Raw genomic sequence first — 109,220 nt, 5'->3', positions numbered from 1 at the left:
CAGGCAGCGGGCCTCGGCCCGCTGCCTGTTCAAGCTTCAAACTGGGGAAAATTCAACCGGCCAATACGGGGAGTATTCATCCGGCGGTGACACCATCTGCCGCATGCCGAGCATGAAATCGTCGACGGCGCGCACGGCCTCGTCGATGCCGCGGATGAGGGTGTCGTGCTGGCGCGTGGGCGCGCTGCGCAGGGCCTGCGCGTACAGGCTCACGCTTTGCAGCGGTTGCATGAGGTCGTGCTGCGCGGTCGCATAGAACAGGCTGCGGTCTTGCGCGCGCTGCATGCTGGCCTGCAGCAGATTGCGCTTGCGGATGATCTGCGCGCTGACGGCGCTCCCCAGCAGCGCGGCCACCAGCGAGCCTTGCACGAAGTTGGAGATGAGTGTGACGTGGATGGGCAGCTGGATGAGCCTGTAGAGCACGTACAGCAGGCCGGAGAAGGCGTAGACGCCCCACACGCCGAGAAACAGCAGGCGGTGCGGCTCGGCGCGCTTGCGGTGGTGCCTCCACGCGAGGTACAGCATGGCAAAGGCGTGCAGGCTGCCGCCCATCACCAGCATGAGGCGCGAGGTTTCGGGCCAGATGAGGGCGATGCCGGGCACCAGTGCGAGCCAGACCCAGGCACTGGCCAGCAGCAGGCGGTGGGCCACGGGCGCGTCTTCATGCGTGCCGAGGAACACGCGCGCATGCAGCGCGCTGAGGCCGAGCAGGCCGACATAACCGGCCCAGCCTAGCCAGCCGGTGTGCCAGCGGCTGAACCAGGGCAGCAGTTGGTGCAGGGCCCCGCTCACCCACATCGAGCCCAGCATTTCGCAGGCGGCCATGGCGAGGAAGAGCGGCAGCGAGCGGTCTGCGGCCACGGGGATCAGCGTGATCACATAGAGCACCACCACGAGGGGCACAGCGAGCACGACACCGATCCAGAGGTGCAGGTTGCCCTGCGTCAGCACGAAGCGGTCGTCGCGCACGGCATAGAGCGGAAAGCGCATGAGGTTGTAGCCGTCGATGCGCAGCATGAAGCGGACTTCCTGCCGGGCTTGCAGCTTGAGCCGCCAGGTGGGGTAGAGCAGCCCGGAGAAGATGGCGAGGGGGCGCTGCTGTTCGAGTTGCAGGTGCTCCACCCAGTCGCCCTGCCCGTTCTGCACCCACAGGCGCACCTCGTCCTGGGTGGGCAGCTCATAGGTGAGCAGCCAGGACTGCGACTCGGCATCGGGGTTGCCCAGGCTGAACTGCGCCCAGTAGGGATAGGGCAGCCAGTGGCCGAAGGCGTGGTCGGGGTGGCGCAGGCTTTGTCCGTGGCCGGCTGCGGCGAGGGCCGAGGCTTGCGCAGGGGTGAGCACGCCTTGCGGGTCGGCCACGGCTTGCAAGGCGGTCCACAGCGGCACGCGCTGGGCGGCGGGGTCGAGCACCATGGCGCCGGCATTCGCGACCGACGCCAGCCACAAGCCCAGCAGGACCAGCCGCTTACACCACCACGTCATGTGCCTTGGCCCAGGCCATGTACTGCATCGAGGCCTGGGTGCGGTTCTGCACGCCCAGGCGCTGGTAGATGACGGAAAGATGGGTGCGCACGGTCTGCTCGCCGATCTTCATGCGCAGGGCGATCTCGCGGTCGCGGTGGCCGGCGGCCGCCTCTGCCAGCACGGTGCGCTGGCGCTCCGTGAGCTGTTCGATGGGATGCGGCGCGTGGCAGGCGCCCGCCGATGCCGCAGGGGCTGTGGCGGGCATGTGGTTCATGAGGAACGGCCGGATCTTCTGCAGGAACCTCTGAGGCAGCGCGGACTTGGAGACAAAGGCGCCGGCCCCGAGTTCAAGGGCCGCCCTCTCGGTAGTTCTTTCGTCTGCGGCGCTGAACACGATGACGGGAACACCGGGTGCGAGCGCGCGCAGCGTGCGCAAGGTGTCCAGCCCGCGGGAGTCGGGCAGGTTGAGGTCCGTGATGATGAGGGCGGGTGGGTCGCGCCGCAGAAAGCGCTTTCGGGCCTGCGCGAGCGTGCACACGGTCATGACGCCGGCGTTCGCATGGACGTCCGGGCGCAGCGCCTGCACGCTGGCATGGATCGAATGGATCATCATCGGGTGGTCTTCGATGACGAGGATTTCAAATGGCGCGGACGCCGCAGCCGCCGAGGCCGGCACGGGTGTGTTCATCGCTCTTCCCTCCCCTGGAACGGCGCAATCTAGTGCGAGGCAGGCGGCGGGAAACAAACGACGCACGAAGCGGCGTCGTGCGTCATTGAGATCAATGATCGGGGGAACGAGTCGGCCTCGGCCGACCCGTGAAAGGCTCAGGGAGCCGGCCGCGCCTCGAGCAAGGCCACTTGCGTGCCCAGGCGGTCGAGCAGGCGCAGGCGCGTGCCTTCCATGGCCCATTGCTCGGTGGTGGCCAACGCGAACATGAAGGCGCGTTCGCGTTCCATGTCGTTGGCGCAGACCTGCAGCTCGCGGCGCGGCCCGCGCAACATCTGCAGGGCCTGGCCGTTCAGGGCGTAGGTGCCGATGAGCTCGTTGCACCCCCCGGAGCCGGTCACGCGGTGGCCGTCCGGGTTGAGCACGAAGTACGGGGTCTTCGCGGGTTCCTGCGGCGGCAGGGGCTGGCCATCGAGCGCCACCAGCGACCAGCGCAGGTTTTCGATCACAGGGGCCGGCGGCTGGGCGCGCGTGTCCACCGGACGCAGCAGCACGTCGGCGTGGGTCTTGCCGGAATGGCCAAGCACCAGGTAGGCGCTGTCGGTCACGTAGAGGGTCTTGCCGTCCACCACGATCTCGGCGCGCACCGAATAGCTGCCCCGCTCCTCGACGAGCCGCTTTTCCACCGGCAGGCTGAAGCGCAGGGGCTGGGCGCCGCTGGCAGGGCCGGCGAACTGTGCGAGCGTCACGGCGCGGGCGTCGGCGCGCGACACGTCGGCCACGGACACGTCGAGCACGGCGTTGGGCGGCAAAGCCACCTGCCCGTCAAAGCGGGCCGTGCCGGTGACGATGTGGGACGGTGGCATCGGCGGCTGCGTGGCACAGGCGGCGAGCAACAGGCCAGCGGCCAGGGCGCCAAGCACCGGGCGGCGCGTGAGCGAATGCGGGGTGTTCGAAATGTTCATCGGGGCTCCTGGAATGGAATGGCGTGCGGGACAGCCACCCCATTGTGCGCAGAAGCGGCCAACATGCTTGTGAAAGCATGCAACAGCGGGCGAAGCGCGATCCGCAACGAAAGAAGCAACCTTAGACAGAGGCATCAAGGGTCCGGCTCCGCCGGCCCGAGATGCCGTCCCCCCTCGAAGCGCCGAAGGCGCGCCACAGAGGGGGAAGCCGCAAAGCGGCGCAGGGGGGTGTCTACTTCAGCCGGAACACCGCCACCGCCCTGACGAGATCCTCGGCCTGCTGGCGCAGGCTGGTCGCGGAAGCCGACATCTGTTCCACCAGTGCGGCGTTCTGCTGCGTGGTCTGGTCCATCTGGAGCACGGCCTCGCCGACCTGGGACACGCCTGCGCTCTGCTCGGCACTGGCGCTGCTGATCTCGCCCACCAGGTCGGAGACACGGCGGATGCTGCTCACCACTTCCTGCATGGTGCTGCCGGCCCTGTCGGCCAGCGCCACGCCGCGCGAGACACGGTCCACGCTGTCGCCGATGAGGTCCTTGATTTCCTTGGCGGCCTGCGCGGAACGCTGGGCCAGACTGCGCACCTCGCCGGCCACCACCGCGAAGCCGCGGCCCTGTTCGCCCGCGCGCGCGGCCTCGACGGCGGCATTGAGCGCCAGGATGTTGGTCTGGAAGGCGATGCCGTCGATGACCGAGATGATGTCGGCGATCTTGTGCGAGCTGTTCTCGATGCCTTTCATGGTCTCCACCACCTGGTTCACCACTTCGCCGCCCTGCTCCGCCACGGTGGAGGCGCCCTGCGCGAGCTGGTTGGCGGTGCGCGCGTTCTCGGCGTTCAGGCTCACCGTGCTGCCCAGCTGTTCCATCGACGCCGAGGTTTCCTCCAGCGCGCTGGCCTGGCTTTCAGTGCGGCGCGACAGATCGCTGTTGCCCGATGCGATCTCGGTGCTGCCGTTCGACACCGACTCCGCGCTTTGCCGCACGGCCTGCACGGAAACTGTGAGCCGTTCGGTCATGGTGCGCAGCGCGGCCAGCGCGCTGTTCGAATCGTTGCTGCGCACGCGCATGGACACGCCGAGGTCGCCAGCCGCCACCGCATCGGCCACGCGCTTGAGTTCCTCAGGGTCGGCCCCGAGGGCGTTCACCACGCGGCGCAGGTACACAGCAAGGCCCACGAGACCCAGGGCGACCAGCATCACCGCGACGACGACGATATTGCGGTCCAGCTGCGAGAGCGACTGGATCTCGCCGATGCGGAACGCCAGGCGATCGCCCTGGCGCTTCTTCTCGGCGGCCAGCGGCGTCAGCAGGGCGTTGCGCGCAGGAATGGTGTTGTCCACCAGGTAGGCGAAGGCATCGTCCTTGCGGCCCTCCTGGATCAGCTTCACGTTGGCCTCGCCCCGGCGCCAGAACTCATCCATGAGCGCGGGCAGGGGCGCGTACGCCTGCCGTCCCGCGTCGTCGATCATGCCGTCGCCAAACTCCTTCAGGCGCTCATACAGCAGGCGCTTCTTGTTGCCAATGTCGGCGAGCGTGGCGTTGAGTTCGGCGGGATTGCGCGAGAGGATGGCGTGCCGCACCTGCAGCGAGGTGCGCGTGACGTTGAGCTCCAGCTCCGCGATGTGCTGGAGCTGTGGCACGTTGGTGTGGTTGATGCGCTCGGCCGCGAGCACGACCTTGTCCATCATGAACCAGACCGCACCAGCAACGGTCAACAACAACAACACCAATACCGTGTTGATGAGCAGCAGCCGCTGCCCGAGATTGAGACGCTGTGACATGACTTCCCCTGATCCGCCCGAGCTCCTCCGCAGCCACTGTCAGACAAAAAGAACACGCCGCAGGTCCGGGCATGCTCAGGTTATCGGTCGGCCACCCGGTGCATTTAGGCGAAAAGCGGGGGAAAAACGGCCCGTTAAGCCTGGCTTCACGCGCCAGAGCCGCGCAGCCGCTCGATGATCCCGTTCAGGGCTTCGAGCGAGCCGAACTGGATCGCCACCTCGCCCATGTCCTCGAAGCGGCCCTGGCGCTTCACACGCTTCTTCACCCGCACCTCGACCTCCGCCGTCAGCAGGTCGGCCAGTTCTTCCTCCACCCGGCGGATGTCGCGCGACTTCTCCTTCTTGGCCTTCTGCGGCGCCAAAGCGAATTCCGCGCCGAGCTTCTTGACCAGGCTTTCGGCTTCGCGCACCGACATCTTCTTCGCCGCGATCTGGTTGCCCGCGGTGATCTGGCTCGCCCGGTCCAGGGCGAGCAGCGCGCGGGCGTGGCCCATGTCCAGGTCGCCCGCCATCAGCATGGTCTGCACCGGCTCGGCCAGCTGCAGCAGCCGCAACAGGTTGCTCGCGGCACTGCGCGACCGGCCCACGGCCTGCGCGGCCTGTTCGTGAGTGAGTCCAAACTCTTTTACGAGACGTTGAAGGCCGTGGGCCTCTTCCAACGGGTTCAGGTCTTCGCGCTGGATGTTCTCGATCAGCGCCATGGCGGCGGCGGCCTCGTTGGGCACATCACGCACCAGCACTGGCACGCTGTCCAGCCCCGCGAGCTTCGAGGCCCGGAAGCGGCGCTCGCCGGCGATGATTTCATAGCGGCCGGCGTCGGGCCCATCGGTCAGCCGGCGCACGAGGATGGGCTGCATCACACCCTGGGCCTTGATGGATTCGGCCAGTTCGTACAAGGCACCTTCGTCCATGCGGGTGCGCGGCTGGTACATGCCGGCGACCAGCTCGGTCACCGGCAGGGTGTGGGGCGTGCCTTCGCTGGCCGCGGCGGGGGCGGCAGCGCCCTCTTCCACCTTGGGGCCCAGCAGGGCTTCGAGTCCGCGGCCGAGGCCCTTGGGTTTCTTGGTGACCATGGGTCTTCTTTCGAAAGTCAGAGGTTCATGAGTTCGGTCAGCACGGCATGGCCTGTCGGCCAATCGCCCAGGCCGGACTCGGCATTGATGTGGCCCGCGTGTCCGAGATCGACGAAGCGCGAGCCCCAGGCCATCGCAAACGCCTGGGCGCGCTCGAAGCTGCAATAGGGATCGTTGTGGCTGCCCACCAGCACACTCGGGAAGGGCAGGCGCTGCATCGCGACGGGTGCCCAGGTCGGCAACAAGGGCCGCAGGTCTTCGCGCTCTGCGTCGCCCGGCGCCACCAGCAGCGCGGCCTTCACCCTCGCGGTGTTCTTCGAGTGGGACGCCCAGGCCGCCGTGTGCAGACACCCCAGGCTGTGCGCCACCAGCACCGCCGGCTCGTCGCATCCGAGCAGCACCTCTTCCAGGCGGGCGATCCAGTCGCCGCGCTTCGGGCGCATCCAGTCGTGCTGATCCACCCGGCGGTAGCCATACAGCGTCTCCCACCGGCTCTGCCAGTGCTCCGGGCCACTGTTCTGCCAGCCCGGGAGGATGAGAATGTTCTCGGGTTTCACGTGAAACATCCCGCCGTCACATCGTGCCGATGCGCGCGACCATCTCCTGCGCGAAGTTCACGAAGGCCTGGCTGCCACGCGCCGCCGGGTCGAAGACGACGCCGGGCAGACCGTAGCTGGGCGCTTCGGCCAGACGCACGTTGCGCGGGATCACGGTGTCGAACACCTTGTCGCCGAAATGGGCCTTGAGCTGGTCACTCACCTGCTGCTGCAGGGTGATGCGGGGATCGAACATCACGCGCAACAGGCCGATGATGGCCAGGTCCTTGTTCAGGTTGGCGTGCACCTGCTTGATGGTGTTGACCAGATCCGTCAGGCCTTCCAGCGCGAAGTACTCGCACTGCATCGGCACGATCACCCCGTGCGCCGCGCACAGGCCATTGAGCGTGAGCATGGACAGGCTGGGCGGGCAGTCGATCAGCACGAAGTCGTAGGCGGCGTCGACCTCGGCCAGCGCCGTCTTCAGGCGCTTTTCGCGCCGTTCCACCTCCACCAGCTCGACTTCGGCACCCGCCAGCTCGCGGTTGGCGCCCAGCACGTGGTAGCCGCACTTGTCCGAATACACCGCCGCCTCGGCCACCGAGGCCGACTCCAGCAGCACGTCGTACACCGACAGCGCCATCTGCCGCTTGTCCACGCCCGAACCCATGGTGGCGTTGCCCTGCGGGTCCAGATCAATCATCAGGACGCGCTGCCCCACCTTGGCCAGGCCGGCCGCGAGATTCACCGTGGTGGTCGTCTTGCCGACCCCGCCCTTCTGGTTGGCGATGCAGAAAATCTTGGCCATGGCGTTACCTGGAGATGGCCAGCTTGATGCCGAAGCCAATCAGGAACAGGCCCGCGAGTTTCTCCAGGGTCCGGCTGATCACCGGATTGGCGCGCATGCGCTCAGCCAGGAAGTGGGTGAGCAGCACGGCTGTCAGCCCATACAAAAACGTCAGCGCGGCCACCGTGGCGGCCATGGAACCGAAAGTGACCAGTCCCTGATGGCGAGCCGGGTCCACAAACAGGGGGAAGAACGCCATATAGAACACGATGGCCTTGGGGTTGAGCAGCGTGATGATGAACGCCTGCTGAAAATACTGGCGCGGGCGGATGTTGAGCACGGGCGCATCGCCTGGCTTGGCACTCAGCATCTTCCAGCCCAGCCAGGCCAAATAGGCGGCGCCCAGCCATTGCACCGCGCTGAACGCCGCAGGGTACGCCGCCAACAGCGCAGCCACGCCGGCCACCGCCAGCCACATCAGAACCTGGTCTCCCACGATCAGACCGAAGGTGGCCGCCAGCCCACCCGACACGCCTCCCTTGCCGGTCGACGTGATCAACGCCAGATTCCCGGGCCCCGGAATGAGCAAAAAGAGGACGATGGCGGCCACAAAGGCGCCGTAATCAGCGATGCCGAACATGGAAGAACCCCAGAAAGTGGAGGGTCGAGTTTACGTGAAGGGTCTCCGCATGCGCCCGTCGATCACGCCTTGCGACGTGGTTGTGATACTCAGGCAACAGGCGCAGGCGCCGGGCGCATCCAGACGATGCAGCGCTCGGCATCCAGACCGGGGACGCTCAGCTGTTCCACGTGAAACACATCCACGGTTGGCACGCCGGCCCGCAGGGCCTGCAGCTCATCGGCGGGATGCTTGCCCTTCATTGCCATCCATTCACCGCCCGGGTTCAGCGCGCTGCGCGACCAGTTCACGAAATCCACCAGCGAGGCGAACGCGCGCGAGCAGACCAGGTCGTAACCCGGCCCCGACAGCGCGTTGAGCGTTTCCACCCGCGCATGCAGGCCACGCAGGTTGGGCAGCTTCAGGGTGGCCGCTGCCTGCTGGATGAAGGCGGCCTTCTTGGCCACCGTGTCCACGCAGGTCACCTCGATCTGCGGGCAGGCCACGGCGATCACCACACCCGGAAGCCCACCACCCGACCCCACATCCAGCAACTTCAACACCCTGCCCTCCGTGTGGCGCAGGAGCGGGCCGACCGCGGCGAGACTGTCGAGCAGGTGATGGGTCATCATCTCGGCCGGGTCTCGCACGGCCGTGAGGTTGTAGACCTTGTTCCATTTCTGCAGCAGGTCCAGGTATTCCAGCAGCAGGTCGGTCTGTCGGGCATCGAGCGGGAGCTGGAGCGCCCGCAGACCGGCTTCCAGCGTGGCGCGCAGGTCCATCATGCCGCCGCGTCCGCGGATGCGGGCTGGGCGGGCAACGTGGCGAAACCCTTGAAGCCACCCTTCTTCAGGTGGATCAGCAACAACGAGATGCTGGCCGGCGTGATGCCGGAAATGCGGGACGCCTGGCCCAGGGTGTCGGGCCGGTGCTTGGCGAGCTTCTGCCGCGCCTCGAAAGACAGCGCCGTCACCTGCATGTAGTCCAGGTCCAGCGGCAGCTTCAAGCCTTCGTAGTGGGCAGCACGCTCGACCTCGTTCTTCTGGCGATCGATGTAGCCCGAGTATTTGGCGGCGATCTCGAGCTGCTCCACGACCGGCTCCAGCAGATCGGCCAGTGTTTCACGTGAAACCGCTGGGCTGATGAACTTGCCGCCGTCCATACCGACGAGGTCGGCGTACGCGACACCGGGTCGGCGCAGCAGGTCGAACAGGTTGTGCTCGTGCTCGATGGCCTTGCCCAGCACCCGCTCGCTCTCCTCCGCCGGCAGGCTGCGGGGGTTCACCCAGGTGGCCTTCAGACGCTCTGTTTCACGTGAAACCGCGTCGCGCTTGCGGCAGAAGGCATCCCACTGGGCGTCGCCCACCAAGCCCAGGCGCCGGCCGGCTTCGGTCAGGCGCATGTCGGCGTTGTCTTCCCGCAGCTGCAGCCGGAATTCGGCACGGCTGGTGAACATGCGGTAGGGTTCGGTCACGCCCTGGGTCACCAGGTCGTCCACCAGCACGCCCAGGTAGGCCTCATCGCGGCGCGGCAGCCAGGCGTCCTCGCCCCGGCACTGCAGCGCGGCGTTGATGCCCGCAAACAGGCCCTGCGCCGCTGCCTCCTCATACCCGGTGGTGCCATTGATCTGGCCTGCAAAGAACAGGCCCTGGATCTGTTTTGTTTCGAAGCTGCTCTTGAGCGAGCGCGGATCGAAGTAGTCGTACTCGATCGCATAGCCGGGCCGCAGGATATGGGCATTCTCCAGACCCGGCATGCTGCGCACCAGCGCGTACTGGATGTCGAACGGCAGGCTCGTGGAGATCCCGTTGGGATACACCTCGTGCGTGGTCAGGCCTTCGGGTTCCAGAAAGATCTGGTGGCTGTCCTTGTCGGCGAAGCGGTTGATCTTGTCTTCCACGCTCGGGCAATAGCGCGGGCCCACGCCCTCGATCTTGCCGGTGAACATGGGGCTGCGGTCGAAGCCCGAGCGGATGATGTCGTGCGTGCGCTCGTTGGTGTGCGTGATCCAGCACGGCACCTGGCGCGGGTGCATCGCGGTGCTGCCCATGAAGCTGAACACCGGCACCGGCTGGTCCGCGTTCATGCCGCCCGGCACGCCGTCACCCGGCTGCTCGGTGCATTTCGAATAGTCGATGCTGCGGCCGTCCAGGCGCGGGGGCGTGCCGGTTTTCAGCCGGCCTTGCGGCAACTGCAGTTCCTTCAGCCGCGCGGAAAGCGACACCGCTGGCGGATCACCGGCACGGCCAGCCGCGTAGTTGTTCAGACCGACATGGATCTTTCCATCCAGGAAAGTGCCAGCCGTCAGCACCACGGTTCTGGCACGGAAGCGTATGCCCACTTGCGTCACGGCACCCGTGACACGGTCGCCCTCCACCATCAGATCATCCACAGCCTGCTGAAAAAGCCACAGATTGGGCTGGTTCTCCAGCGCGCGGCGGATGGCGGCCTTGTAGAGCACACGATCGGCCTGGGCCCGGGTGGCCCGCACGGCCGGGCCTTTGGAGCTGTTGAGAATGCGGAACTGGATGCCGCCTTCGTCGGTGGCCAATGCCATGGCACCGCCCAGCGCGTCCACCTCTTTCACCAGATGGCCCTTGCCGATGCCGCCGATGCTGGGGTTGCAGCTCATCTGGCCCAGGGTCTCGATGTTGTGCGTGAGCAGCAGCGTGGCACAGCCCATGCGCGCAGCGGCCAGCGCGGCCTCGGTGCCGGCGTGCCCGCCGCCGACGACGATGACATCGAATTCCTGTGGGTACAACATGGTGTGCTTCTTCCGGGAAGGTGCAGGCCCGGCGCGCCGGGCAACCCGCGATTGTCCCACCGTTGGGCATTTTCTGCCCCACCCGGCTGGCGCCACGGCGCCCGAGACGCAGGAATGCTGCACGCCACCGGTGCCAGAATCCAGGCATGAGCAACGCCATTCCCCTCCTCGTCTTTGCCGGCAGCACCCGCGCCCAGTCCCACAACCGCCGCCTGGCCCAGGTTGCCGCCGACATCGCGCGCGCCGCCGGCGCGGCGGTCACGCACATCGAACTGGCGGACTTCGACCTGCCGCTGTACAACGCCGACCTCGAAGCGCGCGGCACGCCCGCCGCGGCGATCCGCCTGAAGGAGATCTTCCACGCCCACCCCGCCTGGGTGATCTGCTCGCCCGAATACAACGGCAGCTACACCGGCCTGCTCAAGAACACCATCGACTGGGTCTCCAGCCCCGTCAAGGGCGACCCTGAATGGGGCGACGGCCTCAAGCCCTTCGCGGGCAAGGTCGTGGGTTTGCTGAGCGCCTCGCCGGGCGGGTTGGGTGGTCTGAGGAGCTTGTCACACCTGTCTCCACTGCTATTGAATTTGCAGTGCTGGTTGACGCCACGCCAGTTTGCGCTGGCGCGCGCGGGCGACGCCTTCGACGCAGAGGGCCGACTGGCCGAGCCTGCGCGCGCAGGCGTGCAAGGCGTGGTCGATCAGGCCCTCTGGGCAGCGCGGCGCTTTGCCGGCTGAGCCACGCCCTCAGCGTGTTCGCTGCAGGATCTCGTCGGCCAGCTTCTGGTAATTGCCATTGAAGTGGTGGTCGCCCGGCAGCGGCACCCCCGTCACCTGCCCGGCGGGCACGCGTGGGCAAATGGTGTCGCGGTCGCCCGTGCCGTAGACGCACAGCGTGTTCGCCGCCGTGAGCTTCTGCAGTTCGGGCTTGAGCGGCAGGCCACCGCTGTCGCGCTTGACCCAGTTGCTCAGGCGGAACTCGAACGACGCCTTTTCGCCCGGACCGATCAGCACCGTGTGCGCCACCAGCCCGCGCGAGGTCGCGGGCAGACGCGGAACCGCGAACGGCAACACGTCCGCGCCCTGCGAATAGCCGATCAGCAGCGCACGGCTTTTCTTCCATTGCACTGCGAAGCTGCGCAGAACCCGGTCCAGGTCGTTCGCAAGCCCCTCCGGCGTGCGCGCCGACCAGAAGTAACGCAGCGAATCCAGGCCCACCACGGACATGCCCGCGGCCGCCAGCCTGGCGGCCAGCTCCTTGTCGATGCCGGCCCAGCCGCCGTCGCCCGACAGCAGCACGGCGAACGTGTCCGACGTGCCCGATGACGGCACCGGCACCAGCGGCAGATCGGCCACACCCGTGTCCGGGGCAAGCGCGGCAGCGGCGGGCGCCCGGCCCAGCTTGAGCTGCGCATCCAGCAAGGCGGACGTGGTGTCCACACCCGCCACATGGACCAGCTCGGCCCCCCGAACCTGTGCCACGAAGTCCTGCACCACCGCGGCCGCGCAGGCGTTGTGGGCCGTGCCCTGCAACACCGTCCAGGGCCCGTGCAGGCTGGGCGACGGCAGCAGCGTCAGCCCGGCCCGGTCCGGGCGGCGCGTGAAGTGCACGTCCTCGCCCTTGCACAGCGGGCGCCTCACAGCCAGCGCGGGACAGAACCCCATCGAGACCGCGCCACCGAAGGTCTGCGCCGGCGCCTGCGCGAGCATGGCGTAGGCCAGCACACCACCCTGCCCCTCCCCCACCAGCAGCGGCGGGAAGTACGCCGGCAGCCGCGCATAGCCCTGCAGGAAATGTGAGAGGTTCTCCAGGTCGCCATCGGGCAGCAGGCAGTCGCCGCCGTCCTTGGTGAGCGCGGCCAACAGGCGCGGCGTGTGGATGCCAGCCACCAGCGCCCCGCGCGCGGCCAGGGCCTGCGCCTGGGCGGCGAGCGCAGGCGTCCAGCCATCCTCGCCGGAGAGAAAGAGCACGAACGCATTGGCCACGCCAGGCGGCCGGACCAGCGCCACGTCCTTGAAGTTGCCGTGGGAAATCGTTTCGGCCGAAGCCGCCGCCGGTGCGGCAACCCTCGGGGCGGGCCCCTGGGCGCCCACGCCCATGGGGAGCGACAGGGCCGTCAACAGGCTGGCAACGATGAGTGCTCTTTTCATTTGGTGATCACCTTGCGAAGACCGCCCGCGATCAGCGCGGCCACGTCGGCGAGGATGAAGAACGGCGCGAAGCCCCCGGGCGATGCCAGGTAGCGCGGCTCCCACACCGGATCGAACTTTTCCTTGAAGGCGCGCAAGCCCTGGAAGTTGTAGAAGTTCTCGCCATGGTTGAACAGCAGGCGGCCCAGGCGGTGCCAGTTGGGCGCGAGCGGATGCTGCGCCATGCCCGACAGCGGCACCATGCCGAGGTTGAAGCGCTGGTAGCCCTCGGCCTGGAAATGCAGGATCACCTGCGCGAACAGGAAGTCCATGGCACTGCGCGGTGCATCGGGCAATTGCCGCATCAGGTCCACGCTGGCCTCGAGTTTCTGGTCGGTGCGCAGCAGCGTGGCGAAGGCCACGATGCGCTCGCCGTGCCGCACCACCGCCACCGGCTGGCGCAGCACATAGTCGCGGTGGAACGCCCCGAGCGAGAAAGCCTTCTCCGCCGTGTTGTGGTCGCTCAGCCAGGCCTCCGAAATGGCCTGCAGCTCGGTGAACACCGTCACCACCTGCTCGGGCACGAGCACCTCGAACGTCAGGCCATCCCGCTGTGCGCGAGAAACACCGTGCCGCAGGTTCGCGCGCTGCTTGCCCTGCAGGCTGAAGGTGGGAAGGTCGACCAGTGCGCACTCGCCCAGCTTGTGCACACGCAGGCCGGCGTCCAGGTACACCGGCAGGCCATCGGGCCGCACCTGGTAGAACGCCGCACGCCCACCGGATTCACGCGCCTGCTCGACGAAACGCCACACCAGTTCGTTCCATTCGCTCACCGGGCCCACCGGGTCGTACAGCGCCACCCAGGAGCGGCCGCGCCGCCCAAACATGATGAACGCTCGCTGCGAGTCCGACACCATCAGGCTCTTGTCGCCCATCATCACCAGGCCGGCACCGGCCGAGGGCTGCGCGCGCACGATGCGCGCCGCCTGCTCCAGCGCCCCGCGGTCCGGCTTCACCAGCACCGCCTGCGGGCGGCGAAACAGCTGGCTCAATGCCACCATCAACGTGATCAGGCACACCGCCACCAGGGCACGCAGCGAGCGCGGGGCATAGCCATCGAACTCGAACTGCCACCACACCTGGTTCACGTAGTCCACGTCGCGGTACACGAAAAACAGCAGCGCGGTGATGGCCGCGATCACCGCCGCCACCGCCGCCAGCCACCCCCAGGTGAAGGCCTGCGAGAACAGCGCCGCGCGCCGGTTGAACTGCTTGCGGGACAGCGCCAGCGCGCCGGCCAGCACCAGCAGCAGCACGGCTTCGGACACGGCAATGCCCTTGGGCAGGCACAGCACCAGACTCACCAGCGCCAGCGCGAGACCCGCCCACCACGAGGCGTCGAGCCGCAGGAACATGCCACGCGCCACAAACAGCAGCGCCAGCCCCGTGATGCTGCCCAGGAAGTGCGCCGCCTCCACCACCGGCAGCGGCATGTAGCGCGACAGCAGCTCGGTGGCGTCGTCCGTGGCAGGCGTGACGCCCGAGACCAGCAGCACCACACCCACCACCCAGGTGAACGCCGACAGCAGCAGGGGCGAGAGGCTGGCCGCCGCGCGCACCACCGGCGTGGCCGCGCCGCGCCGGCCCTCGGCGAAAGCCAGCATGGCCACCGCCAGGGCGAGCGGCAACAGGTAGTAGACGACGCGGAACATCACCAGCGCTGCGGCCAATTGCTCGGCGGGCACATGGTGGCCCAGCGCGAGCAACATCACCGCTTCGAACACGCCCAGGCCACCCGGCACGTGGCTGACCACACCGAGCGCGATCGCCAGCGCGAAGAAGCCCACGAACGCCGGGAAGGCAATCGCACCTTCAGGCAGCAGGAACCACAGCGCCGCGGCAGCGGCCACCACGTCCAGCGCCGAAATCAGCAGCTGCTGCAAGGCCAGCGAGGCACTGGGCAGGCGCAGCGTGACACCACGCAGCGTCGTTTCACCACCGCGCCGGCAGTAGCCGATGAAGGCCCCCGCCGCCAGCAGCACCACCACCGCCAGGCCGCGCAGCAGGCCCGGCGGCGTGCCAAACACCTCCTGCACCGTGCCCGCGCCCCACACCAGCGCGATCGCGCCCACCACCACGATGCCGATGCCGAAACCGAACGCGTTGAAGACGATGGCGCGCGAGACCAGCCCGGCCTCCAGCCCCGCTGCGCCGTACAGCCGCATGCGCACGGCACCGCCCGTGAGCACGCCCAGACCGATGGTGTTGGACAGCGCGTAGGCGATGAACGCCGTCTTCGAGACCACGCGTTGCGGCAACCGGGCACCCGCATACGTCAGCGCCGTGCGGTCGTAGAACGTGAGCGCGTAATAGCTCGCGGCCGTGGCCAACACCGACAGCAGCAGGGCCATCGGCGGCGTGTCGCGCAGCGCGGACACGATCTCGCCGTAGCTCAGCTCGGTCATGAGCTTGTGCCCGGCCTGCACCAGCAGCGCGCCCAGCAGCACGGCCAGCGCCGCATACACCCACAGGCGCCACTGGCTCAATCGGGACACCAGCGTCTCGGGGTTGGTCGCGGTCAAAGACATGGGTTCGTCGGGCGTGGCGTTCCGTTTCCGGGATGGCGCCGCGGCGCGGCACCAGCGAAAGGCCAGTGTAAGGGCATGTCCCCAGACGACAATCGCTGGACATGCACCCACCTGTTTCCGCCATGGCCTGCCGACCCGGCTGCGCTGCCTGCTGCACCGCGCCGTCCATCAGCAGCCCGATGCCCGGCCTGCCACAAGGCAAGCCGGCAGGGGTGCCCTGCCCCCATCTGGACGGGTCGCTGCGCTGCCGCCTGTTCGGTCAGCCGGAACGCCCCGCCGTGTGCGGCTCGCTCGCACCCGGCCCGGAAATGTGCGGCCCCGACCGCCACCATGCCATGACCTGGCTCACGCGCCTGGAGCAGGCCACCCAGCCAGGGTGACCAGGCGGCGCGCTGTCCTCGCAGCGACAACACAGCCCGCCCTCTTGCGCCTACAGTGGGACCCGGCCGCCCATCACGAGCGGCACCGCAGGAGACAACACCATGCACATCCCCTCCCTCAAGGAAGTCGTCAGCGCCGAGGAGTGGGCCCTGCGCTGCGACCTCGCCGCCTGCTACCGCCTCGTCGCCGCGTACGGATGGAGCGATCTCGTCTTCACCCACATCAGCGCCAAGCTGCCCGACAGCATCACCGGCGGCGAGCACCAGTTCCTCATCAACCCCTACGGTCTGATGTTCGACGAAATCACGGCCAGCAGCCTGGTGAAGGTCGACATGGCCTGCAACAAGCTGCACGAGTCGCCCTTTCCGGTGAACCCGGCCGGTTTCGTCATCCACAGCGCGGTGCACGAAGCCCGGCGCGAAGTCGGCTGCGTGCTGCACACCCACACCCGCGCGGGCGTGGCGGTGAGCGCGCAGAAGGCCGGCATCCTGCCCATCAGCCAGCAGAGCACCTTCGTGCTGGCCTCCCTGGCGTACCACGACTACGAGGGCGTGGCCTTCCGGCCCGAGGAAAAGCCGCGCCTGCAGGCCGACCTCGGCACGGCCAACTACCTCGTGCTGCGCAACCACGGCCTGCTCACCGTGGGGCGCGGCATCGCCGAGGCGTTCCTCGCCATGTACACCTTCGAGAACACCTGCCGCATCCAGATCGACGCGCTCGCCGGCGGCGGTGAACTCACCCAGGTGGACCCGCGCATCCTTGCGGGCATGGCCGATGTGATGCGCATCGCCACCGCCGGCCAGGGCGCTCAGCTGGCCTGGCCGGCCTTGCTGCGCAAGGTGGAGAAACTGGACCCGGGCTACCGGACCTGAGGCGCCGGCGGCGCGGCCGCGAACGCGGCCATGCCCTCCAGCACGGTGCGCAGGCGCATCAGCTCACGCGACGTGTCCAGCCGCTTCGACCATGCCGCGATGCGCGAGACGCGCTGCAGGCGCGGCAGCAGGCGGGCGATGAAGGCGCGCAGGGCCGGGCCGCCCGAGCCCGCGTTTTCGTAGGCCTGCAGCACGGCCAGCACCGCACCCGGGCCCAGGGGCTGGAGATAGCGCGCCAGCGACAGCAGCATCTGCAGCACGTCGTACACCTGCACCGTCTCCAGCGCCATGCCGGGGCGCAGGCGCTCCTCGAAATCGAGCCGTGCGAAGTGCGCACCATCCCATGTGGTGTTGCGCAGCTGGGCACCGCCGTGCCACTGCCCGCGCGCGTGGAAGGCCGCGAGGTCGGCGCTGGCGGCGCACATCAGCGGCAGGCGCTCGCCTTCGGCCATGCGGTGCAGCTGGTAGTCCACCGTCTCGCCAATGTCTCCCGTGGTGAGCGAGAAGCCGTCGAAGGCGTGCACCTTGGGCACATGCTCGCCGGCGGCGGCCAGCGCCACCAGCCGTTCGTGCTCATAGGCAAGAAGGGCCCGGGCGTCGGTCTGGCGCACGGCGCGCCAGGGCACCGGCACCCCCACGAAATGCGCGAACACCCAGATGCCCAGCGACTTGGACAGGCTGCGCAGCGGCCGGTCGGCGGTCTTGGTCCAGGTCCTGGTTGGCGAATGGAGGGGCGGAACGGGCGGGCTCACAAGGCCGCGATTATCCGGAAACCGGACCCGGTTCAGGGCGCGTCGGCGTAGCGCTGCATTTCCCAGTCGCTCACGTGGCGGCTCCAGGCGGCCCATTCGTCGTGCTTGAGCGCGAGAAACTGCGCGCAGAACGCCGTGCCGACGGCTTCGCGCAAGGCCTCATCGGCCGCCAGGGCGTCCAGGGCCGACAGCAGGTCGCGCGGCAGGCGCGCTGGCAGGGCGTCGCCCACGGCGTGGCGCTCGTACAGGTCGTCCTCGCAGGGGGACACGGCGGGCAGCGCCTGGTCGATGCCCGAGAGGCCGGCGGCCAGCGTGGCGGCCAGGGCCACATAGACGTTGCACGAGGGGTCGGGCAGGCGCCATTCGATGCGCCCGGCCACACCGCGCACGAGGCAGGTGCGGTTGTTGTCGCCGATGGCCTTCCACACCGGCGACCAGGTGGTGCCCGAGGCGCTGCGGCTCGCGGCCAGCCGCCGGTAGCTGTTGACGGTGGGCGCGCACAGCGCGGAGAGTGCGTCGGCGTGGTGCAGCAGGCCGGCCGCGAAGCGGTGACCGGTTTCACTCAGGCCCAGCACACCCGCCGGATCGGCCATCACCGGCCGGCCCTGCGCATCGGTGAGGCTGAGGTGGAAATGCAGGCCGCTGCCGGGCGCGTGCGCCAAGGGCTTGGGCATGGTGGAGAACACCAGGCCGTGCTGCCGCGCCACCGCCTGCGCGGTGAGCTTGAAGAGCTGGTAGCGGTCGGCCGCGGCCAGGGCATCGTCGTGCCGGTAGTTGATCTCGTATTGCCCGCTCGCGTCCTCATGGTCCATCTGCTGGAGCTCGAAACCCAGCGTGGTCAGTGCCTGTCGCATGCCGTCGAGAAAGCCGAAGTTGCGGCCGATGGCCTGCAGGTCGTAGGAAGGTTTGTCGAGCCGGTCCTCGCCGTCGGCCACGCGCCAACCGCCCTGGGCATCGCGCTGAAGCAGGAAGAACTCGGGCTCGATGCCGACCCACAACGTCCAGCCCCGCTCGGCCTTGAGCCGCTCCACCTGGCGTCGCAGCACCTGGCGCGGACAGGTGTCCAGCGGTTCGCCGCCCGCGAAACCGTCGCACACCGCGTGCGCCACACCGGGCATGAAGGGCAGCAGGCGCAGGCTCTCGGGCCGCACGCGGCCCATGTACTCGCTGCGTGCGCCCATGCGCGGCAGGCCGGTCCCGGCAATGCTGGGGCCGGAGAAGCCGGCACCGGTGGCCACCGCCGCCTCCAGTCCCTCGAGCGGCACGAGCTTGCCCTTGGGCGCGCCGAGCAGGTCGGTGAACGTGGCCAGCACCGAGTGGATGCCCTGCGCGCGCAGGACCGCGATCCGCTCGTCCAGCGTGGCCACCAGGCTCAAGCGAGCACCTCGGCCAGCGCGGCATCGAATGCGGCCAGGCCTTCGGCGAACACCGCGTCCTCGATGGTGAGCGGGAACAGGAAGCGGATGACGTTGCCGTACACGCCGCAGGTGAGCAGCAGCAGGCCACGCTTCAGGGCGGCCATCTGCACATGCTTCGTGATGTCGGCGTCGGGCGCGCCAGTGGCGGGGTCGATGAACTCGCAGGCCACCATGGCGCCCAGGCCGCGCACATCGCCGATGCGCTGGTAAGTGCCGCGCAGGTTCTTCAGATGCGCCACGAGCTGGCCGCCCAGCTTCTGCGCGCGCTCGGGCAGGCGCTCCTCGGCCATCACGTCCAGCACCGCAAGCGAGGCGGCGATGGCCAGCGGGTTGCCCGCGTAGGTGCCGCCCAGGCCGCCCGGGGCCGGCCCGTCCATGATGGCGGCCTTGCCGCTCACGGCCGACAGCGTGGTACCGCCGGCCATGCTCTTGGCCATGGTCATGAGGTCGGGGCTCACACCGAAGTGCTCCATCGCGAACATCTTGCCCGTGCGGGCGAAGCCGGTCTGCACCTCGTCTGCCACCAGCAGAATGCCATGCTGGTCGCACAGCGCGCGCAGCCACCGCACGGCCTCCTTCTGGATCACGTTGAAACCGCCCTCGCCCTGCACCGGCTCGAACACGATGGCCGCCACGCGCGAAGGCTCGATGTCGCACTTGAACAGCTGCTCCATCGCGTGCTTCGTCTCGTCCAGCGAAGCGCCTTCGGCCGGGAACGGCACGTGGTAGATCTCGGGCGGGAACGGGCCGAAGCCGGCCTTGTAAGGCTGCACCTTGCCGGTGAGCGCCACCGAGAACATGCTGCGGCCGTGGAACGCGCCACCGAAGGCGATGACGCCGCTGCGCCCGGTGGCCGAGCGCGCGATCTTCATCGCGTTCTCGATCGCCTCCGCACCGGTGGAGAAGAACGCGGTCTTCACCGGGCCGTCGATCGGCACCAGCGCGTTGATGCGTTCGGCCAGCGCCACGTATTCGGTGTAAGGCACCACCTGGTAGCAGCTGTGCGTGAAGCGCTCCAGCTGCGCGGCGATCGCCGCCTGCACCTTCGGGTGCACGTGGCCGGTGTTGAGCACCGCGATGCCGCCCGCGAAGTCGATGAAGCGCCGGCCCTCGATGTCCCAGAACTCGGCGTTCTTTGCCTTCTGGATGAAGAAGTCCCCGAACACCCCCACGCCGCGCGGCGTGGCCGCCTGCCGGCGCGCGTGCCACGCGGCGTTGGTGTGCGGTGCGTTCAGGTTCTCGGCCTTCTGCGGTGCGTTCATCGAAAGGTCTCCTTCAAAAAGCGCACCACGAGGTGCGAAGTGTCTTGTTCAAGGGCACCGCGGGACTGGCTTTGCCAGACCGCCAGTGCCGCCCCCCTGGGGGGTGACGCGAAGCGGCGCGGGGGGTTGTCGTTACACGGGACTGTCAATCCTTATCCAGGTCGTCTTCGTCTCGGTGTACTTGTCGAACGCGTGCAGCGACTTGTCGCGCCCCACGCCGCTCTGCTTGAAGCCGCCGAACGGCACGGTGATGTCGTCCTCGTCGTAGGAGTTGACGTGCACCGTGCCCGCGCGCAACGCACGCGCCACGCCATGGGCCTTGTTGATGTCGCGCGTCCACACCGCCGCCTGCAGGCCGTAGATGTTGCTGTTGGCCTGCCGCACCACGTCCGCCGCGTCGGTGAAGGACAGCACCGACAACACCGGGCCGAAGATCTCCTCGCGGGCGATGGTCATGGTGTTCGTCACGCCGTCGAAGATGGTCGGCTGCACGTACAGTCCACCCTTGACCGGCTCGACCGCCTCGCCACCCGCCAGCAGCTTCGCCCCTTCCTGCTTGCCGCTGTCGATGTAGCGCAGCACGGTGTCGAGCTGCGTGCGATCGACAATCGCGCCCATCACGGTGCCCTTGTCCAGCGGGTTGCCCGGCTGGTACTGTGGCACCAGCTTCAGCGCTTTCTCCAGGAAGGCGTCCTTGATCGAGGCCTCGACGAACAGGCGCGAGGGCGCGTTGCAGCTCTCGCCCTGGTTGAAGAAGATGCTGCCGACCGCCGCCTCCACCGCCTTGTCCAGGTCGGGGCAATCGGCGAACACGATGTTGGGCGACTTGCCGCCCAGCTCCGTCCAGGCGCGCTTGAGGTTGCTCTGCCCGGCCATCACGTGGATCTGCTTGCCCACGCGCGTGCTGCCGGTGAAGGCGATGCAGTCCACGTCCATGTGCAGCGCCAGCGGGCTTCCGGTCTCGGGGCCGTAGCCGGGCACCACATTGAACACACCGGGCGGGATGCCGGCGGCCAGCGCCAGCTCGGCCAGGCGCAGCGCGGTCAGCGGGCTCTTCTCGCTGGGCTTGAGCACCACCGAATTGCCGGCCGCCAGCGCGGGCGCGATCTTCCAGGCCGCCATGATCATGGGGTAGTTCCAGGGCACGATCACGCCCACCACACCGACCGGCTCGCGCGTGATCAGCGCCAGCGCGGTGCTGGGCGTGGGCGCGATCTCGTCGTACACCTTGTCCACCGCCTCGCCATACCAGCGGATGCAGTTGGCGGCACTGTTCACGTCCACGCTGCGCGCGTACTTCACGGGTTTGCCCATGTCCAGCGTCTCGGTCAGCGCGAGCTCGTCGGCGTGGGCGGTGAGCTGCTCGGCGAACTTGATCATCACGCGCTTGCGCTGCGCGGGCGCCATGCCGCTCCAGCGGCGGTCTTCGAAGGCGGCACGGGCGGCCACCACCGCGGCGTCGATGTCGGCCTCGCCGCAGCGCGCCACGGCGGTGAGCAGCCGGCCGTCCACGGGTGAGATGCAATCAAAGGTCTGGCCGTCGCGCGCGGCGACGCGTTCGCCGTTGATGAATGCGCGGCCGTCGAAGGTCGGTTCGGTCATGGGATCGGATTCCAGAGGTTGGGCGGTACCAAAAGTGGCCTCATGCTACGCCCGAAATGCGAAGAACCGCGTATCCACTTTGCCGGGGCGCCAGCGATCCAGTACGCCTCAACGAAAAAGCCACCCGAAGGTGGCCAGGAGAAACCCGTCGATCAATCAGAAACGAAAGCCGTAGGCGACATTGATCCCGTCGATCTTGAAGCCATCTTTCTTGTAGTAATTCATCCAGCTGGCCTGGATATAGGAGGTCTTGGAGATATTGAAGTTGGCTCCCAGACCATATGAAGCGCCGTTGTCGCTGTCGGTGATGGATGCCCCAGGAACGGACATTTCCAGTTCGGTATGAACCCATCCAATGCGGGCAAACAGGTCGATGCTGTCGGACACGGCGATGCTGGGCTTGAAGTACACGCCCACCGCCTTGGTCACCTGGCCCTTCACGCCAACCTTGACACCGTTGAGCTTGATCTTGCCCTCGCCCGCACCCAATCCGAACAGCCCTTCCACGGCAATATTGGGAGTGAACTGGTAGCCAATGGTGCCAGTGACCGCAGCTGGTGAAAATTTGAGGGTGTAGCCGGAATCGGACTCCTTGGCGTTGTACTGGGTGTACCCGAATTCTGCATACATGTTGGGGTTGACGGCCTGCGCCTGGGCGGGCGCCAGGGCAAAACAAGCCGCAAGAACGGCGAGTGCGGAGAGCGTGGTCTTGTTCATGATTTCCTCATTTAGAACTATTGATCTACCCGACGGACTTCGGGCGCGGCGATCTTAGTTCCTTGGAAATCACAATACCGGCGGGCGTATGCGCACCCGCCGGCCCTCACACCGCAGCAGGTCAGCTTCTCAGCGCCGCCGCAATCTCACGTTCGCGCCGCCGGGTGGCTCGGGCCACCCACACCGCGTAGCTCACGATCACGATGGTCACCGTCACGATCAGCAGCGTGGCTGCTGCGTAGATGGTCGGGTTGATGCCGCGCCGCGCGTAACCGAAGATCACCTGCGGCAGCGTGCTCACGCCGGGACCGGAGAGGAATTCGGAAATCACCACGTCGTCGAAAGACAGCGTGAACGCCAGCAGGAACGCCGCGAGCAACGCCTGGAAGATGTTCGGCAGCGTGATCAGGAAGAACACCTGATGCGGTTTGGCGCCCAGGTCCATGGCGGCGTCCTCGATCGACCGGTCCATCTCCGACAGGCGCGACTGCACCACCACCACGCCATAGGCCATGCCCAGCAGGGTGTGGCCCAGGATGATGGTGAGCATGCCGCGCTGCGGCCAGCCAAAAAGGTTCTGCGCACCCACCGCCAGCAGCAGCAGCGACAGGCCGATGATCACCTCGGGCATCACCAGTGGCGCGTTCACCATGCCGCTGAAGATGGTGCGGCCGAGGAAGCGGCGGTAGCGCACCAGCACGAAGGCCGCGAAGGTGGCCAGGATCGCCGACAGCAGGCCCGTGATCGCCGCCACCTTGAGCGAGAGCCAGAAGCCTTCGACGATCTTGGTATCGCGCGTGAGCGCCTCGTACCAGCGCAGCGAGAAGCCGGTGAAGCGGGCGTCCTGGCGTGTGCTGTTGAACGAGAACACGATCATGAACACCAGCGGCAGGTACAGAAAGGCATAGACCAGCACGAGCCAGGCCTTGCCGAAGTGCTTTTCAAGTACTTGTTTCATGACCATTCTTCCTTCAACAGAAATACGCGCACGCAAGGGTCGTCCGTCCAGGGATGCGGTGGAACCGGCTCTGCCGGGCCACTCGCTTCGTCCCCCTTCCAGGGGGAAGCCGCGAAGCGGCGCAGGGGGTCATCTCTTCTCGTTCGGGTCGGAACTGTAGTGGTAGTACAGCGCCAGCGGAATCACGATCAGCGCGATCATCACCACCGCCAGCGCGGTGGCGCGCGGCCAGTCGTTGGCGGTGAACATCTCGTCCCACACCACGCGCCCGATCATCAGATTCTCCGGTCCGCCGAGCAGCGAGGGGATCACGAATTCGCCCACGCAGGGAATGAACACCAGCATGAAGCCCGCGATGATCCCGGACTTGGACAGCGGCACCGTCACCAGCCAGAACGCCTTGAACGGCGAAGTGCCGAGGTCGTAGGCGGCTTCCAGCAGACGGAAGTCCATCTTCACCAGGTTGGCGTACAGCGGCAGGATCATGAACGGCAGGTACACGTAGGTCATGCCGATCAGCATCGACACGTTGGTGTACAGCATCGGTATCGGCTCGCTCGTGATGCCCAGCGTCATCAGGAAGCGGTTGAGCACACCCTGGTCGGCCAGGATGCCTTTCCATGCGTAGACGCGCAGCAGGAACGAGGTCCAGAACGGCAACATCACCATCAGCAGCAGCGCCGGGCGGATGCTGGCGGGCGAACGCGCGATGAAGTAGGCGAACGGATAACCGATCACCAGGCACAGCACGGCAGTGCACAGCGCATACCAGATCGAGCGCAGGTAGGCGTCGATGTATAGCGTGCGGAACAGCGGCGCGCCCTCGGCGGTGCGGAAGATCGCCAGGTAGTTTTCGTACTTCAGGCTCAGGATGCCCGTGACCGGATCCCAGATCGGCTTGAACGGGCTGATGTCGCCACCCATGTCGACGAAGCTGATGTACAGCAGGATCAGGAACGGCAGGAAGAAGAACAGCAGCAGCCACACATAGGGCACGCCGATGACGAAGCGCTTGCCGGGAATGGGAATGTTCATGGCCATGGTCAGTCCCTCAGCACGATGCCGGCGCTGTCGCTCCACCAGAAGTACACGTTGTCCTCCCAGGTGATGTCGGACAGGTCGTGCCGGGAGGTGTTGGCCTCGGTGATCTTCACCTTGGTGCCGTCGGAGGCGATCACGATGTAGGTGTTGTAGGAGCCGAAGTACGCGATCTCCTTGACCTTGCCGGTGAACACATTGGGACCGGCGTCGGCGCCGGGGCGCTGCTTGCTGATCTCCAGCTTCTCGGGCCGCACGGCGATGGCCACCGGCATGTTGAGCGTTCCGCTCACGCCATGCCCCACGTGGATCTCGCCGATGCCCGTGGTGGCCGCGCAGCGGTCCGCCTCGTCCACACTGAGCTTGCCCTCGAAGAGGTTCACGTTGCCGATGAAGTCCGCCACGAAGCGGTTCGTCGGGTGTTCGTAGATCTCTTCCGGCGTGCCCACCTGCAGCACGCGGCCCTTGCTCATGATGGCGATGCGGCTGGCCATCGTCATGGCCTCTTCCTGGTCGTGCGTGACCATCACCACCGTCACACCCACCTTCTCGATGATGTTGACCAGCTCGAACTGGGTCTGTTCGCGCAGCTTCTTGTCCAGCGCGCCCAGCGGTTCGTCCAGCAACAGCAGCTTGGGCCGCTTGGCCAGGCTGCGCGCCAGCGCCACCCGCTGCTGCTGGCCACCCGAGAGCTGGTGCGGCTTGCGCTTGGCGTACGGCGTGAGTTGCACCAGCCCCAGCATCTCGTCGGTGCGCTGCTGGATCTCGGCCTTGGGCAGACCCTCGCGCTTGAGGCCGAAGGCGACGTTCTCCCAGATGTTCAGGTGCGGAAACAGCGCGTAGGACTGGAACATCATGTTGACCGGCCGGTCGTAGGGCGGCATCGCGGCCACGTCCTGTCCGCCGAGCAGGATGCGTCCGGAGGTCGGTGTCTCGAAGCCGGCCAGCATGCGCAGCAGGGTCGACTTGCCGCAGCCCGAACTGCCGAGCAGCGCGAAGATCTCGCCCTTGCCGATGGACAACGACACCTCATCGACGGCCACCGCCTCGTCAAAGCGCTTGACCAGTTTCTCGGTCACCAGAAAACCCGTTGTGTCAGCCATCATGAAGTCCGTTTCTTCCTGGGATGAATCAAATGAAAAGGGCTGTCCAACCGCACAGGATGAACAGCCCTTGGCTCTGGGAGGCCTGGTTTACTTGCCGCGTTTGAAGGCGTTGTAGGTTTCGTTCACGACGCTGGACACGTCGTTGGAGAAGCCGCCGGTGGCAATCAGGCGCGCGGTGTCTTCCGGACCGAGGAAGATCGTCTTGTTGCCCTTGACCTCGTCCTTGATGTCAGCCAGCGCGGCCTTGTTGCCGGTGGGGTAGTTCAGCTCGTTGGCCATGGCGGCGGCGTTGGCGGCGCGCAGGTAGAAGTCCATGAAGACGTGCGCGTTGTTCACGTGCTTGGCGTCCTTCGGGATGGCCATGGTGTCGATGAACACCAGGCCACCGCCGGTGGGCAGCAGGGGCACGATCTCGTCCTTGCCACCGGTTTCCTTCACGCGGTCGGCGGCGATGTTGATGTCGCCCGACCAGCCGATGAAGGCGCAGGCCTTGCCACCGGCGATGTCGTCGATCATGGTGCTGGAGAACAGGCGCACATCCTTGCGCACCTTCTTGAGCATCTCGAGCGCAGCCTTGAAGTCTTCCGGGTTCTCGCTGTAAGCGGGCTTGCCGACGTAGTGCAGCGCCACGGGCAGGATTTCGCTGGGCGAATCCAGGTAGGCGATGCCGCAAGAACGCAGCTTGCTGGAGTACTCGGGCTTGAAGACCAGGTCCCAGGCGTTCTCAGGCATGGGCATGCCACCCAGTGCCTTCTCGACCTTCTGCTTGTTGATGCCCACGGTGGTGAAGCCCCAGGCCCACGGCACCAGGTGCTTGTTCTCCGGGTCCACGCCGGCGATCTTCGCCATGAAGTCCGGGTCCAGGTTGCCGTAGTTGGTCAGCTTGCTCTTGTCGATCGGCTGATACAGGCCGCCATCGATCTGCTTCTTGGCGAAGCCGGCCGTGGGGATCACGATGTCGTAGCCCGAATTGCCGGCCACCAGCTTGGCGTGCAACGCTTCGTTGTTCTCGAAGGTGTCGTAGTTCACCTTGATGCCGTACTCCTTCTCGAAGTCGGCGATCAGGGTTTCGGTGATGTAGTCAGGCCAGTTGTAGACATTGAGGACTTTCTCGTCGTCCAGCACCGGGCCGGCGGGTGCCGCAGGCGCGGCCGGCGCGGTGGCAGCAGGCGCTGCAGGAGCGGCCACCGGCTCCTCTTTCTTGCCACAGGCCGCCAGCAGGATCGCCGACATCGCCAGAACCAGGACTTGCTTTTTCATGGTGTTGCTCACTCCAGGAAGTTGTTGACCAAAAGAACCCGACCGGGACGGGCTGGACACGCCTCTGCTTGCAAGCAATATCCAGACCCGATACAGCCGACGTCACCAGAAAAGGTCTGGCGGCTTGTGCGGAAAACATTCTAGTCAAGCCAGCAGGCCCTCGGCACGCAACTCTTCCAGGGTCGCGTCCAGGCAGCGCTGGATCAGGTCCATCATTTCGTCGATCTGCTCGCGCGTCATCACCAGCGGCGGCGCGATGATCATGCGGTCGCCCACGGCGCGCATGATCAGGCCGTTCCTGAAGCAGTGCGCCCGGCAGCGCATGCCCACGGCCAACGATTCGTCGAACACCTGCCGCTTGGCCTTGTTCTTCACCAGCACCAGCCCGGCCACGAAACCGCAGGTCTCGGCCGCACCCACCAGCGGGTGGCCGCGCAATTCTTCGAAGCGCTCGGCCAGGTAGGGTCCGGTGTCGTCACGCACGCGTTCGACCAGCTTCTCGCGCTCCATGAGCTCCAGGTTGGCCAGCGCCACCGCGCAGGCCACCGGGTGTCCGCTGTAGGTGTAGCCGTGGTTGAACTCGCCGCCCTTCTCGATCAGCACCTTGGCCACACGGTCGCCCACCATCACGCCGCCCAGCGGGATGTAGCCGCTGGTCACGCCCTTGGCGAAAGTCACCAGGTCGGGCCGGATGCCGAACTTCTCGTAGGCGAACCAGTGGCCCAGGCGGCCGAAGGCGCAGATCACCTCGTCGGAGATCAGCAGGATGCCGTGCTTGTCGACGATGCGCTGGATCTCGGGCCAGTAGGTGGCGGGCGGAATGATCACCCCGCCCGCGCCCTGTACCGGTTCGGCGATGAAGGCCGCCACCTTGTCGGCGCCGATGGACAGGATCTTCTCCTCCAGCCAGCGCGCCGCGCGCAGGCCGAAATCGGCCTGGCTCTCACCGGGCTGCGCGTTCTCGAAGAAGTGGGGCTGGCCGATGTGCACGATGTCGGGGATCGGCAGGTCGCCCTGCGCGTGCATGCCGCTCATGCCGCCGAGCGAGGCGCCGGCCATGGTGCTGCCGTGGTAGGCGTTCTGGCGGCTGATGATCACCTTGCGTTGCGGCTGGCCCAGCAGATCCCAGTAGCGGCGCACCATGCGCACATTCGTGTCGTTGCTTTCGCTGCCGCTGGAACTGAAGAACACGTGTTCGAACTTGCGGCCTCGCACTTCAGGCGCCAGCTGGGCCAACTTGGTCGCCAGCTGCACCGCCGGCACGTTGGTGGTCTGGAAGAAGCTGTTGTAGAACGGCAGCGTCATCGTCTGCTGGTAGCCGGCGTCGGCCAGCTCCTTGCGCCCATAGCCGGCGTTCACGCACCACAGCCCGCTCATCGCGTCGAGGATCTTCGCGCCCTCGGAGTCCCAGATGTAGATGTTGTCGGCACGCGTGATCACGCGCGCGCCGCGCGTGGCCAGGTCACCGTGGTCGGTGAACGGGTGCAGGTAGTGCGCACTGTCGAGCGCCTGGATGGCTTTCGTGTCCTGCTGCTCGGCGCGGCGGACCAGGGCGGGCGGCGCGATGAGGGTGGAGGTGTTCATGCTGGCGTCCCTTTCAAACGTGCAGGAGAAGATGTTCGCGTTCCCAGGGCGAGATCACCTTCATGAACTCGTCGAACTCCAGCTCCTTGATCTCGGTGTAGATGGTGATGAATTCCTTGCCCAGCACGTCGTGCAGGTCGGTCTCGCGGCGCAGCCAGTCCAGCGCCTCGCCCAGGCTGCGCGGCAGCGAGTAGGGCGAGAGGTAGGCATCGCCGCGCATCTCGGGTTTGGGCTTGATCTTGTTCTTCAGGCCCAGATAGCCGCAGGCCAGCGTCATGGCCATGGCCACGTAGGGGTTGGCGTCGGCGCCGATCACGCGGTTTTCCACGCGGCGCGCCTCGGGCGAGGAAATGGGCGAACGGATGCCCACCGTGCGGTTGTCGTGGCCCCATTCGATGTTGATCGGCGCGGCGGTGTGGCGCGAGAGCCGGCGGTAGCTGTTCACATACGGCGCCACCAGCACCATGGCCGCGGGAATGTAGCGCTGCAGGCCGCCGATGTAGTGGTAGAAGGCTTCCGAGGGCGAGCCGTCCGGGTTGCTGAAGATGTTCTTGCCCGTGGCCTTGTTCAGGATGCTCTGGTGCACGTGCATGGCCGAGCCAGGTTCGCCCGCGATCGGCTTGGCCATGAAGGTGGCGTACATGTCGTGGCGCAGCGCGGCCTCGCGCACCGTGCGCTTGAAGAAGAACACCTCGTCGGCCAGCCCCAGCGGGTGGGCATGGAAGAAGTTGATCTCCATCTGGCCCGCGCCCACCTCGTGAATCAGCGTGTCCACGTTGAGCTGCATCTTGTCGCAGTAGTCGTAGATCTCCTCGAACAGCGGGTCGAACTCGTTCACCGCGTCGATGGAATACGCCTGGCGTGAGGTCTCGGCGCGGCCGCTGCGGCCGATCGGCGCCTTCAGCAGCGTGTTCGGGTCGGTGTTGCGCGCGGTCAGATAAAACTCCAGCTCGGGCGCCACCACCGGGTCCAGTCCCTCGGCGTCGAACAGCTCGCACACGTGGCGCAGCACGCTGCGCGGCGCAAACGGCACCAGCTTGCCGCTGTGGTCGAAGCAGTCGTGGATCACCTGCGCGGTGGGGTCGGTGGCCCAGGGCACGATGCGCACCGTGGTCGGGTCCGGGCGCAACTGCATGTCACGGTCGGTGGGTTCGATCACGTCGTAGTACGGACCGCTGGCCGGGAACTCGCCCGTCACCCCCATCGCCACAATGCCCTGCGGCAGGCGCATGCCCCGGTCCTCGGTGAACTTCTCACGCGGCAGGATCTTGCCGCGCGCCACACCGGTCAGGTCGGGCACCAGGCATTCCACCTCGGTCACGCGGTTCTGGTTGAGCCAGTTTTCCAGATCGTTGAAGCTCATCTTGGTTGGGGGGGCTGTCATGTGCCATCTCCTAGGGTGTTGTCGGGCGAAATTCCAGAGGCATCCAGGGTCCGGCTCCGCCGGCCCGAGATGCCGTCCCCCCTCGAAGCGCCGAGGGCGCGCCACAGAGGGAGGAAGCCGCGCAGCGGCGCAGGGGGGTTTTCATGCTCGGGCCAGGTCGGCATGCTGCAGGCGCAGGTTCATGCGCTGGCGGCAGGCACGGCCAAAGGCCTCGAAGATCGCCGCGTAGAAAGGGGTCTCCCAGCAGCGCCACTCGGGGTGGAACTGCACGGCGTAGGCGAAGGTACGTGCGCCACGCACGCCGAAGGCCTCCACCAGGCCATCGGGCGCGTGCGCCAGGGCATCGAGCCCGGCGGCCAGGCGGTTGATGCCCTGGCCGTGCAGCGAATTCACCTGGGTCTCGGGGCCACCGGCCCACTGCTCGAACACGCTGCCGGGCGCAAAGCGAATGGCATGGCGCGGCGCGTACTGCTCATCGGGTGGCGCGGTCTTGGGTTCGCGGTGGTCCATCATGCCCGGCACTTCGTGCACACGCTGGTGCAGCGTGCCACCCAGTGCCACGTTGATCTCCTGGAAACCGCGGCAGATGCCGAGCAGCGGCACACCTTCGTGCACACAGGCCTTCACCAGCGCCAGCGTGAGCAGGTCGCGGTCGGCGTCCAGCGGCAGGCTCGGGTCGGCCACATCCTCCGCGAAGTGGGACGGGTGCACGTTGGAGGGGGAGCCGGTCAGCATCACGCCGTCCACCAGGGACAGCAGCTCGCTGATCTGGTCGGTGTCGGCCAGCGGAAACATCACCGGCTGGGCGCCTGCCCCGACCTTGACGGCGCGGGCATATTTGTCTCCCAGCAGGAGGAAGGGCATCTGATGGCCGTGATCGCCCATCAGGCGGTGGTCGGCGGGCAGCCAGACCATGCAAGGCGGCTTGTTCATGAGGACTCCAGACAATGGCATTCATTGTGGGGGGCCAATTGGATCAGAATAAGGGCCAGTTTTCCGTGGCACGCAGTGCCACTTGGCCCCCCCCTGCGCCGCTGACGCGGCTTCCCCCCGGTGGGGGGACCGCACCTGGGACCGGCGAAGCCGGATTCTCGTCGCGTCTGGATAAGGCATCTCACTCCGGATAAGGCCCTGCATGCTGTCTGAATTTCTTCTCTCTGAAATGAGCCGCCTGGGATCGCAGGATGCCCTGCCCCTGCACCGGCAGCTGTACGAGGCGCTGCGCCGCGCCATGCTGGACGGCAAGCTCGGCGCGGGCGAGCGCCTGCCTTCAAGCCGCGATCTTGCGCAGGACCTGCGCCTCTCCCGCAACACGGTGGTGGCCGCCATCAACCAGCTCAGCGTCGAAGGTTACCTGGGCAGCCGCGTGGGCAGCGGCACCTATGTGAACGACAGCGTGCCGCGCACCACGCCAGGGCGCGCGGCGCGCGGCGGCGGCCACCCATCGGCCACACCGCAGGCCGGGCGCCTGTCCACGCGGGGCAAGGCGCTGGCCAGCACCTTCTGCGCCACCGAGCTGGAGGTGCAGCCCTTCACGCCGGGCATCGCCGACTTCAGCGCCTTCCCGCTCACGCTCTGGCAGCGCCTGCAGAACAAGCACTGGCGCATGACCTACCCGGACATGCTGGACTACAACGACTCCGGCGGCTACGCCCCGCTGCGCCGCGCCGTGGCCGACTACCTGCGCGTGTTCCGCAGCGTGCACCTGGAGGCCGACCAGGTCGTCATCACCAGCGGCACGCAACAGTCCATCGAACTCTGTGCCCGCCTGCTGGCCGACCACGGCGACACCGTGTGGGTGGAAGACCCGGCGTACTGGGGCGCCGTCAAGGCCTTCATGGCCACCGGCCTCTCGCTGCACCCGGTGGCGGTGGACGAGCAGGGCATCAACCCGAGCACGGCCGACAACGCGAAACCGCCACGGCTGATCTACGTCACACCCTCGCACCAGTACCCGACCGGCGCGGTGATGTCGCTGCCGCGCCGCCACCAGCTGCTGGCCACCGCCCGCGCGCACGACGCCTGGGTGCTGGAAGACGACTACGACAGCGAGTACCGCTTCAGCGGCCCCCCGATCTCCAGCCTTGAAGGCCTGGACACCGACGGCCGTGTGTTCTACATGGGTACGTTCTCCAAGGTGCTCTACCCGGGCCTGAAGATCGGCTACCTCGTCGTGCCCAAACCGCTGGTGGCCGCCTTCAAGCAGGCGCACTACGACCTCAACCGCCCGGGCCAGATGCCGGTGCAGGCCGCGCTGGCCGAGTTCATCGAGATGGGCCATTTCGCCAGCGCGCTGCGGCGCGCGCGACAGAACTACGGCGAGCGGCGCCAGTGCCTGCTCGAGGCGCTCAAGCCGGTGCTGCGCGACGACACGCCCGAAGGCCCCAGCATCAGCGGCGCCGAACAGGGCCTGCACCTGTGCCTGCGCCTGCCCCAGGACGTCGATGACCGCGCGCTCGCCCAGCGCATCGCGCAGCACGGCCTCACGGTGCGGCCGCTCTCGGCTTACTGCCTGCAGCGCACCGACCTGCGGGGCCTGGTGATCGGCTACGGCTACGCACCGCTGGCGGACATCGGACGCTGCGGACCGGTGCTGGCAGGGACTGTCAGCCAGGCCCTCTCGGGCTGATCAGATCACGTCGCGCAACCGGTGCCACAGCATGCCCAGCGCGAGGCTGGGTGTGCGCAGCAGCGGGCCGCCTGGAAAACTGCGGTGCTTCAGGCGCGCGTACACGTCGAAGCGACCTGCCTGCCCGGCCACCGCTTCGGCCACCAGCTGGCCCGCCAGACCGGTGAGCGCCACGCCGTGGCCGCTGAAGCCCTGCAGGTAATACAGGTTGTCGCCCAGGCGGCCGAAGTCGGGCGCGCGGTTCATGCTGATGTCGACGAAACCGCCCCACACGAACTCGACCGGCGTGTTTTGAAGCGCGGGAAACACCTCGCCCATGCGCTGGCGCATCACCGCCTCCAGGTTGGACGGCGTGCGCGTGGTGTAGCTCACACGCCCGCCGAACAGCATGCGGTGGTCGGCGCTGAAGCGGAAGTAGTCGAGCACGAAGTTGTTGTCGCACACGGCCGCGTTGCGCGGGATCAGGCGCGCGCAGAGATCGGGGTCGAGCGGCGCGGTGCCCACGATGTAGGTGCCCACGGGCATGATGCGCGGCGTCACCTCGGGCGCCACGCGTGGGCCGTACTCGGGCAGCATGCAGTTGCCCGCCAGCACGCCGAAGCGCGCCTTCACCTGTCCCCGTGCCGTGCTGGCCACCAGCGTGGCACCGCGCTGCAGGCCGGTCACCGGCGAGTGTTCGAAGATGCGCACACCGGCGGCCTGCGCCGCACGCGCCAGGCCCAGCGCGTACTTCAGCGGATGCAGGTGACCCGAGCGCTGCTCGCGCGCAGCGGCCACGTAGCGCGGGCTGTTGATCAGGCGTGGCAGGTCGGCGCCTTCGGCCCAGTCCACCGCGATGCCGCGGTGCTTCAGGCCCTCCATCTCCTCGTGCAGGTCCATCGCCTTGCGCGCCGAGTCGGCCACGTACACGTAGCCGTTGACGCGGTCGCACTCGATGCCGTGCATGGCAATGCGCGCATCGATCAGGTCGATGGCTTCGAGCGACATGTCCCAGGCACGCTGGGCGTCGGCCGCGCCGAGTTGCTTCTCGAACGGGCCCTGCCCGCTCGCGTAGCCCACGATGGCCTGCCCGCCGTTGCGGCCGCTCGCGCCGCTGCCGATGCGGTCGGCCTCCAGCAGCACCACCGACAGCCCGCGCTGCGCGAGTTCCAGCGAGGCGCTCAGGCCCGAGAAGCCCGCGCCGACGACCACCGCGTCGGCCTCGATGGACGCCTCCAGCGGCGGCAGCGCATCGGGCCGCTGCACGCTGGCCTCGTAGTAGCTCTTCTGGTTGAGCTGGGTGTCCGAACCAATCAGTGCCATGCTCCCCCCTGCCGCGCTGCGCGCGTTCCCCCCTGAGGGGGGACGGCACCTGAGGCCCGGCAAAGCCGGTTCCCTGGTGCCCCGTGATCAGGACACTTCACGCCAACAGCGCGGTGAAAAAGGTTCATAGCTTTGCGACCTGCCCACAGAGATACGTCCACACGAAGGTGGCGGCGGCGTTGGTGGTGAGTTCGGCGTGGTCGTAGGCGGGGGCCACCTCCACGCAGTCCATGCCGATCCAGTTCAGGTCGGCCAGTTCTTCCAGGAAGGTGAGCACCTGCGAGCTCGTCATGCCACCGGGCTCGGGCGTGCCGGTGCCGGGCGCAAAGGCCGGGTCGAGGCAGTCGATGTCCAGCGTGAGGTAGCACGGCCGCTGGCCGATGCGTTCTCGAATCGCGTCGATGGCGGGCCGGAGCCCCGCGCCGTCCAGCCCGCGCAACGCGCGCGCCGTGAAGATCTGGCCGCCCTGGTCGGCCACGTACTCGCGCGCCGTCCGCTCGCCGCTGGAGCGGATGCCGATCTGCACCGTGTGCGCCGGGCTCGCCAGCCCTTCCTGCAGCGCCTCGAAGGTCCAGGTGCCGTGGCCGGACGGCTCGCCGAAGTGGTCGCTCCAGGTGTCGCAGTGGGCGTCGAAATGCACCAGCGCCAGCGGCTCGCCACCGTGGCGGGCCTTCGCGGCGCGCAGCAGCGAGAGCGTGACGGAGTGGTCCCCGCCCAGGAACACGCAGTGGTGCTTTGCCATCAGCGCGGCGGCCTGTGCCTCGATGTGCCGGCGCACCTCGGGCAGCGGCGAGGCGTTGGGCAGGCGCATGTCCAGCGCGTCGCCCAGCAGGCCCAGGGGCGAGACATCGAACACCGGGTGCGTGCCGTCGCACAGCATCAGGCTGGCGGCGCGGATCGCCTGCGGGCCGAAGCGCGCGCCCGGCCGGTTGGTCACCACGCCGTCGTACGGCACACCGGCGATGGCGAACGGCTGATCCGCCAGCGGGTCGCAGGCCAGGAAGCGGTTGGCGTTGTTGGCAAAGGCGAACTGACCCAGGGCCATGAAAACGTCCTTGGTGGGGTGGATGCGACAGGGTGCCAGAAGATACCGCCGGGCGGTGCGCCCCATGAGTCCAATTGACCGGTGGTGACCCCGTCCACCCCGTGCCGCGGACCCGGGGTGACTTTCGTCACTTCACGGTCAGCGGGCCAACCCCTAACATGGCTGCACCATGCACGCCCTGGTCGCCCCGCCCGCCCACACCGAACCCCGTGAAACCACCGGCCTGCTGGTGGTGGACGACCACGACCTGCTGCGGCTGGGGCTGCTCACCCTGGTGCAGGCCCACGCGAGCGAGAGCGGCCGCAAGATCCGGGTGCTGGAATCGCGCACGCTGCAGGAAGCGCTGGAGCTCTACGCCCGCCACCGGCATCGCATCGGCCTGGTGCTGCTGGACCTGCACCTGCCCGACGCCCACGGTCTCTCCGGCCTCTCGGCCTTCGTGAAAGACTTTCCGGATGCGCCGGTCGTGGTGCTGTCGGGCGTGAGCGACCCCGGCCTCATGCGGCACGCGCTGTCGCGCGGCGCGCGCGCCTACCTCACCAAGTCGGGCGACCTCAACGAAGTGATCGGCTACATCCGCTCGCTGGGCCTCTTCGGTGCCGGGTCCCCGGGCGATGCGCCCCCTGCGCCCGAGCCGGTGATGCGCACCGCGCGCAGCGCCAACGGTCAGCCGCTGCAACTCACCGAACGCCAGGCGCAGGTGCTCGACTGGATCCTGGCGGGCCAGTCCAACCGCGACATCGCCGAGCGCGCCCATCTGAGCGAAGGGACGGTCAAGAACCACGTGTCGGCCTTGCTGCTGCTGTTCGGCGTGAGGTCCCGGGCCCAGCTCATCAGTCTGTTGCGGTGAGCGAACCCGACGCGGGCGACCTCACCCGGCAGCGCGTCCTGCGCGAGCAGGTGGCCGCGCTCTACGCCACCGCGCTGAGCTCCACCGTGGCCGATGCGGTGCTGGCCTGGTGTGTGTGCGCCCTGTTCTACTGGCAGCTGCGCGACCCCATGGTGTTCGTCTGGCTGGCGCTGCACACCATCCAGGTGCTGCGCTACCCGCTCATCCACGCCTACTCGAGGGACCCGCAGGCCGCCTCGCGCAGTGCGTTCTGGGCCCGGCGGCAGTGGCGCGAGCTGCTGTACTACAGCGCCACCTGGGGCCTGGCGCCGTGGCTGTTCATGCCGGCCGACGACGTGCCCATGACCACGCTGCTCATGCTCATCATGCTCGGCCTGATCAGCGGCGGCGTGTCTTCGGTGGCACCGCGCTGGGCGTCCGTGCTGGCCTTCGTGCTGCCCATGATGACCGGCCTGATATCGGCGCTGCTCTGGCAGGGCGACACCACCCACCTGTTCCTCGCGGCCTGCGCGGGCATCTACCTGGCGGCCACGCTGCATTTCGCACGCCGCCAACACACGTTGCTGGCCGCCTCGCTGCGGATGCGGTTCGAAAAGGAAGCCCTGGCCGAGCAACTGGAACAGCAGATGGCCGCCACCCAGCGCGCCAGCGAGGAAAAGACGCGCTTCTTTGCCGCCGCCAGCCACGACCTGCGCCAGCCGCTGCATGCCATCGCGCTGTTCGGGGCTGTCATCGAGCGCGAGCTGCACGGGCGCGCGGCGCTGGTGCATGCGCAGCGCCTCATGGGCGCGGTGCGCTCGCTGGGCACCTCGCTCGACACCATGCTCGACGTCTCGCGGCTGGACGCCGGCGTGATCGAAGCCGATGTGCAGGACGTGCCGCTCAACACCGTGCTGCAACCCCTGCATCCCTCGTTCGCCTCGCGCGCCGAAGACCGCGAACTGCAGTTGCGCATCCGTGCCACCCCGGCCTGGGTGCGCACCGACCCGCACCTGCTGCAGCGCCTGCTGGGCAACCTGATCGAGAACGCCATCAAGTACACACCGCGCGGCGGCGTGCTGGTGGTGGCGCGGCCACGCGGCAAGCGCGTGTGGATCGACGTGGTCGACACCGGCATCGGCATCTCGCCCGAACACACCGACCGCGTGTTCGATGAGTTCTACCAGGTCGACAACCCCGGGCGCGACCGCACGCGTGGCCTGGGCATCGGCCTGTCCATCGTGCGCAGGCTCTCGCAGCTGCTGAACCACCCGGTGCAGCTGCGTTCCCGGCTCGGGCAAGGCACGCGCTTTCGTGTCGTCGTGCCCCGGGTCCGGCCGATGCCCGAACCCACCCTTTACAGCCGCCCGGTCGCGCTGGCCGCCAGCCACGCATTGCCGCGCCGCGTGCTGCTGGTCGACGACGAGGCGGACATCACCGACGCGCTCTCCGCCTTCCTGCAGGCCTGGGGCGTGGCATCGGAAACCGCGCGCGACGAAGACGGTGCGGCACGTGCCCTGCAGGGCGCCGCCGAACGGCAGCAGCCCTTTGACGCCCTGCTGTGCGACTACCGCCTGGCCGAGGGCACCGATGGCCTGGCCGCCACGCAACGGCTGCGCGCGCGTTTCAACCCCGCGCTGCCGGTGTTGCTCATCACCGGCGAGACCGCGCCCGAGCGGCTGCAGCGCGTGCGCGACTCGGGCGTTCCGGTGCTGTTCAAGCCGGTCGACCCCGACCGCCTGCTGCAGGCCCTGGCCCGGCTCGCGCCACCGTCCGCCCCCTGACGCACCCCGCCCGTGCACGTCATGACTTTCGGCACTGTTGTGTGCGAAGTCCTTTTCCTATGGTGAGCCCGGTCCGGCTTCCTGCCCCTGGAGATCACCCATGTTCGCTGTCACACCACAACGCCCGCCCACGCCTCTTTCGGGACCGGTGCACCGACGCCCCTTTCTTTCCGTGCGCCTGTGGCGCCTGGCCGGTTGCCTGCTGCCCGTGCTGCTCGTGGCCTGCGGCGGCAGCAGCCACAACGGCGAGCCCCCGGTCGAGCGCACGACGGCGGTGATCGGCCCGGCCGGCGGCACCCTGACCGGGCCCGATGGCGTGCAGGTGGTCATTCCCGCCGGTGCGCTGCGCGCCAACACCACCATCGGCATCGCGCGCACCGCCGAAGGCGCGCCTGCCGCCGACCCGATGCTCGCCACGCCCGGCACGCGCTACGAGTTCACACCGCACGGCATCAGCTTCGAGGTGCCGGTCGCCATCCGCCTGCCCGTGGCCGCGGGCGTCACAGCCCCCGAGGTGTGGTTCGCCGGCACCGACACCGCCTGGATCCCGGCCGAGGCCGTGGTGGCCGGCGGCTTCGCGACCGTGGAACGCAACACCTTCTCGTGGAGCTACGTGGCACAGGCCTGCAGCATCCCCGCCAACGCCCCGCCCAACCCCGACCGCTGCTTCGGCCCGCGCGGCGGCACCCTCATGACGGCCAGCCCGTCCAACGCCCTGGTGCGCACCAGTGACTCCAACGCCTACGTCAACCCGGTCGGCACCTTCCGGCTGGACGCTGCCGCCACGCTGAACTTCAGCGCCAGCTACAGCATGTGGCCGAGCTGCACCGCCGCCCGCGTCACTTTTTACCGCCGCCAGCTCGACCGGAGCCCCGACGTGCTGGAGACGCTGTACGACCAGACGCTGCCGCTGAACGTCGGCTACCACGGCGACCGTGGCGCCGGCGGTGCCGCCCAGTTCCCGCCCGTGGCGCTGAGCCACCTGGACAGAGGTCGCCACGTGTACGCCACGTATGTCGCCTGCCAGCGCGGCGACGGCTTCCAGGCGCGCTACCAGGACGCGATCGTGATCAACGTCGACGTGCCGGTGCCCGCCACCACGCAGACCATCGGCGGCACCGTCAGCGGCCTCGCCGGCACGGTGGTGTTGCGCAACAACGGCGCGGACGACCTCACCGTGACCGCCAGCGGCGCGTTCACCTTCGCCACGCCGGTGGCCACCGGCGTGCCCTACAACGTCACCGTCAGTACACAACCGGCCGGCCAGACCTGCACGGTGCAGAACGGCAGCGGCACGGCGAGCGCGAACATCACCAACGTGGCCGTGACCTGCGGCGCGGGCGGTGGACAGGCCTGGCAGGTGGCGGCGCGCATCGAAGCCAGCCTGGGCATCGCGCAGAACCCGGTGGTCGCGGTGGACAGCACTGGCAACGCCATGGCCGTCTGGCAGCAACACGACGGCACGCGCAACAACATCTGGGCCAACCGCTACACCGCGGGCGGCAGCTGGGGCACGCCGCAGAACATCGAGACAGGAAGCGGCAACGCGGTGTCGCCCGCCGTGGCGGTGGACAGCGCGGGCAATGTCACGGCGATCTGGTCACAGCACGATGGCACCACCATGAGCATCCGCTCGGCCACCTGGTCCGGCGGCAGCTGGGGCACCGACGTGCCGGTGGAGAGCGACAACGGAGCGGCCACCACGCCCCACCTGGGCGTGGACGCCGGCGGCAACGTGCTGGCCGTGTGGGCATGGAACGACGGCGGACAGCACCGCATCCGCGCCAACCGCCGTGTCTCCGGCACCTGGCAGACGGAAACCAGCATCGACGGCGCGGTGGGCCCTGCCATCGCACCGCAGGTGGCGGTGATGCCCGGCGGCTTCGCGCTCGCGGTGTGGCTGCAGGCCGACGGCGGTCAGCAGCACCTGTTCCACAACGCCTTCAACGGCACCGGCTGGTCCAGCGCGCAGCAGCTGGTCACCAACACCACCTCGTCCATCGGTGAACCGCGCATCGCCCGCAACGACAGCGGCGGCGCCATCGTGGTCTGGGCGCAGGGCACGGGCGCCGGCAGCAGCAGCTCGGATGTGCTGGCCGCGCGCTACTCGGGTGGCATGTGGAACAACCCGGTGACGCTGTCGAACGTGAACGCGCAAGGCAGCTTCGACCCGCGCATCGCCATGGCACCCACGGGCGAGGCGGTGGTGCTCTGGCGCGAATCGCACAACGATGCGCGCCAGACCTGGGGCCAGCCCTACAGCCCCGACGGCGGCTGGGCCGTGGCGGCCACGCGGCTGGACGCCACGCTGGACGGTGGCAGCGGCAGCTCCGGCGGCGGGCCGCTCGACGTGGGCATCGATGCCCATGGCAACGCCATCGCCGTGTGGAGCCACGCCCTGTCTGGCGCGATGTACAACGACCTGTATGCCACCCGCTACGACGCCACGTCCATGGCCTGGGGCTCGAGCCAGCTGATCGAGAACACCGCCGGCGGCATCGACAGCTGCGCGGTGGCGGTCGACACCGACGGCAACGCCATCGCCGTGTGGGCGCAGGACGACGGCAGCCCGCCACACGGCGACATCTGGTCCAACGTGTTCCGCTGACCTGCTACTTCCGGATCAGGTCCTTCAGGCCCTCGCCGATGCGGCCACCGAGGCTGGCCCCCGCGCCGGTGCCCACGCCGGGCGCGATCACCGTGCCAATGGCCGCACCCAGCAAGGCGGCACGGGTGAGGGTGACGCTGGGTTCGTCCAGCGTGCCGCCCACGGCCAGCGGCACGCTCACCAGACCACCACTGGCGCCCCGCGTCACGTCGACCTGAAGGCGCCCGGACAGCGTGCGCGACGGCGCCACCGCCACCTCGCCGGTGGCCGAGAGCACGCCGGAGTTCGCCACGAGTTCGCTGAGTGTGATCGTCTGGCCCCGCGTGTTCACGCGCCCCGACAAGGTGTCGAGGTGGGTGAGGCCACCGCGCGAGAGTCCCACCGTGGCCACCGCTTCCAGCAGATTCAGCCCCTGCAGCACCGCACCGTCCACCTTGAAGCGGGTCTGCGTGCGCAACGCCTCGCGCAATGCACTGGTGCTGGCGCGAGGGTCGATGCGCGCGGACAGCGTGGTGTCGGCCTCCAGCCGGCCTGTCAGCGGGCGGCTGGGTGCGGTCAATGCCGACACCTCCACGCCACGCGTGTGCAGCGTGCCTTCGAACATCAGTTCACGCGACTTCGGGTTGTTCGGCGCGGGCGGTGTGATCTTCAACGGCCCCTGCACCGTGCCCCCGCCCACGGCCGCGTCCAGCGTCCAGGCCGTCTGGCCGCCGGTCTCGCGCCGCAGGCTCGCCTTTGTGCCCCTCAGGCCACCCCCGGTCACCGTCACATCGGCCTCAGCGGGCCAGCCGTCTTCGTCCAGCCGGGCGATGGCCTGCACCGTGGTTTCATGGCCGCGCTCGTCGACCCAGGTGACGCCATCGAGCACCACGCTGCGTGGCAGCCAGCCCAGGTCCGGCGCCGGTTCGTCACCTTGGGGCTCGCCTGCCCGTGCGGCAGCGGGCTGACGCGCCGGATCCTGCAGGCGTGCGCCCAGCAGCACCAGCGTGGACTGGGGCAGCACGGCCTGGCGCACCGTGAGCGTGGACACCTGCAAACGCCCCGCCACCAGCGCCGACCACACCGGCCGCGCTTCCACGCGGTGCAAGGTGATCGGTGGCGTCGCCTGGATGTTCAGGCCCTCCAGCGAGACCGCCGGCAGTGGCCAGACACGCACCGACACGCTCGACAGCGCCACCGGCACACCCAGCGCCGCGCTGGCCTGACGCTCCACGCGCTGGCGGAAGCTATCGGAGCCGGTCCACACATGCAGCGCCAGCACGACGGCACCGGCCAGCAGAAGAGCCATGCCGGCCAGCCATGCCAGGAGACGGAGAACGCGACGCATCCGCGCATTGTCGTCACCCCTATCCGGCATGTCCCGCGCCAGCAGAAAAGCCCCGCCGCCGGTAGCATCGCTCCCGTGCCCCAACCGGCGGCACCCTTTTCGAGGACGACAACACCATGAAGCTCTACTACTCCCCGGGCGCCTGCTCGCTCTCCCCCCACATCGCATTGCACGAGGCCGGCCTGTCCTTCGAAGCCGTGCCCGCACCCACCAAGACCCACCGGCTGCCCGACGGCACCGACTACTACACCATCAACCCGCTGGGCTACGTGCCCCTGCTGGAACTCGACACCGGTGAACGCCTGCGCGAAGGCCCGGCGATCGTCCAGTACATCGCCGACCAGGCGCCGCAGAAGAACCTCGCGCCGGCTAACGGCACCCTGGCGCGCTACCAGCTGCAGTCCTGGCTGAACTTCATCGGTACCGAGGTGCACAAGGGATTCAGCCCGCTGTTCAACCCCGCCACGCCCGACGACGTGAAGACGGCCACCAAAGACCGGCTCGGCCAGCGCCTCAAGTGGATCGACGGCGAACTCGCCGGCAAGCAATACCTCATGGGTGATCCGTTCACCGTCGCCGACGGCTACCTCTTCACCGTCACCAACTGGGCGCCGCGTGTGGGTGTGGACATCAGCGCACTGGCGAACCTGACTGCCTACCGCGCCCGCGTGGCGGCTCGCCCGGCCGTGCAGGCGGCGATGAAGGCCGAAGGCCTGATCTGAACCAGGAAGCGCTCAGCCTGCGCATAGCGCCAGCCGCACGCAGGGTGTGATGGCTGTGAGTGCTCATGCACCGGTGCCAATTCGGTGCACCGTGGCGCGTCCATTGCGCGCAGCACGGCATGCGTGGCGGCATCGCGCTTAAGCTGAGGCCATGCCGTCCACCACCTTCCTTTCTTCGGCGCGCATCGCTGCGCTGCAACAGGCCGAGCGTGAGCGCTTCGTGGTCAGCCACCCGCAATCCCTGGCCCTGGCCCGGGCCACGCAGGCGCACTACCTGTTCGGTGTGCCCCTGCACTGGATGCGCGACTGGCCCAGCCCGGCCACCCTGTTCGTGCGCGAAGCACAGGACGTCACCCTGCAATGCGCCGATGGCTTGCAATACGCCGATTTCTGCCTGGGCGACACCGGCGCCATGTTCGGCCACAGCCCGCCGCCATTGGCCGACGCCATCGCCCGGCAGGCCTCACGCGGCCTGACCTGCATGCTGCCGGCCACCAACGCGGTGGCGGTGGGTGAGGGCCTGCAGCGCGTGTTCGGCCTGCCGTTCTGGCAGATGGCGCTGACGGCAAGCGACGCCAACCGCTTCGTGCTGCGCTGGGCGCGCGCGATCACGCGACGGCCCCAGCTCCTGGTGTTCGACGGCTGTTACCACGGTGCGGTCGACGACACCCTGGTGGACCTCGAGCCCACCACGGGTCGCACGTTGCCGCGCCCCTCGGTGCTGGGCCAGGTGCACAACCACGCCGCCTTCACCCGCGTCGTGCCATTCAACGACCTTGACGCACTGGAAGCCGCGCTGGCGCCCGGTGACGTGGCCTGCCTGCTGGCCGAGCCCGCCCTCACCAACTTCGGGCTGGTGCCGCCCGAGCCCGGATTCTGGGAAGCGGCCCGCGCGCTCTGCCGGCAACATGGTGCGCTGTTCGTCTGCGACGAGACCCACACCATTTCCACCGCGCTCGGCGGCTATGCGCGCGCGCACTCGCTCGAACCCGACTTCCTGGTCGTTGGCAAGGCCGTGGCCGGTGGCCTGCCCAGCGCGGTCTATGGTTTCACCACCGACATGGCCGAGCGCATGGCCGCCGCCAAGGAAGCCGCACCGGAAGGCCACAGCGGCATCGGCACCACACTGTCGGGCAACGCGCTCACGCTGGCGGCACTGGAAGCCGCGCTCGGCCACCTGCACACCGAGGCCAGCTACACCCACATGCTGGCACTGGCCAGGCAGCTCGAACAAGGGTTGCGCGAACGCATCGCACGGGCAGGCATGCCCTGGACCGTGACCCGGCTGGGTGCGCGCATGGAGCTGCAATTCATGCCCGGCACCCCCCGCAACGCTCAGGACGTGCGTGAACATGCACAGGCGGAACTCGAAGCGTTCACACACCTGTTCATGCTCAACCGGAGCGTGCTGCTCACCCCCTTCCACAGCATGATGCTGATCTCGCCCGCGACCCGCACCGGTGATGTCGATCGCCTGCTGCAGGTGTTCGACGAGCTGCTCGTCGTGCTCGCGGTGGATTGAGCCTCAGGCCTCGCCCAGGCCGATCGGGGCGGGCACCCGCATCACGATGCGGGTGAAAAGACGGTCAAACTGCGGGTCGCGCGGCAGGTGCGGGTTCAACGGATCGGCATGGCTGGTGAACGCCTCGTCGAGCACCACCCAGTCTTCGTCCGCCAGCTCGGCTTCGGCCACGGGAAGCAATGCCGTTTCCTCCAACCGCATGTGGTCGAGGTAGAACTTCACATAGCGTGTCGCCTCCGCCTCGAACGCAGCGCGGTACAGCTCCCCCATGTATTCCCAGGCCATGAGCAGGTGCATCAGTTCGCGCACCCGCATTTCACCGCTCATATGGTCGCGCTCCAGCTGCTCGATGACCGGCAACAAACGGGGCGCTGCGCGCGCCAGGCGGGGAAACAGGAGATTGGATTCTTTCGGGTGGTGGTTCTTCTCGGGAAAAGCGTCGATGTAGAACAGCATCGCCCGCAACACATCGAAATAACGCTCGGGACTGCCCATGCCGGGCGCATCGGGACCCATGCGCACCATCTGTGCGAGCGACTGCAGCATCGCGCTCAGTCCGGCGTGTTCATCGCGAATCACGCGCACGGCGTCGTGTGTCATGGGAGGTCTCCTCGGGAAGACCCAAGCATCGCGCAACATCACCGGTCGCGCATTGATGTGTGTCAATCCGCAGGCACACGGACCTTGCGCCGGGGCGGCCGCCAGCGCCGCAACAACAGCGCATTGCTCACCACACTGACCGAACTCAGTGCCATCGCGGCACCTGCTACCACCGGGCTCAGGAAACCGAGCGCGGCCAGCGGAATGCCCGCCACGTTGTAGGCAAACGCCCAGAACAGGTTCTGGCGGATCTTGCGCACCGTGCGGCGCGAGATATCGAGCGCGGCCGACACCAGCATCGGGTCACCGCGCATGAGGGTGATACCCGCTGCATGCATGGCCACGTCGGCGCTTGCGCCCTGGCTGTGGCTCATGGCCATGCCCACGTCGGCAGCGGCCAACGCTGGCGCGTCGTTTACGCCATCGCCCACCATCGCCACCACGTGCAGGCGATCACCCACCACCGCTGCACGCAGCCGGCGAACCATCGACGCCTTGTCGCCGGGCAGCACATCGGCAATCACCTCGTCGTGATCGGCCCGCAGGCCCAGCCTCGCACCCATGGCCAGGGCCGCCCCCCGGTTGTCACCCGACACCATGAACAGACGCATGCCCTGCGCCCTCAAGTCCGCGATGACCTCGGCCGCACCGGCCTTGGGTTCATCCCCGAAGGCCAGCAAAGCCAATGGTGCCCAGGTGGCCGCCGCGGCCGCGTCACCGGGCGTCTGGCTGGCCAGCACCGACACCGTGGCGCCTTCGGCTTGCAGGGCACGGGCCCGCGACTCCAGCGGGCCCAGGGAAGCCCCCAGCTCCATCATCCAGCGCAGGCTGCCCAGGGCCAGCAATGCGCCTTTCACCCGGCCCTGGCTGCCCCGACCGGACACAGCCTGTACCTCCAGCGCGGCATCGGATGGCACGTCGATCGACCGCGACGCGGCCGCTTCCAGCACCGCACGTGCCAGCGGATGCGCGCTCTGGGCCTGCAACGCAGCAGCAGCCTGCAACACCGCAATTTCATCCACACCGGGTGCGGCTTCGATTTCCAGCAGGCGTGGATGCCCCTCGGTCAGCGTGCCCGTCTTGTCGAAGGCCACCGTGTCGACCTTGTGTGCGATCTCCAGTGCTTGTGCATCCTTGATCAGGATGCCATGTTGTGCCGCCACCCCCGTGCCAGCCATGATCGCCGCCGGCGTGGCCAGACCCAGGGCGCAGGGGCAGGCGATGACCAACACCGCCACCGCGTGCAGCAAAGCCTCTTCCAGCGGCGCACCCGTCCACAACCAGCCCAACAATGTCGCCAGTGCGATGACCAGCACCACGGGCACGAACACCGCCGCGACCTGGTCCACCATGCGCTGCACCGGTGCCTTGGCTGCCTGGGCGTCCTGCACCAGGCCGATGATGTGCGCGAGCACGCTCTGCGCGCCGATCGCACGCACCCGCACATCCACAGCACCCTCGCCATTGAGCGAACCGCCGGTCACCGCATCGCCCTCTTCCTTGGGCACCGGCATGGCTTCACCGGTCAGCATGGACTCGTCGGCCTGCGTATGACCTTGCACCACCGTACCGTCGGCCGCGAAACGCTCGCCTGGCAGCACACGGATCACATCACCCGGCAGCAGTTCGTCCACCGCCACATCGGTGGCCTCGGTGCGGCGCACGCCGTCCGGCAGCAGGTGGGCCCGATCGGGTCGCAATGCATGCAGTGCGCGAATGGCCGTGGTGGTCTGGCGCTTGGCACGCGCCTCCAGCCACTTGCCCAGCAGCACCAGCGTGATCACCACCGCCGACGCTTCGTAGTACAGGTGCGGCATATCGCCTGGTGCGGCACGCCACCACAACCAGGTGGACAACGCCCATCCGGCTGTCGTACCGATCGCCACCAGCAACTCCATGTTGCCGGTCAGTGCCTTGAGCGCATGCCAGCCGGCACGGTAGAAGCGGGCACCCAGAACAAACTGCACCGGCGTGGCGAGCAGGAATTGCGCCCAGGCCGGCAACATCCAGTGCCGCCCGAACAGATCACCCACCATGGGCAACACCAGAGGCGCCGACAGCACCGCCCCCACCAGCACCGGCAGCAGATCGCGCGGCACACCCATCACGCGGCCGTCGTCCTCTTCGTCCATGGCCTCGATCGTGCGAGGCTCGTAGCCGGCATCCCGCACCGCACGTTTGATGCGCGCCAGCGATTCGGTTGCGTCCACGCCAGACAAGGTCACACGTGCCGATTCCGTGGCCAGGTTCACTGTCGCGTCACTCACACCGGGCTGCTTCATGAGTGCCTTCTCGACCCGCGTCACGCAGGAAGCACACGTCATGCCGCCAATGCCCAGGTCGATCCGGGTTGGTGGATAGGTGGAAAAGACCGCACTGCCGTCGGGTGGTGGGACCGTGATCGTGTTCATGGAAGCCAGCATAAGCTTTGCCATCGTGGGAAGGTCAAGCGCTTGTAGCGAACTGTGACGACGCGACCAGACGCTTGACCTTGACACCATGTCAAGGTCCAGAATGAACGCATCCCCAACCCATCCTGAAAGGAAGACACCATGAAACAGATCCTTGACGTCCAGGGCATGACCTGCGGCCACTGCGAGAAGGCCGTGACCACGGCCATCAGGCTCCTGGATCCCCGGGCTGAAATCACCATCGATCGCAGGCAGAATCGCGTGGAGGTGGACACCGATCAGCCGCGCGAAGCCCTGGCTGAAGCGATCCGGGAAGAAGGCTACACCGTGGCAGGCTGATGGCCATGCCCACCGATCGCCTTCTGACCCAGCTCGCCCAGGCGGGCGGACAGCACCTCGACGATGAACGGGTACCGTGGCCAGTGAACATCGGCAAAGCCGCGCAGCTCAGCGGCATTTCACCCAAGATGCTGCGCCACTACGAAACCCTGGGCCTGCTCGCGGCGGTACCGCGCACCGACAGCAACTACCGTCAGTACAGCCAGGCCGATGTGCACACACTGCGTTTCATCCGCCGGGCGCGCGACATGGGTTTCAGCCTGGAAGCCATCACCGAGCTCGTGAGCCTCTGGCACAACCGCCGACGCAGCAGCGAAAGCGTCAAGCGCATCACACAGAAGCACATGGACGAACTCGCCCAGCGCATCGAGGCCCTGCAGTCCATGCAGCGCACCCTGGGACACCTGCTGCGCCTGTGCCCGGGCGACGAGCGCCCCGACTGCCCGATCCTTGACGACCTCGAACAACCGGCTTGCACATTTGATGCAAAAAGTGGCACAAAACTTTACAAAGCCGCCACTTCAGCGGCACGGGGTGGAAACACGCGCGCCAGACACTGAAACCACTCCGCAGCCCGACACCGTGGTCCTGTGGAGGTCCTTCTTCAACCACCACCAGGAGTCCTCCATGAAATCGCTTCCGAAACGCGCCCTGATCGCCACCACACTGGCCACTGCGCTGGTCGGCACCTTCGCCAGCGCACTGGTACAGGCCTCGGCCCTGCAACCGACCGCCCGTTCGACCGGCACCACCGACAACATCACCGTCGTCGCCCAGGCCACCCCATCCGACAAATCCGTGACGAAACCCGTGGGTCCCACCGCCGAACAGCGCGAGCAGAAACGGGCCGAGCGCCACGCTCAGATGCAGAAGAGGGTTGCCGAGCGTCAAGCGGCCTTGAAGGCCGAACTCAAACTCACACCTGAACAGGAACCGGCCTGGAATGCCTTCATTGCGCGCACCCAGCCTCAGGCTGCGCCAGAACGTCCAGGTACCCGCGAAGACTGGTCCAAGCTGACCACGCCCCAGCGCCTCGACCGGATGCAGGCTCTCAAGGCCGAGCGCGATGCCGTCATGGCCAGGCGCGTGGACGCCATCAAGAGCTTCTATGCCACCCTGAATGGGGAACAGCAGAAGGTGTTCGACGCCCAGCACATGGGTGGTTTTCAGCGCACGGGCATGGATCGTGGCCCTGGCAAGCACCGCCACCATCCCCACCACGCCCAGCCAGCGGTGAAACAACCCACCTGACCGGGCCCGAAGGGCCGGGCGTTGTTTCCCCTGTCTTCTTTCTAAAGTACTTAAATTAAATAGCAGTAGTAGTAGAGGGCGCTGTCCGGTGTGGACAAGCGCCCTTTTTCTTGGCAGATCAATGACTTGGAACTCGAAAAAGGCTGTGTGAAGGGGGCAGGCGCTGCTTTTGCACAATGGGGACAAAGTGGCCGCAGAAGCTTTGCTTGTGGATAACACCTGCCTTGTTCAAAAGTTACACACAGGGTTGTGCTGCAAGCGTATGGTGGGCTGCATGAAACATGCCCTGACACCTGCGCATGGCGACTTGCCGGCACCGGCCGACCCGGCTGGTAAGATGCGCCGCTTCAGCCAGACTGCCGATCCGGTGTTCCTGCGGCTGGCCCGTTATTGGATCTGTTTCGCCCATGTCTGTCGCTCTCGTAGGAAACGCGCCCGCCACCTTCGAAATCAAGAGCGCCCACCTGCCACTGGTGGCCCTGATGCTCAAGTCGTCCGATCTCGGACGACTTGCCGAGGAGTTCGCGCAGCGCTTCGGTGATATGCCCGATTTCTTTGACCACGATCCGCTGGTCATCGATCTGCATCCCCTCAATGTGGCGGAAGCCCATGCCTTGCCCGATTTCGCGGCACTGCAGACCCTGTTGCGCCAATACCGCCTCACACCCATCGCCGTGCGTGGTGGCACCATCGAGCAGACCGCACTGGCAGCCGCCGCCGGTCTGCTGTCGGCGCCGGATGCCACCGTGCAACGCACACCACCGTCGGTGGCACCCACCGCAACTGCGAACCCCGAGCCTGTGGCACCCGCATCTCCTCCACCCATGCCTGGCGCGCTGGTGATCGACAAACCCCTGCGCTCGGGCCAGCAGGTGTACGCGCGCGGCCGCGACCTGGTCGTGATGGCCATGGTCAACCCAGGTGCCGAAGTCATTGCCGATGGCCACATTCACGTCTACGCCCCCCTGCGTGGCAAAGCCATTGCTGGCGCGCGTGGCAACGCCGATGCCCGCATCTTCGCGCTGTCCATGGCACCCGAACTCATCTCGATTGCCGGCATCTACCGCACCAGCGAGGTGGCCTTGCCCGACTCGGTCCAGGGCAAGACCGCCCAGGTCCGGCTGGTGCCCGGGCCCGATGGCGACAAGCTGGTCATCGATGCCCTTGGCACCTGAACACTCTCCCATCTCCGAACCGAAGGACCCTTCACCATGACCAAGATTGTTGTCGTCACTTCTGGCAAGGGCGGCGTGGGCAAGACCACCACCAGCGCCAGCTTCGCATCGGGCCTGGCCTTGCGCGGCCACAAGACCGCCGTCATCGACTTCGACGTCGGCCTGCGCAATCTGGATCTCATCATGGGTTGCGAACGCCGTGTGGTGTACGACCTCATCAACGTGATCCAGGGTGAAGCCAATCTGAACCAGGCACTCATCAAGGACAAGCAGTGCGACAACCTTTTCGTGCTCGCTGCCAGCCAGACGCGCGACAAGGACGCACTGAACCAGGAAGGCGTGCACAAGGTGCTGACCGACCTGACGGAAATGGGCTTCGAGTACATCGTCTGCGATTCGCCTGCCGGCATCGAGACCGGTGCGCTCATGGCCATGCACTACGCCGATGAGGCCCTCATCGTCACCAACCCCGAAGTCTCCAGCGTGCGCGACTCCGACCGCATTCTGGGCATGCTCGGTAGCAAGACACAGCGCGCCATGGATGGCAAGGAACCGATCAAGGAGCACCTGCTGATCACGCGCTACAACCCGGGACGCGTGGCCGATGGGCAGATGCTCTCGCTGGAAGACATCCAGGACATCCTGCGCATCAAGCTCATCGGCGTGATCCCCGAGAGTGAAAGCGTGCTGACCGCGTCCAACCAGGGCACGCCCGCCATCCACCTGAAGGGCACCGATGTGGCCGAGGCCTACAGCGACGTGATCGACCGTTTCCTCGGGGCCGAGAAGCCCCTGCGTTTCATCGAAGCCGAGAAAGTGGGTTTCTTCAAGCGCTTGTTTGGAGGGAGGTAAGGCATGTCGATCCTTTCCTTCCTGCTGGGCGAGAAGAAGAAGACCGCAAGCGTTGCCAAGGAGCGGCTGCAGATCATCCTGGCGCACGAGCGCAGCGGGAGGAGTGCGTCCGAACCCGACTACCTGCCGGCTCTGCAGAGGGAGTTGGTGGCTGTGATCGGCAAATACATCAAGATCAACCCGGACGACATCAAGGTTCAACTCGACCGCCAGGACAACCTGGACGTGCTCGAGGTCAAGATCGAACTGCCTGATCGCAAGTAGGACAGAGAACCGCGGTGCGGTCATTGCGGTTCTCCGGGCATCCGCGAACGAGGTTTTCATTGTCCGCAATGCATTGGTGACATTCCACCAATGTCTTGTTGCGCACGACAGCCAGGCGACGCAACTGCCTGACCGGTAGCCAGGAGTGAAGGCCCGTACGCCGCCGGGCTTGCTGCAGGTGTCTTGGCCCTCATGCCAAATAAGTTGTGTCTCGTGACCAATATTTGCTGTTTCGTTCCGCGTGAACCGACGTGCAAACAAAACGTGAAGAATTCGCCTGCTGAAAAAGGCAGGCGCGCACCCATCAGGTGTCGGCGCTCATTGAGCAACTCCTTGCTGACGAGCCATGTACTCCATGAGCCACTGGAATCAGAACGCCACACCGACCGCAAGTTCGGTTCCTTTGTCGGCCTTCCGTGTGCAGGCACCTGGCCTCGTGGGCGAGCCGCTCAGCGTCAGCGTTGCCCTTGATGCGGCCTTGTTTCTGGCGCGACGCAACGGTGAATCGCCTTGTCCTGGTGCCACAGCGTTGCGGGCAATGCTTTCGAGGAACTCCCGCTGGTTCAGAAGCCACAGGAGCTCAGAGGAAGGCGTCCCCACTTGCTGTAAGTGGTAGGCAACGACGTTCAGGGATCGCTTGAATGCAGGATCCTGGCCATCGAGATACCAGTCAAACAGGCCGTCGTCATCGCGCATCCAGAGCATGGGCGTGCCGGCTTCCATCGCGCGGTGGGCAATGTCTCTTCGAGTGCAGAAGATGAGGTCACTACCCCAGACCAGCTCATCCATCTGACTCCATCCGGGCATTCGCAGGTTCTGGCAGGACAGGTTCTCTCCAGCGCACGAAACCGCCTGCACCTGTGAGGTGCTGGTGTCGACAGTGATGAGAAGCACGGGCTTCTCGCAGGAGCGCTCCACGACCCGGCAGAACTGCACGGGAGCTGGAATGCGGATGCCCCAGCACAGCAGCATCAGCGATCGTGAAGGAGCGTGACGATGGACGGATCACATGTCAGATATTCATGCAGATCTTCTGCATGACGGGCATCACGTTGGGAACAGGTGACTTCAACCGCTTCTATCCGGCGGTCATCGCTTCGCTGGCTTTCCTGTTTCTGGGTTACACCGTGGCCACCTTTCGGGCGCAAGAGCATTTCTACATCCGACGGGTGCAACGGGAGCGGCAGGAGGAAAAGGGCTATCTCATGCAGCAGGTGGCCCATCTGCAGGAAGCGCACGCGGCCAAGGCACGCCTGCTGGCGATGGTGAGCCACGACTTGCGGCAGCCTGTGCATGCGCTCGGTCTCATGCTGGGGCGGTTGAGGCGCGAAGCCTCCCTGTCGTCCCTGCGGGTCGAGGTCGAGGCGGTCAACGAAGTGGTCAACTCCCTGTCGAAGTCGCTGACCATGCTGATGGCTGTAACCCGTCTCGATTCTGGCCAGGTCACGACCATGGACGAGACGATTTCGCTGGAGCGGATGTTTGGTTCCCTGGCCAACGAGTTCCATGAGACGGCCGCGGTGAGTGGGTTGGCGATCCGGTTCGAAGCCAACGAACTGAACGTGTTGACGGACCCCAACCACCTGCGGACGATTCTCACGAACCTGTTGTCCAACGCCATCAAGTATTCCTCGCGGGGGACGGTGCGCATGCGCGCGATCTCGCCCATTCCGCAGACCGTGGTGATCAGCGTGGAAGACGACGGCATCGGCATTCCGCCCGATGAGCTGACGCGGATCTTCGATCCGTTCGTCCGCCTTCCCCGCCGGAAAGGCATGGTGGATGGCATCGGCCTCGGCCTGGCGATCGTCAAGCAGACGGCAGACCTCATCAAGGCGCCTATTGAAGTGGAGTCCGAGTTGGGCAGGGGAACGAGCTTTTTCATCACCCTCACGCGCAGCGACGACCCCGAGGTGGTGGGCCTGCAATCCAGGGAGAGCGATCTCCGTGGTCTTCGCATCGTCGTGGTCGACAACGACGAGATCGTGCTGGAAAGCATGGCCCGCACGCTGGAGGAATGGGGTTGTCGGGTGATCGCCGCGAGCGACTGGCCAGGGCTGGAGGCCAAGCTCGAGATGACAGTGAGCCCGATCGATCTGATCCTGACGGACTTCCACCTCGATGCCGGACTGTCGGGGTATGAGTTGATCAAGCGCGTTCGCAAACGCCAGGAGCGGCAGATTCCGTCGATCCTTCTGACGGGCGATGTGGAGATCCGCCATGGCCCCGAAAGCACGGCCGCCGCCGTGATCATCGCGTACAAACCCCTGCCTTACGAGAAACTTGCCGCGCTGATCCAGGAAACCCACGCCTCCTTCAGCAATACCCGGCCCGCGACCGACCATTGACGTCCCGGTCCGTGAGGCCCGGTCGCGCGTGCGTGAGGGGCGTCGTCGTGTTACAATACGGAATCGCCTTGAGCGACCAGCCGATCCAGGCGCAATAGCGCTGCATGGATCGTCCGCCCCCCGGCAGAAGGGGCCGCTGGTCCAGCCCCTTCAAGGTTTCGTGCCACACCGCTTTCTCACGGCATGGTGGCCCTCTTCCTCCCCGCTGTTGTCGATGCCTCTGCCGTGGCTCGTGCACTGGTGCTGGTCCGGCGCGTGTCGCGCTGGATCGATCAGGTGAACCGGCGGGGCACCCCGGCATGGGGCTGCCACCTGTTTTGTTTCGGGCCCTATCGACGCCACGGCATCGCCCGCGCGTCGGGCCCACTGATGCTTTTGATGATTCATACGAACGACCTTGCAACCCGGGCGACGAAACCGTCTCCCCTCATCCTGGGCAAGTACCGCATCGCGGCCCTGCCCCGCGCCCTGCCCGGCGGACTGTTCGCCGCACAGGTGTCCATCGCCAGCGGACACGGCAGCGCGTCCACGGACCGGGTGATCCGGTTCGACAGTGCTTTTCTCACACAAGCCGCCGCAGCCGACTACGCACTGGCGCAGGGCATTGACTGGGTGCACGACCGCGATTCGGCGTGCTCGAGCGCCTTTCCAAACTGACCGATACACTTCATACCCAAAGGAAATACCATGGCCAAAGAAGAACTGATCGACATGATGGGCATCGTCAACGAAGTGCTGCCCGATACGCGCTTCCGCGTCACGCTGGACAACGGCCATCAGCTGATTGCCTACTCCGCTGGCAAGATGAAGAAGAACCACATCCGCATCCTGGCGGGTGACAGGGTCTCGCTGGAACTCTCGCCCTATGACCTGACCAAGGGCCGCATCAACTTCCGTCACATCGAAGGCCGCGGCCCGATGACCCCGCGCAAGCCGCGCTGATTTTTCTTCCTCAGTAGAAAAGGGCCTGCAGGTCGGCGCTGCTGCGCCGACCGACGTCGCTGTGGTGGCCCGACAGCCATGTGCTGCCATGTGCTCGGCCGAGTGCAAACAGCATCTCGAAAAAGCGCATGCTCGCCGCGACCTTGCTCTCGGTGCTCAGTTCGCGCATCACTTCGCCGGCCTCGATGACGTGAAAATGCGTTCCCGCCAGGCGGCGGTCGAGCTCGCCCCGGCGCCACCATGAACTGCGCGCCGCGCGTTCGCGAAGGTGGGCGAACATGCGCATCTCGCGCAGGAACGTTGCGTTGAAAGCCAGCTCCATCATCCGGCTCTTGATGTCCGCCGCCGACTGGGGCGTGGCGCTGTGCTTCAGCGGCGCCAGCATCACCAGCACGATGTCGCGCGCACGGCATTCGTGAAACAGTGGAAACACCGCCGGGTTCGCCGCGTAACCCCCATCCCAGTATGGCTCGCCGTCGATCACCACGCTGCGGTGCATGGTGGGCAGGCAAGCCGATGCCAGCACCGCGTCGGGCGTGAGCTCGGGCGCGCGGAACAGCCGCAGCTTGCCGGTGTTGACGTTGGTCGCCGCCACGAACAGCTTCACCGGGCTGTGCACGCGCAGGCGATCGAAGTCGACCTGCGCCGACAGGATCCTGCGCAGTGGGTTGAGGTCGAAAGGGTTGAGCTGCTCGGGCGAAAAGTAGTGTGTCCATTGCAGCATCAGCTGCATGGCGGGTGCTAGCCGCATGTCCTTCCCGTCGGCCGTGGGCATGGCCACCTCGAACGGCATGCTGTCGGCCACGGCGGTCCAGAAGCGGCGCAGGGCGCTGCGTGCACCGTCGGGCCCGCCGGCCATCAGGCCTTGTGCCAGCAGCACCGCGTTCATGGCACCCGCGCTGGTGCCACTCACGCCATCGAACATCAGGCGGCCATCTTCCAGCAGTGCGTCAAGCACACCCCAGGTGAAGGCGCCGTGCGCACCACCGCCCTGCAGGGCGAGGTTGACGGTCGGGGTGTTGCGCCAGTGCAGGGCCATGCGGATCAGCGGTGGGCGCGTCGCGAGCGCACGGCCGCGGCCAGGCCGTGCAGGACCGGCACGGTCTGTTCAAAGGAGATGCAGGCGTCGGTCACGCTCACACCGGCCCGCAGTGGCTGGCCCGGCACGATGTCCTGGCGTCCTTCCTGCAGATGGCTCTCGATCATCACGCCGACGATGCGCCGGTCGCCCGCGCCCACCTGCGAGGCGACGTCGGCAGCGACATCGATCTGGCGCTGGTGCTGCTTGCTGCTGTTGGCATGCGACACATCGACCATGACCTGTTCGCGCAGTCCGGCCTTGTTCAGCAGCTTGCAGGCGGCGTCGACGTCGGTCGCGGCGTAGTTGGGCTGCGCGCCGCCGCGCAGGATGACGTGGCAGTCGTCGTTGCCGCGCGTCTCGAAGATGGCAGCTTGACCCATCTTCGTCATGCCCATGAACGCGTGGGTGGCGCGCGCGGCCTGGATCGCGTCGGACGCCACTTTCACGCCGCCGTCGGTGCCATTCTTGAACCCGACCGGGCAACTCAGGCCGCTGGCCAGCTGGCGATGGCTCTGGCTCTCCGTGGTGCGCGCCCCGATGGCGCCCCAGCTGACGAGGTCGCTGATGAACTGTGGGCTGAGCAGGTCGAGGAACTCGGTCCCGACCGGTAGACCGAGCGCCAGCACTTCCAGCAACAGTGCGCGCGCCATCTCCAGGCCTTCGTTGATCGCGAAGCTGCCGTCCAGGTGCGGGTCGTTGATGTAACCCTTCCATCCCACCGTGGTGCGCGGTTTCTCGAAATACACGCGCATCACCACCAGCAGATCTTCCTGCAGCGCGTCGGCCTGTGCCTTGAGCCGCTGCGCGTACTCGACGGCCTGCGCGTGGTCGTGGATGGAACAGGGCCCGACCACCACCACCAGGCGATCGTCCTGCCCGTGCAGCACCCGCGAGATGGCAGTGCGGCTCGACGCCACCAGGGCCTGCGCTGCCTCGGGTGCCGGAAGCCACTCCTGCAGCAGCGCCGGCGTGATCAGCGGACGCACGGCGCCTATCCGCAAATCGTCGATGCGGGTGGTGTCGTGGGTGGAAAGGATGGTGTGGGGGGTGTGGGTTTTCATGATTTGGGGAAATGTCGGGCTGATGACAGGCGTCGGAACGGGAGCGCCTTGAGCGCCGAAAAAGTCACGCAATCCCGGATTCTGGCTCACGGCCTGGCTCAGGCGGTGGGCGGACGGGTCGAAACAGGATGTGACAGATCTGTTGCACGGATCGCTTGAACCAGGGATGAATGATGAAGACTTTGTACCTCGCATGTGTGGCACTGCTGGGGGTGCTGAACCCGCCGGCTTTCGCGAGCGCCTCGCCCGCCACGCCGCCCGTCATGCAGCTCGACGCGCCGCGCAGCGAAGTCTGGATCAATGTGGGTGGTTTCTCGCGTCACTTCTCGCGCAGCAATGGCTACAACGAGAACAACCTCGGACTCGGTGCCGAGTACCGCACCAGTCCCGAAGTCTCCTACATGGCGGGCGCGTACTACAACAGCGTGCGCAAGACGACCTCGTATGCCGCGGTGAACTGGCAACCCTGGGCTGTCGGACCGATCCGCATCGGTGGCACGCTCGGTGTGATGAACGGCTACCCGTCGCTGGCCAGGGGTGGCACCTTCTTCGCGGCCGTGCCCATGGCCACCTGGGAAGGCAAACGCTACGGCGTCAACGTCGGCATCATCCCGTCGATCGGCAAGGTCGACGGCGCGGTGATCGTGCAGTTCAAGCTGCGCGTGTACTGACGCCCGCCCCGCCCTGGCGCTCCGTGTGCGCCTGCAGGAAGCGGGGCAAGCTGGCGCGCGCGCAGCGCTGCAGAGCCATCAGAAAACCGTGGTCGGGTGCGTCCACCCCGTGCAGCACGCGCAGATCGTGCTGGATGCGCGCGAGCAGCTCGGCCGCCATTTCCGCATCGGCCAGCGCGCGGTGCGCGCGGCCCGTGCGCGGCAGCTGGAAAAAATCCACCAGCGAGCCCAGTTTGTGGCTCGGCGCCTCGGGATAGAGGCGGCGCGAAAGCAGCACGGTGCATGCGAACGCCTGTGTGGCTTCTGCGCCGGCCCGGGTCAGTTCGGCCATCCAGAAACGGCTGTCGAAGGCCGCGTTGTGCGCCACCATGGGCACGCCGTCGGCAAATCGCGCGGCCTCGCGCATCACCACGTCAGCCGGTGGCGCGGCTTCCACCATCGCGTTGGTGATGCCGGTGAGTTGCGTGATGAAGGACGGGATCCGCACACCCGCGTTCATCAGACTCTGGTAGCGGTCCACCACGCGGCCGCCCTCGGTGATCACGATCGCCACCTCCGTGGCGCGGTCGCCCTGGGTCGGCGAAATGCCGGTGGTTTCGAAGTCGATGACGGCGATGCGGGACATGGGGTCGAACTGTAGCGTGGCGCGAGCGCTACCCAAGTCAGCCCTCATCCGCCGGAGTGCGACCCGCCCCAAATGAAATAACCAGAGGCATCCAGGGTCCGGCTGCGCCGGCCCGAGATGCCGTCCCCCTCCCAGCGCCGAAGGCGCGCCAGAGAGGGGGGAAGCCGCACAGCGGCGCAAGGGGGTGTTCACTGCTTCCTGTACAGCACCATCTGCGTGCAGCGGAACAGCGCGATCGTCTTGCCGGTGTCGCGGTGCGTGACGACCGCGTCCCACACCTGCGTGGTGCGGCCGATGTGGGCGGGCTTCGCCACGCAGTCGATGGTCCCTTCCAGCGCGGTGCCCAGGTGGTTGCTCTTGAGCTCGATGGTGGTGAAACCCGTGGCGTCCTTCGGCAGGTTGGCCACGCAGCCGTAACCGCAGGCTGTGTCCGCCAGCGTGACCACGCTGCCGGCGTGAAGGAACCCGTTGGGCGCCATGGTGTGGGGCAGCACGGCCAGCTCGCCGCGCACCTCCAGTGCGCTCACTTCCGTGAACACCAGGCCGAGATGGCCCGGCAGCTTGCCGACGCCGCGTTCGTTGAACTGTGGGGTGAGGTCGTTCATTCGGGTCTCCTCTTGGTGTATGGATGATGCCGGTGTTCAGCGCGTCCAGCTGCCCATGCGGATCGCGATCGCCAGGGTGGAACCATAGACGATCAGGCTGAGCGCGACGAGCGCGAAGAGCGCGCCGGCCGGTGCCTGGAACACGTGCACGCAGAGCCAGCCTCCCAGCACCAGGATCAGCAGGCGGCCCATGCTGCCCACCAGCGGCCAGAACATCCGGCCCGCGCCTTGCGACGCGAAGAACAGCGCCAGGCCCAGACCGAAGAAGCCATAGGCGCCGCCCACGATGTTCAGGTACGAGCCACCCACGGCGAGCACCGCCAGATCCTGGGTGAAGAGGTTCATCCACAACCCGGGCGCGATGGCGGTGGCCACGCCGATGGCACCGGTGATCAGCGCCACCACCGCACCGCCCGTCCAGGCCACACGCACCGCGCGCGTCGCCTGGCCGGCGCCCATGTTGGTCGCGACCATGGCCGTGAGCGCTGTGCCGAAGCCGAAGGCGATCGGCACCAGGATGTATTCCAGCCGCGCCGCCACGCCATAGCCCGCCAGCGCCGCAGTGCCGTAGTGGCCCACGAAGCCCGTGGCCACGGCGATGGACGCGTTGCTGATCACCGGGCTCAGCGATGCCGGCAGCCCCACGCGCAGGATCTCGCGCCACAGCGGCCAACGGGGCCGCCAGGGTGTGCGCCGCAGATGCACCGCGCCATCACGGCGCAGCAGCCAGGCCACCATCACCAGCGCCGACAGCGCGTTGACCGTGAGCGTGCTCACTGCCGCACCCGCCACACCGATGCCCTTCACCGGCCCCCAGCCGAACACCAGCAGCGGGCTCAGGCCCAGGTGCAGCAGCGCCGTGGCCAGCAGCAGCACCGAGGGCAGCAGCATGTTGCCCGCGCCACGTACCACGGCGGCCAGCACGTTGGTGAACCAGATCACCGCCGCGCCCGCGAACAGCGCATTTGAATACGCGAGCGCGGCGTCCAGCGCCGCGCCATGGCCGCCCATCGCGGCAAAGATGGCGTGCCCGCCGCCGAGCATCATGGCCATGAACAACAGGGCCAGCAGGGCCGCAATCAGCAAGGCCTGCTGGGCCAGACGGCTGGCGTCGTCGCTGCGCCCCGCCCCCAGAGCGCGTGCCACGGCGGCCGTCGTCGCACCGCCGATGCCGCCGGCCGACATCTGCAGCATCAGCATCGACAGCGGAAACACCAGCGCAATGCCCGCCAGCGCGTCGGCCCCCACGCGCCCGAGGATGTAGCCGTCGTAGCCAATCACGATCGTCATCGCGAACAGCCCCATCACGTTGGGTGTGGCCAGGCGGAACAGCGTGGGCAGCAGGGGCGCGTGCAGCATCTCCTGCACGCGGGCCTGTGCGGGGTGGGTGTGCGGGGTGCGGGGTGCGCACAGGCAGAACGGCGCTCATGAACCGGCCCGCTCAGGCGCGCGGATCGCGCAGGTACACGCCAGGGTCTGCCGAGAGGCCGCGCTTGACCTGCTGCGTGAGTTCATCGCCCAGCACTTCTTCAGCACCCGCCTCCAGCGCGTCGAACGCACGTCGCACGATCGCTTCGGGTGTCGACTTCGGCATTTCGATGCCGTGCGTGAGGCCCGTGTCCACAAAACCCATGTGCAGCGCCATCACCTGCGTCCCCTGCGCGCGAAGCTCATGGCGCAAGCCGTTCGTGAGCGCCCACGCGGCCGACTTGCTTGCGCCGTACACCGCCAGCAGGGGCGAGTTGATCCAGCTGGCGACCGACAGCACATTGACCAGCGCGCCACCGCCATGGGACGCGAGCACGGGCGCGAAAGCCTGGCTCACGCGCAGCGGACCGAAGAAGTTCGTCTCCAGCTGCGTGCGCGCCGATTCGATGCTGCCCTCGGCCAGAAAGCCGCCGAACGACGCGATGCCGGCGTTGTTGATCACCAGCGTGACGTCATCTGCCCTTTGGGCGGCTGCCGCCACCTGCGCGGGGTCGTTCACGTCCAGCGCGATCGCTTCCACGCCAGGCAGACTCACGCTGGCCGGGTTGCGTGCACCGGCGTACACCTTGCGCGCGCCGCGCGCCAGCGCCTCGCGGGCAAAGGCCAGGCCGATGCCGCGGTTGGCGCCGGTGATGAGAACGGTGGCATCCTGAAGTTTCATGGTTCGCGGTTCCTGTGATGGGGCTGGGGGAGCTGCATATGACGATCGTCATATGCAGGGGTGAAAAAAAAGAAGACGGCCTGGCATGGTGTTCAGGCCCGAGGAGAAACGTCGTATTGCGCCAGCAAGGCCGCACGGTTGTCGGCCAGCAGCGATTTGCCATCGGCGTTGTCGCCGAGCGCCCGCGCCAACTGCAGCGCGCCCACGAGCTGGCTCGCGATGGCGCTGGCGGTGCCTGGCGCCGCACCCTCGGGCAAGGCGCGCTCCACTGTGGCGATCAGGTTGCGCACGCGCTGCGTGGCGGCGGTCCGCACATCGGCGGACTGGCGTGGCATCTCCGACACCAGTGCCGCCACAGCGCAGCCGTTCTCGGTGCCGCTCAGATGCCGTTCGGACAGATACACCTCCACCAGGGCACGCAGGGGGCTCGCGCCCCTCGCCTCGCGGGCGGCGTTGCCCTTGGCGATGCGCTCGGCGCTTTGCTGTCCGGCATGGGCCAGCGCCTCGGCTAGCAACGCGTCGCGGGAGGCAAAGTGCGCATAAAAGCCGCCGTGGGTCAGTCCCGCCTCTTTCATGATGTCGGCCACACCGACGCCCTGGAAACCCGCGCGGCGGATCGCGCGGGCCGCGGTGTCGAGGATGCGCTCGTGCGTCAGCGCCTTGCGGTTGGGGGTGGCTTCCATGGTGGCGCGATTGTACGCTTGAATATGATGGCCATCATATTGCTGGGGGTTTCAAATCCCCGCGGCGCGTGTTGTCGCTGGCTTCAGGCGGTGGCGAGCTTGCGTCGCACCGGCTTCGCGCGCGGTGCCGCGGTGGGCGCATCGATCAACTGCAGCAGCACCTGGCGGACGCTGGCCTGCATGGCCGCGATGGCCTTCTTGTCGCCCGAGAGGTGCTTGAGCAGGCACTGCTGGAACAAGCCGTCCAGCATGGCGTAGGCCGCCTCGCTCGAGGCCTTCACGGGTGAGCCCGCGAGTTCGGAGAGGCGCTGCATCACGCGCCAGATCATCTTCTCCAGGCTCTTGTCGATCGCCTCCACGTCGTCGCGCAGGGCTTCCTCGAACAGCGCCTGCGAGCGCAGGTCGTACCAGAGGCGGTGCATGGTGGTCTCGTTGCGCAGCGTGTCGCCCAGCGCTTCCGTGAAGCCATCGAGCAGCTGCTCGAAGCGGGTGGACGTGGTGGTGACCTCGTCGTAACGCGTGACGCAGCGCGCCTTGTACTGGCGCACGCTGCACAGGATCAGGTCGAGCTTGTCGGTGAAGTAGTAGTGCAGCACCCCGTGCGAGAACGCCGAGTTCTGCGCGATCTCGCGCAGGCTCGTGCGCGCGTAGCCCAGGTCGGCCAGCGTCTGCAGCGCGGCCTCGCCCAGCTCGGCGCGGCGCTCGTTGAACTTGTCGTTGCGGGGGGGCGCTTTGGTCATCGGGCCATTGTACGAAGGGTCCGGGCCTGGCGCCATCCGGTTTGGACAGTCGTCAAGAAAAATCTTGACACTTGTCAAGAAAGCTCCGTAGCATGGCCCCGTTCCTCGATGAACACGGCTCAACAAACCTGGAGACAAACATGGCGAAGTTCGATCTGACCGGCCGCAAGGCCCTGGTCACCGGAGGCGCGCGCGGCCTCGGTGAAGGCATGGCGCAAGCGCTCGCAGCGGCGGGTGCCTCGGTGATGATTGGCGACGTGCTCACGTCGCTCGGCAAGGAAACGGCGGGCAAGCTGCCCGTCACCGGCGGCGCGAAGGCCGGCTTCGTGAAACTGGACGTGACGCAGGAAGCCGACTGGCAGGCGGCGGTGAAGGCCACCGTGGACACGCTCGGCGGCTTCGACATCCTCATCAACAACGCCGGCATCGAAGTCACCGCGCTGGTGACGGAGATCGAACCCGAGTCGCTGCGCAAGATGCTGGACGTGAACATCGTCGGCACCGCGCTCGGCCTCAAGCACGCGTTCCGCGCCATGCGCCCGGACGGTGCGGCCGGCAAGGGCGGCGCGGTGGTTAACATCGCCTCGGTCGCCGCCACCATTGCGTTCCCCGCGATTGCCGGCTACTCGGCCACCAAGTCGGCGGTGGACCGCCTCACCCGCGTCGCCGCCATGGAAGCCGGCAAGCTGGGCTACGGCGTGCGCGTGAACTGCATCTACCCCGGCCTGGTGCCCACCGAGATGGGCATGAAGCTCGCGGGCGACGTGGTGGCCGCCGGCCTGTTCCCCTCGCCCGAAGCCGCCGTGGGCGCCATCGTCGAGCAGACGCCATCGGGCCGTCTCGGCGAGGTGGGCGACATGGCCGACGCGGTGGTGTTCCTCTGCTCGGACGCCGCGCGCTTCATCAACGGCGCGGGCCTGCCGGTCGACGGCGGCATGGGCATGTGAGGGAGACAACACCATGAGCAAGAACACCAGGAAACCCGTCATCGTCTACGGCGCCTCCGGCTACACCGGCCGCCTCGTCTGCGAGTACCTGCGCGAGTACAACATCCCCTTCATCGCCGCCGGCCGCAGTGCCGACAAGCTCAACGCCGCCATGCAATCGAACGTGGCCGGCATCGAGACCGCGAGCTACGAGGTGGTGGAGGTCGAGCACAGCGTGAAGGCGCTGACCGAGCTGTTCAAGGGCGCGTCCGTCGTGCTCAACACCGTCGGCCCGTTCGCGAAATTCGGCCCCGAGGTGGTGCAGGCCTGCCTGGCCGCGAAGTGCCACTACACCGACACCACCGGCGAGCAGGACTGGCTCATCACGCTCGACGAGCAGTACGGTGAGAAGTTCGCCAGCGCCGGCCTGCTGCTGTCGCCCGGTCTGGCCCACATGTACACCACCGGCGAGATCGCCGCGCAGATCTGCCTGGAGACGCCGGGGCTGGACACGCTGGACATCGCGGTGTTCTGGGGCGGCAGCCCCACCATCGCGTCCACGCAGACCATCCTCGTCAACGCCGCCATGGCCAAGGCCTACCACCTGCAGCAGAACCAGTACGTGGAATGGCAGCCCGACGCCGGTCTGTACCAGCTTGCCATTCCCGGCCAGCACGAGCTGGCGCTCGCCCTGCCCTGGGGCGGCACCTCGCACCCGGTGTGGTTCAAGCGCGACCCGCGCGTGGCCAACGTGAAGGTGCTTGGCGGCGTGTTCAACAAACCACTGATGCTGGGTGTGCCGCAGATCGTGGCCGCCGCGCTCGAGGCCACCAAGGACATGAACCCCGAGGACCGCTACGTCGCGCTCGCGCAGACGGCGGCCGGCGTGATGAACACCATGCCGCCGCGCGAGAACCCGCGCATCAACAAGTCGGTGGACTCGGTGCACGCCTCCGGCCCCCTCGGGCGCGCGCACTGTGTCATCTTCGGCAACTGCAACTACAAGCAGACCGGGCTGCTGCAGGCCTTCGCCGCCCACTGGCTGTTGCAGCAGGCGCCGAAGCGTGTGGGTTTCGCCTCGGGCTGCCAGGCCTTCGGCCACCACGAACTGCTGGGCGCGCTGCGCGGTTTTGGCCTGGTGCAGGCCCCCGTGCTGACCGTGCAAGTGTGACGCGCAGGAGCCGCGCATGCGCCTGATCGACTACCTGGACAAGGGCGCCATGCTCGGCCCCGACGCGCCCTGCCTCTCCATGGGCGGCATGGACCTGAGCTACGGCGACGTGCAGCGCATCAGCCACCGCGTGGCGCGTGCGCTGGCGCGCACCGGCATCGAGCCCGGCGACAAGGTGGCGGTGCTCTCCAGCAACGACGCGCTGGCCTTCGCCTGCGTGTTCGGCATCTCGCGCGCGGGGGCCGTGTGGTGCCCGGTCAACCCGCGCAATGAAGCCTCGGAAAACCGCCACGTGCTCGACGCCTTCGACTGCAGCTGCCTGATCTTCCACAGCGCCTACGCGCCCATGGTGGAACAGATGCGCGCGCAGCTGCCGAAGGTGCGCGTGTACGTGTGCCTCGACGCCGTGCAGCCCTTCGCGCCCTCCTGGGCGCAGTGGGCCGATGGCACCAGCGACGAGCCGGTGGAGGTGCTCCCGGTGGACGACCTGGCCATGATCGCCGGCACCGGTGGCACCACCGGCCAGCCCAAGGGCGTGATGCTCTCGGGCCGCAACCTGGAGACCATGAGCGCGCTCACGCTCATGGGCTACCCCTTCGAAGGCCGGCCCACGTACCTCGCGCTCGCGCCGCTCACGCACGCCGCCGGCGTGCTGTGCCTGCCGGTGATGGCGCTCGGTGGCCGCGTGGTGATCATGCCGAAGCCCGACCTGGGCGAGTTCCTCGCGCTCATCGAGCGCCACCGCGTCACCCATACCTTCCTGCCGCCCACGCTGATCTACATGCTGCTGCAGCACGAGCGGCTGGCCATGACGAAGCTCGATTCGCTGCAGTGCTTCTGGTACGGCGCCGCGCCCATCTCCGCCGCGCGGCTGGAAGAGGCGCTGACGAAGATCGGCCCGGTGATGGCGCAGCTCTTCGGCCAGACCGAGGCGCCGATGATGATCTCCATGATGTCGCCGCGCGAGCACTTCGATGCGAATGGCGCGGTGGCGCGCCAGCGCCTGTCTTCCGCCGGGCGCCCTGGACCGCTGGTGCAGGTGGCCACCATGAGCCAGGATGGCCGCCTGCTGCCCATCGGCGAGACCGGCGAGATCGTGGTGCGCGGCTCGCTGGTGATGATGGGTTACTACAAGGACGCGAAGGCCACGGAAGAGGCGGGCCGCTTCGGCTGGCACCACACCGGCGACATCGGCCGGCTCGACGCCGACGGCTTTCTCTACATCGTCGACCGCGCGAAGGACATGATCATCACCGGCGGCTTCAACGTGTACTCGGTCGAGGTCGAACAGGCGCTGATGCAGCACCCCGACGTGCAGGACAGCGCCGTGATCGGCCTGCCCGACGACAAGTGGGGCGAGGCCGTGGTGGCCGTGCTGCAGCCCCATGCCGGCCGCAGCCTCCAGCCGGACGAGGTGATCGCCTTCGTGAAGGCGCGCATCGGCAGCGTGAAAGCGCCCAAGCGCATCGAGATCTGGCCCGACCTGCCGCGCTCCAAGGTCGGCAAGGTGATGAAGAAAGACATCCGCGCCACGCTGCTCGCGAAGATGTCATCCGCCGATTGACCCCGCCTCTGGTCGGTGGTTTCAGCGCGCCAGCGCCGCCGTGCGCCCGGCCACGAAATCGCGCAGGCTGCGCAGCAGTGGCGTGAGCTGGCGCCGGCCCGGCATCACCAGGTACAGTGGCGTGGCCTCGGTGGTCCAGTCGGTGCACAGCGGCTGCAGCCGCCCTTGCGCCAGGTCGGCGGCCACGTCGAAGAAGGCCTTGTAGGCAATGCCCCGTCCCATTAGCGCCCAGCGCCGCACGGCATCGCCGTCGTTCGACACGTTCACGCCCTTCACCTGCACGGTGAGGGGCGGCCCCTCTCCATGCCAGAAGCGCCAGCGGTCGTGCACCTCGTCGTTCAGCATGAAGCACAGGCAGGCGTGCCCGGCCAGCTCGTGCGGTGACGCGGGCGCGCCGTGCGCCTGCAGGTACGCCGGTGCCGCGCACAGCACGCGCCGGTGCTCCGCCGCCAGCGGCAGCGCGACCAGGCCCGAATCCGGCGGTTCCCCGTAGCGGAAGGCCGCGTCCACCGGCTGGCTGTAGACGTTGGCGATGCTGTCGGAGAGCTGCAGCCGGATGTCCACGCGCGGGTGCAGCTGTTGAAACTCGTCCAGCCACGGCAGCAGCACGTTGCGCCCCAGGTCGGACGGTGCGGACAGGCGCAGCACACCCTGCAGCGTGTCGCCGCCTTCGCCCAGTTCGTGGCTCGCCTGCTGCAGCGCTTCCAGCGCGGGGCGGCACTGCGTCAGGAAGCGCTCGCCCTGCTGCGTGAGGCGCAGGCTGCGCGTGGAGCGCACGAACAGCGGCACGCCCAGCTCGGCCTCCAGCCGCTTGAGCGCGGCGCTCGCCGCGGCGGGGGTCAGGTCCAGCGCGCGAGCGGTGGCCGAGAGGCTGCCGCTGTCCACGGTGCGCACGAAGATGTCCAGGTCCTGCAGGGCTTTCATGGCGGCTTTCAAAAATTGATTGAAACTGTATTCAAGACAAGCCTGTTTTTCAATCGATGTTTTCAAGTGACCATACGACCCTCCTCCTCTTTCTTCCAGAAGGTTTGACATGAAAGCCGTCGGTTACCAGAAGCCCCAGCTCATCGACCAGCCCGAGGCGCTGCTCGACATCACCCTGCCCGAACCCGTGGCCACCGGCCGCGACCTGCTGGTCGAGGTCAAGGCCGTGTCCGTGAACCCGGTGGACACCAAGGTGCGCAGGAGCGCCCTGCCCGCCGACGGCCAGACGCACAAGGTGCTGGGCTGGGACGCCAGCGGCATCGTGAAGGCCGTCGGCCCGGACGTGACCCTGTTCCAGCCCGGCGACCGCGTCTGGTATGCCGGCTCCATCGCCCGCGCCGGCACCAACAGCGAGCGGCACCTCGTGGACGAGCGCATCGTCGGCCACATGCCGCGGTCGCTCGACTTCGCCCAGGCCGCCGCGCTGCCGCTCACCGCCATCACCGCGTGGGAAATGCTGTTCGACCGCCTCGGCATCGCGCCCGGCAAGCGGCCCACGCAACAGACGCTGCTCATCATCGGCGCCTCCGGCGGCGTGGGCTCCATCCTCACGCAGCTGGCCACGCGGCTGACCGGCCTCACCGTCATCGGCACCGCCTCTCGGCCCGAAACCCAGGCCTGGGTGAAGGAACTGGGCGCGCACCACGTGATCGACCACAGCCGCCCGCTCACCGAAGAACTGCAGCGCATTGGCCACCCGCAGGTGGACCTGATCGTGAGCCTCACGCAGACCGACACGCACGTCGACCAGATCGTCGAGGCCATCGCCCCGCAGGGCAAGTTCGGCCTGATCGACGACCCCACCTCGCTCGACGTGACGAAGTTCAAGCGCAAGTCCGTCTCGGTCCATTGGGAGCTGATGTTCACCCGCGCGCTGTTCGGAACCGACGACATGGTCGGCCAGCACCGCCTGCTCAACGAAGTGGCCGCGCTGGTGGACGCGGGCCTGGTGCGCACCACGCTGGCCGAGCACTTCGGCCCCATCAACGCGGCGAACCTCAGGCGCGCGCACGCGCTGGTCGAATCGGGCAAGGCCCGGGGCAAGGTGGTGCTGGAAGGCTGGGGCGGCTGAGCCCGCACCCAGCCCACGCTAGGCCAGCACGGGCGAATCGTCCGGCTCGCTGAGCCGGTTGCCCCACGCCTCCACCGTCTCGCGCAGCATGCGCGCGACGATCTTGCTCGCGGGCGTGAGCTGGCCCTGCTTGGGCAGCGCCAGCGTCACGTGGCGCCGCAGGTCGGGGTTGACCACGCGCGCGGCCTGCAGACGGCCGGCGCGCAGTTCCGCGTCGATGGAGAACGGCCCGAGCAGCGAGTACAGCCCGGGCGTGTGCGCCACCAGCTCCTTCTGCACGCGCAGCGAATCCGCCTCCACCTCGGCCTGCAGCACGAAACCCTTGCTGCGCGCGGTCTCGTCCAGCACCGCGCGCCAGTGCGCGGGCCGGCGCGGCAGCACGAGGCGCAGATCCGCGAGCCGGTTGAATTCGAAGCTGTCGCCCTGCGTCAGCGCGTCCCCGGGGCGCGACACCAGGTAGGTGCCCGCCACCGCCAGCAGCTGCTCGTCCGCGCTGGTCGGTTTCTGGTAGCGGAACAGAATGGCCATGTCCACGCTGCCCATGTCCAGCAGCGCGTCCAGTTCGCCGCCCTGGCCTTCGCGCACGTTGAGCTTGATCTTCGGGTACTCGGTTTTCAGGCGCAGGAACACATGCGTGATGAGCGGGTGCGCCGCCGAGGGCAGGATGCCCAGCCGCACCTCGCCCATGGGCTCACCCGCGTCGACGCGGATGTCGGCCAGCAGCTGGTCGGTGTCGCGCACCCAGCCGCGCACGCGCGCCTCCACCCGGTGGCCCAGGTCTGTCAGCACCACGCCGCGCCCGGTGCGGCGGAACAGCGCGCCACCGCACTGCTTCTCCAGCTCGCCGATCTGGCGGCTGATGTGCGACTGCACCGTCTGCCGCAGCACCGCCGCCTTGGTGAAGCTGCCCAGCTCCGCCACCTCGAGGAACAGGCGGAAGTCGTTCGGGTTCATGGGGTGTCTCCTTGCAAGACATGCCAATTCAGGCATGTCTGAAATCTCGGTTTGCATTCTAGGCAGATGTCGGGTGCTTTCCTAGACTGCGTCCCCATCACCCCGCGCTGCCCGCAGCGCCACCAATGGAGACACCACCGCCATGCGTTTCGCCAGCTTCGAGGCCAATGGCCGCACCACCTACGGCGTGGTCGGCACCGACGGCCGTTACACCCCCGTGCCCGCCGACTTCCAGGCCCGCCACCCCGACCTGAAAGCCGCCATCGCCGCCAACGCACTCGGCGAACTCAAAAGCCTGGCCGGTGCTTCCCTCGCGCCCGACCAGGTGCGCCTGCTGCCCGTCATTCCCAACCCGGGCAAGCTGATCTGCATCGGCCTGAACTACAAGACCCACGTGGCCGAGACCAAGCGCGCCGACAGCGAGTACCCCTCGATCTTCCTGCGCTTCAACGACACCCTGGCCGCGCACGGCGACGAGGTGCTGCGCCCCGCCTTCTCCACGCGCTTCGACTGGGAAGGCGAACTCGCCTTCGTCATCGGCCAGGGCGGCCGCGACATCGCCAGGGAAAACGCCTTCGACCACATCGCCGGCTACGCCTGCTTCAACGACGTGAGCGTGCGCGACTGGCAGAAGCACACCCACCAGTTCACGCCCGGCAAGAACTTCCCCGGCACCGGCCCCTTCGGCCCTTACATGGCCACGCGCGACGAGGTGCCCGACGTGACGAAGCTGCAGCTGCAGACGCGCCTGAACGGCACCGTGGTGCAGAACGCCAGCGTGGGCGACCTGATCTTCGACATCCCCACCATCGTGAACTACGTCTCCCGCTTCACGCCGCTCTCGCCCGGCGACGTGATCGCCACCGGCACGCCCGGCGGCGTGGGCGACCGCCGCGAACCGCCGCTCTACATGAAGGAAGGCGATGTGGTCGAGGTCGAGATCACGGGCCTGGGCATCCTGCGCAACCCCATCGGCGTCACGGCCTGATCCGCGACACAACACCATGAGCAACACGAACCTCACCCCGCACGACGCGCGCCTGCGCGTCGCCGTCGACATTGGCGGCACCTTCACCGACATGGCCGCGTTCGACGAAGTCACCGGCCAGCTGCTGTTCGGCAAGGCCCTGTCCACCCACGGCCAGCTGGTCAACGGCATCCAGGCCACGCTCGACAGCGCCGACATCGACCTGCGCGACGGCCACCTGTTCCTGCACGGCTCCACCATCGCCATCAACACGCTGCTGGAACGCAACGGCGCCAAGACCGCGCTGCTGATCACCGAAGGCTTCCGCGACATCTACGAGATCGGCCGCGTCAACCGGCCCGACGCCTACAACCTCTTCTTCAACAAGCACGAGCCGCTGGTGAAGCGCTCGCTGCGCTACGAAGTGGCCGAGCGCCTGCGCGCCGACGGCAGCACCCACAAGGCGCTGAACGAAGACGCGGTGCGCGAACTGGCGCGCGAACTCGGTGGCAAGGACATCGAGGCCGTGGCCGTGCTGCTGCTGCACTCGTACCGCAACCCGGCGCACGAACAGCGCGTCAAGCAGATCCTGCAGGAAGAGCTGCCCAAGGCCTTCGTCTGCGCCTCGCACGAACTCAGCCAGGAATACCGCGAGTTCGAACGCGTCTCCACGGCGGTGGCCAACGCCTATGTCGGCCCGCGCGTCTCGGCCTACCTCGGTGAACTCGAAGAGCACCTGGGCAACAAGGGCTTCGAGGGCGACTTCTACGTGGTGCAGTCCACCGGCGGCCTGTTTCCCAGCGAACACGCGCGGCGCGACTGCGTGCGCATGCTCGAATCCGGCCCGGCGGCCGGCGTCATCGGCGCGCAGGCCATCTGCGCGCAGCTCGGCATGGGCGATGCGATCGCCTTCGACATGGGCGGCACCACCGCCAAGGCCGGCGTCATCAGCGAAGGCCGGCCGCTCACCACCGGCAGCGCACTCATCGGTGGCTACGAACGCGCCCTGCCGATCCAGATTCCGATGATGGACATCCACGAGGTCGGCACCGGCGGGGGTTCCATCGCCCGCGTGGAAACCGGCAACGCGCTGCGCGTGGGCCCGCAGAGCGCGGGCTCCATTCCCGGCCCGGTGGCTTACGGCCGTGGCGGCACCGAACCCACCGTGACCGACGCCAACCTGCTGCTCGGCCGCCTCGACGCCGACCACTTCCTCGGCGGCGAACTGAAACTGGACCTGGCTGGCACGCAGCGCCAGATGGAAGAGCGCGTGGCCAAGCCCCTGGGACTGGACGCGACCGCCGCCGCCGACGGCATCCTGCGCATTGCGGTGACGCAGATGTCGCACGCGGTGAAGGCCGTGACCACCGAACGCGGCCTGGACGCCGGCAGCTTCACCATGGTGGTGTACGGCGGCGCCGGCCCGCTGCACGCCTCGGCCATCGCCCGTGAGATCGGCATCCGCAAGGTGCTCATCCCGTACGCGCCGGGCTACTTCTCGGCCTACGGCATGCTGTTCTCCGACCTGCGCTACGACTACGTGCGCTCGGTGTTCCGCAAGCTCAACGACGTGTCCTTCGACGAGATCGAGGCGCTCTACAAGGGCATGGAAGACGAAGGCCGCGCCGCGCTCGCCGCCTCCGGCATCACGCCCGACGGCATCGTCATCGAACGCGCCGCCGACATGCGCTACGTCGGCCAGGAACATGCCGTCACGGTCGATCTGCCCGCCGCCTTCTTCGAGAGCAAGGACCGCGCCGCCATCAAGAACCACTTCGACCAGGTGCACAAGGTGCGCTACGGCACCTCGGCCCCGAAGGAAGCGGCCGACCTGGTGAGCCTGCGCGTGACCGTGCTCGGCACCATGAAGAAGCCACCGCGCCACCACGTGGACGAAGGCGCCGCACAACCCGAGGCCGCCGCGCTGCGCGGCACCAAGCCGGTGTACTTCCGCTCCAGCGGCTGGGCCGACACACCCGTCTACAAGCGCGACCTGCTGCGCGCCGGCAACCTCATCCCCGGCCCGGCGCTGATCGAGGAACACGCCTCCACCACCGTGGTCCAACCCGGCGACGAACTGCGCGTCGACGGCCTGGGCAACCTGCAAATCGCCATCGGGAGCGACAGATCATGAACGCACGAGACAACCTGCAAGCCACCACGACGGCGATCGACCCCGTCACCGTCGAGATCATCCGCAACGGCCTCTTCGCCGTGACGGAGGAGATGAAGACCAACCTCACGCGCACCGCGTACAACCTCATCATCTACGAGGCGCTGGACTTCACCGTCGGCCTGTTCACCAAGGAAGGCGACACCGTCTCCATCGGCCTGGGCCTGCCCATGTTCATCCGGGGCATGGCCGAAACCGTGAAGGCGAAGATCAGGCACTTCGGCGTCGAGAACATCAAGCCCGGCGACATCCTCGTCACCAACGACGCGTACACCACCGGCAGCCACCTGAACCACTTCACCTTCACCATGCCGGTGTTCCATGAAGGCCAGCTCGAAGGCTTCACCTGCTGCATGGCGCACTGGCTCGACGTGGGCGGCACGCTGGGCAACGTCACGACGGACATCTTCAGCGAAGGCATCCAGATCCCGATCGTGAAGTACCAGCGCGAAGGCGTGGTCAACCAGGACCTGGTCGACATCATCGCGATGAACGTGCGCATGCCCGAGCGCGCACTGGGCGACCTGCGCGCGCAGATCACCGCCATCACCACCGGCGAGCGCCGCTACGTGGAACTGCTGCAGCGCTACGGCGCCGACGCGGTGAACGGCTCCATCCGCCAGATCATGGATTCGAGCGAAGCCGTGGCGCGCAAGAACACGCTGTCCGTTCCCGACGGCGTGTACGAAGCCGAGTCCTTCATGGACGACGACGGCCTGGAGATCGGCAAGCGCATTCCCATCCGCGTGAAGGTGATCGTCAAGGGCGACGAGATGACCGTGGACCTTTCGGACGTGAGCAAGCAGGTGCGTGGCTTCTACAACTCCGGCTTCACCACCGGCATTGCCTGCGCGCAGGTGGCCTACAAGTGCCTCACCACGCCCACCGACTACCCGGTGAACGACGGCAGCTTCCGCTCGCTCAAGGTCGTCATGCCGATGGGCACCGTCATCAGCGCCGAGCGCCCGTACCCCATGCGCGTGTGGATGACCTTCCCCATGACGGTGATCGACACCATCTTCAAGGCGCTCGCCCCCGCCATTCCCGACCGCGCCATCGCCGGCCACCACGCCGACCTGGTGTTCCCCAACATCCACGGCATCTCGCCCGAAGACGGCCGCCTGTTCATCGTCGGCATCGGCCCGCTGGGCGGCGGCTGGGGCGCCAAGAGCACGGAAGACGGCGTGTCCGTCACCGTCTGCATCAACGACGGCGACACGCACAACAGCCCGACCGAACAGCTCGAAGCCAAGTACCCCGTGCTGGTGGAGAAGTACGAGATCCGCAAGGACAGCGCGGGCGCCGGCAAGTACCGCGGCGGACTGGGTGCAGAGATGGTGGTGCAGGCGCTCTCGCCCTTCACCGTGACGACCCGTATCGACCGCGTGCACTGCAAGCCCTGGGGCCTGGAAGGCGGCGGCGATGCCATGGGCAACGGCCTGGCCGTGCGCCACAAGGGCGAGTGGAAGACCGACCACGCCAACGCCAAGATCTTCAACGTGCGCCTGGAACGCGGTGACGCCTACAAGATGCTCTCGGGCGGCGGCGGTGGCTTCGGCAGCCCGCTGGAACGCGAGGCCGACAAGGTGGCCGAAGACGTGCGCGAAGGCTACGTGAGCGCCGAGGTGGCGCGCGAGGTGTACCGCGTGGCGCTGGATGCGCAGCAGCAGGTGGACGTGAAAGCCACCGAACAACTGCGCGCCGCCGCGCAGGCCTGAGCATGGACACCGCCGTGGCAGCCGACCCGCGCGCCGCCCACCTGCTCGGCCTGTGGAGCCGCCTGAGCGCCCAGCACGTCACGCTGGGTTCGGGCTGCGGCTGCGGCGTGGGCGGCGTCAGCGTTTCCCTGCAAGACTTCGAGCTCGACATCGCCGACTACCTCTGGGCCGAGAGCGAACGCCTGGGTGAGAAGGAAGTGGAAGCCTTCCTGCTGCAACCCGGCCCCATCAACGAACAGCGCCAGCCGGTGATGGATCTGCTCACGCGGCTGGAAGCGGGCGAGGCCAGCGAGCGCGAGGCCGACTGGCTGCTCACCCGTCTGGCGCGCACGCTCGAATCCTTCGCCAAGCTGCACGGCCCCATGGGCGAGATGTCATGACGAAGGCTGTGCCTGTCACGGTGCTCACCGGCTTCCTCGGCAGCGGCAAGACCACGCTGCTCAACCGCCTGCTGCGCGAGCCCGGCATGCACGGCACCGCCGTCGTCATCAACGAGTTCGGCTCGGTGGGCCTGGACCACGACCTCGTCGACCACACCGAAGAGAACATGGTGCTGCTGGCCAACGGCTGCATCTGCTGCACCATCCGGGGCGACCTGGTGGACGCCTTCGAGCGCCTGGCGCAGACACCCGCCGCACAACAAGGCGAACTGCGCCACGTGGTGCTGGAAACCACCGGCCTGGCCGACCCCGCGCCCATCCTGCACACCTTGATGGGCGACCCGCGCATGCAAGGCGCCTGGCGCCTCGCCGGCGTGGCCTGCACCGTGGACGCCTGCCACGCCATGGCCACGCTGGACCAGCACCCCGAAGCCGTGAAACAGGCCGCCGTGGCCGACCGCCTGCTGCTCACCAAGACCGACCTGCAGCCCGCGCCCGATGCATTGATGCAGCGCCTGCGCGCCATCAACCCGCTCGCCGAGATTCGCACCGATGCCGATGGCGCGCTGAGCGCGCTGCAGGCCCTGCTGGTGCGCCCCGCCGCCGCGTTCACCGCGCTGCCGGCCGAGAACCGCTCCAGCTTCTTCCCCGCGTCCACGTCGACGGGCAGCCACCACGACGACCGCATCCGCTCGCACGTCATCGTGCGCGACCAGCCCCTCTCGCGCGAAGGCTTCTTCGCGTGGCTCGACATGATCGCGAAAATGCGCGGCGACGACCTGCTGCGCGTCAAAGGCCTCGTGCACCTGAGCGACGACCCCGAACACCCGCTCGTCATCCACGGCGTGCAGCACCTCTTCCACCCGCCCGAAACGCTGCCCCGCTGGCCCAGCGAAGACCGGCGCACCCGCATCGTGTTCATCACGCGTGGCATCGACGCCGAAGACATCGATGCCACGCTCAGCGTTTTTGAACGGCGCCGCCCGCGCCGCACACCTGCCCCTCAACCCGATTGATCAGCAACCCCAGAAGGAGACAAACATGAAGTTGAAGATGAAGCACTGGATCACCGGCCTGGCCCTGGCTGCGGTGGCCGCCGCACCCGCCATGGCCCAGGGCAAGTTCCCCGACAACATGATCAAGATCGTCGTGCCCTTCGCGGCCGGCGGTGGCGTGGACAACGCCGCGCGCCTGCTCGCCAAGCAACTGCAGACCGACCTGGGCGTCACCGTGGTGGTGGACAACCGCGCCGGCGGCAGCGGCACCATCGGCGGCAAGGCCGTGCAGACCGCCCACCCCGACGGCTACACCCTGCTCTTCTCCGCCGCCACCCACGTGCTCGCCAGCCACGTGCTGGCTACCCCGCCGTACGACCCGGTGACCGACTTCACCGCCGTCGCCCGCACCGGCGAAGCCCCGCTGTTGATCGTGATTCCGCCCACCGCACCGCAGAAGAACCTGCGCGAAGTGATCGACGCCGCCAAGGGCGGCAACAACTGGAACGCCGCCATCCCCGCGCTCGGCGCGCCCAGCCACCTGGCCACGCTGCTGCTCGCCAAGCAGGGCAAGGTCAACTTCACCATGACCCCCTACCGCGGCACCGCCCCCGCCGCCACCGACGTGGCCGGCGGCCACGTGCAACTGCTGGTCGATTCCATCATCTCGCTGCAACCCATGGCCAAGGGCGGCCGCGTCAAACCCGTCGCCCAGACCGGCGCCAAGCGCAGCAGCGTCGCCCCCGACGTGCCCACCGCCGCCGAAAGCGGCTACCCGGGCCTGGTCTACGTGTCGTGGTACGGCGTGTGGGCACCCAAAGGCACGCCCGACGACCGTGTGCAGTTCCTGAACAAGGCCATCAACAAGGCCACCGAAGAGCTGGCCAAGGCGGGTTCACTGGCTGCGCTGGGCGTGGAGCCGGTGGTGGAGTCGGTGGACGCGTTCCGCAAGTACATCGCGAACGATGTGGCGCAGAGTGCGGGGTTGTTGAAGGAGGCGGGGTTCAAGCCGGAGTGAGGGTTTGGCAGCGTGAGTTGCACACGCTACCTCGCATCTGGCCGATGTGCTCCTTGAGCGTGTGCACGCGACACGCCGACTAGTAGCCGTCGACAGCACACCCTTGTCATTACGGCCGCAGATCTGCCGCGACCAAGACCATCGAGATAGTCTGTTCATGGGGCAGATGCGGCTTGCCATTTGTTGGCTCATGCATTCTCGAGTCACCCACCTGGAGCTAGGAAACGGATGGACCGCAATGGCAGGCGTCGCCTGGCTTCGTCCGTCAGTTTTTCGTAGTGCTCGTCCCAAAGGTCAAACAGCTTCTCCAGGCCGATCAGCGCAACGCGGCGCTTCTCCTGAGTGCGTGCCTCCATTTCGGCGTCCTTCGTGAAGCCACCCGTGCAGACGAAGAGGCCGACGTCGTCATCGCCCAGCAATGCCATGAAGGAACGCAGACCGTCAACGCTCACCGCTTGCTGTTGTCGTTTTACCTGCACCTTGATGCGCGGTGGCCGCGTACCCAAGGCGTCAGGCCACGCAAGAATGTCTATGCCACCGTCCTTCCCGGGCGGTGAGACCCAGGTCACGTGGTAGGACATTGCACGCAGCAAATCGGCAACCAGGTCCTGAAAGTCATAGGGATTCATCGCACGGAGGTAGGCCGAGATCTCCGCCCAGGCCTGCTCCTCCGCTTCTTCGTATGTCACGCTCACGGCTTTGGCAGTTGAGTTAGGCTCGTCAATTCCTGCACCCGTTACGGCCGCTGCTCCTACTTCGGCATCGGGCTGCGCAGCCTTCCACTCGGCATAGAGCTTGCACGCTCGGCGGTAGAAGGCCTCAGGCTCAGGCAGCTCTAGATAGGCCTTTCGACCTTCTTCTGTGATGGACCAGATGCCCTTGTCCTTCACCAACCAGCCGGCTTTGACGCAGTCCACGGTCGCGAAGCGCACGATCTTCTCGAAACGCCTGCCGCCCGATTCGTAGGAGTCAGCCTCATAGGGTGTCAAGGTGACGCGACTGGCCAAAGCCTGCAACGCCGCACTTGCTTGCACACCGTCGGGCGCGGCCATCAGGATGTTGAACAGCTCGCATTTCAGCTGGCCTATCGCATGGGTACGGGTGAGGATCTGCTGCACATCCTTGTCGACGGGGATCCAGATCGTGCAAAAGAACCATTCACAATCCACGTCGCAACGGATGCTCAGGCCCGTGGAGAAGGGTCGTTGATCCCAGTTACTGCGGATGAGCAATCGGTGTCGGCTCTGCGTGGCAAAGCCATCAAGCTCACTGCCTTCGTGAATGCGCACACCGAGTACTTACCACGCTATGTGTTCAGCTACTACTCTGGCGAGAGCCAGCGTATGCACGAGGTGTTTCGTCCTTACTTAGAGAGCTACGACAACAAGCTGCGCAACGGCGAAGATCCCGGACTGAAGCGGCTCTTCTATGCGATGCCGGTGCACAGCCAGTTTGTGTTGCTGGCTTTCATGATCAAGCAGTCGGCTGAAGTTCGAGAGCTTCTCGACAATGACTTGGGGATTGATCCTGATGAAGGCATCGAGTCGGTCCTCTTCGTCTTAAAGCAGCCGGGCTGGAGCAAACGACGCGGGAAGAAGCAGGTAGATGTTGCTGGTGATGACAGGTTTTGGGGATCCAAAGGCGTTGTTCAGACATTCTTGGATCGACTACATGACATCGCGCTTGCTCCCGTTCGGATCAAGCGGGTCAAGCAAATCACCCTTTGGAACGAGGAAAGAACTGAGTTTCAATATCTATTCGTCAAGGACATTGACGCTCTCCGACGCCTAGTCGGGGAGCAGCCGCCCGCGCAGTTCTTCCGTGACCTAGAGAGCACCTACGTCTCTGAGCTGATCGAAGAGGTGCGAATCCGGGTGCGCCTAAAGAAGAACGATGGCAGCGTGACCTTCCGGGAACTCAGCGAAGGCGAACAGCAGTTGCTCACCGTTCTCGGCCTGCTGCGTTTCACCGCCGAGGAAGAGAGCCTCTTCTTGCTGGATGAGCCGGACACACACTTGAACCCGCGCTGGAGCGTTGACTACATCTCTTACCTGAAGAAGTTCATCGCCAGTAGCACGAAGCAGGAAGAAACCAGCCACATCTTGCTGACGACTCACAACCCCTTGGCCATTGCCGAGCTTGATCGCGAGCAGGTGCAGATCCTGCGCATGGACAAGCAGGATGGTCATCGCCAAATCGTGGCTTGCTACCCGGAGCTGGCGCCGCGCGGTATGGGCTATGCGGCAATCGTAACGAGCGACATGTTCGGCATCACGTCGTCGCTCGACGGCTCGACGCAGTTGCTGCTGGAGAAACAGAGGGCGTTTGCAGAAGTGTCCGATTTGTCCGAAGAGCAGCAAGCCGAGCTAGACAAGCTTAATGACGAGTTGAGTAGGCTGGGCTGCTCGCCACCTTTTTTGCGCTCGGCGTCAGCCAGCTGCGCGACCGCACCGCCAGCCTGGCGCGCGTGTCGCTCATGCCGGTGGCGATGACGGTGTTCTCGGTGTGGGGCACGTTCTCCGCCTTGCGCACGTCGCCCCAGTTCGGCCTTGCCGTCGTGGCGTGGCTCATCGCGGCGCTGCTCGCCTTCGCTGTCCTTGGGCGTGGCCGCGCCAACGCGCAGTACGACCCGACGCGCCGCGTGTTCCGGCTGCCGGGCAGCGTGGTGCCGCTGCTGCTGGTCGTGGGCATCTTCCTGGTGAAGTACGTGGTGGGGGTGGACCTCGCCATGGCGCCGCAGCTGGTGCAGGACACGGCGTACGTGCTGTGCGTCGCCGCCTTGTACGGTGCGTTCACCGGGGCCTTCGTCGGCCGGGCCGCGCGTTTGTGGCGCCTGCCGCTGGGGTCGCCGCCGGCCGGCGTGCGCCTGGTCGGTTGATCCTCGCGACAAGGCTTCTATTCACCTATTGGTGAATAGAAGGTGGCGGCAGGGAGTTCGGGTACGCTGTCACGGCACCCCGCCCCACCAGAAGGACCCCCGCCGTGACCGCCAGAAAGGCCCCCTCCGAGCCCAAGATCCGCGACTCCGAACGATCCCGCGCCGCCATCCTGGTGGCCGCGCGCGAGGAGTTCTCGCGCACCGGCCTGGGCGGTGCGCGGGTGGAGCGCATCGCCGAGAAGGCGGCGGTCGACAAGAAGCTGGTCTATTACTACTTCAAGGACAAGGACGGCCTGTTCGCCGCCGCGCTGGAGAGCGTCTACGCCGAGATCCGCGACGCGCAGCTGTACCTGGACCTGCAGGGCATGCCACCGCTCATCGCCCTGCGCCGGCTGATCGAATTCACCTGGGACTACTACATCGCCCACCCGGAATTCATCACCCTGCTCAACAGCGAGAACCTGCACCTGGCGCGGCACCTGCAGGGCTCGCCACGCATCCGCGAACTCAACTCGCCGCTGGTGGATTCGTTGAGCGACATCCTGGAGCGCGGGCAGAAACAGGGCCAGTTCCGCGCGGGCATCGACCCGGTGCAGCTCTACATCACCATCGCCGGCTGCTCGTACTTCTACCTGTCGAACATCCACACGCTGTCGGCCGGCTTCAACCGCGATTTCAAGGCGCCCAAGCAGCTCACGCAGCGGCTGGCGCACATCACCGAGGTGGTGTCGGCCTTCGTGCTCGCCTAGCGGCCAGATTTCACCATTCAGGGAAAACACGGGGCTTTGGCCCCTTTTCTTGGGCCTACAATTCTCCAATTGGTGAATAAAGGGGCAAGAAACCCATGCGAAAGATCGACATTTACGCCCACATCCTCCCGCGCAAGTACTTCGACCGCATGGCCGAGCTCGCGAAGGACAAGGGCGCCATCAAGCGCTGGCTGACCATCCCCGTGCTCTACGACCTGGACGCGCGGCTGAAGATGATGGAGGGCTTTCCCGAGTACCAGCAGATCCTCACGCTCTCCAACCCGCCGATCGAGCTGATCGCGGGGCCGGACGAATCGCCCGCGCTGGCACGCCTGGCCAACGAGGAAATGGCGAAGATCCGCGACGCGCACCCGGACAAGTTCCCCGCCTTCGTGGCCTCGCTGCCCATGAACAACCCGGCCGCCTGCCTGGAAGAGATGGATTACGCGATCAACGTGCTGGGCGCGCGTGGCATCCAGGTGTTCACCAACGTGAACGGCCGCCCGCTGGACGAGCCCGACTTCTGGCCGATCTTCGACGCGGCGGTGAACACCCACGACGTGCCGGTGTGGATGCACCCGGCGCGCGGCGCGAACATGACCGACTACGCGTCCGAGAAAAAGTCGAAGTTCGAGATCTGGTGGACCTTCGGCTGGCCGTACGAGACCAGCGCCGCCATGACGCGCATGGTGTTCTCCGGCTTCTTCGACAGGCTGCCCAACCTGCGCGTGATCACGCACCACATGGGCGCGATGATCCCGTTCTTCGACGGCCGCGTCGGCCCCGGGCTGGACCAGTTCGGCAGCCGCACCTCGGACGAAGACTACGAGGGCCTGCTGAAAAGCATGGCGAAGCGGCCCATCGACTACTTCCGCATGTTCTATGCGGACACCGCGCTCGCGGGCGGCCGTTCCGGCATCCGCTGCGGGCTCGACTTCTTTGGTGCGAAGCAGGTGGTGTTCGCGTCCGACTGCCCCTTCGACCCCGAGGGCGGCCCCATGTTCATCCGCACCATCCCCGAAGCCATCGACTCGCTGAACCTGCCCGAAGACGAGCGGGAAGGCATCTACTTCCGCAACGCGCTGCGTCTGCTGAAGATGCCCTGCTGCTAGCCGCCACATCCACCCCTCAAGGAGACAGACCATGACGACCCGGAAATGGATCGGCGCGCTGCTGGGGGCCGTGCTGGCCGCCACCGGCCTCGCCGCCCAGGCGCAGACCCAGAACTACCCCAACCGCCCGGTGCGCATCATCGTGCCGTACGTGCCCGGCGGCACGGTCGACCTGGTGGCCCGTGTGCTCGCGCAGCGCCTCACCGAACAGATGGGCCAGCCCTTCGTGGTGGAGAACCGCGCCGGCGCCAGCGGCGTGATCGGCAGCGACATGGTGGCCAAGGCCGCCGCCGACGGCTACACGCTGCTGGTGCAATCGCCCACGCTCATCGCCAACCCGCTCATGGTGCGCAAGGTGCCGTACGACGTGGTCACGGACTTCACGCCGGTCTCTTTCCTCGGCTCCGTGCCCATGGTGGTGGCCGCGCACCCCAGCGTGCCGGCCGACAACCTGCAGCAGTTCCTGGAAGCCGCGCGCGCGAAGCCGCAGAACTTCAGCCTCGGCACCTCGGCCATCGGCTCGCCCATGCACGTGTCGCTCGAAGCCATCAAGTTCGGCGGCAAGCTGGAGATGCCCATCGTCGCCTACCGTGGCACCGCCGCCGCGCTGAACGATCTGCTCGGCGGCCAGATCAGCTTGATCATCGACGCCCTGCCCTCCACCGCCCCCCACATCGCCAGCGGCAAGCTGAAGGCGCTGGCCGTCACCACCAGGGCGCGCATCCCCGGCATGCCCAGCGTGCCCACGGTGGCCGAGTCCGGCATTCCCGGTTTCGAGATGGTGACCTGGTACGGCCTGTGGGCGCCGGCCAAGCTGCCCGAAGCCATCAGCAAGCGCCTCACGGAAGAAAGCGCCAAGGCCATGCGCTCGTCGCTGGTGACGGAACGGCTCGGCGCACAGGGCTTCGTCGCCGCACCCATGGGCCCGGCGCAGTTCGCGCCCTACATCACCAAGGAAATCGCGACCTACGCGCGCATCGTGCGCGACGCGAAGATCCAGATCGACTGAGGTGTTGGGGGCGGACCCGTAAACTTCCCGCCCATGAACCTCAAGATCGCCGTCTATTCCAAGTCCGCCTGCCCGCAATGCGAGTCGGCCAAGATGTTGCTCAAGTCGAAATCGCTTCCTTTCGAGGAAATCAAGATCGACGACGAAGCCGAGCGCCTCGCCTTCTATGAGAAGTGCGGCCCCTCGGTGCGGCAGATGCCTCAGATCTTCATCAACGACCAACGCGTCGGCGGCCTGCAGGGCTTGCAGGCGGCGCTGGCGCAGCTGGGGCGGTAGTCTCGGAATCTATGGGCTTGCATAGGTATGAGGCTTGGCGGTTGAAGCAAGCCAAAAAACTATGCGATCTCATAGATTTTGTGTTTGAGATCAGCCAATTCGCCAAAATCTATGTGGAAGCATAGATTTCTGCCAAAACAGCGTATCCGGTCTTAGAATCTATGCTTTCCCATAGATCAAGGCCATGAACATCCCGATTCAAACACCCGCCGAACTGGGCCTGGTGCTGCGCATGGTGCGCAAGGCCCAAGGGGTTCGGGCCGACGATCTGGCCGGTTCGGCCGGCGTGGGGCCGGTTTTTGTGCTCGACGTGGAAAACGGCAAGACCACGGTGCAACTCGGCAAGGTGCTGCAGGTGCTGCAGGAAGCAGGCATCGGCGTGCAGCTCGAACTGCCTGACCACGTGGACCTGAGCCAGGTGCGGCCCGTGAGCAAGCTCCAGGGTGACGAGCGCCGCGAGAAGCTCCTGAAGCACTGGGGCGACTGGCTGGCCCATTTCGAACAGCAGCTCAAAGCCGATCCGGCGCGCGATCCGTGAACCGCGTGCCACCCGACGACTCGCTGGCGGTGACCGGAGGCACCCTGTTGCAGCCCGCCGCGCGACCGCTGCCCTCGGCCGATGATCTGGCTCGCGAAGCCGTGGCCTGTGAGGCCTTGCTCGACCGCCTCGCGGCCCACACCGACATCCTCAGGCACAGCCCCGAGCTGGCCAGCCAGATGCGCCGCCAGCTGCGCGAGGGCAAGCGCCCTCGCCTGCTGGAGCTGCGCATCAATGGCGACGAGGTCGGCTGGCTGTTCGACGTGCTCGACGTCTGGGTGCTGCAGTACAGCCCGCACTGGCTGGAGCAACCGGGCGCGTACGCACTCGCTCCCGGCCTGCCCTTGCGAGAGGCCGCGCATGTGGACGGCGCCTCGGTGCGGCCGGTGCAGTGGTACTTCGACAACCTGTTGCCCGAAGAGGAATTGCGCAAGGCCCTCGCGCAGGACGCGCGACTGGCGTTCGAGGACGCGTTCGGCCTGCTGCGCCATTACGGCGCAGAGTCTGCCGGCTCGCTGGTGCTGCAACCCCTGGGCGCGCCAGTGGCAACCACCGGCCTGCAACCGCTGCCGTTCGATGCACTGGCCCGGCGCATCCAGCAGCTGCCCGTGGCGCCACTCACCCAGGCCGCGCCCAAGCGCATGTCGCTCGCGGGTGCGCAGAACAAGATGGTCGTGGTCTACCGGCCGCATCCGCCAGCCGGCGCAGAGGTGGACACACTGTTCGAGCCCCTGGCCGGCACCGCGTCCACCCACATCCTCAAGCCCAACTCCACGTCGCACAGCTACCCGCATTCGGTGATCAACGAGTACTTCGTGATGAAGCTCGCGGCTGCGCTGAAACTCAACGTGCCGTCGGTGCATCGCCTGTACCTGCCCGAGCCGGTGTACCTCATTGAGCGCTTCGATCGCCGCACGGCTGCGTCGCAGGACGTGCAGCGCATCCATGCCATCGACACCTGCCAGCTGCTCAACAGCCCGCGCACCCTCAAGTACGAACGCGCCAACCTGCCCACCCTGCTGAGCGCGGTGGATGCCACCCGCTCGCGCGCCCTCGCGCGCAACCAGCTCTACCAGTGGCTGGTGTTCAATGTGCTCGTGGGCAACGGCGACAACCACCTGAAGAACCTGTCGTTCACCGTGTCCGCCAGGGGTATAGAACTGGCGCCGGGCTACGACATGCTGTGCACGGCGGTCTACGACACCCCGCTCTACGCCGCAGAACGCGCCATCTGGCCGCGCACCGCGCTGGGCACGGTGTTACCGCAGGGAACGCACTTCGACGAGGTGAACCACGAGCGGCTGCTTGCTGCCGGCGCCGCCCTCGGTCTGGGTGAAAGCACCGCCAGGCGTCTGCTACAAGACATGCTCTCGCGCATCGAGAAAGAAGCCGACGCGCTGATGCAGGCCATCGGCGAAGACAACCAGGCGCTCGAGCAGCGCTTCAAAGGCATGGAACACGGCGCGCCTCATGCGGCCGTGGCGGGGGGCGAGATGCAGCTGCTGCGCGCCATCCGCCATGTGGTGATCCGCGACATGGTGGCGCAGGTCCGCAAGGGCTGAAGACCCGGCTTGAAGCGCGCGGGATGCCGCACTGCGGCGACCTCATGCGGGGTCAGCGTGGCGCACCCCGCACCGCCGCCTCGATGGCGGCGACGTGGATCTTCTTCATGGTCATCATCGCGTCGAACGCGCGCTTGGCCGCTGCGCGGTCGGGACCGGTGAACGCCTCGGTGAGCACGCGCGGCGTGATCTGCCACGACACGCCCCAGCGGTCCTTGCACCAGCCGCACTCGCTCTCCTGGCCACCGTTGCCGACGATGGCGTTCCACAGGCGGTCGGTCTCGGCCTGGTCGTCCGTCGCGATCTGGAACGAGAACGACTCGTTGTGCTGGAACACCGGGCCTCCATTGAGGCCGATGCAGGGGATGCCGGCCACGGTGAATTCCACCGTGAGCACATCGCCTTCCTTGCCGTCGGGGTAGTCGCCCGGTGCGTGGTGCACCGCGCCCACGTGGCTGTCGGGGAAAGTGGCCGCGTAGAACGTCGCGGCGTCGAGCGCGTCGCGTTCGTACCAGAGGCAGACGGTGTTCCGGGGGATCACGTCACACGCTCATCTTCTCGATCTGCTTCTCGGTGTCGAGCAGACCCATCACACCCAGCGCGCCGGCCGACACGCCCAGGTAAATCAGCGCATCGAACGGCGACTGCCCGTTGCCCAGCGCCACCCCCAGGTGCAGGAGCGATGCGATCGCGGCCATGCCGGCCACGGTGATGATGCACAGCTTGAAGAACTCTTTCATGACCGTCTCCTTGAATGGACTGTGAATGCGGGTTGGAAACTGAGAGCAGAGTTTCAATTTGAAACCGGGCGCGCGCTGTAGGAGCGCCAAAAAACACGCCGTAGGAGTTGTCTGACGAACTTTCCGTGTCCGGCGGCGCGGTTCGGGCACGCCGTTTGCCCCTTTGGTGGAACGCCGCGCTTCGCCAGAGGCAGGGCCCAACCAGGAACCCCATGAACGCGCCTCACATCAGCCAGACACCACCCGCCGACGGGATCGACGTGCTGGTCGTCGACGATTCGGCCGAAGCCGCCGACACCCTGGCCATCGCCCTGAGCCTGGATGGCTACCGCGTGCGCACCTGCCACAGCGGTGCGGCGGCGCTGTCCGCCATCGCGCAGGACTTTCCGCTCTGCATGCTCATGGACTTCGGCCTGCCCGACAAGGACGGCCTGGACATCGTGCGCGAGGTGCGGGCCCGGCATGGCGACACGATCGTTCTGGTGATGTGCACCGGGTGGGACATGGGCGAACCCCGGGTGGCCGAGGCCGCCGATCTGGTGGACCACTACTTCACCAAGCCGGTGAGCCTAGAAAAATTGCGGCAGATTCTGCCGCCTTTGGCGCCGGAAGGCGTCCGCGCCTGACGAGCGCCTCAGGCGGCGAGTGCCATCGGTTGACGGGACCCGGCCGCCTGGGCCAGCGCCGCGGGCTGGAACGTCTCGTCGTCGGCCTCCACCAGTTCCACGCGCAAGCCCTGCGGCAGACGCGACGACAGGTGCGGCTGGAGATACGGACACTCATCGAGCCAGAGCTCGGGCTGATCCTGCAGCTGGGGGACACAGCTGTTGAAAACCAGCCCTTCGTCGAAGCCGGGCTGAAGGCCAAAAATCTTGTAGGCAAACACGAATGCGCTCCCAGTAAACGGATGGTGAATGGGGACCCGGTGCATGTGCTTCAAACTTTGTGCTCACATGCTGCCACCACTGCGGGGCAAGAATATGACGGTCCGTGTTACTGGCTTGTAGGACGTGTGGCAATTCTCACGACAGACCGCGCGAAGCGGCCAGCGGCACGTTGTCTTTTCAGCGTTTGGGGAACCGGCGCTGCGGCACCGGGGTGCGGCGTGAACGCGCGACGATGCGGTACATGAGCCAGTGCACCCACACGCACACCACGAGGAAGCCCGCACCCACCAGCGCCCCCACGAACCAGCCCCAGGCGAAGCCACTCAAGGCGCCCGCGGCCAATGCGAACGCGCAGAGCCACGCGCAGTCGACCACGTTGACCAGTGCCTTGTCCCGCCGGGATGCCGGTTGCATGAACACGCTCCTTGTCGCCGGGGCTCAGGCCCCCGGCATGGGCAGTGTCACCGGAAAATGCTCCGCCAGATAGGCCTCGCCGCGCTCCAGCACGAAGTAGCGGAACGCTTCCGCCGCCGGTGACAGCAGCTTCGACTGCGTGTGCACCACGTTCCACGCGCGCACCACCGGCGCGCCTTCCACGTCGAGCACGGTCAGCAGCTGGTTGCCGAGTTCGAGGCCGATGGTGTGCAGCGAGAGAAAGCTCAGGCCCATGCCCGCCATCACGGCCTGCTTGATGGTTTCGTTGCTTGCCATCTCCATGATCACGCGCAGTTCCACGTGTTCGTCGTGCAGGAATTTCTCCAGCGCGGCGCGCGTGCCCGAGCCCTGTTCGCGCACGATGAAGTCGTATTCCCGCAGCAGCGACGGCGGCACATGGCCGGTGTGTGCGAGCGGGTGGCCCATGGGTGCCACGAACACGTGCGGGTGCGCCGCGAACGGCTCGGCGCGCGTGGCCAGTTCCTTGGGCGGGCGGCCCATGATGGCGATGTCCACCTCGTTGGCGTGCAGCATCTTCACCAGCTGTTCGCGGTTGCTCACGGCCAGGCGGATGTCGATGCTGCCGTGCTCGCGGCGGAACTCGGCCAGCAGGTGCGGCAGGAAGTACTTGGCCGTGCTCACCATGCCGATGACGAGCGTGCCGGTCTCCAGCTTCTGCAGCCGCGCGGCGGCGTCTTCCGCGTCCTTCAGCGTGGCCAGCACCTTGCGCGCATAGACCAGCATGTACTCGCCCACGGTGGTCAGCGCCACCTTGCGGCCGTTGCGCTCGAACAGGGGCATGCCCACATGCCCTTCCAGCTCCTTGACCTGCATCGTCACCGCCGGCGGGGTGAGGTGCAGCACCTGCGCCGCCCGCGCAAAGCTCAGGTGGCGCGCCACCTCGCTGAACACGCGCAGCTGGCGAAAGGTCGCGTTCTTCATTCAGTAATTCCTTAACTGAGATGCAAGGAATCGTGAATTTACTTTATTCAAGCCCAAACCTAAAGTCCGCTCCACCCGAGACAAACCTCTTTTTTCTGGAGCCAACGATGAGCAACGCCCCCGCAGGTTCGACCGAGATCAAGGACGCCAAAAAGCGCTACAGCGCCGGCGTGCTCAAGTACAGGCAGATGGGCTACTGGATGCCCGACTACGTGCCCAAGGACACCGACACGCTGTGCCTGTTCCGCATCACCCCGCAGGACGGCGTGGACCCCGAAGAGGCCGCCGCCGCCGTGGCCGGCGAATCCAGCACCGCGACCTGGACCGTGGTCTGGACCGACCGCCTCACCGCCTGCGACAGCTACCGCGCCAAGGCCTACAAGGTCGAGCCCGTGCCCAACCGGCCGGGCGAGTATTTCGCCTGGGTCGCCTACGACCTGATCCTGTTCGAGGAAGGCTCCATCGCCAACATGACGGCCAGCCTCATCGGCAACGTGTTCAGCTTCAAGCCGCTGAAGGCCGCGCGCCTGGAAGACATCCGCATTCCGGTCGCTTACGTGAAGACCTTCAAGGGCCCGCCGACCGGCCTCATCGTCGAGCGCGAGCGCCTGGACAAATTCGGCCGCCCGCTGCTGGGCGCCACCACCAAGCCCAAGCTAGGCCTCTCGGGCCGCAACTACGGCCGCGTGGTGTACGAAGGCCTCAAGGGCGGGCTCGACTTCATGAAGGACGACGAGAACATCAACTCGCAACCCTTCATGCACTGGCGCGACCGCTTCCTGTTCGTGATGGACGCGGTGAACAAGGCCAGCGCCGAAACCGGTGAGGTGAAGGGCAGCTACCTCAACGTGACCGCCGCCACCATGGAGGACATGTACGAGCGCGCCGAGTTCGCGAAGGAACTGGGCTCGGTCATCGTGATGGTGGACCTGGTGATCGGCTACACCGCCATCCAGAGCATGGCCAACTGGTGCCGCAAGCACGACATGATCATGCACATGCACCGTGCGGGCCATGGCACCTACACGCGGCAGAAGAACCACGGCGTGAGCTTCCGCGTGATCGCCAAGTGGCTGCGCCTGGCCGGCTGCGACCACCTGCACACCGGCACCGCCGTGGGCAAGCTCGAGGGCGACCCGCTCACCGTGCAGGGCTACTACAACGTCTGCCGCGACAGCTACACGAAGACCGACCTGCCGCGCGGCCTCTACTTCGACCAGGACTGGGCCGACCTCAAGAAGGTGATGCCTGTGGCCTCGGGCGGCATCCATGCCGGCCAGATGCACCAGCTGATCGATCTCTTCGGCGACGACGTGGTGCTGCAGTTCGGCGGCGGCACCATCGGCCACCCCATGGGCATCCAGGCCGGCGCGGTCGCCAACCGCGTGGCGCTCGAAGCCATGGTGAAGGCGCGCAACGAAGGGCGCGACATCCTGCAGGAGGGCCCGACCATCCTGAAGCAGGCCGCCCAGCACTGCAGCCCGCTCAAGGCCGCGCTCGATACCTGGGGCGAGATCAGCTTCAACTACCAGAGCACCGACAGCAGCGACTACGTCGCAACGCCAGCGATGGCCTGAACTTTCCCTTTGCACACGAGGACCGCACACCATGATGACCAACGCCACCGGCCGCATCACGCAAGGCCAGTTCAGCTTCCTGCCCGACCTCACCGACGCCGAGATCACCGCGCAGATCGAATACGGCCTGCGCCGGGGTTACGCCTGGAGCGTGGAATACACCGACGACCCGCACCCGCGCAACACCTACTGGTCGATGTTCGGCCACCCGATGTTCGACCTGCACGACGCCGCCGGCGTGATGCAGGAGCTGCAGGCCTGCCGCAAGGCGTTCCCGCGCCACTACATCCGCATGATGGCCTTCGACTCGACGCGCAACGTCGAGACCATCGTGATGAGCTTCATCGTCAACCGCCCGGCCAGTGAGCCCGGCTTCATGCTGGAGCGCCAGGAAGTGAACGGCCGCAGCCTGCGCTACACCACGCGCGGCTACGGCACCGATCGCCCCGAAGGCGAGCGGTATCAGTAACCCCCTGCGCCGCTTCGCGTCTTCCCCCTCCGGGGGACCGCACCCACGGCCCGGCAAAGCCGGTTCCGTGGTGCGACTTGACCCAGGTGACCACATCCATGAACTCGACGCTCTACGCCATCCCCGGCAGCACGCCGCCACCGACCGATGCCGCGGTGACCACCGCGGCGGCATCGGTGGTGCCGGCCCCGACACCGACAGAGGCGCCGCGCTCGGTGGGCGCGGTGCTGGCCGAGACCCAGGTCGAAGCCGTGCTGCAGGAGCTGGACGACGAGCTCGTCGGCCTGGCGCCGGTGAAGGCGCGGGTGCGCGACATCGCGGCCCTGCTCGTCATCGACAAGCTGCGCACCGGCCTGGGCCTGCCGTCCGAACCGCCCAGCCTGCACATGTGCTTCTCGGGCAACCCCGGCACCGGCAAGACCACGGTGGCGCTGCGCATGGCGCAGATCCTTCACCGCCTGGGCTACGTGCGCAAGGGCCACCTGGTGGCCGTCACGCGCGACGACCTGGTCGGCCAGTACATCGGCCACACCGCACCCAAGACGCGCGAGGTGCTGAAGAAGGCCATGGGCGGCGTGCTGTTCATCGACGAGGCCTATTACCTCTACCGCCCCGAGAACGAGCGCGACTACGGGCAGGAGGCGATCGAGATCCTGCTGCAGGTGATGGAGAACCACCGCGACGACCTGGTGGTGATCCTCGCGGGCTACGAAGACCGCATGAACACCTTCTTCCAGTCCAACCCCGGCATGCGCTCGCGCATCGCGCACCACCTCACCTTCCCGGACTACAGCGCCGGTGAGCTGATGCAGATCTCGCGCAAGATGCTCGCCGAACAGAACTACCGCTTCAGCCCCGAGGCGGCCGGGGCCTTCGAGCGTTATCTCGGCCTGCGTCTGGAGCAACCGCATTTCGCGAACGCGCGCAGCGTGCGCAACGCGCTCGACCGTGCCCGCCTGCGCCAGGCCAGCCGCCTGTTCTCGCAGCCGCACCGCGAGCTCACGGCCGAAGAGCTCACCACGCTGCAGGCGCCCGACATCCTCGGCAGCCGCCTCTTCACCGGCGAAGGAGAGGCCGATGCTTGAGGCCCTCATCTTCGACGTGGACGGCACGCTGGCCGACACCGAGGCCGCGCACCGCGCCGCCTTCAACGACGCCTTCGCCGAGGTGCGCCTGGACTGGCACTGGGACGACGCCACCTACATCCGCCTGCTCGGCGTCTCGGGTGGCAAGGAACGCATCGCGCACCACTGGCGCATGGTCGAACCCGACGTGGCCGAAGGCGCGGCCATGCAGGCCACGGTCGAACGCGTGCACGCCATCAAGACGCGCCTCTACGAAAGCCGTGTGAGCGGCGGCCAGCTGCCGCTGCGCCCCGGCGTGCTGCGCCTCATGCGCGAGGCCCTGGCCAGCGGCCTGCGCCTGGCCATCGCCACCACCACCACGCCCGCCAACATCGACGCGCTGCTGCGCACGCCGCTCGGGCCGGACTGGAAGCACCACTTCGCCGCCATTGGCGACGCCTCCACCGCCCCGCGCAAGAAGCCCGACCCGCTGGTGTACCAGCAGGTGCTGGCGACCATGGGGCTGCCACCCAGCGCCTGCCTCGCGTTCGAGGACTCCGCCAACGGCCTGCGCGCGGCCACCGCCGCCAGCCTGCAGACCCTGGTGACGCCCACCGTGCACACGGCCGACCACCGCTTCGACGACGCCCTGCTGGTGCTGCCGCACCTGGGCGATGTGGACCTGCCGCTGCCCGGTGGCGTGGCCGGCATGGACCAGCGCTGGGTCACGGTCGATGCGCTGCGCCGCTGGCATGCGGGCAGCACGCTGTTCGAGTCGGCCTGAGCGGCCGCCATCTCTTCCACACACCACAGGTCCCACGATGTCCCGCTCACCCAGGTTCACGCCGCCGCCCGCTTCGACGAAGCTGGCCCCCTCCATCCTCTCGGCCGACTTCGCCCGCCTGGGCGAAGAGGTGCGCGCCATCGAGGCGGCGGGCGCGGACTTCGTGCACTTCGACGTGATGGACAACCACTACGTGCCCAACCTCACCATCGGCCCGCAGGTGTGCGAAGCCATCCGCCCGCACGTGCAGATTCCCATCGACGTGCACCTGATGGTGGAGCCGGTGGACGCGCTGGTGCCGCTGTTCGCCAAGGCCGGTGCGAACTGCATCACCTTCCACCCCGAGGCCTCGCGCCACGTGGACCGCACGCTGCAGCTCATCCGCTCGCACGGCTGCAAGGCCGGCCTGGTGTTCAACCCCGCCACGCCACTGGCCTGGATGGACCACGTGATGGACAAGCTCGACATGGTGCTGCTCATGAGCGTGAACCCGGGCTTTGGCGGGCAGGCTTTCATTCCCGCCACGCTGAACAAGCTGCGCGAGGCGCGCCGCCGCATCGACGCGCACACCGCCACCGGCGGCCAGCCGATCTGGCTGGAGGTGGACGGCGGCGTGAAGCTGGACAACATCGCCCAGATCGTGCAGGCCGGTGCCGACATCTGCGTGGCCGGCAGCGCGGTCTTCGGCGCGCCCGACGCAGGCGGCGGCTACCACGGCGTGATGGGCGCGCTGCGCCAGGCCGCGGCCCGCGCCGATACAGCGGATTCCCACCATTCCAGCAACGCCTCGCGGAGAACACCATGCCACTGACCGGCCGCAAGACCCTCACGCAATACCTGATCGAAGAACGCCGCCGCTTTCCCGAAGCCAGCGGCGATTTCAACGCACTCATCCTCGACGTGGCCATGGCCTGCAAGGCCATCGCGCGAGCGGTGGCCTTCGGCGCACTGGGCGACGTGCTGGGCAACCACGCAGCCGACGCGCAAGGGCAGGGCGGTTCGGTCAACGTGCAGGGCGAGACGCAGAAAAAGCTGGACGTGGTGAGCAACGAATACTTCCTGCGCATCACCGAATGGGGCGGCCACCTCGCCGGCATGGCCTCGGAAGAGATGGACGCGCCGTACCAGATCCCCGAAACCTACCCGCGCGGCAAGTACCTGCTGGTGTTCGACCCGCTCGACGGATCGAGCAACATCGACGTGAACGTGTCGGTGGGCAGCATCTTCTCGGTGCTGCGGGCGCCCGCTGCCGAAGAGCGCGAGGTGACCGAGGCCGACTTCCTGCAACCCGGCACGCAGCAGGTGGCCGCCGGCTACGCGCTCTACGGCCCCACCACCATGCTCGTCATCACCGTGGGCAACGGCGTGGCCGGCTTCACGCTCGACCCGAACCTGGGCGAGTTCATCCTCACGCACCCGGACCTCAGCGTGCCGGCCGACACGCAGGAGTTCGCCATCAACGCCTCCAACAGCCGCTTCTGGGAGGCACCGGTCAAGCGCTACGTGGACGAGTGTCTGGCCGGCAAGACCGGCCCGCGCGGCAAGGACTTCAACATGCGCTGGATCGCCAGCATGGTGGCCGAAGCGCACCGCATCCTCATGCGCGGTGGCGTGTTCCTCTACCCGCGCGACAACAGGCCCCCCCCGAACGGTGCTGCGCACCGCTCCCCCCAGGGGGCTGGCCTGCTTGGGAGCGGCCCGGCGCCGGCCCAGGACGCGACCAATCCCGGCCGCCTGCGCCTGCTCTACGAGGCCAACCCCATCGGTTTCATCATGGAGCAGGCCGGCGGGCGCGCCAGCACCGGGCGCGTGCCCATGCTCGGCGTGCAGCCCGAAGGCCTGCACCAGCGCATCGGCCTGGTGTTCGGCTCGAAGCACGAGGTGGAGCGCATCGAGCGCTACCACGCCGAGCCCGCCCGCAAGGACCTGGACAACCCCCTGTTCCACGAGCGCAGCCTGTTCCGCGTCTAAGAAGGTGCGAATGAACCCGTCATGTCCGCTCGTCCCGCCAAAACGCACCCTCTCGGCGTTGCAAATGCGCGCCGTGGCCCAAGCCACGGCTGTGCTTTGCGCCTTGATAGGGCACGTTGTGGCGACCCGCTCGGCCACGCCGGATCCATTCACACCTTCTAAGCGGCCGCGCCTGCGTTCGCACCGATTCTTCAACTCCACGGGACATCACCATGTCTGAGCGCCACCCCATCATCGCCATCACCGGCTCGTCGGGAGCGGGGACCACCTCGGTCACCCGCACCTTCGAGAACATCTTCCGACGCGAAGGCGTCACCGCCGCCATCATCGAAGGCGACAGCTTCCACCGCCATGACCGCAAGGAGATGAAGCTGCGCCAGGCCGAGGCCGAGCGCGCGGGCAACGGCCACTTCAGCCACTTCGGGCCCGAGAACAACCTGTTCCCCGAACTCGAGGCGCTGTTCGCCAGCTACGGGCGCAGCGGCACCGGCAAGTCGCGCAAGTACCTGCACGACACCGACGAGGCCGCGCCGTACAGGCAGGAGCCCGGCACCTTCACGCCCTGGGAAGACCTGCCCGCCGACACCGACCTGCTGTTCTACGAAGGCCTGCACGGCGCGGTCGTCACGCCCGAGGTGAACATCGCCCAGCACCCCGACCTGCTCATCGGCGTGGTGCCCGTCATCAACCTCGAATGGATCCAGAAGCTCTGGCGCGACAAATCGAAGCGGGGCTACAGCACCGAGGCGGTGACCGACACCATCCTGCGCCGCATGCCCGACTACGTGAACTACATCTGCCCGCAGTTCGCGCACACGCACGTGAACTTCCAGCGCGTGCCCTGTGTGGACACCTCCAACCCCTTCATCGCGCGCGAGATCCCCGCGCCCGACGAAAGCTTCGTCGTGATCCGCTTCGCCAAGCCCAAGGGCATCGACTTCCAGTACCTGCTGAGCATGGTGCACGACTCGTTCATGTCGCGCGCCAACACCATCGTGGTGCCCGGCGGCAAGATGGAACTGGCGATGCAACTCATCTTCACGCCCTTCATCTGGCGGATGATGGAGCGCAAGCAGAGGGCGATGGCATGAGCGCCCGCCAGCAACCCAACCTCGACCTCGCGCGCCGCATGGCGAATGCGATCCGCATGCTCGCGGTGGACGCGGTGGAGGCCGCGAACTCCGGCCACCCCGGCGCGCCCATGGGCATGGCCGACATCGCCGAGGTGCTGTGGAACCGCCACCTGCGCCACAACCCGGCCAACCCCGCCTGGTGCGACCGCGACCGCTTCGTGCTCTCCAACGGCCACGGCTCCATGCTGCTCTACGCGTTGCTGCACCTCACGGGCTACGACCTGTCCATGGACGACCTGCGGCAGTTCCGCCGCCTGCACAGCAAGACCGCCGGCCACCCCGAGGTGGGCGTGACGCCGGGCGTGGAGACCACCACCGGCCCGCTGGGCCAGGGGCTCGCGAACGCCGTGGGCATGGCGCTGGCCGAGAAGCTGCTCGCGCAGGAATTCAACCGCCCCGGCCACGACATCGTCGACCACCACACCTACGTGTTCCTGGGCGATGGCTGCCTGATGGAGGGCATCAGCCACGAGGTGTGCTCGCTCGCCGGTACGCTGCGCCTGTCCAAACTGATCGCGCTGTACGACGACAACGGCATCTCCATCGACGGCCACGTGCAGGGCTGGTTCACCGACGACACGCCGCGCCGCTTCTCCGCCTACGGCTGGCACGTGGTCACGGTGGACGGACACGACCCCAGCCTCATCCACGCCGCGCTGCAGCGCGCACGCAGCGTGGCCGCACAGGCCGAAGGCAAGCCCACGCTGATCTGCTGCAAGACCGTGATCGGCAAGGGCGCGCCCAACAAGCAGGGCAGCCACGACGTGCACGGCGCCGCGCTCGGCGCGGCCGAGGTGCAGGCCACGCGGGAGGCGCTCGGCTGGACGGCCGCACCCTTCGAGATACCCGCCGACATTGCCGCCGCCTGGAACGCCACCGAACGCGGTTGCGCGCAGGAAACGCAATGGCTCCAGCGCCTGGCCGCCTACCGCGAGTCCTTCCCGGCCCAGGCGGCCGAGTTCGAGCGCCGCATGGCCGGCGAGTTGCCCGAGGGGTTCGCCGACAGCCTGCCCGCCCTTGTGGCCGCGCTGGGCCAGCGCAGCGACGCGGTCGCCACGCGCAAGGCCAGCCAGCTCGCGCTCGATGCCATGGCGCCGAAGCTGCCCGAAATCTTCGGCGGCAGCGCCGACCTCACCAGCTCCAACCTCACCAACTTCAAGGGCTGCACCACCGCCGGGCCGAACGCCGCCGGGCGCTTCACCGGCGGCAACCACATGAGCTACGGCGTGCGCGAGTTCGGCATGGCCGCGATCATGAACGGCCTGGCCCTGCACGGCGGCTTCCTGCCCTACGGCGGCACCTTCCTCGCGTTCAGCGACTACAGCCGCAACGCCGTGCGCATGGCCGCGCTGATGAAGCTGCAGGTGGTGCACGTGTTCACGCACGACAGCATCGGCCTGGGCGAGGACGGCCCGACCCACCAGCCGGTGGAACACGTGCCCAGCCTGCGCATCATTCCGGGGCTGGACGTATGGCGGCCTGCCGATGCGCTGGAGACGGCCGTGGCCTGGGCCCATGCGCTGCAGCGGCGCGACGGCCCCACCGCGCTCGCGCTCTCGCGCCAGAACCTGCCGCAGCTCGGCGATGCGTCGCGCGCGGCCGCCATCCAGCGCGGCGGCTACGTGCTCTCCGACATGGAGGACGCGCAGGCCGTGATCATCGCCACCGGCTCCGAAGCCACGCTGGCCATGCAGGCGCAGACCGCGCTCGCGGCCGAGGGCATCGCCACGCGCGTGGTCTCCATGCCCTGCACCCACCTGTTCGACCGGCAGGACACCGCCTGGCAGGACGCCGTGCTGCCCCCCGCGCTGCCCGCCGTGGCGGTGGAGGCCGCGCACCCGGACTTCTGGCGCAAGTTCGTCGGCCGCACCGGCCGCGTGGTGGGCATGGCCACCTTCGGTGAATCGGCCCCCGCGAAAGACCTGTACGCGCATTTCGGCATCACCGCCGCGCGCGTGGCCGACGAGGTGCGCGCACTGGTGCACCCGCGCCCGCGCGTGCGCGCCGGTGCCGACGTGGAGACCGCATGAGCGCCGCGGCCAGCGATTTCGACCTCGTCATGTTCGACCTCGACGGCACGCTGGTCGCCACCGCCGGCGAGATCGGCGACGCCGTCAACGACACGCTGGTGCGCTTCGAGCTGCCGGCCGTGTCGCAGGTGCAGGTGGAGCGCTGGATAGGCCACGGCACGCGCGAGCTGCTGATCCAGGCGCTCGCCTCCGCTGGCAAGACCAGCGCCGACATGGTGCGCACCAGCGCCGCGCTCACGCTCATCGCCACCGAATTCGACCGCGCCTACCAGCGCCGCTGCGGCACGCGCAGCCAGCTCTACCCGCAGGTGCGCGAAACGCTCGTCGCCCTGCGCGAACGCGGCGTGAAGCTCGCGGTGGTGACCAACAAGGAAGGCCGCTACACCGCCACCGTGCTCGACGCGCACCGCCTCACGCCGCTGTTCGACCGTGTGGTCAGCGGCGACAGCCTGTCCACCAAGAAGCCCGACCCGGCCGGCATCCGCAGCTGCCTGGCGCAGTTCGCCACCGTGGCCGAACGCGCGCTGTTCGTGGGCGATTCGTCCATCGACGTGGCCACGGCGCGCAACGCCGGCGTTCGCGTGTGGGCGCTGCCCTATGGCTACAACATGGGCGAGGCCATCACCGCCTGCGATCCCGACCGCGTGATTCCGGATATCTCCGTCCTCCTGAACTGATTTCCCTTCTTCTTCAACGTCATGACACAGACAGCTCCTCTCCGCATCGGCATCAACGGCTTTGGCCGAATCGGGCGCAACGTGCTGCGCAGCGCGATCCAGAACTTCGGGGACATCGAGGTGGTGGCCATCAACGACCTGCTCGAACCCGACTACCTGGCCTACATGCTGCAGTACGACAGCGTGCACGGGCGCTTCAAGGGTGAGGTGAAGGTCGAAGGCAACACCCTGATCGTCAACGGCAAGAAGATCCGCCTGACGCAGGAGCGCGATCCGGCCAACCTGAAGTGGGCCGAAGTGGGCGCCGAGGTGGTGATCGAATCCACCGGCCTGTTCCTGGACAAGGCCACGGCGCAGAAGCACCTGGATGCGGGCGCGAAGAAGGTCATCCTGTCGGCCCCCTCCAAGGACGACACGCCGATGTTCGTCTTCGGGGTGAACGACAAGACGTACAAGGGCGAGGCGATCATCTCCAACGCCAGCTGCACGACGAACTGCCTGGCGCCGATTGCCAAGGTGCTCAACGACAAGTGGGGGATCAAGCGCGGGCTGATGACGACGGTGCACGCGGCCACGGCGACGCAGAAGACGGTGGACGGGCCGAGCAACAAGGACTGGCGCGGCGGTCGTGGGATCCTGGAGAACATCATCCCCAGCAGCACAGGCGCGGCCAAGGCGGTGGGGGTGGTGATCCCCGAGCTGAACAAGAAGCTGACCGGGATGAGCTTCCGGGTGCCCACGAGCGATGTGTCGGTGGTGGACCTGACGGTGGAGCTCAACAGCGAGGCGAGCTACGAGGAGATCTGCGCGGAGATGAAGGCGCAGAGCGAGGGTGCGCTCAAGGGGGTGCTGGGCTACACGACGGACAAGGTGGTGGCGACCGACTTCCGCGGGGACACGCGCACGTCGATCTTCGATGCGGACGCGGGGATTGCGCTGGACAAGACCTTCATCAAGGTGGTGAGCTGGTACGACAACGAGTGGGGCTACTCCAACAAGTGCCTCGAGATGGTGCGTGTGATGGGTCGTGTGAAATGAGGGCACTGCGCTTCACCGACATCTGCGCGAACGGCTTCGCGAAGGACAAGCGTGTCTTCATCCGCGCGGACCTCAACGTGCCGCAGGACGAGACGGGCCGCATCACGGAAGACACCCGCATCCGTGCGAGCATCCCCGCGATCCGCATGGCGCTGGAGGCCGGCGCGGCGGTCATGGTCACCAGCCACCTGGGCCGGCCCACCGAAGGCGCCTTCAAGCCCGAAGACTCCCTGGCCCCCGTGGCCGCGCGCCTGGGCGAACTCATGGACCGGCCCGTGCGCCTGGTGAGCAACTGGGTCGACGGCGACTTCTCGGTGGCCCCCGGCGAGGTCGTGCTGCTGGAGAACTGCCGCCTGAACGTGGGCGAGAAGAAGAACAGCCCCGAACTGGCGAAGAAGCTCGGGGCCCTGTGCGACATCTTCGTGCACGACGCCTTCGGCACCGCGCACCGCGCTGAAGGCACCACCTACGGCATCGCCGAGACCGCCCCCATCGCCTCGGCCGGCCCGCTGCTGGCGGCCGAGATGGATGCGATTGCCAAAGCCCTGGCCGCCCCCAAACGGCCATTGGTGGCGATCGTGGCTGGCAGCAAGGTCAGCACCAAGCTGACCATCCTGCAGAGCCTGGCGAAGAACGTGGACCACCTGATCGTCGGTGGTGGCATCGCCAACACCTTCATGCTGGCCGCGGGCCTGAAGATCGGCAAGAGCCTGGCCGAGCCGGACCTGGTGGACCAGGCCAAGGCGGTGATCGAGGCGATGAAGGCGCGGGGGGCGGAGGTGCCGATCCCCACCGACGTGGTGACGGCCAAAAGCTTCAGCGCGGACGCGCCGGCCACCACGAAGCTGGCCACCGAGGTGGATGACGACGACCTGATCCTGGACATCGGGCCGCAGACGGCGGCGAAGCTGGCCGAACAACTCATGAAGGCGGGCACGATCGTGTGGAACGGGCCGGTGGGGGTGTTCGAGTTCGCGGCGTTCGAGGGTGGCACGAAGGCCATCGCGCAGGCGATTGCGAAGAGCAGCGCGTTCAGCATCGCGGGGGGCGGGGACACGCTGGCGGCCATTGCGAAGTACGGCATCGAGCAGGAGGTGGGCTACATCTCCACGGGCGGTGGTGCTTTCCTCGAGGTGCTTGAAGGCAAGACCTTGCCCGCGTTCGAAATCCTGGAACGCAGGGCCACATGAACTCCCACGCTCCGCCGCTGCGCGGGTCGCTGCCCCCCGAGGGGGCCGAGCCGGCCTTGGGAGCGGCCCGGCGGCCGGCTCGCTGATTCCCTTTTTCATTTCAACAGGAGATTTCCATGGCCCTCGTTTCCCTCCGCCAGGTGCTGGACCACGCCGCCGAACACGGCTACGGCGTGCCGGCCTTCAACGTCAACAACCTCGAACAGATCCTTGCCATCATGGAAGCCGCGCAGGAGACCGACAGCCCGGTGATCCTGCAGGCCTCGGCCGGTGCGCGCAAGTACGCGGGCGAGGCCTACCTGCGCCACATGGTGCTGGCGGCGGTGGAGGCGCACCCCGATCTGCCCGTGGTGCTGCACCAGGACCACGGCGCCACGCCGGCGGTGTGCATGCAGTCGATCCGCTCCGGCTTCACCAGCGTGATGATGGACGGCTCGCTGCGCGAGGACGGCAAGACGCCGGCCAGCTACGACTACAACCTCGCCGTCACGCGCCGCGTGTGCGACATGGCGCATGCCGTGGGCGTGTCGGTGGAAGGTGAGCTCGGTTGCCTGGGCTCGCTGGAGACCGGCGAAGCCGGCGAGGAAGACGGCGTGGGCGCGGCCGGCAAGCTCACGCACGACATGATGCTCACCGACCCCGACCAGGCCGAGGACTTCGTGCGCCGCACCGGCGTGGACGCGCTGGCGATTGCCATCGGCACCAGCCACGGCGCCTACAAGTTCACGCGCCAGCCCACCGGCGACATCCTCGCCATCGACCGCATCGCCGCCATCCACGCCAGGGTGCCCAACACGCACCTCGTGATGCACGGCAGCTCCAGCGTGCCGCAGGAGTGGCTGGCCATCATCCGCGAGCACGGCGGCGACATCAAGGAAACCTACGGCGTGCCGGTGGAGGAGATCCGGCGCGGCATCCGGAACGGTGTGCGCAAGGTCAACATCGACACCGACATCCGCCTGGCCATGACCGGCGCCATGCGCCAGACCTTCGCGAAGGAGCGCAGCGAGTTCGACCCGCGCAAGGCGCTGCTCGCCGCGAAGAAGGCCGCGCGTGCCGTGTGCCGCGAACGCTTCGAGGCCTTCGGCAGCGCTGGCCAGGCCGGGAAGATGAAGCCGGTGCCGCTGGAGGCGATGGCCGACAGCTACGCCTGAACCGGCACGGCTCCGATGACGCATCGGATGCGACCAGTCATCGGTTGAAACGACCGCCGGGCGGACACCGGTGGTTACAGTGCCCGCTCGGTTGCACGGCGGGTTGTGGGTCTGGATCCTCTGGGGAGTGATGCAAGGCAAGTGAAGCTGCTCTGGCGTGTGAAGTTCTTTCAACGCACCTCGAGTTCCACTGCCATGCACCCCCCGCCGTTCCGGCCCGCCTCACGGGTGGCCACCGTTGTCCTTGCCCTTGCCCTGACCGCCTGCGGTGGCTCACCGTCGCCTTCCGAGCCACCCGCGCCGCCACCGGGCCCCACGGCCCCCGGTGCCATGGCGCAGGCACCGACCGTGGCCTACCAGGCCAAGCGCTTCGACTTTTCCTGGCCCGCCGAGCCGCTGGCCACGTACTACCAGGTGGGCGTGGCGACCAGCACATCCGCGCGCACCGTGCTGGCCGACAACCTCACCGGCCTCCACCACGCGGTGGCGGACATCGATCTGGTCGATCACGACCTCACTACGGACTACGCGGTGCGCGCGTGCAACGCAACGGGCTGCGGCGACTGGTCGCCGACCCGCCTGCCGGATGCGAACCAGGCCATCGGCTATTTCAAACCGATGGTGCCGGGTGTCTTGAGCTTCGGGCGGATCAACAAGCTCGCGCCGGATGGGCGGACACTGGCCGTCCAGGCCGGTGCACAAAGCCTGCAGCTGTTCACCCGGGACGTCACCGGCTGGCGACACCAGCAGACCCTGACCCGCCCTGAGATGCGAGGCGTCGGGTCGATCGCGTTCTCCGGCGAAGGCACACTGCTGTGGGGCGGCTACCACTCGGGCAGCATCGGTGGCGTGGAAGATCCCGGCGAGGTGTTCGCCTACCGCTTCGATGGCAGCGCCTGGGTGCAGCAGCAGCAGATCGACTATCCCGGCCCGGCCGTGGGAACGAAGCTGGCCTTCGGCGGTGGTGTGGCCCTGTCCCTGGACGGCAGAATCGCGCTCGTCTCGGCGATCGGCAGCGTCCTCAATGGCGGTGTTCCCGGCAAGGTCTACGTCTACCGGCGCGACGACACCACAGGCTGGGGCCTGGTGGCCACGCTGGCGCCGGCCTTCGAGCAACCGACGGCCCTGTTTGGCGGTTGGCTCGCGATCTCCGCGGATGCGTCGACCATTGCGGCCACGAGCGTCTACCACCCGAGCGGCTCGGCCCTCGACGAGTCCGATACGTCCAGCCCGAGTTCCGGCGCGGCGCATGTGTTCAGGCGGGTCGGCGGCACCGACAACTGGGTGCAGACGGCGTACCTCAAGGAGCCGGTGATCGCCGCCAGCTCCAACTTCGGTTCCGCGCTGGCGTTGTCCGGTGACGGCTCCACGCTGGCCATTGGTGCCCGGAATTCGCAGGTGGCCTATGTGTACCAGGGTGCGAACGGCGTGTATGGAACACCCCAGACCCTCGCGTACGCGCCGTCCGCCGCGCGGTTCGGCTACGACCTCGCCATGACGAACGATGCGAGCCGCCTGGTTCTCGCCGACATGAATTCGGGCGACCTGTCCGCCGGGCTGGGCCACACCCCGGTGGCGGCCGGTGTCACCTGGGTCGGCGCGGCCTATGTCTTCACCCTGCAAGGCGGCAGTTACCAGTTCGGCAGCTACCTGAAGGCCCCGAATCCGCGGATCAACAGCTACTTCGGACTGTTCATGTCCGTGGCCGGCGAGGAGGGCAGTGTGGCCATCGGCTCGCCCAGCGAGTCGAGTGGCGCGACCGGCGTTGGCGGCGACTGGTCGGACACCAGTGGCACCAACAGCGGCGCGTTGTACCTCTACTGAATCGCCGTCCGGCCCTGGCTCAGGGCTCGATCACCACCAGGTTGTAGGGCCGCGCGCCCACGTAGAACGGGCTGCCCGGCGTGGCGGTGAGCGAACCGTTGCCGGCGTCGATGTCGGCGATGTGGAACGTGATGGTGTGGAAGTCGGACGAGTACAGGCGCGTGCCGCTGGCGTTGGTGGTCACGTACTCGGTGCGGATGTTGTTGGGTTGCGAGGCCTGCTCGGTCAGCGCGCCGCTTGCCGTGTCGATGTCGTACAGCCGGATGCCCTGGTTGGTGCCCAGGTAGCCCACCGTGCCCGCCCCGTTGGTGGTGAAGGACTTCCACTCCCACGTACTGGAGGCGGTGGTGTAACCGCCGGGCATCAGGTCGGTCAGTGCGCCGGTGGTCGGGTCGATGCGGTACACGTTCAGGCGCGCCTGCCAGCCGGTCACATAGAGGAAGTCGCCCGAGGGGTGCATGGCGATGCCGTAGCCCTGGCCACCGTTGGTCCAGGGACTGCCGGCCACCGGGGTGAGCGCGCCGGTGGCGGTGTTGATGCTGAAGCCCGAAACGTCCATGCCGTTCTGGTTGGTCACATACAGGTGGTGGCTGTCGGGCGTGATGGCGATCTTGGTGGGGATGTTGCCGGCCGCAAACGGGCTGCCCGCCACCTCGGTGAGCACGCCGGTGGTGGCGTCGATGCTGTAGGCGCTGACGCTGCTGCCCTGGCTGTTGGCCACGTAGCCGAAGCGGCCATCGGGGCTGATCTCCATCGACATGGGGCCCGTGCCCGTGGCGACCGGCCCACCGGGCAACGCCGTGAGCTCACCGGTGGTGGCATTCACGCTGTAGCCCGATACGGTGTTGCTGGCCAGGTTGGTGGTGTAGATGAACCGGTGGTCCGGCGTCTTCGCGATCCAGCGGTTGTTGTCGCCGGCCGGGTAGGGCGAGCCCGGCAGGTCGGTGCGCGCGCCGGTGGTGCGGTCGATGCGGTAGCCCAGCACGCGGTCGTTGCCGTAGTCGGGGATGTAGACCCAGGACACGGCGGCTGTCGCCACGCAGCTCACGGCAACGTTGGTGACGTTCGCGCTGGCGATGGTTCCGCTGCCGTTCGCGATGCTGCAGACATGGCCGGGCGGCTGCGTGAACAACGTCACGTTGTAGGTGGCCTGGTCGGCCACAGACGTGGCGAACGTGAAGGCGCCGTTGGCCGTGATGTTGAGCGCATCCGCGCCGTTGTTCTGCAGGATCAGCTGGCCCGAACCCAGGCCGCTGACCGTGCCGCCCACGGTGTGGGTGACGGCGGGCGTGACCGGCGGTGTGCCCGGGGCCGGCGGTATGACAGGCGTCGGCGTGACGACGGGTGCGGGGGGTGTGCTGGTGGTGGGGGCGTCGGAATGGCTGGAGCCGCCGCAGGCGGTCAGCAGCATCAGCGAAGCGCCCAGGGCCAGGGCCGGGAGGGAGCGGCGAACGAATCGGGGAGCAATGGTTGTGGGCATGCGCCGGGACGACAGTGGTGGATCGGAATCCTCACTATCGGAACCGTAGCGCGATCACTTGAATTTTTCTGCTGGATGACAGGGCGCGCCACCCACCGCCGGTCACGCCAGTGGCAACTCCAGCACGAACTCCGCACCACCGCCGTCCACGTTGTGCGCGCCCAGCCGCCCGCCGTGCTGCTCCACGATGCCGTAGCTGATCGACAGGCCCAGGCCCGTGCCTTTGCCCACCGGCTTGGTGGTGAAGAAGGGGTCGAAGATGCGCAGCAGGTGCTCGGGCGGAATGCCGGGGCCGTTGTCGCGCAGGGCCACGCGGGCCATGCCGTCCCCGCGTTCCAGCGACACGCGGATGCGCGGCGCGTCGAGGTGGCTCACGGCATCGAAGCCGTTCTGCAGCAGGTTCATCATCACCTGCTGCAGCTGGCCGGCGCTGCCCATCACCGTGACCGGTTCGCCGGCTGCCCACTGCACCTCCACCGGGGTCGCCCGACCCTTCTGCACCCAGTGGATCGCCCGATCGATCACCTCCACCAGGTTCACCGGCTTGCGCTCTTCCGGGTCCATGGCCGAAAAGCGCTTGAGCCCGTGCACGATGTCGGCCGTGCGCTGCGCGCCTTCGAGAGTGCCTTCGATCAGCGAGGGCAGGTCGGCCAGCAGGTGTTCGATGCGCAGCCTGCGGCGCATCTCGGCCAGCACGGCCTCGGGTTCGTTCGCGTGCATCGCGGCGATGTAGGTGCGCAGCCGGTCGCTGTACTTGCTGAGCGCGTGCACGTTGCCCAGCACGAAGCTGATCGGGTTGTTGAGTTCGTGTGCCACGCCGGCCACCAGCTGGCCCAGTGAGGCCATCTTTTCCGAATGCAGCAGCTGCTGCTGCGTGCGCTTGAGCGCCTCGTGCGCGGCGCGCATCTCGTGGTACGCGCGCTTGAGCTCGGCCGTGGGCCGGCCCACCCACACGGTGCCCACGCGCCGGCCCTTGTCGCCGATGCGCGGCGTGCAGTTCGCGTCCACCGACACGGACTGGCCCGCGCGGTCCAGCAGGTTGAGTTCAATGCCCTCGCCCGCGCGCGGCGCGTCGGCCTTCTCCATCGCGGCGCGCGCCAGGTTGCGGCTCTGCTCGTCGGCCAGCAGGGCGTGGAGCGGTGTGCCGCTCAGCTGTTCTTCCGGGCGCCCGGTGAGCTCGCACAGCGCGGCGTTCGCCTGTTCGATCACGCCGTTCTCGTCGCACACCACCAGCACGTCCGACATCGAGGTCAGCACGCTGAAGATGAACTGCTGCGACTGTTCGAGCTCGGCGTTCTTCTTCTCCAGCTCCACCTCGTCGTCGATCAGCCGCGTGTACACCTCGTCCATCTTCTGGATGACGTCCATCCAGGTGGACTCGTCCACGCCCTCCATGGGGCCGGAGGGCAGCGGGCTGCGGGGACGCTCTGTGCTCATGGGAATGTCCGGCGAGACGCGCAACCGTCCAGAGGCATCCAGGGTCCGGCTCCGCCGGCCCGAGATGCCGTCCCCCCTCGAAGCGCCGAAGGCGCGCCGTAGAGGGGGGAAGCCGCGCAGCGGCGCAGGGGGGTGTTCATATCTAGTGCACCGTGCAGACCATGCAGGGGTCGAACGAGCGCACGATGTGCTGCACCGCCACCGGTGTCTTCTCGCCCTCGCGCACCGGCGCGTTCACCAGCGCCTGTTCGAGCGCGCCCGGCGTGCCGGCCGCGTCACGGGGTGAGAAGTTCCAGCTCGTGGGCGCGACGATCTGGTAGTTGGCGATGCGGCCGTTGCGCACCACCACCCAGTGGCCCAGGCTGCCGCGCGCGGCCTCCGACAGGCCGATGCCGCTGCCCTCGTCGGGCAGGTGGGACGGCACGCAGAACGGCTCGGTGGGTTGCAGCGCGCGCAGCCAGTCTTCCATCATCGGCACCACGCGCGCGAGTTCGAGAGAGCGCGCGAGCACGCGGGTGTACACGTTGCCGCCGTGCCGCGCCACCGCGTCGCGCACCAGCGGCTGGCCCGAGGCGAGCTGGCGCGCGATCGCGCCGGTCTCCACCACCTCGCCCGCCAGGCGCGGCGCCTTGTTCCAGGTGTAGCCACGCGCCTTGTCGGGGTCGGGCCGGGTCTGGCCCTGCAGCGGGTGCAGCGGGCCCGGGCCATCGGCCAGCCAGGCGTGCGTGGCGTCTTCGGTGATGGCGGCCGCGTCCACCGCGTCGAGCCGCGCGGCGTCGGCGCGCCACACGCCGCCGGGCAGCGCGTGGCCACCATCGGGTTGCGCGTAGGCGCCGTAACTCAGGTAGCGGCCCGGGCCGGGGCCGAGCAACTGCAGCTTCAGGTCGTGCACCAGCGTGAGGAAGAAGCGCAGGTCGCCGCCCAGGGGGGCCTGCGCGTGCCAGGCCCACAGCGCGTCCTCGCTGTCCAGGCTGGTGACGGCCTCCAGCGGCGCGGCGAACAGCTGGCGTTCGAGGAAGGCGCGGAACTCGCGCACGCGCGCGAGCAGGCGCACGCGCTCGGCCGCGTCGATGGGGCGCGTGCTGCCGCCCGGCTCGATGGACTGCGTGTGCGGCCATTTGCCGCCCAGCGTGCCCAGCAGCGTGAACCAGCGCTGGCGCGCCGCCGTGGCCGCGCGCACCTGCTCGCCGTGGTTCGGTGCGAAGCGGCGCACCGCCTCGGCGTGCCAGGCGTGGCCGGCGTACACCGGGCGCGCGAAGTCCGGCATGAAGAACAGGTAGAAGTGCGTGAGGTGGTCGGCCAGGTTCTCGGTCGCCAGGATCACGTTGCTCGCGTGCTGCCCGTTGGCCGGCATCGCGATGCCACCCAGGTGCGCCAGCGCGCGCGCCGACGCGACCGACTGCGACACCGAGCAGATGCCGCAGATGCGCGGCACGTACACCAGCGCGTCGTGCGGCGCCTTGCCCTGCAGGATCTGCTCGAAGCCGCGGTACATGGTGGCGTTGACCTGCGCCGAGGCCACGCGGTCGCCCTGCACGTCGAGCTGCACCTCGAGGTCGCCTTCGACGCGGTTGAACGGTCCGACGACAAGACGTGCCCCCACGTTCGCCGCTGCGCGGACTTCACTGCCCCCCAAGGGGGCGCTCGCGCCTTGGGGCGGCCCGGCGTCGCTCGGTCGGCTCATTTCAGCCTTGTCTTGCGCACGGCGGGCTTCACGACGAGGTGATCCGCCACCGCGTTCTGCTTCACGCGTTTGGGCGTGGCGCTCTTGGAGAGCGACGCCAGCGCGACGAACCAGGCCTTGGGCATGTCGGTCGGCAGGCCGATGGGAATGCCGGCGAGCTTGGGCGTTTCGTGGAACGGGTGGCCGGGTTCCTGAAAGCCGGGTTCGGTGCAGGCGATGCAGGCATAGCCACCGCGCGTGCACGAGCCTTCGCCGTTCCACAGCCGCGTGTTGCAGTCCGCGTGCACCTGCGTGCCCTTGCAGCCCATGTGTTCCATCATGCAGCCCAGGTCCGACGGCTTCTCCGCACTCGCCTTGAACTCGTAGTACTCGTTGCGCGTGCAGCCGTGGTGCACCAGCTGGTCGGCGTAGAAGCGCGGGCGGTTGAGCGGGTCGAGCTCGTCGGCGCCGAAGCTGTCGGCGGCCAGCGCCATCAGCGTGTCGATCACCCAGCTCGGGTGCGTGGGGCAGCCGGCGATGTTGATCACCGGCAGGCCGCTGGCCGAGCGGAACGCCGCACCGAGCAGGCCGCCCGGGTGGTCGTCCTCGTATTGCAGGCCGCAGGCGTCGGTGGGGTTGTCGCCGCCGGCGGTGATGCCGCCCCAGGCCGCGCAGCTGCCCACCGCCACCACGTGCTTCGCGCGCGCGCTCAGGCGGCGCACCCAGTCGATCATGGGCAGCTGCGTGCCGGCCAGCATGTGGAAGCGGCCGGTGCCGTTCGGGCCGCGCAGCAGCGAGCCTTCCACGCACAGCGCATCGAGCCGCGTGCGGCCTTCCAGCACGTCGTCGAGCAGGTCCAGCAGTTCGTCGCCACTCTCCATCGAGAGCGAGGGGTGCCACAGCAGGTTCACGCCCGCGTCGCGCAGGTGGCCCTGGAAGTCGGTCGTGTCCGCGCACAGCAGCGACATGCTGCAGCCGCCGCAACCACCGCTTTGCAACCACAGGACATTCAAGGCCATGTCAACCCTCCGGCGAGAAGTGTCTTGTACCAGGAACACCGCGGATCGGGCTTTGCCTGGCCGCAGGTGTTGCCCCCTTGAGGGGGGATGCGGCTACACGCAGTGAGCAAGCGACGGGGGTGGTCATCACTTCTCCAGTCCGAGGCGTTGCATCTTGCCGCGCAGGCCGACGCGAGAGAGGCCGAGCTCCTGCGCCACGCGCGTCTTGTTCCAGCGGTGGCGCTGCAGCGTCTCGCGCAGCACCATGGCCTCGATCACGTCCAGCCGTTCGGCCAGCGTGCCGCTGGTGGGCAGGGCGGCCAGCAGGTCTTCGCCGCCCTTGCCGTGGCCCTGCAGCACGCGCGCGGAGAACGACGCGGCTTCCAGCTCGCGCCCGTCCTGCAGTGCCAGGGCGCGCGCGATCTCGTTGCGCAGCTCGCGGATGTTGCCGGGCCAGGGGTAGGCGAGCAGGCAGGCCAATGTGGCGTCGGGCAGCGCGGCGCCCGGGTGGCCCAGCTCGGTGGCCACGTCCTGCACCAGCTGGCGCGCAATGGGGGGGATGTCGGCCGCCCGTTCGCGCAGCGGTGGCACGGTGAGTGTGACGCCGGCCAGCCGGTAATACAGGTCTTCGCGGAACAGGCCGTCGCGCACGCGCTGCTCCAGGTCGCGGTGGGTGGCGGCAATCACGCGCACATCCACCGGCACCGGGCGCGCACCGCCCACGGGCCGCACCTCGCCTTCCTGCAGCACGCGCAGCAGCTTCACCTGGAACGCGGGCGAGGTCTCGCCGATCTCGTCCAGGAACACGGTGCCGCCGTGCGCGCGCTGGAACAGGCCCGGGTGGTCTTCGTAGGCGCCGGTGAAGGCGCCGCGCTTGTGGCCGAACAGCTCGGACTCGAGCAGCGTGTCGGGAATCGCCGCGCAGTTCTCCACCACGAAGGGGCCGGTCAGGCGCGGCGAGGCGTAGTGGATCGCGCGCGCCAGCAGCTCCTTGCCGGTGCCCGATTCGCCGAGCACAAGCACCGCGATGTCGTAGCGCGCCACGCGCGCCGCCATCGCCGAGACGGCATCGAGCGGGCTGCCCGGCGCACGCACGATGCGGTCGAAGCCGAAGCTGGCCCGCGCGCGGTCGATCTGCGTGGCGGTGCGCTGGCGCAGCACACCGGTGCTGGTGCGCAGCTCCAGGTCGAGCCGGCTGGTCTGGCGCTGCAGCGACTGCGCCTCCACCGCGTTGCGCACCGAGTCCAGCAGGTGGTCGGGCGCCCAGGGCTTGAGGATGTACTGGTAGATGCCGGCCTCGTTGATGCCGGCGATGATGTCCTCGCTGTCGGTGTAGCCCGAGATCACGATGCGCACCGCCTCGGGCCAGCGTTCGCGCACCTCCTTGAGGAAGGCCACGCCGGTGATGCCGGGCATGCGCTGGTCGCACAGGATCACGCTCACCGGCTGGCGCTCCAGCAGGCCGCGCGCCTCGTCGGCGCTGCTGGCAGTGAACACGGTGAAGTCCTCGTCCAGCGTGCGGCGCATCGCGTCCTGCGAGCGCACCTCGTCGTCCACCACCAGCACGGTGGGCAGGGCTTCGGTGGGCAAGGGCGCGTTCATCGGTGCAGGGCCAGATGCCGGGGCGTCCACGCGTGCGGCACCTTGTGCACGAAGTGGTGGCGCGCCACGTGGTAGCTGGGATCGAAGCCGTAGAAATTGCGGTGCATGCGCGCGAGTTCCTGTTCGCGGTGGTGGGCCAGCGGGCGTCGGGCTTCGTCGCGTTCGCGTGCGGCCTGTCGCGCCATCAGCCGGTCCGGCAGATTGTAGGAGGCGGCCATCGCCAGTGCACGCTCCAGGCAGCGGCCCTCGAAGCCCTCGCGGGCGGCCTCGTCGCAATGGTCGATCAGGCCCATCGCGGCGGCCTCGCGCGCCAGCAGGGGAAGTCGGCGCGCCATCAGGTCCTTTGCGCCGGCCTCGCCCAGGCGGCGCGGCAGCAGGTAGGTCCAGTATTCCGATCCGTAGAGGTTGCCCATGTTCTTGTAGTGCGGGTTGAGCACCACGCCACCGTGTGCCCACACCTCGTCGGCCGCGAGCGCCAGGAACGCCCCGCCCGCGCCCGCGTTGCCGCGCAGCACGCTCACGGTGAGGCGATCCGGTGTCTCGATCACGGCGAGCGCCGCGTCGTTCATGGCCTGGATGTTGCGCCACGACTCGTCGGCCGCGCTGTCGCCGCTGCGGTGCGCGGCCGCCTCGATGCGGTTGAGATCGATGCCGTTGCTGAAGAAATCTTCCCCGCCGAGCAGCAACAGCACGCGGGTGGGACGGTCGCGCAGCGAAACCAGCGCCTCGCGCAGGCGTTCGCAGCGCGCGGTGGACATGGCGCCGTTGTGGAAGTCGAAGCGCAGGCAGCCCACGCGCGCGCCATCCAGGC

Annotated in this window: 103 protein-coding genes (1 of these 103 running past the window's edge); 51 read left to right on the top strand and 52 right to left on the bottom strand. The window is 67.5% G+C overall.

Annotated features, from left to right (window positions below):
* Nucleotides 1-36: 36 nt before the first annotated feature.
* From J2X09_RS22215 to mnmG, 10 genes are all read right to left on the bottom strand, one after another.
* Nucleotides 37-1,482 (bottom strand): 7TM-DISM domain-containing protein, encoded by a 1,446-nt coding sequence (locus J2X09_RS22215; protein ID WP_204735367.1) that lies wholly within the window; start codon nt 1,480-1,482, stop codon nt 37-39.
* Nucleotides 1,466-2,152, bottom strand: coding sequence for a response regulator transcription factor (locus J2X09_RS22210; RefSeq protein ID WP_204735368.1), 687 nt, complete (start codon nt 2,150-2,152; stop codon nt 1,466-1,468). Before J2X09_RS22210 ends, J2X09_RS22215 begins: the two co-directional genes overlap by 17 nt.
* Nucleotides 2,153-2,289: 137 nt before the next feature.
* A complete protein-coding gene (locus tag J2X09_RS22205) occupies nt 2,290-3,096 on the bottom strand; it encodes a YbaY family lipoprotein (RefSeq protein ID WP_204735369.1) in 807 nt (268 codons plus the stop codon).
* 232 nt (nt 3,097-3,328) lie between these two features.
* Nucleotides 3,329-4,876, bottom strand: coding sequence for a methyl-accepting chemotaxis protein (locus J2X09_RS22200; RefSeq protein WP_204735370.1), 1,548 nt, complete (start codon nt 4,874-4,876; stop codon nt 3,329-3,331).
* Nucleotides 4,877-5,022: 146 nt separating this feature from the next.
* Nucleotides 5,023-5,949 (bottom strand): ParB/RepB/Spo0J family partition protein, encoded by a 927-nt coding sequence (locus J2X09_RS22195; RefSeq protein ID WP_204735371.1) that lies wholly within the window; start codon nt 5,947-5,949, stop codon nt 5,023-5,025.
* A gap of 17 nt (nt 5,950-5,966) precedes the next feature.
* Nucleotides 5,967-6,506 carry an RBBP9/YdeN family alpha/beta hydrolase gene (locus J2X09_RS22190; protein WP_204735449.1) on the bottom strand — a complete coding sequence of 180 codons (540 nt, stop codon included), beginning with the start codon at nt 6,504-6,506 and terminating at the stop codon, nt 5,967-5,969.
* 16 nt (nt 6,507-6,522) lie between these two features.
* On the bottom strand, nt 6,523-7,293 hold the full coding sequence (locus J2X09_RS22185) for a ParA family protein (protein WP_204735372.1): 771 nt from the start codon (nt 7,291-7,293) through the stop codon (nt 6,523-6,525).
* Between the two features lie 4 nt (nt 7,294-7,297).
* On the bottom strand, nt 7,298-7,912 hold the full coding sequence (locus tag J2X09_RS22180; protein WP_204735373.1) for a LysE family transporter: 615 nt from the start codon (nt 7,910-7,912) through the stop codon (nt 7,298-7,300).
* 89 nt (nt 7,913-8,001) lie between these two features.
* On the bottom strand, nt 8,002-8,676 hold the full coding sequence (gene rsmG / locus J2X09_RS22175) for a 16S rRNA (guanine(527)-N(7))-methyltransferase RsmG (RefSeq protein ID WP_204735374.1): 675 nt from the start codon (nt 8,674-8,676) through the stop codon (nt 8,002-8,004).
* Entirely contained in the window at nt 8,673-10,655 is a 1,983-nt protein-coding gene (mnmG, locus tag J2X09_RS22170) for a tRNA uridine-5-carboxymethylaminomethyl(34) synthesis enzyme MnmG (RefSeq protein ID WP_204735375.1), read from the bottom strand. Before mnmG ends, rsmG begins: the two co-directional genes overlap by 4 nt.
* A 146-nt stretch (nt 10,656-10,801) precedes the next feature.
* Here mnmG and J2X09_RS22165 point away from each other — a divergent pair, with 146 nt between their 5' ends.
* A complete protein-coding gene (locus J2X09_RS22165; RefSeq protein WP_204735376.1) occupies nt 10,802-11,389 on the top strand; it encodes an NADPH-dependent FMN reductase in 588 nt (195 codons plus the stop codon).
* Between the two features lie 9 nt (nt 11,390-11,398).
* Here the strand turns inward: J2X09_RS22165 and J2X09_RS22160 are convergent, their stop codons facing one another.
* Complete coding sequence (locus J2X09_RS22160; RefSeq protein WP_204735377.1) at nt 11,399-12,802, bottom strand: virulence factor family protein; 1,404 nt, start codon at nt 12,800-12,802, stop codon at nt 11,399-11,401.
* The gene (mprF, locus tag J2X09_RS22155) at nt 12,799-15,369 is read right to left on the bottom strand and encodes a bifunctional lysylphosphatidylglycerol flippase/synthetase MprF (RefSeq protein ID WP_204735378.1); all 2,571 of its coding nucleotides are present in this window, start codon (nt 15,367-15,369) and stop codon (nt 12,799-12,801) included. The genes J2X09_RS22160 and mprF overlap by 4 nt, the downstream gene beginning before the upstream one ends.
* A gap of 101 nt (nt 15,370-15,470) precedes the next feature.
* Here mprF and J2X09_RS22150 point away from each other — a divergent pair, with 101 nt between their 5' ends.
* Nucleotides 15,471-15,749 carry a YkgJ family cysteine cluster protein gene (locus J2X09_RS22150; RefSeq protein WP_310309414.1) on the top strand — a complete coding sequence of 93 codons (279 nt, stop codon included), beginning with the start codon at nt 15,471-15,473 and terminating at the stop codon, nt 15,747-15,749.
* A gap of 102 nt (nt 15,750-15,851) precedes the next feature.
* Complete coding sequence (locus J2X09_RS22145; protein ID WP_204735379.1) at nt 15,852-16,622, top strand: class II aldolase/adducin family protein; 771 nt, start codon at nt 15,852-15,854, stop codon at nt 16,620-16,622.
* Here J2X09_RS22145 and J2X09_RS22140 read toward each other — a convergent pair.
* From J2X09_RS22140 to J2X09_RS22085, 12 genes are all read right to left on the bottom strand, one after another.
* Entirely contained in the window at nt 16,610-17,374 is a 765-nt protein-coding gene (locus J2X09_RS22140; RefSeq protein WP_204735380.1) for a BUD32 family EKC/KEOPS complex subunit, read from the bottom strand. The two genes, J2X09_RS22145 and J2X09_RS22140, sit on opposite strands and share 13 nt — an antisense overlap.
* A gap of 32 nt (nt 17,375-17,406) precedes the next feature.
* The gene (locus J2X09_RS22135) at nt 17,407-18,741 is read right to left on the bottom strand and encodes a type III glutamate--ammonia ligase (RefSeq protein ID WP_310309424.1); all 1,335 of its coding nucleotides are present in this window, start codon (nt 18,739-18,741) and stop codon (nt 17,407-17,409) included.
* A gap of 5 nt (nt 18,742-18,746) precedes the next feature.
* Entirely contained in the window at nt 18,747-20,054 is a 1,308-nt protein-coding gene (gabT, locus tag J2X09_RS22130) for a 4-aminobutyrate--2-oxoglutarate transaminase (protein ID WP_204735381.1), read from the bottom strand.
* A 132-nt stretch (nt 20,055-20,186) separates the two neighbouring features.
* Entirely contained in the window at nt 20,187-21,656 is a 1,470-nt protein-coding gene (locus J2X09_RS22125; RefSeq protein ID WP_204735382.1) for an aldehyde dehydrogenase, read from the bottom strand.
* Nucleotides 21,657-21,812: 156 nt separating this feature from the next.
* Nucleotides 21,813-22,373, bottom strand: coding sequence for a porin family protein (locus J2X09_RS22120; protein ID WP_204735383.1), 561 nt, complete (start codon nt 22,371-22,373; stop codon nt 21,813-21,815).
* Between the two features lie 121 nt (nt 22,374-22,494).
* Entirely contained in the window at nt 22,495-23,331 is an 837-nt protein-coding gene (locus J2X09_RS22115) for an ABC transporter permease (protein WP_204735384.1), read from the bottom strand.
* A gap of 129 nt (nt 23,332-23,460) precedes the next feature.
* A complete protein-coding gene (locus tag J2X09_RS22110) occupies nt 23,461-24,366 on the bottom strand; it encodes an ABC transporter permease (RefSeq protein WP_204735452.1) in 906 nt (301 codons plus the stop codon).
* A gap of 8 nt (nt 24,367-24,374) precedes the next feature.
* Complete coding sequence (locus tag J2X09_RS22105) at nt 24,375-25,472, bottom strand: ABC transporter ATP-binding protein (RefSeq protein ID WP_204735453.1); 1,098 nt, start codon at nt 25,470-25,472, stop codon at nt 24,375-24,377.
* Between the two features lie 90 nt (nt 25,473-25,562).
* Nucleotides 25,563-26,735, bottom strand: a complete 1,173-nt coding sequence (locus tag J2X09_RS22100; RefSeq protein ID WP_204735385.1) for an extracellular solute-binding protein — start codon at nt 26,733-26,735, stop codon at nt 25,563-25,565.
* Nucleotides 26,736-26,879: 144 nt separating this feature from the next.
* On the bottom strand, nt 26,880-28,319 hold the full coding sequence (locus J2X09_RS22095; protein WP_204735386.1) for an aspartate aminotransferase family protein: 1,440 nt from the start codon (nt 28,317-28,319) through the stop codon (nt 26,880-26,882).
* 13 nt (nt 28,320-28,332) lie between these two features.
* Nucleotides 28,333-29,703 (bottom strand): glutamine synthetase family protein, encoded by a 1,371-nt coding sequence (locus J2X09_RS22090; RefSeq protein ID WP_204735387.1) that lies wholly within the window; start codon nt 29,701-29,703, stop codon nt 28,333-28,335.
* 141 nt (nt 29,704-29,844) lie between these two features.
* Nucleotides 29,845-30,636, bottom strand: coding sequence for a gamma-glutamyl-gamma-aminobutyrate hydrolase family protein (locus J2X09_RS22085; RefSeq protein ID WP_204735388.1), 792 nt, complete (start codon nt 30,634-30,636; stop codon nt 29,845-29,847).
* Between the two features lie 202 nt (nt 30,637-30,838).
* Between J2X09_RS22085 and pdxR the strand changes: the two genes are divergently transcribed.
* Nucleotides 30,839-32,332 carry a MocR-like pyridoxine biosynthesis transcription factor PdxR gene (gene pdxR, locus J2X09_RS22080; RefSeq protein WP_204735389.1) on the top strand — a complete coding sequence of 498 codons (1,494 nt, stop codon included), beginning with the start codon at nt 30,839-30,841 and terminating at the stop codon, nt 32,330-32,332.
* Here pdxR and J2X09_RS22075 read toward each other — a convergent pair whose 3' ends face one another.
* Nucleotides 32,333-33,634 (bottom strand): NAD(P)/FAD-dependent oxidoreductase, encoded by a 1,302-nt coding sequence (locus J2X09_RS22075; protein ID WP_204735390.1) that lies wholly within the window; start codon nt 33,632-33,634, stop codon nt 32,333-32,335.
* A 124-nt stretch (nt 33,635-33,758) separates the two neighbouring features.
* Nucleotides 33,759-34,679 carry an agmatinase gene (speB, locus tag J2X09_RS22070; RefSeq protein WP_204735391.1) on the bottom strand — a complete coding sequence of 307 codons (921 nt, stop codon included), beginning with the start codon at nt 34,677-34,679 and terminating at the stop codon, nt 33,759-33,761.
* Between the two features lie 169 nt (nt 34,680-34,848).
* On the opposite strand from speB, the gene J2X09_RS22065 reads away from it, so the two are divergent.
* The 3 genes from J2X09_RS22065 (at nt 34,849) to J2X09_RS22055 (ending at nt 39,900) form a co-directional block, all read left to right on the top strand.
* Nucleotides 34,849-35,529 carry a response regulator transcription factor gene (locus J2X09_RS22065; protein ID WP_310309408.1) on the top strand — a complete coding sequence of 227 codons (681 nt, stop codon included), beginning with the start codon at nt 34,849-34,851 and terminating at the stop codon, nt 35,527-35,529.
* Nucleotides 35,526-37,292 carry an ATP-binding response regulator gene (locus J2X09_RS22060; protein ID WP_204735392.1) on the top strand — a complete coding sequence of 589 codons (1,767 nt, stop codon included), beginning with the start codon at nt 35,526-35,528 and terminating at the stop codon, nt 37,290-37,292. The genes J2X09_RS22065 and J2X09_RS22060 overlap by 4 nt, the downstream gene beginning before the upstream one ends.
* Nucleotides 37,293-37,392: 100 nt before the next feature.
* Complete coding sequence (locus J2X09_RS22055) at nt 37,393-39,900, top strand: hypothetical protein (protein WP_204735393.1); 2,508 nt, start codon at nt 37,393-37,395, stop codon at nt 39,898-39,900.
* Nucleotides 39,901-39,904: 4 nt separating this feature from the next.
* Here J2X09_RS22055 and J2X09_RS22050 read toward each other — a convergent pair whose 3' ends face one another.
* Nucleotides 39,905-41,227, bottom strand: a complete 1,323-nt coding sequence (locus tag J2X09_RS22050) for a translocation/assembly module TamB domain-containing protein (RefSeq protein ID WP_204735394.1) — start codon at nt 41,225-41,227, stop codon at nt 39,905-39,907.
* A 116-nt stretch (nt 41,228-41,343) separates the two neighbouring features.
* On the opposite strand from J2X09_RS22050, the gene gstA reads away from it, so the two are divergent.
* Together gstA and J2X09_RS22040 are read left to right on the top strand one after the other, a co-directional pair.
* Nucleotides 41,344-41,949 (top strand): glutathione transferase GstA, encoded by a 606-nt coding sequence (gene gstA, locus J2X09_RS22045; RefSeq protein ID WP_204735395.1) that lies wholly within the window; start codon nt 41,344-41,346, stop codon nt 41,947-41,949.
* Between the two features lie 151 nt (nt 41,950-42,100).
* On the top strand, nt 42,101-43,471 hold the full coding sequence (locus J2X09_RS22040; protein ID WP_204735396.1) for an aspartate aminotransferase family protein: 1,371 nt from the start codon (nt 42,101-42,103) through the stop codon (nt 43,469-43,471).
* 3 nt (nt 43,472-43,474) lie between these two features.
* Here J2X09_RS22040 and J2X09_RS22035 read toward each other — a convergent pair whose 3' ends face one another.
* Together J2X09_RS22035 and J2X09_RS22030 are read right to left on the bottom strand one after the other, a co-directional pair.
* Nucleotides 43,475-44,071, bottom strand: a complete 597-nt coding sequence (locus tag J2X09_RS22035) for a hemerythrin domain-containing protein (protein WP_204735397.1) — start codon at nt 44,069-44,071, stop codon at nt 43,475-43,477.
* Between the two features lie 62 nt (nt 44,072-44,133).
* Nucleotides 44,134-46,482, bottom strand: a complete 2,349-nt coding sequence (locus J2X09_RS22030; protein ID WP_204735398.1) for a heavy metal translocating P-type ATPase — start codon at nt 46,480-46,482, stop codon at nt 44,134-44,136.
* Between the two features lie 141 nt (nt 46,483-46,623).
* Between J2X09_RS22030 and J2X09_RS22025 the strand changes: the two genes are divergently transcribed.
* The 6 genes from J2X09_RS22025 (at nt 46,624) to minE (ending at nt 50,363) form a co-directional block, all read left to right on the top strand.
* A complete protein-coding gene (locus J2X09_RS22025; protein WP_204735399.1) occupies nt 46,624-46,821 on the top strand; it encodes a heavy-metal-associated domain-containing protein in 198 nt (65 codons plus the stop codon).
* A 128-nt stretch (nt 46,822-46,949) separates the two neighbouring features.
* Nucleotides 46,950-47,381, top strand: coding sequence for a MerR family DNA-binding protein (locus J2X09_RS22020; protein ID WP_374726525.1), 432 nt, complete (start codon nt 46,950-46,952; stop codon nt 47,379-47,381).
* A 67-nt stretch (nt 47,382-47,448) separates the two neighbouring features.
* The gene (locus J2X09_RS22015; protein WP_310309404.1) at nt 47,449-48,072 is read left to right on the top strand and encodes a Spy/CpxP family protein refolding chaperone; all 624 of its coding nucleotides are present in this window, start codon (nt 47,449-47,451) and stop codon (nt 48,070-48,072) included.
* Nucleotides 48,073-48,479: 407 nt separating this feature from the next.
* Entirely contained in the window at nt 48,480-49,247 is a 768-nt protein-coding gene (gene minC / locus J2X09_RS22010) for a septum site-determining protein MinC (RefSeq protein WP_204735400.1), read from the top strand.
* Between the two features lie 36 nt (nt 49,248-49,283).
* Nucleotides 49,284-50,099: a septum site-determining protein MinD gene (gene minD / locus J2X09_RS22005; protein WP_204735401.1), complete on the top strand. Its 816-nt coding sequence runs from the start codon at nt 49,284-49,286 to the stop codon at nt 50,097-50,099.
* A gap of 3 nt (nt 50,100-50,102) precedes the next feature.
* Entirely contained in the window at nt 50,103-50,363 is a 261-nt protein-coding gene (gene minE, locus J2X09_RS22000; protein ID WP_204735402.1) for a cell division topological specificity factor MinE, read from the top strand.
* 369 nt (nt 50,364-50,732) lie between these two features.
* Here minE and J2X09_RS21995 read toward each other — a convergent pair whose 3' ends face one another.
* Nucleotides 50,733-51,335 (bottom strand): hypothetical protein, encoded by a 603-nt coding sequence (locus J2X09_RS21995; protein ID WP_204735403.1) that lies wholly within the window; start codon nt 51,333-51,335, stop codon nt 50,733-50,735.
* 50 nt (nt 51,336-51,385) lie between these two features.
* Between J2X09_RS21995 and J2X09_RS21990 the strand changes: the two genes are divergently transcribed.
* The 3 genes from J2X09_RS21990 to infA all read left to right on the top strand — a co-directional run bounded on the left by J2X09_RS21990 (nt 51,386) and on the right by infA (nt 53,653).
* Nucleotides 51,386-52,711, top strand: a complete 1,326-nt coding sequence (locus J2X09_RS21990; protein ID WP_204735404.1) for a hybrid sensor histidine kinase/response regulator — start codon at nt 51,386-51,388, stop codon at nt 52,709-52,711.
* 183 nt (nt 52,712-52,894) lie between these two features.
* Nucleotides 52,895-53,368 carry a hypothetical protein gene (locus J2X09_RS21985; RefSeq protein ID WP_310309401.1) on the top strand — a complete coding sequence of 158 codons (474 nt, stop codon included), beginning with the start codon at nt 52,895-52,897 and terminating at the stop codon, nt 53,366-53,368.
* A 30-nt stretch (nt 53,369-53,398) separates the two neighbouring features.
* Nucleotides 53,399-53,653, top strand: coding sequence for a translation initiation factor IF-1 (gene infA, locus J2X09_RS21980; RefSeq protein ID WP_204735405.1), 255 nt, complete (start codon nt 53,399-53,401; stop codon nt 53,651-53,653).
* Nucleotides 53,654-53,663: 10 nt separating this feature from the next.
* Here infA and J2X09_RS21975 read toward each other — a convergent pair whose 3' ends face one another.
* Nucleotides 53,664-54,692, bottom strand: coding sequence for a patatin-like phospholipase family protein (locus J2X09_RS21975; RefSeq protein ID WP_204735406.1), 1,029 nt, complete (start codon nt 54,690-54,692; stop codon nt 53,664-53,666).
* A 5-nt stretch (nt 54,693-54,697) separates the two neighbouring features.
* On the bottom strand, nt 54,698-55,795 hold the full coding sequence (locus J2X09_RS21970) for a 3-deoxy-7-phosphoheptulonate synthase (RefSeq protein WP_204735407.1): 1,098 nt from the start codon (nt 55,793-55,795) through the stop codon (nt 54,698-54,700).
* A 170-nt stretch (nt 55,796-55,965) separates the two neighbouring features.
* Between J2X09_RS21970 and J2X09_RS21965 the strand changes: the two genes are divergently transcribed.
* Complete coding sequence (locus J2X09_RS21965) at nt 55,966-56,466, top strand: hypothetical protein (protein ID WP_204735408.1); 501 nt, start codon at nt 55,966-55,968, stop codon at nt 56,464-56,466.
* On the opposite strand, the gene J2X09_RS21960 is transcribed toward J2X09_RS21965, so the two are convergent.
* The 6 genes from J2X09_RS21960 to J2X09_RS21935 all read right to left on the bottom strand — a co-directional run bounded on the left by J2X09_RS21960 (nt 56,447) and on the right by J2X09_RS21935 (nt 61,268).
* Nucleotides 56,447-57,091: a 3'-5' exonuclease gene (locus J2X09_RS21960; protein ID WP_204735409.1), complete on the bottom strand. Its 645-nt coding sequence runs from the start codon at nt 57,089-57,091 to the stop codon at nt 56,447-56,449. The two genes, J2X09_RS21965 and J2X09_RS21960, sit on opposite strands and share 20 nt — an antisense overlap.
* A 188-nt stretch (nt 57,092-57,279) precedes the next feature.
* The gene (locus J2X09_RS21955; RefSeq protein ID WP_204735410.1) at nt 57,280-57,696 is read right to left on the bottom strand and encodes a PaaI family thioesterase; all 417 of its coding nucleotides are present in this window, start codon (nt 57,694-57,696) and stop codon (nt 57,280-57,282) included.
* 36 nt (nt 57,697-57,732) lie between these two features.
* Nucleotides 57,733-59,055 (bottom strand): MATE family efflux transporter, encoded by a 1,323-nt coding sequence (locus tag J2X09_RS21950; RefSeq protein ID WP_204735411.1) that lies wholly within the window; start codon nt 59,053-59,055, stop codon nt 57,733-57,735.
* An 82-nt stretch (nt 59,056-59,137) separates the two neighbouring features.
* Complete coding sequence (locus J2X09_RS21945) at nt 59,138-59,845, bottom strand: SDR family oxidoreductase (protein WP_204735412.1); 708 nt, start codon at nt 59,843-59,845, stop codon at nt 59,138-59,140.
* A 92-nt stretch (nt 59,846-59,937) separates the two neighbouring features.
* Nucleotides 59,938-60,528 (bottom strand): TetR/AcrR family transcriptional regulator, encoded by a 591-nt coding sequence (locus J2X09_RS21940; protein ID WP_204735413.1) that lies wholly within the window; start codon nt 60,526-60,528, stop codon nt 59,938-59,940.
* Between the two features lie 83 nt (nt 60,529-60,611).
* Entirely contained in the window at nt 60,612-61,268 is a 657-nt protein-coding gene (locus J2X09_RS21935) for a TetR/AcrR family transcriptional regulator (RefSeq protein WP_204735414.1), read from the bottom strand.
* Nucleotides 61,269-61,408: 140 nt separating this feature from the next.
* Here J2X09_RS21935 and J2X09_RS21930 point away from each other — a divergent pair, with 140 nt between their 5' ends.
* From J2X09_RS21930 to J2X09_RS21920, 3 genes are read left to right on the top strand one after another with little or no spacing between them, the layout of a single operon-like run.
* Nucleotides 61,409-62,215, top strand: coding sequence for an SDR family NAD(P)-dependent oxidoreductase (locus J2X09_RS21930; protein WP_204735415.1), 807 nt, complete (start codon nt 61,409-61,411; stop codon nt 62,213-62,215).
* A gap of 13 nt (nt 62,216-62,228) precedes the next feature.
* Complete coding sequence (locus J2X09_RS21925) at nt 62,229-63,365, top strand: DUF5938 domain-containing protein (RefSeq protein WP_204735416.1); 1,137 nt, start codon at nt 62,229-62,231, stop codon at nt 63,363-63,365.
* A gap of 16 nt (nt 63,366-63,381) precedes the next feature.
* A complete protein-coding gene (locus J2X09_RS21920; protein ID WP_204735417.1) occupies nt 63,382-64,929 on the top strand; it encodes an AMP-binding protein in 1,548 nt (515 codons plus the stop codon).
* A gap of 21 nt (nt 64,930-64,950) precedes the next feature.
* Here J2X09_RS21920 and J2X09_RS21915 read toward each other — a convergent pair whose 3' ends face one another.
* On the bottom strand, nt 64,951-65,853 hold the full coding sequence (locus J2X09_RS21915) for a LysR family transcriptional regulator (protein WP_204735418.1): 903 nt from the start codon (nt 65,851-65,853) through the stop codon (nt 64,951-64,953).
* Nucleotides 65,854-65,962: 109 nt separating this feature from the next.
* Here J2X09_RS21915 and J2X09_RS21910 point away from each other — a divergent pair, with 109 nt between their 5' ends.
* Nucleotides 65,963-66,985, top strand: a complete 1,023-nt coding sequence (locus J2X09_RS21910; RefSeq protein ID WP_204735419.1) for a zinc-binding alcohol dehydrogenase family protein — start codon at nt 65,963-65,965, stop codon at nt 66,983-66,985.
* Nucleotides 66,986-67,003: 18 nt separating this feature from the next.
* Here the strand turns inward: J2X09_RS21910 and J2X09_RS21905 are convergent, their stop codons facing one another.
* Complete coding sequence (locus tag J2X09_RS21905) at nt 67,004-67,939, bottom strand: LysR family transcriptional regulator (RefSeq protein WP_204735420.1); 936 nt, start codon at nt 67,937-67,939, stop codon at nt 67,004-67,006.
* A 142-nt stretch (nt 67,940-68,081) separates the two neighbouring features.
* Between J2X09_RS21905 and J2X09_RS21900 the strand changes: the two genes are divergently transcribed.
* The 6 genes from J2X09_RS21900 to J2X09_RS21875 are packed head-to-tail and all read left to right on the top strand — an operon-like array spanning nt 68,082 to nt 75,190.
* A complete protein-coding gene (locus J2X09_RS21900; protein ID WP_204735421.1) occupies nt 68,082-68,927 on the top strand; it encodes a fumarylacetoacetate hydrolase family protein in 846 nt (281 codons plus the stop codon).
* 16 nt (nt 68,928-68,943) lie between these two features.
* On the top strand, nt 68,944-71,040 hold the full coding sequence (locus J2X09_RS21895) for a hydantoinase/oxoprolinase family protein (protein ID WP_204735422.1): 2,097 nt from the start codon (nt 68,944-68,946) through the stop codon (nt 71,038-71,040).
* Nucleotides 71,037-72,797, top strand: a complete 1,761-nt coding sequence (locus J2X09_RS21890; RefSeq protein WP_204735423.1) for a hydantoinase B/oxoprolinase family protein — start codon at nt 71,037-71,039, stop codon at nt 72,795-72,797. The genes J2X09_RS21895 and J2X09_RS21890 overlap by 4 nt, the downstream gene beginning before the upstream one ends.
* Before the next feature lie 2 nt (nt 72,798-72,799).
* A complete protein-coding gene (locus J2X09_RS21885) occupies nt 72,800-73,177 on the top strand; it encodes a hypothetical protein (protein WP_204735424.1) in 378 nt (125 codons plus the stop codon).
* Nucleotides 73,174-74,193 carry a CobW family GTP-binding protein gene (locus J2X09_RS21880; RefSeq protein WP_204735425.1) on the top strand — a complete coding sequence of 340 codons (1,020 nt, stop codon included), beginning with the start codon at nt 73,174-73,176 and terminating at the stop codon, nt 74,191-74,193. Before J2X09_RS21885 ends, J2X09_RS21880 begins: the two co-directional genes overlap by 4 nt.
* 25 nt (nt 74,194-74,218) lie before the next feature.
* Entirely contained in the window at nt 74,219-75,190 is a 972-nt protein-coding gene (locus J2X09_RS21875) for a Bug family tripartite tricarboxylate transporter substrate binding protein (RefSeq protein WP_204735426.1), read from the top strand.
* Between the two features lie 203 nt (nt 75,191-75,393).
* Here J2X09_RS21875 and J2X09_RS21870 read toward each other — a convergent pair whose 3' ends face one another.
* Entirely contained in the window at nt 75,394-76,479 is a 1,086-nt protein-coding gene (locus J2X09_RS21870) for a restriction endonuclease (RefSeq protein ID WP_310309392.1), read from the bottom strand.
* On the opposite strand from J2X09_RS21870, the gene J2X09_RS21865 reads away from it, so the two are divergent.
* The 8 genes from J2X09_RS21865 (at nt 76,468) to J2X09_RS21830 (ending at nt 83,314) form a co-directional block, all read left to right on the top strand.
* Nucleotides 76,468-77,682, top strand: a complete 1,215-nt coding sequence (locus J2X09_RS21865) for an AAA family ATPase (protein WP_310309390.1) — start codon at nt 76,468-76,470, stop codon at nt 77,680-77,682. The two genes, J2X09_RS21870 and J2X09_RS21865, sit on opposite strands and share 12 nt — an antisense overlap.
* Nucleotides 77,592-78,068: a DUF6622 family protein gene (locus J2X09_RS21860; RefSeq protein ID WP_310309419.1), complete on the top strand. Its 477-nt coding sequence runs from the start codon at nt 77,592-77,594 to the stop codon at nt 78,066-78,068. The genes J2X09_RS21865 and J2X09_RS21860 overlap by 91 nt, the downstream gene beginning before the upstream one ends.
* A gap of 104 nt (nt 78,069-78,172) precedes the next feature.
* Nucleotides 78,173-78,817, top strand: a complete 645-nt coding sequence (locus J2X09_RS21855; RefSeq protein ID WP_204735429.1) for a TetR/AcrR family transcriptional regulator — start codon at nt 78,173-78,175, stop codon at nt 78,815-78,817.
* A 95-nt stretch (nt 78,818-78,912) separates the two neighbouring features.
* Entirely contained in the window at nt 78,913-79,929 is a 1,017-nt protein-coding gene (locus tag J2X09_RS21850) for an amidohydrolase family protein (RefSeq protein WP_204735430.1), read from the top strand.
* Between the two features lie 31 nt (nt 79,930-79,960).
* Nucleotides 79,961-80,938, top strand: coding sequence for a Bug family tripartite tricarboxylate transporter substrate binding protein (locus J2X09_RS21845; protein ID WP_204735431.1), 978 nt, complete (start codon nt 79,961-79,963; stop codon nt 80,936-80,938).
* Between the two features lie 33 nt (nt 80,939-80,971).
* The gene (locus tag J2X09_RS21840; protein WP_204735432.1) at nt 80,972-81,214 is read left to right on the top strand and encodes a glutaredoxin family protein; all 243 of its coding nucleotides are present in this window, start codon (nt 80,972-80,974) and stop codon (nt 81,212-81,214) included.
* A 184-nt stretch (nt 81,215-81,398) separates the two neighbouring features.
* Complete coding sequence (locus J2X09_RS21835) at nt 81,399-81,752, top strand: helix-turn-helix domain-containing protein (RefSeq protein ID WP_204735433.1); 354 nt, start codon at nt 81,399-81,401, stop codon at nt 81,750-81,752.
* A complete protein-coding gene (locus J2X09_RS21830) occupies nt 81,749-83,314 on the top strand; it encodes a HipA domain-containing protein (protein ID WP_310309383.1) in 1,566 nt (521 codons plus the stop codon). Before J2X09_RS21835 ends, J2X09_RS21830 begins: the two co-directional genes overlap by 4 nt.
* A gap of 52 nt (nt 83,315-83,366) precedes the next feature.
* On the opposite strand, the gene J2X09_RS21825 is transcribed toward J2X09_RS21830, so the two are convergent.
* Both J2X09_RS21825 and J2X09_RS21820 read right to left on the bottom strand, forming a co-directional pair.
* Entirely contained in the window at nt 83,367-83,855 is a 489-nt protein-coding gene (locus J2X09_RS21825; RefSeq protein ID WP_204735434.1) for a VOC family protein, read from the bottom strand.
* Nucleotide 83,856: 1 nt separating this feature from the next.
* The gene (locus tag J2X09_RS21820; protein WP_204735435.1) at nt 83,857-84,054 is read right to left on the bottom strand and encodes a hypothetical protein; all 198 of its coding nucleotides are present in this window, start codon (nt 84,052-84,054) and stop codon (nt 83,857-83,859) included.
* Nucleotides 84,055-84,266: 212 nt separating this feature from the next.
* On the opposite strand from J2X09_RS21820, the gene J2X09_RS21815 reads away from it, so the two are divergent.
* On the top strand, nt 84,267-84,680 hold the full coding sequence (locus tag J2X09_RS21815) for a response regulator (protein WP_204735436.1): 414 nt from the start codon (nt 84,267-84,269) through the stop codon (nt 84,678-84,680).
* 8 nt (nt 84,681-84,688) lie between these two features.
* On the opposite strand, the gene J2X09_RS21810 is transcribed toward J2X09_RS21815, so the two are convergent.
* The 3 genes from J2X09_RS21810 to J2X09_RS21800 form a co-directional block, all read right to left on the bottom strand.
* Nucleotides 84,689-84,940 (bottom strand): hypothetical protein, encoded by a 252-nt coding sequence (locus tag J2X09_RS21810; protein ID WP_204735437.1) that lies wholly within the window; start codon nt 84,938-84,940, stop codon nt 84,689-84,691.
* A 178-nt stretch (nt 84,941-85,118) separates the two neighbouring features.
* Nucleotides 85,119-85,355: a hypothetical protein gene (locus J2X09_RS21805; protein ID WP_204735438.1), complete on the bottom strand. Its 237-nt coding sequence runs from the start codon at nt 85,353-85,355 to the stop codon at nt 85,119-85,121.
* Between the two features lie 24 nt (nt 85,356-85,379).
* Complete coding sequence (locus tag J2X09_RS21800) at nt 85,380-86,318, bottom strand: LysR family transcriptional regulator (RefSeq protein WP_204735439.1); 939 nt, start codon at nt 86,316-86,318, stop codon at nt 85,380-85,382.
* A 107-nt stretch (nt 86,319-86,425) separates the two neighbouring features.
* Between J2X09_RS21800 and J2X09_RS21795 the strand changes: the two genes are divergently transcribed.
* The 13 genes from J2X09_RS21795 (at nt 86,426) to J2X09_RS21735 (ending at nt 101,229) form a co-directional block, all read left to right on the top strand.
* Nucleotides 86,426-87,895: a form I ribulose bisphosphate carboxylase large subunit gene (locus tag J2X09_RS21795; protein ID WP_204735440.1), complete on the top strand. Its 1,470-nt coding sequence runs from the start codon at nt 86,426-86,428 to the stop codon at nt 87,893-87,895.
* 31 nt (nt 87,896-87,926) lie between these two features.
* Nucleotides 87,927-88,364 carry a ribulose bisphosphate carboxylase small subunit gene (locus J2X09_RS21790; protein WP_204735441.1) on the top strand — a complete coding sequence of 146 codons (438 nt, stop codon included), beginning with the start codon at nt 87,927-87,929 and terminating at the stop codon, nt 88,362-88,364.
* Nucleotides 88,365-88,462: 98 nt separating this feature from the next.
* A complete protein-coding gene (gene cbbX / locus J2X09_RS21785) occupies nt 88,463-89,449 on the top strand; it encodes a CbbX protein (protein WP_204735442.1) in 987 nt (328 codons plus the stop codon).
* Nucleotides 89,442-90,212: an HAD family hydrolase gene (locus tag J2X09_RS21780; RefSeq protein ID WP_204735443.1), complete on the top strand. Its 771-nt coding sequence runs from the start codon at nt 89,442-89,444 to the stop codon at nt 90,210-90,212. The genes cbbX and J2X09_RS21780 overlap by 8 nt, the downstream gene beginning before the upstream one ends.
* A gap of 37 nt (nt 90,213-90,249) precedes the next feature.
* Nucleotides 90,250-91,023, top strand: coding sequence for a ribulose-phosphate 3-epimerase (rpe, locus tag J2X09_RS21775; RefSeq protein WP_204735444.1), 774 nt, complete (start codon nt 90,250-90,252; stop codon nt 91,021-91,023).
* On the top strand, nt 91,014-92,183 hold the full coding sequence (locus J2X09_RS21770; RefSeq protein ID WP_204735445.1) for a class 1 fructose-bisphosphatase: 1,170 nt from the start codon (nt 91,014-91,016) through the stop codon (nt 92,181-92,183). The genes rpe and J2X09_RS21770 overlap by 10 nt, the downstream gene beginning before the upstream one ends.
* Before the next feature lie 212 nt (nt 92,184-92,395).
* Nucleotides 92,396-93,274, top strand: a complete 879-nt coding sequence (locus J2X09_RS21765; protein ID WP_204735446.1) for a phosphoribulokinase — start codon at nt 92,396-92,398, stop codon at nt 93,272-93,274.
* A complete protein-coding gene (gene tkt / locus J2X09_RS21760; protein ID WP_204735447.1) occupies nt 93,271-95,346 on the top strand; it encodes a transketolase in 2,076 nt (691 codons plus the stop codon). The genes J2X09_RS21765 and tkt overlap by 4 nt, the downstream gene beginning before the upstream one ends.
* Entirely contained in the window at nt 95,343-96,023 is a 681-nt protein-coding gene (locus J2X09_RS21755) for an HAD-IA family hydrolase (RefSeq protein ID WP_204735448.1), read from the top strand. Before tkt ends, J2X09_RS21755 begins: the two co-directional genes overlap by 4 nt.
* A 21-nt stretch (nt 96,024-96,044) precedes the next feature.
* Nucleotides 96,045-97,061: a type I glyceraldehyde-3-phosphate dehydrogenase gene (gene gap, locus J2X09_RS21750; protein WP_310309379.1), complete on the top strand. Its 1,017-nt coding sequence runs from the start codon at nt 96,045-96,047 to the stop codon at nt 97,059-97,061.
* The gene (locus tag J2X09_RS21745) at nt 97,058-98,251 is read left to right on the top strand and encodes a phosphoglycerate kinase (RefSeq protein ID WP_310309377.1); all 1,194 of its coding nucleotides are present in this window, start codon (nt 97,058-97,060) and stop codon (nt 98,249-98,251) included. Before gap ends, J2X09_RS21745 begins: the two co-directional genes overlap by 4 nt.
* A gap of 116 nt (nt 98,252-98,367) precedes the next feature.
* A complete protein-coding gene (gene fba / locus J2X09_RS21740) occupies nt 98,368-99,405 on the top strand; it encodes a class II fructose-bisphosphate aldolase (protein ID WP_204735540.1) in 1,038 nt (345 codons plus the stop codon).
* 195 nt (nt 99,406-99,600) lie between these two features.
* Nucleotides 99,601-101,229 (top strand): hypothetical protein, encoded by a 1,629-nt coding sequence (locus J2X09_RS21735; RefSeq protein WP_204735541.1) that lies wholly within the window; start codon nt 99,601-99,603, stop codon nt 101,227-101,229.
* Between the two features lie 19 nt (nt 101,230-101,248).
* Here the strand turns inward: J2X09_RS21735 and J2X09_RS21730 are convergent, their stop codons facing one another.
* From J2X09_RS21730 to J2X09_RS21705, 6 genes are all read right to left on the bottom strand, one after another.
* On the bottom strand, nt 101,249-102,709 hold the full coding sequence (locus J2X09_RS21730) for a lactonase family protein (RefSeq protein WP_204735542.1): 1,461 nt from the start codon (nt 102,707-102,709) through the stop codon (nt 101,249-101,251).
* A gap of 102 nt (nt 102,710-102,811) precedes the next feature.
* Nucleotides 102,812-104,146 (bottom strand): sensor histidine kinase, encoded by a 1,335-nt coding sequence (locus tag J2X09_RS21725; RefSeq protein ID WP_204735543.1) that lies wholly within the window; start codon nt 104,144-104,146, stop codon nt 102,812-102,814.
* A 142-nt stretch (nt 104,147-104,288) separates the two neighbouring features.
* Nucleotides 104,289-105,830, bottom strand: a complete 1,542-nt coding sequence (locus J2X09_RS21720; protein ID WP_204735544.1) for a nickel-dependent hydrogenase large subunit — start codon at nt 105,828-105,830, stop codon at nt 104,289-104,291.
* The gene (locus J2X09_RS21715; protein ID WP_204735545.1) at nt 105,827-106,828 is read right to left on the bottom strand and encodes an NADH-quinone oxidoreductase subunit B family protein; all 1,002 of its coding nucleotides are present in this window, start codon (nt 106,826-106,828) and stop codon (nt 105,827-105,829) included. Before J2X09_RS21715 ends, J2X09_RS21720 begins: the two co-directional genes overlap by 4 nt.
* 126 nt (nt 106,829-106,954) lie before the next feature.
* Nucleotides 106,955-108,409, bottom strand: a complete 1,455-nt coding sequence (locus tag J2X09_RS21710; protein WP_204735546.1) for a sigma-54-dependent transcriptional regulator — start codon at nt 108,407-108,409, stop codon at nt 106,955-106,957.
* Nucleotides 108,406-109,220, bottom strand: partial view of an enoyl-CoA hydratase-related protein gene (locus J2X09_RS21705; protein WP_204735547.1) — the end only. The gene runs 922 nt beyond the window's last position; only the last 815 of its 1,737 coding nucleotides appear in the window; the start codon falls outside the window, past its right edge; it ends in the stop codon at nt 108,406-108,408. Before J2X09_RS21705 ends, J2X09_RS21710 begins: the two co-directional genes overlap by 4 nt.

Origin of the sequence: Hydrogenophaga laconesensis, from assembly GCF_031457235.1 — a bacterium.
In the GTDB taxonomy this organism is placed as follows: Bacteria; Pseudomonadota; Gammaproteobacteria; order Burkholderiales; family Burkholderiaceae_C; genus Hydrogenophaga; species Hydrogenophaga laconesensis.
Note: the sequence above shows the minus strand (reverse complement) of the source record. Positions and strands in the feature narration are given on the sequence as shown.

Excerpts from the sequence above, each read along its gene's own strand:
- J2X09_RS22215 (WP_204735367.1), bottom strand. The coding sequence starts at position 1,482 with ATGACGTGGTGGTGTAAGCGGCTGGTCCTGCTGGGCTTGTGGCTGGCG.
- J2X09_RS22210 (WP_204735368.1), bottom strand. The coding sequence starts at position 2,152 with ATGAACACACCCGTGCCGGCCTCGGCGGCTGCGGCGTCCGCGCCATTT.
- J2X09_RS22205 (WP_204735369.1), bottom strand. The coding sequence starts at position 3,096 with ATGAACATTTCGAACACCCCGCATTCGCTCACGCGCCGCCCGGTGCTT.
- J2X09_RS22200 (WP_204735370.1), bottom strand. The coding sequence starts at position 4,876 with ATGTCACAGCGTCTCAATCTCGGGCAGCGGCTGCTGCTCATCAACACG.
- J2X09_RS22195 (WP_204735371.1), bottom strand. The coding sequence starts at position 5,949 with ATGGTCACCAAGAAACCCAAGGGCCTCGGCCGCGGACTCGAAGCCCTG.
- J2X09_RS22185 (WP_204735372.1), bottom strand. The coding sequence starts at position 7,293 with ATGGCCAAGATTTTCTGCATCGCCAACCAGAAGGGCGGGGTCGGCAAG.
- J2X09_RS22180 (WP_204735373.1), bottom strand. The coding sequence starts at position 7,912 with ATGTTCGGCATCGCTGATTACGGCGCCTTTGTGGCCGCCATCGTCCTC.
- rsmG (WP_204735374.1), bottom strand. The coding sequence starts at position 8,676 with ATGATGGACCTGCGCGCCACGCTGGAAGCCGGTCTGCGGGCGCTCCAG.
- mnmG (WP_204735375.1), bottom strand. The coding sequence starts at position 10,655 with ATGTTGTACCCACAGGAATTCGATGTCATCGTCGTCGGCGGCGGGCAC.
- J2X09_RS22165 (WP_204735376.1), top strand. The coding sequence starts at position 10,802 with ATGAGCAACGCCATTCCCCTCCTCGTCTTTGCCGGCAGCACCCGCGCC.
- J2X09_RS22160 (WP_204735377.1), bottom strand. The coding sequence starts at position 12,802 with ATGAAAAGAGCACTCATCGTTGCCAGCCTGTTGACGGCCCTGTCGCTC.
- mprF (WP_204735378.1), bottom strand. The coding sequence starts at position 15,369 with ATGTCTTTGACCGCGACCAACCCCGAGACGCTGGTGTCCCGATTGAGC.
- J2X09_RS22150 (WP_310309414.1), top strand. The coding sequence starts at position 15,471 with ATGCACCCACCTGTTTCCGCCATGGCCTGCCGACCCGGCTGCGCTGCC.
- J2X09_RS22145 (WP_204735379.1), top strand. The coding sequence starts at position 15,852 with ATGCACATCCCCTCCCTCAAGGAAGTCGTCAGCGCCGAGGAGTGGGCC.
- gabT (WP_204735381.1), bottom strand. The coding sequence starts at position 20,054 with ATGAACGCACCGCAGAAGGCCGAGAACCTGAACGCACCGCACACCAAC.
- J2X09_RS22125 (WP_204735382.1), bottom strand. The coding sequence starts at position 21,656 with ATGACCGAACCGACCTTCGACGGCCGCGCATTCATCAACGGCGAACGC.
- J2X09_RS22120 (WP_204735383.1), bottom strand. The coding sequence starts at position 22,373 with ATGAACAAGACCACGCTCTCCGCACTCGCCGTTCTTGCGGCTTGTTTT.
- J2X09_RS22115 (WP_204735384.1), bottom strand. The coding sequence starts at position 23,331 with ATGAAACAAGTACTTGAAAAGCACTTCGGCAAGGCCTGGCTCGTGCTG.
- J2X09_RS22110 (WP_204735452.1), bottom strand. The coding sequence starts at position 24,366 with ATGAACATTCCCATTCCCGGCAAGCGCTTCGTCATCGGCGTGCCCTAT.
- J2X09_RS22105 (WP_204735453.1), bottom strand. The coding sequence starts at position 25,472 with ATGGCTGACACAACGGGTTTTCTGGTGACCGAGAAACTGGTCAAGCGC.
- J2X09_RS22100 (WP_204735385.1), bottom strand. The coding sequence starts at position 26,735 with ATGAAAAAGCAAGTCCTGGTTCTGGCGATGTCGGCGATCCTGCTGGCG.
- J2X09_RS22095 (WP_204735386.1), bottom strand. The coding sequence starts at position 28,319 with ATGAACACCTCCACCCTCATCGCGCCGCCCGCCCTGGTCCGCCGCGCC.
- J2X09_RS22090 (WP_204735387.1), bottom strand. The coding sequence starts at position 29,703 with ATGACAGCCCCCCCAACCAAGATGAGCTTCAACGATCTGGAAAACTGG.
- J2X09_RS22085 (WP_204735388.1), bottom strand. The coding sequence starts at position 30,636 with ATGAACAAGCCGCCTTGCATGGTCTGGCTGCCCGCCGACCACCGCCTG.
- pdxR (WP_204735389.1), top strand. The coding sequence starts at position 30,839 with ATGCTGTCTGAATTTCTTCTCTCTGAAATGAGCCGCCTGGGATCGCAG.
- J2X09_RS22075 (WP_204735390.1), bottom strand. The coding sequence starts at position 33,634 with ATGGCACTGATTGGTTCGGACACCCAGCTCAACCAGAAGAGCTACTAC.
- speB (WP_204735391.1), bottom strand. The coding sequence starts at position 34,679 with ATGGCCCTGGGTCAGTTCGCCTTTGCCAACAACGCCAACCGCTTCCTG.
- J2X09_RS22065 (WP_310309408.1), top strand. The coding sequence starts at position 34,849 with ATGCACGCCCTGGTCGCCCCGCCCGCCCACACCGAACCCCGTGAAACC.
- J2X09_RS22055 (WP_204735393.1), top strand. The coding sequence starts at position 37,393 with ATGTTCGCTGTCACACCACAACGCCCGCCCACGCCTCTTTCGGGACCG.
- J2X09_RS22050 (WP_204735394.1), bottom strand. The coding sequence starts at position 41,227 with ATGCGTCGCGTTCTCCGTCTCCTGGCATGGCTGGCCGGCATGGCTCTT.
- gstA (WP_204735395.1), top strand. The coding sequence starts at position 41,344 with ATGAAGCTCTACTACTCCCCGGGCGCCTGCTCGCTCTCCCCCCACATC.
- J2X09_RS22040 (WP_204735396.1), top strand. The coding sequence starts at position 42,101 with ATGCCGTCCACCACCTTCCTTTCTTCGGCGCGCATCGCTGCGCTGCAA.
- J2X09_RS22035 (WP_204735397.1), bottom strand. The coding sequence starts at position 44,071 with ATGACACACGACGCCGTGCGCGTGATTCGCGATGAACACGCCGGACTG.
- J2X09_RS22030 (WP_204735398.1), bottom strand. The coding sequence starts at position 46,482 with ATGAACACGATCACGGTCCCACCACCCGACGGCAGTGCGGTCTTTTCC.
- J2X09_RS22025 (WP_204735399.1), top strand. The coding sequence starts at position 46,624 with ATGAAACAGATCCTTGACGTCCAGGGCATGACCTGCGGCCACTGCGAG.
- J2X09_RS22020 (WP_374726525.1), top strand. The coding sequence starts at position 46,950 with ATGCTGCGCCACTACGAAACCCTGGGCCTGCTCGCGGCGGTACCGCGC.
- J2X09_RS22015 (WP_310309404.1), top strand. The coding sequence starts at position 47,449 with ATGAAATCGCTTCCGAAACGCGCCCTGATCGCCACCACACTGGCCACT.
- minC (WP_204735400.1), top strand. The coding sequence starts at position 48,480 with ATGTCTGTCGCTCTCGTAGGAAACGCGCCCGCCACCTTCGAAATCAAG.
- minD (WP_204735401.1), top strand. The coding sequence starts at position 49,284 with ATGACCAAGATTGTTGTCGTCACTTCTGGCAAGGGCGGCGTGGGCAAG.
- minE (WP_204735402.1), top strand. The coding sequence starts at position 50,103 with ATGTCGATCCTTTCCTTCCTGCTGGGCGAGAAGAAGAAGACCGCAAGC.
- J2X09_RS21995 (WP_204735403.1), bottom strand. The coding sequence starts at position 51,335 with ATGCTGCTGTGCTGGGGCATCCGCATTCCAGCTCCCGTGCAGTTCTGC.
- J2X09_RS21990 (WP_204735404.1), top strand. The coding sequence starts at position 51,386 with ATGCAGATCTTCTGCATGACGGGCATCACGTTGGGAACAGGTGACTTC.
- J2X09_RS21985 (WP_310309401.1), top strand. The coding sequence starts at position 52,895 with ATGGTGGCCCTCTTCCTCCCCGCTGTTGTCGATGCCTCTGCCGTGGCT.
- infA (WP_204735405.1), top strand. The coding sequence starts at position 53,399 with ATGGCCAAAGAAGAACTGATCGACATGATGGGCATCGTCAACGAAGTG.
- J2X09_RS21975 (WP_204735406.1), bottom strand. The coding sequence starts at position 54,692 with ATGGCCCTGCACTGGCGCAACACCCCGACCGTCAACCTCGCCCTGCAG.
- J2X09_RS21970 (WP_204735407.1), bottom strand. The coding sequence starts at position 55,795 with ATGAAAACCCACACCCCCCACACCATCCTTTCCACCCACGACACCACC.
- J2X09_RS21965 (WP_204735408.1), top strand. The coding sequence starts at position 55,966 with ATGATGAAGACTTTGTACCTCGCATGTGTGGCACTGCTGGGGGTGCTG.
- J2X09_RS21960 (WP_204735409.1), bottom strand. The coding sequence starts at position 57,091 with ATGTCCCGCATCGCCGTCATCGACTTCGAAACCACCGGCATTTCGCCG.
- J2X09_RS21955 (WP_204735410.1), bottom strand. The coding sequence starts at position 57,696 with ATGAACGACCTCACCCCACAGTTCAACGAACGCGGCGTCGGCAAGCTG.
- J2X09_RS21950 (WP_204735411.1), bottom strand. The coding sequence starts at position 59,055 with ATGCTGCACGCGCCCCTGCTGCCCACGCTGTTCCGCCTGGCCACACCC.
- J2X09_RS21945 (WP_204735412.1), bottom strand. The coding sequence starts at position 59,845 with ATGAAACTTCAGGATGCCACCGTTCTCATCACCGGCGCCAACCGCGGC.
- J2X09_RS21940 (WP_204735413.1), bottom strand. The coding sequence starts at position 60,528 with ATGGAAGCCACCCCCAACCGCAAGGCGCTGACGCACGAGCGCATCCTC.
- J2X09_RS21935 (WP_204735414.1), bottom strand. The coding sequence starts at position 61,268 with ATGACCAAAGCGCCCCCCCGCAACGACAAGTTCAACGAGCGCCGCGCC.
- J2X09_RS21930 (WP_204735415.1), top strand. The coding sequence starts at position 61,409 with ATGGCGAAGTTCGATCTGACCGGCCGCAAGGCCCTGGTCACCGGAGGC.
- J2X09_RS21925 (WP_204735416.1), top strand. The coding sequence starts at position 62,229 with ATGAGCAAGAACACCAGGAAACCCGTCATCGTCTACGGCGCCTCCGGC.
- J2X09_RS21920 (WP_204735417.1), top strand. The coding sequence starts at position 63,382 with ATGCGCCTGATCGACTACCTGGACAAGGGCGCCATGCTCGGCCCCGAC.
- J2X09_RS21915 (WP_204735418.1), bottom strand. The coding sequence starts at position 65,853 with ATGAAAGCCCTGCAGGACCTGGACATCTTCGTGCGCACCGTGGACAGC.
- J2X09_RS21910 (WP_204735419.1), top strand. The coding sequence starts at position 65,963 with ATGAAAGCCGTCGGTTACCAGAAGCCCCAGCTCATCGACCAGCCCGAG.
- J2X09_RS21905 (WP_204735420.1), bottom strand. The coding sequence starts at position 67,939 with ATGAACCCGAACGACTTCCGCCTGTTCCTCGAGGTGGCGGAGCTGGGC.
- J2X09_RS21900 (WP_204735421.1), top strand. The coding sequence starts at position 68,082 with ATGCGTTTCGCCAGCTTCGAGGCCAATGGCCGCACCACCTACGGCGTG.
- J2X09_RS21895 (WP_204735422.1), top strand. The coding sequence starts at position 68,944 with ATGAGCAACACGAACCTCACCCCGCACGACGCGCGCCTGCGCGTCGCC.
- J2X09_RS21890 (WP_204735423.1), top strand. The coding sequence starts at position 71,037 with ATGAACGCACGAGACAACCTGCAAGCCACCACGACGGCGATCGACCCC.
- J2X09_RS21885 (WP_204735424.1), top strand. The coding sequence starts at position 72,800 with ATGGACACCGCCGTGGCAGCCGACCCGCGCGCCGCCCACCTGCTCGGC.
- J2X09_RS21880 (WP_204735425.1), top strand. The coding sequence starts at position 73,174 with ATGACGAAGGCTGTGCCTGTCACGGTGCTCACCGGCTTCCTCGGCAGC.
- J2X09_RS21875 (WP_204735426.1), top strand. The coding sequence starts at position 74,219 with ATGAAGTTGAAGATGAAGCACTGGATCACCGGCCTGGCCCTGGCTGCG.
- J2X09_RS21850 (WP_204735430.1), top strand. The coding sequence starts at position 78,913 with ATGCGAAAGATCGACATTTACGCCCACATCCTCCCGCGCAAGTACTTC.
- J2X09_RS21845 (WP_204735431.1), top strand. The coding sequence starts at position 79,961 with ATGACGACCCGGAAATGGATCGGCGCGCTGCTGGGGGCCGTGCTGGCC.
- J2X09_RS21840 (WP_204735432.1), top strand. The coding sequence starts at position 80,972 with ATGAACCTCAAGATCGCCGTCTATTCCAAGTCCGCCTGCCCGCAATGC.
- J2X09_RS21835 (WP_204735433.1), top strand. The coding sequence starts at position 81,399 with ATGAACATCCCGATTCAAACACCCGCCGAACTGGGCCTGGTGCTGCGC.
- J2X09_RS21820 (WP_204735435.1), bottom strand. The coding sequence starts at position 84,054 with ATGAAAGAGTTCTTCAAGCTGTGCATCATCACCGTGGCCGGCATGGCC.
- J2X09_RS21815 (WP_204735436.1), top strand. The coding sequence starts at position 84,267 with ATGAACGCGCCTCACATCAGCCAGACACCACCCGCCGACGGGATCGAC.
- J2X09_RS21805 (WP_204735438.1), bottom strand. The coding sequence starts at position 85,355 with ATGCAACCGGCATCCCGGCGGGACAAGGCACTGGTCAACGTGGTCGAC.
- J2X09_RS21800 (WP_204735439.1), bottom strand. The coding sequence starts at position 86,318 with ATGAAGAACGCGACCTTTCGCCAGCTGCGCGTGTTCAGCGAGGTGGCG.
- J2X09_RS21795 (WP_204735440.1), top strand. The coding sequence starts at position 86,426 with ATGAGCAACGCCCCCGCAGGTTCGACCGAGATCAAGGACGCCAAAAAG.
- J2X09_RS21790 (WP_204735441.1), top strand. The coding sequence starts at position 87,927 with ATGATGACCAACGCCACCGGCCGCATCACGCAAGGCCAGTTCAGCTTC.
- cbbX (WP_204735442.1), top strand. The coding sequence starts at position 88,463 with ATGAACTCGACGCTCTACGCCATCCCCGGCAGCACGCCGCCACCGACC.
- J2X09_RS21780 (WP_204735443.1), top strand. The coding sequence starts at position 89,442 with ATGCTTGAGGCCCTCATCTTCGACGTGGACGGCACGCTGGCCGACACC.
- rpe (WP_204735444.1), top strand. The coding sequence starts at position 90,250 with ATGTCCCGCTCACCCAGGTTCACGCCGCCGCCCGCTTCGACGAAGCTG.
- J2X09_RS21770 (WP_204735445.1), top strand. The coding sequence starts at position 91,014 with ATGCCACTGACCGGCCGCAAGACCCTCACGCAATACCTGATCGAAGAA.
- J2X09_RS21765 (WP_204735446.1), top strand. The coding sequence starts at position 92,396 with ATGTCTGAGCGCCACCCCATCATCGCCATCACCGGCTCGTCGGGAGCG.
- tkt (WP_204735447.1), top strand. The coding sequence starts at position 93,271 with ATGAGCGCCCGCCAGCAACCCAACCTCGACCTCGCGCGCCGCATGGCG.
- J2X09_RS21755 (WP_204735448.1), top strand. The coding sequence starts at position 95,343 with ATGAGCGCCGCGGCCAGCGATTTCGACCTCGTCATGTTCGACCTCGAC.
- gap (WP_310309379.1), top strand. The coding sequence starts at position 96,045 with ATGACACAGACAGCTCCTCTCCGCATCGGCATCAACGGCTTTGGCCGA.
- J2X09_RS21745 (WP_310309377.1), top strand. The coding sequence starts at position 97,058 with ATGAGGGCACTGCGCTTCACCGACATCTGCGCGAACGGCTTCGCGAAG.
- fba (WP_204735540.1), top strand. The coding sequence starts at position 98,368 with ATGGCCCTCGTTTCCCTCCGCCAGGTGCTGGACCACGCCGCCGAACAC.
- J2X09_RS21735 (WP_204735541.1), top strand. The coding sequence starts at position 99,601 with ATGCACCCCCCGCCGTTCCGGCCCGCCTCACGGGTGGCCACCGTTGTC.
- J2X09_RS21730 (WP_204735542.1), bottom strand. The coding sequence starts at position 102,709 with ATGCCCACAACCATTGCTCCCCGATTCGTTCGCCGCTCCCTCCCGGCC.
- J2X09_RS21725 (WP_204735543.1), bottom strand. The coding sequence starts at position 104,146 with ATGAGCACAGAGCGTCCCCGCAGCCCGCTGCCCTCCGGCCCCATGGAG.
- J2X09_RS21720 (WP_204735544.1), bottom strand. The coding sequence starts at position 105,830 with ATGAGCCGACCGAGCGACGCCGGGCCGCCCCAAGGCGCGAGCGCCCCC.
- J2X09_RS21715 (WP_204735545.1), bottom strand. The coding sequence starts at position 106,828 with ATGGCCTTGAATGTCCTGTGGTTGCAAAGCGGTGGTTGCGGCGGCTGC.
- J2X09_RS21710 (WP_204735546.1), bottom strand. The coding sequence starts at position 108,409 with ATGAACGCGCCCTTGCCCACCGAAGCCCTGCCCACCGTGCTGGTGGTG.